Below are 115343 nucleotides of genomic sequence, written 5' to 3' on the forward strand. Positions count from 1 at the left end.
ATGCTTTGGGAGAAAACACAAGAAGTGCTAAAGGACACGCTTTCGGGTTCAGTGTATCAGCTCTGGATAGAGCCGCTCAGATGCCTTGAAGTTCGGGATGATTCAATATACCTATTGAGCCCGGACAGATATTTTAGCGCGTATGTAGCCCAAAAGTTTCTGTCGATTATTGAGGCAACTGTAAAGGAAGCCGGATCCGTGCAGCGCAGGGTTGTTATCTGTGAGGATGAGCGTGTCCACACACCAAAGCCGGTCATGCAGCCAAAAGGCCAGCTTCGCCTGCCGACGGTGCCGGAAAATAACTCCAGCGTCAGAGCACTGCACCCGCGATACACATTCGATCAATATATGGTCGGTGATTGTAACATCCTTGCTGAGTCTGCGTGTAAAGCGATATCTGCAGATGATGATTCGTATGGTCCCTGTATCTATATTAACAGCGAAACAGGGCTTGGGAAAAGTCATCTGACTCATGCCATCGCTCATAAGGTTTTTGCAGAGTCACCAATGACCAGGCTCCATTATGTTACAGCACAGCAGTTTGCTGCTGAGATGGTTCGTAACATTCAGAGTAAAACTATGGATACCTTCAAGCAGAAGTATCACGATCACTGTGACATGCTGCTGGTTGAAGATATTCACTCTCTGACCGGAAAGAAGAAAACCCAGGAAGAGCTGAACGAGGTTCTCGACAGCCTGATTAAGTCCGGTAAACGTGTTGTCTTGACTGCCAACCAGGCACCGAGGGAGCTGGTCGGAATTGATAGTGAATTTCGTTCACGTATGTCTTCAGGTCTGGTGACAATGATCAAGGCTCCGGATATCAATACACGGTTACGTATTGTTGAGAGAAAAGCAGGTACTCACCAGCTTGGTCTGGCAGAGGAAGGCGTCAATTACCTTGCTCAGCATATCAGGGGGGATATCAGACAGGTAGAGTCTGCTATTGTAGCCATACGGGCAAAATCACGTCTTATGGGTGGTCATGTCGATATGGATATGATCCGTGAAGCTGTGACGAGCGTCGTCGGGGTCGGCCAGCAACTTACCATCCAGATGATCAGTGATCTGATTGCCAAGCAGTTCAAGGTGAGTGTTGATGATATGAAATCACGCTCAAGAAAGCGACAACTGACTTTCCCGAGGCAGGTGGCTATGTATCTCTGTCGCAAATATACTGACGATTCACTCGCTGAGATCGGAAGGGCATTCAACAGGGATCATTCAACTGTAATGCACTCTATTAAGAAGGTAACCAATCTCTCGGTTCGGGATACTTCAGTAGCTGCGCAGATGGAGCTTTTAACCGGAAAGGTGAAGAGCCTGTAGGTGTATTTCCAAGCTATTTTTGAGTAGCTTGAAACAGATTGTAAAAAGGGCCATATCCGATTGCGGATATGGCCCTTTTTACGTTCTAAAGCACAATGCGTACGGAAAGCTAAAAATACACTTTTTTAACTTCAGCTTCACCGCTTGTACTAGTAGTTGATGCGCCAATGGCCTGAGCCACCCTTGTGGCGCTTTTCATCATGTCGTTTAAGCCGATTCCTTCCCAGCCGAAACCGCATATATGCAAACCGTCAAACTTTTTCACCTGTTCATCTCTCCAGGCAAGTAACTCTGTGTAACCTTGTTCCAGTTGCGGGATACCGCCATCTGAACGTAGCACTGTTGTGTATTCCGGCTGTACGTGAATGTCGAGGATTTCCTGAACATCGGCCAGAGCTTTGGCAACCATTTCATCCTGATCAAGTGCAAGTCTCTCCGGATGACGTCGGCCACCAATGAGGGTTTCAAAAACAACATGTCCCTCAGGCGCCCTTCCCGGAAACATGTTTGAAGAAAACAGCGAGCCCAAAGTGAAACGATTCTCACTTTCAGGGGTAAGGTAGCCAAAACCTGGCGGGAGTGTTACCCCCGGGCCAAATCCAAAGACTACAGTGGAAATCCAGGTCTCAGGAATTCGCGATTGCGGCATATCCGAGCTAATGGATTTCATGAGTTTTAAACTGACATTTGTGGGCGCGGCAAGCACAAGATTAGTGGAGGTAAATGTGCCTTGGACAGTCTGGACGTTCCATCCTGAATCTATCTTTTCAATGTGGGTTGCAGTACAATTAAGGTGGAGGTCGATACCTTCCTGAAGCGGTTCGGTCAATCGTTCGGGCAGTCGTGCCATTCCGTTTGGAAAACTCGTCATAGCAGGCATTGCTATTTTTTCGCTTTTCCCCTGTTTTCTTTTAGCCAGCATCTTGGCTATAACACCGCGAATAACTGAACCATGCTCTTTTTCAAGGGCGCGTACTCCAGGCATAACAGCATCGATGGAGAGCCGGTCGAAATCACCAGCATAGGTGCCGGTAAAAACAGCATCAGCAAATGGCAGCATTGCTTTACCAAAGCGGTGGTTTACCCATTTTGCAACAGTGGGTTCGCCTTCAAGGGGGCTTTGTGTTATTTCGCCCAGTACCCTGAACTTATCTTTAAAAGACATGATCGGGGCCATGGAAATTTTTAGTGGTGTCTGCGGAATACACTGGAGTTTTCCACGCAGGTATACGTAGCGGACAAAATCGATAAGCGGTGCTTTTACCCGCTCTTTGTCGAGTCCGGTTTCGCTGAGAATGTCTTTGCTTTCCTGACAGTTGTCGAGAAAACCATGGGGACCGATCTCTGTAATATAGCCGTTTTCCCGGTGAGTTTTGATAACTCCGCCGGTGGAAGACTCTTTTTCAAGTATGAGGAAGCGGTGTTCCGGATCCTGAAGACGCAACTTATGCGCTACGGTGAGGCCGGAGAGCCCTCCACCGATAATTATAGTGTCAAATTGTTTTGTCATTTCAATGTAGCGTGGAGGGTGGATTTGTTGAATTCTATGTTTACCCAGCCGCCGTATTGCAGCATGCCTGGGTTGAGTATTCTGGTTTTGCCGATCATGTCTTCACCTCTGCCTTCATGGATATGGCCGGTGATGCATAAATCAGGCTGGTAGGTTTCAATAAACTTTCGAACTGCTACCGAACCGACATGGCGACCATTGGTAAGCCTGTCTACAGCTGTGTTGTGCGGTGGTGCATGAGATATCAGAATGATGGGGATTTTACTCAGCTTACCAGGTGAGGATAGAGCTATATAGTCCAATCCCTGCTGATAGCCACTCATGAGTATTTCCGTGATCTCCTGCTCTGAAAACTCGGAAGGCGTGCCAAACGGTGTAATGTTTGAGCCACCTGCACCGATTACACAAACCTGACTCTGGAGCAGTCGTGCCTGTCCGTGTAGATTAAGGTTCAGCTGCTCAAGATAGTCGTTGATTTCAAATTTATCAAGATTGCCGATAATAGCGAGAAGATTAGGATTAATTTCAAGCAGTTCTTCGAGCACTATTTTGGCATCTTTCTTTTTTCCGTAGTTTGTGAGATCACCTGTTGCGATAAGCATATCCGCCGTGCTGATGTCTGGAATTTTACGGCACACCTGCACTGCCATATGAAGATCGCCAAAGGCTATTATTCTCATGAGAAACCTCCCTGATGCGGGAATGAAGGAGAGCGGAAACCGCTCTTGACACGCCGAGTTACATGATTAACATTTTCGCCGACTTTTATAAAAAATGCAATGGTAAGGACTTATCACTGCTCGTTAGTTTCCATTCGAAAACTCGATTTTTTGCCTGAGATCAAGGTGCACTGAAAATTTTGCTGCAGGCATATGTCTGATATCCTGAGGTTAAAGAAAACAGTATGACGCTACGGTCGGGTAAAAGTGCGGGGTTCTTAGACGGGAACTAGTTACTCAACGTGATTAATACAGTACGAGGTAAATGTATGACTGCAAAAACAACTACTCATGAATTTCAGGCTGAAACCAAGAAACTTCTCGATATAGTCATTAACTCTCTCTATACGGAGCGGGATGTGTTCATCAGGGAACTTATCTCAAATGCATCAGATGCTCTAGAGAAGTTCAGGCATGAGAGTCTGACCGTTGATGATGCGTTTGACGCGCATGTTCCTCTTGAGGTGGCCATTGATCTTGACGAGGAAAAACACACCTTCACAATTACCGATACCGGTATAGGAATGAGCAGAAGTGAGCTTGAGCATAATCTCGGCACTATTGCGCATTCCGGTTCCAACACTTTTCTGACAGAGCTCGCTGAAGCAGCTCAGAAAGATGTCAGCTTGATTGGTCAGTTCGGTGTTGGCTTTTATGCTGCATTTATGGCCGGAACTCAGGTACGGGTGCAGAGTCGTTCATGGGATGGTAGTGAAGGGCATGAGTGGACATCAGACGGTTCCGGATCATTTTCTATAACAGAGATGGAAGGACTTCGCAGAGGAACAAAAATAATTGTAGAATTAAAAGATGATGCTCATGACTATGCTAAAAAATGGAAAGTTGAGTCGATCATCAAGCAGTATTCCTCTTTTGTACCGTTTCCAATAAAGCTTGAAGGCGAGACCGTAAATACCGTTCAGGCGATCTGGACCAGAAATCGCTCTGAGATCACTGAGGAAGAATACACTGACTTTTACAAGTTTATTGGTAATGCCGGTGATGAGCCTGTGTACAGACTGCATTTTTCTGCAGATGCACCACTCATGATCAACGCGCTTCTTTTTGCACCTAAAGAAAATTTTGAGGTGCTGGGATTCGGCAAGATGGAGCCTGGTGTAAACCTTTATTGCCAGCGAATCCTTATCGACCAGCATTCAAAAAATATTCTGCCGGAATGGCTTAGATTCTTAAAAGGGGTAGTAGATAGTGAAGATATGCCGCTTAATATCTCACGCCAGTCTCTGCAGGACAACGCACTTGTCAGTAAACTGCGTAAGGTTGTAACCAAGAGATTCCTGAAATATCTCGATGAAGAAGCTAAAAAGGATGAAGGAAAGTATCTCGACTTCTGGAATACCTTTGGAATATTCATTAAAGAAGGTGCCACATCTGATTATGAGTTCCAGAAAGAACTGAGCAAATTGCTTCGTTTTGAATCCTCTAAATCTGAAGCTGGCAAGCCGATATCTCTGGCCGATTATGTTCTACGCATGTCTGCTGATCAGGATACCATTTATTATATTAATGGTCCGAGCAGGGCGGCCATTGAGGCAGGCCCATATGTGGAAATGTTCAAAAAGAAAGACATCGAAATTATTTACACCATGGAGCCGATTGATGATTTTGCACTGAGTCATCTTGGTGAATTTGATGGCAAGAAACTTGTCTCAGCAGACCGTGCCGATCTTGATTTTCCTGATAATGATGCGGACAAGGACAAAGACGATGATAGTGAAGAGGCTAAGCTTGAGTCTGAAGCGGCCGATTCTCTAGTTACCTGGTTGAAGGAAGCGCTCAAGGAGCAGGTTGCGGATGTTATCGTTTCAAAACGATTGGTTGATGCTCCTGCAATGATTGTGAATCCAGACGGTTACATGACATCATCGATGGAACGGGTAATGGCTGCAAGCAGAGCTGAGAAGGGAATGGGATTTGGAGGAGAATCAAAAAAGAATCTTGAAATTAATCCAAAAAATCCGATAATTAAACGTCTTTCAGATCTGCAGAAAAATGATGCTGATTTTGCCAAGGATGTTGCCTTACAGATTTACGACAATGCAATGATTCAGGCAGGTTTAGTCATTGATCCTCTTGTAATGGTTGAACGTAATTATAAAATCCTTGGCAGGGCACTTGGAGAATAACTCTAATATTGCCTATGTAGGGGTACGGTTAAAAGTTGCATGAACGGCGGCGGTCTGCTTATATAGATTGCTGTCAATTTTGCAGCTTTTAACCGCTCGGTTTACCGGCATGACATTTTGTTTGAAAAATGTTGATGGGCAAGCTATAGAGCAGTTGGATAGCGGTTTTTTTCGTGTAATTTAGTGGAGAAATAAAATGCCCTCAAAGTTCCGATGGTTGATTTGTGTTGTATTTGCAGCCTTTCTGTTGACCGGATGCTATAATAAACCCGTACGTCATCTTGCATCTGATGTTGCGCTTTTAAAAATTGGGGAATCCGGGAGTGATGATGTTCTCACGTTTCTTGGTGAACCTGATGAACAGGTTATGCTTGGCAATGGTGTTGAAAAATGGGTTTTTACTGAATATGAAGATTCTGCACTGAAAAACGCACCAGTTGTCGGTAAATATTTTGGAGAGCCCAATTACGGTACAGTCACTGTGATCTTAAAAAACAATGTTGTGGTTGATTGCATATATGGAGCCTGGGAACACGATGAAAAGGCATGGTCTGATGACTTTGACTGGCAAGAGAAACAACCGTGATTGACAGGTACACTACAGCTCGGGAAAGGATGGTTCAGGAGCAGATTATCGCTCGCGGTGTAAGTGATCCGCGGACCCTCTCCGCCATGGCAGAAGTGCCCAGGCATCTGTTTGTAGATGACGCGATGCGTGTACGCGCCTATGGTGATTATCCTCTGCCTATCGCTTCAGGACAGACTATCTCCCAACCCTATATCGTAGCCTATATGACGCAGGCACTCGCACTGAAAGGTGATGAGCGTGTGCTTGAGGTTGGTACCGGGTCTGGTTATCAGGCAGCGGTGTTATCTCGAATCTCTCAGCAGGTGTTCACTGTTGAACGAATCAATACACTCCTCGCTGCTGCCAGAAGGATATTTGACAGTCTCAGGTACTTCAATATAGTTGCAAAGCTCGATGACGGCACGCTTGGCTGGCCTGAGAACGGACCGTATGATGCAATTATTGTAACCGCCGGGGGACCGGAAATTCCGGAACCGCTTATCGAGCAACTCGCTGACCCAGGGCGACTGATCATCCCAGTGGGTGATCAGAATGTTCAGGAATTGCAGTTGCTGACCAAAATTGACGGAGAAATCCGTGTCGAAAATCTTGCCAGTGTCCGCTTTGTTGACCTTATTGGTGAGCACGGCTGGCGAGCCTGATAATTTCTTTCTCACTTCTATCCTGCCCTGATTAATTCTGTGGTAAGTTTCTACGAGTTTTCATCTCCTTTCCGAGTTTTTCACACACTGTCGTAATAACCATCCCGTTTTTCTTCTTCTTATACATGCATCTGCTAACGAATTTGTGTAGTTGAGCAGAGGGCCTTTTTGGTGTCATCGTGGCGTGAACCTGGTTTCTTAGGTATGCGATTGTCTAATTTTATCTTGTATTTGCACGATATAGAAGGTATTTTGCTGTATTTTCCGAACAAGTGGAGATGCTATAAATATTATACTTTACAGCTATTTGGATAACAGAATTGTCCTGCTGTATTGAAGTTGTGTTAAACGAAACAGAAATTTCTACGAATAGAAAAAACATGTGAGATAACAGGGAGAGAGAGGTGGAGGAGGTAATAAAAAGCAGGCGTACACTACAGGAAACCATGAATTTTATGGCCGCTTTATCTGCAGGTATTGAGCCGATTCTTGGACGCGGTGCAAACAGTATGACAATGTCTGCCGGGAGGAATCTGGGGAGGAAGTTTTCGGCTGAAGCAACCCCCACTACTGATCTGCTGGAGGCAATTAATCAGGTGAGAGAAATTCTGGTCTCAAACAGTTGCCTCTGGGAATTCGAGACGTTTAAGCCGAAGGGGCAGGCTGAGCTTATCACTCGAAATGATCAGGGCGAATTACAGATTCTTCTTGTCTTTCGTGACTGTATGATCCGTCAGGCTCTTTTTCGATTCGGACATCCTCAGCAAGGCTCGTTGTGTAACATGATGTACGGCTTTTTTGCCGGCGCACTGGAAACCATCATGGGAAAGAAAACGACATTGGAGATCAGGCACGCAGGTGAAAATGCCTGCCTTAAGCTGTTGACGGTGCAAGCATAGGCGGCTTTCCGGCAATAGGAATTTTGGCCAAAATCGAGACATTTTTAAAAAATAAGCACAGCCATATGTATGATATTGCGAGCATTGTTTTTTCGAAATTCCAAAGATTTTGGGCAAAAGGATATTGTCAGACAGCCTCCTGGTTGAAGAACTTGAAAGGAGAGTCATGAGTAGCGATAAAGTACGCCTGAATACGGAATGGTTATGTGACTGTGGTGGATGTCATGTTGCCCTTGTAGATCTTCACGAGAAGATATTAAACGTTCTCGAATCCGTGGAGATATTAAAGTGTCCGGTTTTGACAGACGAAAAGTCATACCCTGAAGCTGAAATCGGCATCCTGACCGGATCAATCAGGACTGAGCATGATCGTCATGCGGCGATGGAAATGCGAAAGCATTGCAAGACTATAATAGCCTTTGGTACCTGTGCGGTGTATGGCGGACTGCATGGAGCAGGTCTGGCTCATTCCCGCGAGGAAATTATCAATCATGTCTATAGAGATAATCCTACGACTATCACCGATTTTGCTCCGCAGGATGAAATTGACGGTCTCGAAAAACTGGTAATACCTGTTGATGAGGTTATTGATGTCGACCTCTATATGCCCGGTTGCCCGCCACACGCACACTTTATATTTGAAGCTTTGAGTGCTCTTGTTAACGGAAAAGAACCGCGGGTAAAGCATGAGAGTGTCTGCGGTGGTTGCGATCGTACAATGAAGAAAACGGATGTGTCTGAAATCAAGGGCAGTAATGAGGGGATTCCTGATGATGATATCTGTTTTCTGAGTCAGGGGTATATCTGTCTCGGTTCTGTGACTCTGGACAGATGTTTGTCTCCCTGCCCTAATCACGGAATTATGTGTACAGGTTGTGCTGGACCTATCATGCAGATTCTATCTGAACCAACGCGGGATCTGAGAACTGAGGTGAGTGAAAGGATGTCTCGAATAACTGCCATACCTGCGGCTACTATCGTGGAGAGTATGGAGAAATCGGCGAAAACTCACTATGCCTATGCAATGGCAACAAAGATGATTGGCAATAAACCCACTTTTCTTATCAAAAAGTGGATCGCAGATGTGGAGGCGATGTAATGGCTAAGACAGTTAAGATAGACCCGGTAACACGTATTGAAGGCCACGCCCGTATTCTGCTTGAGTGTGATGATAATGGCAAGGTTGATGAGGCATTTTTCTGTGTGAATGAACTTCGTGGCTTTGAGCGTATCCTTGTAGGTATGGAGGCGTCGACTTTGCCTCAGGTTACTGCCAGAATATGCGGAGTTTGTCCTACTGCCCATCATCTTGCCGCTGCAAAAGCTCTTGATAATGCTGCTGGTGTTGAGATTCCTGAGGCCGCTAAACTTTTGAGAGAATTTATGTATATGGGACATGTTATCCATTCCCATGCTCTTTCACTTTTTGTCCTGGCTGGTCCCGATCTGGTGTTCGGGTTGGGGGGAGAGGCATCGAAACAAAATATCATCGGCATGGTTGAGGCTGAACCAGATCTTGCAAAGAAAGGACTGCGTCTCAGAAGTCTTGGCCAGAAGATCAATGAGGCTATTGGCGGGAGAGGAATTCACCCTGTTACAGCCGTTGCAGGAGGCATATCGTTTAAGCTGAACGATGGTCAGTTCAGTCGACTCCAGGAGTTGACGGCTGAAGCAGTAGCACTTTCAAGTGAACTTGCCGGGCGTGTAAAAACGCTGTTGTTGAAATTTCTTGATAATAATCCTCTGCTGCTTGCGCACCTTAATCTGCCGACCTGGTACATGGGGACTGTTAAAGACGGAAAACTGAACTTTTATGATGGTGATCTTCGGGTAATTGATGAAAGTGGAAAAATCAGGTCGGAATTTCAGGCGACCGATTATACCGATTACATTGTTGAGCGGGCGGTGGAAAGATCATACGCCAAGGAAGTGTTTCTGAACATTGGCGGAGCAGAACAGCTATACAGGGTGTCAACACTCGCCAGGCTCAACGTTGCTGACGGCATGGAGACACCGCTTGCCCAGGCTGAGTTTGAGGAGTTTCGAAACAATTTTGGAAAGCCATGTCATAACGCCGTTCTGCAGATGTACGCCAAGCTTATCGAGCTTATTTATGCTACGGAAAAAGCCAATGTACTCATTAACGATCCTGCTCTTCGCGGTGATACCCGTGTTGCTGCTGATTTCAAGGGAGGTCATGGTATTGGGCATGTTGAAGCTCCACGAGGCACATTGATCCATGAGTATGAGATAGACGAAAAAGGCATAGTCCGATCGGCAAATATGATAATTGCCACCCAGCAGAACACTGCAGCGATTAATAAGTCATTAAAGGAAGGGGCAAACTCGTTGTTTGACAGCGCTGATGACGAAGCGGTGCTTAACAGTCTTGAATTTGTGGTGCGATGTTATGACCCCTGTCTGGCCTGTTCTACCCATGCAATAGGACAAATGGAACTTGATGTGGAAGTTCGAAATAGCGGCGGGTTGATTCGCAGAATCCGGAGGAATTAAACAATGCTCGAAATGACAATTCGTGAAAAGGGGTGCCGCGGTTGCCGGCTGTGTCTTGATGTCTGCCCGACAGACTGCTTTGTATTTGACGAAGATTCTCAGAAGGCAGTGGTTGAAACTGTGGAAAACTGTATTGCCTGTCTGAGTTGCACGTATATCTGTCCATCTCAGGCGATCAGTCACAACAATATTCATGTTGTGAAGAATTTTTACCGTAATATTGAATTCAGCCAGCGGATGGAGAAATTTTTATGATTGATACAAACGAGCTGACGCTAACCCCTGAAGATTACGATAAGGCATTTACCGAGGTGTCCTTTCTTCTCGATATGTTTGTTGAGACAATTGTAACCTTTGTGGGGAAATCAACGCCTTCTCTTGCTGTGGCAGCGGGACGTAAGATGGCAAATAATATGCCTATTCACCTGACCGATTCTTCTACAGCTGATGCCTTGAACGAATTTATCCGGGTGTTTCGTATTCAGCAGATGGAGATAGATGCACATCTTGAAGGTAAAGAGGCTGTAATTACCATTAATCATTGTCCTATTCGTAGTGTCTGTCTCAAAAGAGGTATGGAGATGGATGGACAGGCATGCCAGATGTTTCATTACTATATTGCAGGAATTCTGGCAGAGTTGACAGGTAGCCCGGCCCGGCCGAAAACTGTTGAAACCGGCGAGCAATGTACATTTAACATGATGTTCAGTATGGTGCGTTAGCGGCTATGGCGGATTCAATTATCATCTGTATAGGTAATGCTCTGGCCGCAGACGACGGGGCTGGATGGAGAGTTTACCAGGAACTCAGTCTGGGAGAATTATCCGAAAAAAGCATAGATCTCAGGTTTCTTGGTCTTGGCGGGATAGATCTGCTTGAGGAGTTGGGTGGCGAAAAACAGCTCATTGTTGTCGATGCAGTTCAGTTTGGAGCTAATCCGGGAACAGTCCATTGTCTGAACTGGGATCAGCTTCCTGAGATGACGTTAAGGCCTGTAAGCGGACACGGTATAGGAGTTCGTGAGGCGATAGAAGTGGGAAGAAGATTATATCCGCAAAGAGTCCCTGAAAATATTTTCCTGGTGGGTATAGAAGGAAAATGTTTTGACCAGCTGGGAGAGGGACTGACACCTTTGGTGGAGGCTGCAGTCCCGGTAGCTGTTGCAGAAGTCGTACGGCTAGTTAACGATATAGAGGATGTTCCTACTCATTGTTCCTAATGAAAATCCACTCATTTTCTGTTGATAGCTTTTCACTAAAGCTATAGCCGCCGGTCGTAAAATCACGGAGTTCCATGGCACGGGTTAGCCCGGTTGTTATCACATAGTGAATCATCATTCCCCGTGCTCTCTTTGAATGAATGGGGATAGTTTTATAACTATCCCCTTTTTTCTCTTTGAAGGTGATGGTAAGAAAACTCGGGATCAGGATTTGGGGTCGGATTGCTTTAGAATATTCTGCAGATGCGAGGTTGACGATTGTCTGATCGGCTAACTGACTGCAGTCCAGGTTGAGTTGCTCAGTAATTGTATTTCCCCAGAATTCATAAAGGTTTTTCCATTCTCTGGTTGCCAGTCGAGCCCCCATTTCCAGTCGGTACGGAAACATACGGTCAAGTGGTCGTAGAATCCCATAAAGTCCTGAAAGTATGCGAACATGGCGTTGCGCATGATATAATTCGGTTTCGCTGTAATGATCAGGAGTCAGGTGAGAATATGCATCTCCCTGAAATGTGAAAATTGCCTGACTGCTATTGGTCTCTGTGAGAGGCGGTCTGAATTCTAGAATCCTGTTTCTGGTACTTTCCCCAAGCTTTTCACTCATTTTCATAAGGGTACAGAGTTCTTCAACTGAGTACTCGTTGAGGAGTGTGTTTAATTGGTCCGCCTCGTTAATAAAGACAGGAAGCGTATATGTGGAAAACTTTCTGTCAATTGGTTGCTGTGTTTTAGATGGTGCGGTAATAAGCAGCATAGGGTGATCCTGGTCCATATGAAAAAAGCGATTGTAGAAAAATGTTTGCCGTCAGAACAATTTATACTATTTTGATCCCGTAATCAATTATGGGTATTTGCAAACTTTTGCGTTGAGTGCAAGGAGACCACTATGACAGAGAAGGCTGAAGTAATCCGTGATATTGAAGAATTTGTAAGCCAATGGCAACAGGGCGATGAAGCAATGAAAAGGTGTTTTTGCGAACTGTTTTCGACTGTTCGAGATATTGAAGGCGTATCTTTAAGCTTTATGGCGCGACCCGGGGTGAGTTTTTCGATACGGCCAAAACATGTCAATCAGAAAGACAGAGACCTCTTCGCTATTATTGATGTGATTGATGATGAGCCTGAAGAACGCTGGTTGTCTGTATGTTTTTATGGTGACATGATAACTGATGCTGAGGAGCGGGGTGAGGTTATTCCTGGCGGGCTTGCCGGAAGCGATGGGTATTGTTTTGATATTGACAGCCCGGATAATTCGACTATCGAATATGTGAAATTGCGAATCCTTGAGGCATGTAAAAACGCCTCTCTCTAAAAATAATGCCGGTCAACATTTAATGATACCTATTCAGAATATTGGTGTTGTTGGCTGGCAATATCACAGTGTTTTTCAGACGCTGTTGTTTATAGCATTCAGCGCAGCCTGATCTAAACTGCTTCAACTTCAATTAAAAAAAGTTACATATCCCCTGCTGTGTATACTAGATATTCTTATCTGATGAAGATAGTTGCGCTTAAGTTTCTTTCAGCGACTTCTTTTATTTGCCTGACATGCAATACGTGTAAATAGTGCTTCACCTCACCTGCTGCATCAGTTATACTGGATTGAGTATTTAGCTCAAGGCCTACAAAATACATGGTATATCGAAAATATTGTTCATTTCCACCCTATTGTAGAAAACTCAGATAGATAGCTCTACATAGGCCTTACCATGTCTCTTGAGATACGATGATTCATCAAATCGCAGGAATGAATTGTTGCCGCTCTGACAAACTGCAGGTGATGGAAATTGCCGTCTGCTCTATTGAAAAGGGAGTTCATCGATGCGCATCTTTACACGAATCGTAAAATCCGTGATAGTTTCCAGTGAAATATTGACAGCATATATACTGAGGGTTGGGCTTATTGCAGTGTTTCTAGCAGGTATATCTTTGACCGGATGGCAGGAGAAGTTTTTAGGAACATCTGAAATATTTGCTGCAGATGCCGGAGGTGGGGTGGACAGTTCAGGAAGTGACCCTGATGCTGGAGGAAACACAGGTGATCCAGCTGATAATGATCCAGCAGATGATGATCCAGCAGATGATGATCCAGCAGATGATGATCCGGCAGATGATGACCCAGCAGATGATGATCCTGCCGACGATCCGGTGGATGAAGAACCCGAGGATGACGACGTAGCAGATGAAGATGACCCCGGCGAAGATAGGGATGAGGATGCTGATAACGAAGATATCGCAGATGATGGTGATGATGACGATGACAGTGAATCTGAGGAAGCGTTAGCAAAAATTGAAGAACGTATGAAGAAACATCATGTTGAACTCGATGGCTTGTGTTCTTTACAGGATGCCGGTAAAGGACTTCGTCGATTTGGATATATTGATCAGTTTGTCAAAACACGACCAATCATTACATCTGACAACGTATGGAGTGTTGCGGCATCACCTGTTTCGCGACAAAGCATGACTGAAAAAATCGAAGAACTCTTACCCCCTATGCAAAATCTTGTTAATGCCAGCAGGCCGCGTTACGAAAAAGGTGACACATACGTCTATTCTGACGGAACCTGGGAACAGGTTCGGGCTGCAAATCAGGAGAGAGTGGAGTGGGTGAATTATTGTGGCAACCCTTCTGTGGGAAGTCCCGATTTTACCTACAAGCGATCACAGTGGCGGACAACAAACAGAATGGGCACCAGAACTTTCCAGCAGACTTCATATATCTGGGATAAGCCCACAGACACCCTCTGGCCGCTGGCGAAAAAAAATAAGACTCGATATGATGAGGAAGGACGATGGGTTAGCCGGGATGGTATTGAACGAAAATATGATTCATTCTGGCGCTGTGACGTAGATGGTGAAGAACGTGTAACCGTTGCCGCCGGATCGTTTGACACCTGGAGAATCCGTTGCGCGAGGTATCCTGACAGTTTCTCCTATCCTAAATCCCGAGCACGGGAATACAGAACATGGTATTATGCCCCCTCTGTTGAGCACTGGGTGCTGATGGAAAGGGATAACAGGGGCTATAGACCGGATGTACGCAAAGAACTGGTAGCAATTCTCCCTAATTTACAGGGATTATCCGGTAATCCTCAGGATATCGTTCAGGTGCAGCAGCAGTTCCAGGAGGTGCTTGAAAGTAATGAGAATAACCAGAAAGATTTGTGGATGGCTGCAGCGGGTAACGTTGCTGTAACTATTGAACCTCATGAGACATTCGTAAATGATGATGGAGTCTATTGCAGGCAATATAGACAGGAAGTGCAATTGCCGGGAATGTCCCGAACATACGCTGGAGTAGGTTGTCGTACTCCCGACGGGACGTGGTATATTCCACGTCGATAATTTAATACAGAGGTAATTACGCTTTTCACTCTTGCACTGCAATGCAATCACGGTGGTCTTACACAACTATAGGCGTATGCAAAAGGTACGACCATATTGTGATAATCTACGACCATAAAGGTTTTGCCGACTGCATTTTGAGAATGTGTTTGTAACAGATATGAAAAAAAACGTTGCGAAGTTGTCGCAGACTGCTGTCCTGAAAGCTGTTCCGGTCACCCTCACTTTCGAACAGGTCCTTACTGACGAATATTGCATTATAGATGTTCGCTCCCCTCAAGAGTTTCTTGATGGTTCCCTGCCCGAGGCCATCAATATTCCTATCTTTGATAACGAAGAGAGAAAGCTGGTCGGTACTGTCTATAAATATGGCGGGCCAGAGAAGGCGGTTGATACCGGTTTTGATCTGGTTGAATCCCGTATGGCCAAATTTCTTGAAGGTTTTGAACAGTACAGAGGAAAGAACATTGCAATATTCTGTGCCAGAGGCGGAATGCGATCACGTTCAGTTGTGAATCTTCTCAAGCATCACGGATATACCGTATGGCAAATTGAGGGTGGTTATAAGAAGTATAGAAACCTCCTCCTGGGGGTCTTTGAAAACTTCAGCCCTAAGTGTATTGTTCTGCATGGCCATACAGGAACCGGAAAGACCAGGATCTTACAACACTTGAGCAATATGATAGATCTTGAGGGTATAGCCCAGCATCAAAGTTCTCTTTTTGGCGGATTGAACAGGCAACCACGAACTCAGAAAAACTTTGACAGCCATTTTCATCAGGTGATCTGCAGGCTCGGGGCTGAACCATATTTTATTGAGGGTGAGAGTCGAAAGCTTGGAGGGATCTATTTGCCTCCGGGATTGGCATCTGCGATGAAGTGTGGACATCTTGTTCTGGTGACGGCCTCTATTGAAACGCGTGTATCGAGGATAGTTGAGGATTATCCGATAAAGGATGATGAGACAGTACAAAAGGTTGAGCGAATCCTCAAATCCCTTCGTGGAAAACTAGGACAGGCCGTAACAGATAAACTATGCATGTTATTCAAAGAGAATAAACTGCATGAGCTGGTCCATATTCTGCTGGTTGAGTATTATGACAAGCGATATGCTAACAGCATGAAAAACTACACGTATCACCTTGAAGTCTCTTCAGAGGACATTCCAAAGGTCGCAGAGACCTTAACTGAGTTTCGTGATGCTCTTTTGCCATAACTTCCTTTCTCTCAACGTGCGAATTGTATGAGTGTGAGTTGAGTTCTTCATCTCGTTACCGGTATAACTGAAAGTCGGGATTTTCTGTTTTTCTTCCAGGCAATTATAAAGAACATAGAGACCGGAATAATTGAATTTGTATATATTACGGTATCTATGCTATACCTGTGAGTCTGTCATTTATGAAGATGTAACCTGTTTGATCTCAATTAATTAAATATACTGGGGGTTTGATATGAAAAAAAATATATGGGCGCTTGCAAGACGATCTGCAGTGTTTGGTATACTGTCGGTAATGACCTGCCTGATTGTAAGTTCCGCTGTGGCTGAGGAAAAGCAGACTGATACGGAAATTCGCCTGGCTCTTTTACCGATACCTGATGTTTTGCCAGTGTATGTTGCTGAAGAAAAGGGGTATTTTGAAGATGCTGGTATAGTAGTTGAGCCGCTGACCGTTGGTAGTGCTGTTGAGCGTGATCAGCTGATGCAGGCCGGAAGAATCGACGGAATGATTAATGAGGTTGGTGGTGCCGCACTGTTTAACCGTGAGAGTGTGCAAATGCAGATAGTCTCATATGCTCGAACTCCTCTCGGAGATGCACCACTTTTTAGGGTGTTGGTTGCACCCGGGACTGATTTTAACGATGTAAAAGCACTGTCTGGTATTCCTGTAGCTGTATCGAAGAATACCGTCATTGAATATATTACTGAGCGATTGTTGCAGGCAGGAGGTGTCGAGGATGAAAATATTTCGTTTAAATCCGTGCCTGTACTGCCGGAGAGACTGCAACTACTGCTCGCAGGTCAGATCAAGGCGGCCACATTACCTGACCCGTTAGGTTTTGCGGCACTTCAAGCAGGAGCAATCGAGGTGACAAATGATCTGAGTGCTTCTCATCTCAGTGCCAGTGTTGTGAGTTTCAGCAAAAAATCTCTTATCGAAAAAGAAGAGGCTGTGAGAAAATTTATGGCTGCCTGGAACAGGGCGGTTAAAGATCTTAACAGTAACCCTGAAGAGTATCGTGAATTGATGCTTGAAAAAATCAGAGTTCCCAAAAATGTTCAACTGTCATTTAAGATACCTCAATTTCCTGAAGCTGCAGTTCCCACAGAAGCACAATGGGATGATGTACAGACCTGGCTTATCAAGAAGGAGTTGCTGAAGCAAAAGGTCTCATATACCGACTCTGTAACAACTGAATTCTTAGCACACTAAGTTCAGAGACGTGCTGCTATGATTATTGTCGACACTATCACTTATGGTTATGAAAGCGGTTCAACCCTGTTTTCCGGATTTTCGTTGGAAATTGCAGGCGGAGAGGCGTGGACCATCATCGGTCCATCAGGTTGTGGTAAAACAACTTTGCTGTCGTTGATAGCCGGAATGCTGAAGCCAACCACTGGAACAGTTCGGATTTCCGGTGAAGAGATTAAACGTGCACGACCGCGAACAGGACTGGTGCTTCAGGACCATGGCCTGCTGCCATGGGCGACTGTACGGGAGAATACTGAGTTGGGGCTGACAATCCGTAAGTATTATGGCCCGGACGGCGTACATAGTCCTTTAGATATGGAAACAGATACGGAACGCCTTTCAGAACGTGTGGATTATTGGCTGGATTGGTTGGGCATACACGAATTTCAGCATAAATATCCGGTAGAGTTGTCACGGGGGCAGAGACAGCGAGCCGCCATTGCGCGTACGTTGGTTCTGGAACCTGACCTGCTACTGATGGATGAGCCGTTCTCAGCGCTTGATGCACCTATCCGGGAAGAATTACAAAAGGTTATGAATTCATTTCATGCCGAATCCGGGCTTACTTCAGTAACAGTCACCCACGATATTGAAGAGGCTGTAGTTTTGGGAGAAAAAATTCTGGTTCTGAGTAATGGGCAAAATAGTGTTCCGGTCATTGTAGACAATCATTTATCCGGGCGGATAGACAAAAGAAATGATCCTGAGTTTCTCGATAGATGCAGCCATTTGCGAAACACCATCGCTGCACATACCATCCCTACTGCGCTTGCTTGAGATGCTATTCAATAGAATGATATGAAGAAGCGAGTTACAATATTTAGCACGATAGTCGGTGTTGCTATGTTTTTTGGCCTCTGGCAGTTGGCAGCCATGCTGATAGATCGGCCGATTCTGCCTTCACCGTTTATCGTTGTACCACTATTTCTACAATCATTTTATGGCGATCTGGGTCTACACTTTCTGGCAAGTGCAGGCAGGGTCCTGGCGGCAATCTGCATGGCCACTGCTTTCGCTGCTCCTCTCGGACTGGCACTGGGGCAAATGCCGAAGCTTGATCGGGTTGTAGGACCACTTATTGCGATCATCTATCCGATCCCGAAGATTATCTTTCTGCCGGTTATTTATGTATTGATGGGAATCACGGATTTTTCAAAGATAACGCTGATCGCTATCATTATCTTTTTTCAGATTCTGGTTGTAGTGAGGGATGAGGCTTCATGTCTTAAAAAAGAACTGATCCTTTCAGTTAAATCATTAGGGGCTGGAAGAAGAGCCCTTTTCAGATATGTATATGTGCCAGCCACTCTGCCAGCTGTCCTGACTGCACTGCGTGTGTCAGTAGGTACAGCGGTTGCTGTTTTGTTTATAGCTGAGCAATCGCTGACGAATTATGGCCTTGGCTATTATATAGTCATCGAAACCTACCAGGTTCTCATGTATCCGGAGATGTATACAGGAATTCTGGGAATGGGGCTGCTTGGGGTCTTGCTATATTTTCTAATTTATTCAATTGAGCTTAAAATAAGCAAGCATCTGTATGTCGGGTAGTGTCCAGATCTTACAGGTAATATAAATACTTGCGTAAATATCATAGTATGACAAAAAACATATCTACATTCTATCTCTGGTGGCTTGCAGTTCGTCCGAAAACATTACCTGCAGCCGCTGCTCCAGTTGCTGTGGGTATAGCTGTAGCTGTATCTGACTCGCAGTTTGCTCTATTTCCTGCGCTTGCAGCGTTTGCAGGTGCACTTTTACTGCAGATAGCCGTTAATCTCGCAAATGATTATTTTGACGCTAAAAATAATATCGATTCAGATAAACGACTTGGCCCTGTTCGAGTAACTCAGAGCGGGCTCATCCCTCCCCGGCAGGTGAAAATGGCGATGATAGGTTGCCTGATACTGGCAGCGATTGTTTTCGGGTATCTGACACTGGTCGGGGGAATGGTGATACTTCTCGTTGGACTTGCCTCGATTATCGCGGCTCTTGCCTATAGTGGCGGGCCGTACCCGCTAGCTTCAAATGGCTTAGGCGAGATATTTGTTTTTATTTTCTTTGGCCTTGTTGCCGTGTGCGGGACGTATTGGGTTCAGGCCAGGGAGCTTTCTGTATTGGTTATTGTTGCCTCATTTCCTCCCGGTTTGCTTATTACCGCTATAATGGTGGTTAATAACCTGAGGGATATTGCTACAGACAAAGAAGCTGGTAAAAATACCCTTGCTGTAAGGCTTGGCCGAGAAAGAACGATATTCCTTTACCGAGGTCTGCTTGGTGCGTCCTATCTGGTTCCGGTAGTCCTTTCAGGATTTCAGCAACTGGGAATGATGGTTGTGGTATTACCATTGCTCAGTGTGATTATGGCGTGGAAACTTTTTGGCGAAATAGCTACAGAGACCGGATCAAATCTTAATGAAATTCTTGCAAAGACCGCAAAACTCTCATTTATCTTCAGTGTGTTACTAGCTATAGGAATAGTATTGTAACATCATTATCATGACTTTTCTTAAGGAGTTGCATCCGAAAATTCTGATTTTTTTCAGGATCAGGGAGCAGAAAAGATTTTTGCCGAAAACATATAGCTGATATCTATGAGTCTCGTTCTTCACTTACAGGAAGATAAAAATCTAAGCTGTAGACCGATATTGGACAGGTAAGCAGAGACTCCTGGTAAACGAAACGAAGATATCGAGAAGGTAGTTTTCGGAGTCTATGCTAAGCAGATAAGCCGTTACGGCTTTTCCTGCCTAAGGAAGAAATACATGGTCACCATCCCGGCAATTGCAATTGCAACAGAAATAGACGCTGTCCTCAAGTCTCCAGGCATGATATTCACGTTTGTATAAACGGTATAGTTGTCTATACGCTGGATAGAATTACCTTCCTTCACAAAGTAGTGAGCAATGATTTCCGGATGCTTAAACGGCCAGAGCGAATAGAGCGAGCCAAGAATAAGGCCGGTTAAAAAGCTTACCATCGGATCATGAAATTTCTTAAATGCATACTCGATAAATCTGGCAAAGCTGAGAAGGCCGAATACTATGCCAAGGGCCATTGACCCTAGAAATAGCAGGTCATCCAGAAGCAGGCTACGAATATTAGCAAGTGCTGAAATCACAGCGAAATACTGGTTCATTAAAATGAGTACCAGAGAACCGCTCACTCCGGGCAGAACCATTGCGGATATGGCAATAATGCCGCAGAAGAAAATATAGATGTATTCCCCACTCGTATATTTACCAATATAGGCAAATTTATCTGTTGTCTGGGGCTTTTCAGGTGTGTTTGTCAGGGTAGATGCGTGCTGGCTCTGATATTGTTTTTCCAGCATTTCTGATTTACTCAGCGATTTTTCATATGGGTTGACACTGTACGATATGAATATTGTTAGGAAAATTCCGGCAAGTAGTGGTATGGTGAGTAGTATGCGCCATCGTTTAATCATGCGCCAGGGGATGGCTACCGAGAGAATTATAAGGCCGAAAAAAAATGCATAGGTATAGGAAAAGTGATAGAGCAGCAGATATTTCATGAGGGATGACAGGCTGACTATACAAACAATCGCGCCAAGGCCGAGGACTGTCATAAACGGGTAATCGTTGTCTGTCAGAAATTTTCGTAATTCTTTACCCTGTTGCGTGCTGAAACCGCTTTTGATCCAGTAGAATACGCGTTGTATACCTGTCAGGATATGTGTTGAGTTGATTTCGTTTAAAAATATGATGAGACGTTCGTAAACCCCAAGTATTAAAGCGAATGTTCCTCCTGAGACGCCGGGGATGAGATTGGCGATACCGATCAGGAATCCAATTGTAAATTGTTTGAACCAGTTCATTGAGTAGACCCCGGGTAGGTGTTTTGTATGAATGTAATAGTCGGATGAGCATATGCAATCGGTAATGCGAAAATAAAAATCACGGCTGGAAATATTCAAAAGGCAAATACTATACTCTGTCGACTGAGACAGGGAAAGTGGTTTTTATTTGACTAACTATGGTTCCATGTGGCTCAAAATATATGAAAAATGGTTTTTTTCAGTATAAAGTGGACAAACCCACATCACTTCAGGATAATACCTTGTGAGTAGATAGCCCGCCAGGCGGCGGGAGGTCCCAGGGAATTAACGCCAGAGGAGGTTACACCGCAGTGAAGTTATTAATAGCTGAAGATGAATATACTACCAGAATTACAGTTCAGGTTGTCCTTGAGCAGTGGGGATACAGCGTTGACAGTGTTGAGGATGGTTCAGCAGCATGGAAAATACTTCAGAGACCGGATGGTCCTCAAATTGCCATACTTGATTGGGAAATGCCTGGAATAGACGGCGTTGAACTCTGTACTAAAGTAAAGATGCTTGAGCGTGAAACACCGATCTATGTCATTTTGCTCACAGGCAGGGACGCACAAAATGATATCCTGAAGGGTTTTGATGCAGGAGCAGATGATTATATCACAAAGCCTTTTGATGAGAATGAACTGAGAGCCCGGGTAAGGGTTGCCGAGCGGTTGGTAAACATACAGGCTGAACTGGCTAAATCTAATGAGGAGTTACGTACGGTCCTCAACCACGTGGAGATGCTTCAGTCAAATATTCCTGTCTGCACACACTGTAATTGTATTCAGAATGAAGACGGTGCATGGCGTACGATGGAGGAATATGTGCAGGCTGAGGAAGACCAGCGCTTTCAGTACACCAGCTGCCCTCATTGTAAAAAATAGTTACTGATAAACGGCGTGTTGTTACAGCTTTTGCACCGTACGGCCGGTTGACAGTGCGGCGTGATAATTTAATTATCATGTAATTAAAGATAAAAAAAAGCGGCGAAATCAATACGATTTCGCCGCTTTCTCACGTTTGGCGCTAGGCCATTTCAACGGAGTCTACTCTACACATTTTCCTCTCATATCAAGAGCTGGCGGTCCAAGCCAGGTTCCTTTGAGAAGCATGTTGAAGTATACCCATTTAAACATGAGCTTGGAGATATGGTTCATCTCGGTATCCTTCAGCAGTCCAAGAGGACCTACTGCAGGCAACGGATATAATCCGGTGTATGGCTCAGTGTTGTAGTTGAAATCGATGATGTAGGCTTTCCCGAAGCCTGATTCAATGAATCAAACCGCATGCCCGTCGGACCGGGCGTGTTGTTCACCTCCGTCAACGAACGCCATGATGTTCTCTTCAAGGATATCACCCTGGAAGTGAGCAACTGCGCCTGCTTTGGAAGTCGGGACATCTGTACCGTCACCAAGTACCCATACGTTATCGTAGCCTGCTGGCTGAAGGGTATGCTTGTCAACCGGGATGTAACCCATCGGATCAGCAACTTCTGATTCGATCATAGCTTCGTCACCGAAGTTTGGCGGAATGGACACCAGCATGTCGTAATCGACCTGTGTTCCGTCATACGCTTCGATAATTTTCTTTTCAGGATCAACAGAACCAAGAGCAAAGTTCGGGGTGATCTTGATGTTTTTCTCTTCGCATGCAGAAGTAAGAATTCGGGTCGCAACAGGCTTGGTGAACGCACCTGAGAGCGGAGTAACGAACTCAATCTCTGTTTTATCGCGCTTACCCTGCTTGGTAAGCCACCAGTCTGCAAGGAATACGAACTCAAGCGGTGCAACAGGACATTTGATCGGCATTTCGGCGATGTTTACAACAAGCTTTCCGCCTTCAAATTTCTTGAGCGCTTTACCGAGTGCGATACAGTCATCATAACGGTAGAAACCGTGGATGTCGTTGCCCCAACCTTCCTTAAGACCTTCAATCTCGTCCGGTCTGATATCACAACCGGTAGACATGATAAGGATGTCGTAGGAGAACTTACCTTCAGTACCAGTGGTAACTTCCTGTTTGTTCCAATCAACGTTTGTGATCTCGGAAACGACAAAGTCGATCCCTGGATTCATAAACTCTTTTTTGGTTCTTCTAATGTCTTTTGGCTTGTTGATGTCGAACGGTACAAAGAGGTAACCCGGCTGATAGTCGTGGATATTGTTTCTGTCGATGATGGTAACAGACCAGTCATCATCCAGGTGCTTCCTCATTTTGTTCGCCATCATGGTACCACCGCAACCGGCACCGAGAATGACTAGCTTCTTCATGATGTTGATCGCCTCCTTTAGGCAGGTTTCGAACAGGGGCTTTTACCGCCGGCCCGTTCTATAAATATTTTTGCTTTTGCTTTTAACAAAGTATTATTTTTTCTGGATGGCCTGTACGCAGGCGCCCATCGCCTGGAGAACCATGAAGGCGGCTCCAAGAGACTGCTGAACATCCTTGTCCATCAGCTGTTTGACAGCACCGATTGGAGATACCGGCTTAATATTGCTGAAATCAATTCCTTCGATAATCTTGCCGATTTCTTCGGCCTGGGTATCTGTGAGGGAGATTTTCATGGCACTGTTTGCAGCGGATCCGGCAACCTTGATGAGACCGTTTGATTTTTCAATCGCCAGCTGTATCTCATTAAGAATGGTGATGACCTTAGGGTAAAGGATCTGCGCTACTGGCATAAGGTCGTCTGTGAGTTCGATTCCAGCTTTAAGGTATCCGACACTTTCGTTCAAGGCGGGTACTGCGGTAATGACGTTTCTCAAAAGAGCAACAACATCATCAACAGTTACCTGTCCTTCAAGTTCGGAACAAAATTTGATTACTTCAGGGTATACCTGGTAAGCGATTGGTTCGATATCACGAGCCAGCTCGTTACCCGCTCTCATTTTAAAGAACATGGAGTTTATGTCATTTACGCCCACGAGCAGGTTCTCAACTAAATTATTGAGATCTTTCTCGTTGTACTTACCTTCGAAAGCGGCGAGCAGCGGAGCAGCGGCAGGCTGGGCTGGTTGTGCGGAAGAGGCCGGCGCTTGCTTCGCTTCTTTCAGAGTTTGTACTTCTGATTTCAGCGACTGTATTTCGCTTGAGAGGTTGTCTAACTTTTCCAGAATCAAAGCTTCGTTCATCGTTTCATTCCCGTTCGTGTAATTTCCCTAACTGCTCTCTACCCACGTGCCAAAGCTCGTCGGTTGATCAAATTATACTGTGTATCATCACGGGTCGGCGTTTTTTTTAAGCGAATTCTTGGTGGCGACCCTAGTTCATACATCATATTTCCAAAACAGAGTTTCTAACGCATATGCTACCACTGGGTAGGATGCGACACTGTCGTGCGCGACAAAGTAGTGCGCGACATGGTGGTACTCAATAGTGCATATGCTAGCATAAAACTATCTGTTCGTATAGTCGAAAATGCATACCTTTGAAAAAAGTCACCATCGAACGTCGAGTTAACGGTTTAAAGGTAGTACCAATGTTGCCTAACATTGACGCAGGTTTTGGCCATATGCACGAATATTGGTAGGTTGTTGATACCGTTGACTCAGGTTGTGCAGAAAATGCCAATTGTGCGTTGGTGTGCAATGCTACTGTGACTAATCAAAGACAGTAAGCATACAGATTTTTCAGACAAGGGAAGGGAGATTCAAGGAATGGTCAGAATCCGTGGTCACTTTCTCTGTTGAAGTGAAATATTGAGGTGTTATAGTCGAACATCTTTTTTATGATCAGGGACGGTCGATTGTGAAATTCGTTTTTAGATTAAAAAAAAGCATTAGTTGCAGCATAGGTACATCTGATTATTTGCAGGGGAGGATGGCATTTCTTCTGCTCAGATCTGCTTTGTTTAAATACGTTATGGTGTCTTTGTAGAGTTTTATACGGGAGGCTTGTCAATGTCGATAGATGGGTATTCTGAGCGTTTTGTCCAGATGGCATCCAGCGTGGATCGATATGGAGCGCTCGATAAACCTGATGGATATGGGAAAAAAACGGGTGACTGTGGAGATACCATAGAGTTTTTTCTGTCAGCAAGAACTGGTCAGGTGAAGATGCTGACGTTTCAGATTAGCGGATGCCTAAACACATTTGCCTGCGCCAATACGGTTTCCTATCTTGCTGAAGGGCGAGCGATTGACGATTGTTGGAAAATTACCCCGGAGAATGTTCTCGACTTTCTGGAATCACTTCCTGCCGACCATCATCATTGTGCAGAATTGGTTGTTGGCGCATTTTACCTCGCTTTAAATGATTACAACCGGAATGTACGAGAACCGTGGCGTAAGGATTATTTTGAACGCAAAGTGTAGTTTGGCGGCGTAATAACCTCATGGCCCTCCTGCGATTATTTCATCTGGAAATTACGATGTTGTAATCGCAGGAGGTTACGAAAATATCTAATTCTTGAAGCTATGGATCGGTGCAGGAATACGGCCGCCCCAAGCGATAAAACGTTTGGATTTACCGACGTTTCGTACTTCCATAATCGGGCTTGCGCCAAATAATCCACCAAAGCTTACATATTCGCCGGCTTCCTTGCCTGGAATAGGAATCAATCGTGCAGCAGTGGTTTTGTTGTTGATCATACCAAGAGCCATCTCATCGGCAATTATTGCAGAAATAGTATCGGCATCAACTGATCCGGCAATTGGTATCATATCAAGTCCTACCGAACATACGCAGGTCATTGCTTCCAGCTTTTCCAGGCAAAGTGCTCCCTCGCCAACGGCATCAGCAAGAACCGAATCTTCCATGACAGGAATAAATGCACCGCTTAAGCCACCGACATTCTTACTGGCAAAGATACCACCTTTTTTGACGGCATCATTGAGCATGGCAAGTATCGCTGTTGAACCTGGTGCGCCAACGGCATCTACACCGAGGATTTTGAATATTTCACCAACACTGTCGCCTATGGTAGGCGTTGGGGCAAGGGACAGGTCAACAACGCCAAATTCAATTCCCAGTGCTTTTGAGACCTGGCGGCCAATCAATTCGCCACATCTGGTAACTCTGAATGTTGTCTGTTTGATTTCTTCAGCAATCTCATCAAGGCGAAGTTTGCCAGATCCGTTATGGTCATCGATAAGGCGCTCTAAGGAACGTGCGATAACTCCGGGTCCGCTTACGCCAACGTTCAGAACAACTTCTGCCTCTTCCAGTCCATGAATGGCACCTGCCATAAACGGATTATCACCAGGCTGGTTGCAGAAGACAACAAACTTCGCTGCTCCAAACCCTGACTGTTCTTTAGTTTTCTCGGCAATTTCCTTGATGGTATGGCCCATCATTGCAAGGGCATCCATGTTGATGCCTTTCTGGCTTGTGCCGATATTGATCGATGCACAGACTTTCTCTGTCTGGGCAAGTGCTTCTGGCAGAGATTTAATGTATTCAAGATCAGTTTCTGTCATGCCCTTTTCAACCTGGGCCGAAAAACCTCCAAGAATATCTACACCTACCGCAGTTGCAGCGCGATCAAGGCTTTTGGCGAGTTCAACAAAACCGTGCTGGTCAAACCCGGACCCTACAAAGGCTATTGGAGTGACAGAGATACGTTTGTTAACAACAGGAATGCCGAGGTGCTTGCTGATATCATTGCATGTTTCGACAAAGTTACCTGCGTAGCGGATAATTTTTTCTTCTATATTTTTGCATGTCTGTTCAACGCCATTGCCTCTACAGTCAAGCAGGCTGATACCCATGGTGACCGTACGTACATCCAGATTTTCTTTCTGGATCATTTCAACTGTGGCGAGAATCTGATCGGATCGTAGCATGATTTAAATAACTCCTGAGCGGGAAGGGCAATTTAATGCAGGGTGACCTCGTGGGTCGCCTGAAAAATATCATTATGTTGCATCATAACTTTCAGGCCGGTTTCCGCAGAAAAGTCGGTAAGTGCGTTCTGAACTGTTGCGATGGATGAAACGCCTGAAAGGTCGAGCTGCAGTATCATCGTATACTGATCATCTCGAAGGGTTGTTGCGAGATCGCGTATATTGATATTGTGGGAGTGGCAAAATTGGCTGACACTGTAGACAAGACCGCTCTTGTTCTGGCCCTTGGCTGTCATTATGTAGGTTTCCGGAGGTAAGGGATCGTCACTTACATTGATTGGATTATCCATAACCTTTATGGATACCTCGAATTTGACAGGCGTTTTTATATGTGAAATCTCAGCAACGACATCTTCCGGGGTGACCTCGGAGCTGAAGGTTGCGATCAGTATCATGTTTAGGTAATTGCAGAGTACTGACTGATTCAGATCGGCCAAGTCACCGTCGAGTTTATAAATTGCTCCAGTAATGTCGGCAATTACGCCGGGTCTGTCTTTGGACATCACAGAGATAATCATCTGCTTTTTCATCGAAGACTGCTCCTATACAGAATGTTGCTTGAAGTAGCGATGGCAGTATGTTGACATCGCATAGTAAGGCGAGGGCCTGCTTATATGGGAAATAGACACTATTGCACTGTTTCAGGTAATGGGCAACTAAATTCTAGTTGGAGCAGGACAACAATTCCTGATGTGGATAACCTTCATGCAATTCGATCAATTCTAACGAATTATTTCCTTAATGAATACAACGAGGGTGAGTTGCTTGGCAGGGAGATTGGCCGGAGGCGACGCGTTGCTGTTTCTTGCTTGGCTGGATTTGCGTTAAAGATACATGCTTTTATTATGGGATGACGGAGTCTTACCTTATGTATGCTGTTGTGCTGGTGAGTGTTGCGCGTACCCGACAAAAAAATCATAGGCCAGCCGGCAGAAGCGCAAGGGGCAATGTGAAATGAGAAAATTTGACAGAATGCTGTCTCTCTGAGAAATCGTTTGTTTGTGGTGGGTCGTTTGACATCAGGCGGCAGTTTGTGAAACACTTATAGGTGAAGTCAGCATGTGCTTTGTAGCGTGGAGCATTAAGTTTCACGGGGCCTGCCTGTCTTCTGGAAGTGTGCAGGATAGATGGCAGATATACCATACGGTGGGTGTGTTCATGAAGTCAGCAGTCCATTATAGCCAGGAAGCAGATTCGTATCAGGCAGGAAAGCATGCCATATCCGATATCAGGGAAAAGTTGTCAGGAGTACAACCTGATTTGCTTGTTCTTTTTTCTTCCATAGCACATGATCTCCCAAAAATCATTCAAGGTATTGAATCAATTGCCCGGAATGTACCTCTCTGTGGTTGCACCGGTTCCGGGATTATTACTGGTTCCGGAAGTGATGAAGCTACACACTCTATTGCCTTAATGGGAGTTGTCTGCGAGAATATGACCATCACTCCGTTTATCTATTCAGGTCTGTCAGCTGATCCAGAAGGAATTGGAGGACGTATCGCATCAACAATTCATGATGCCGGGATAGGTGTACAGGAAAAATCTCTGCTTTTTCTTTTCGCTGACGGTTTAACAATCAATGCTGATGCCCTATATCGTGGCTTGCAGCAAAATTTACTGAACCATATTGATGTGGTCGGCGGTACAGCAGGTAACGACTTTCAGCAGGACATCACCTATCAATTTTGTAATGGGCAGGTGATGAGTGATGCTGTGTGCGGGGTCCTGGTGCATGGTGCCTTTAATTATAAGATAGGAGTTACCCATGGTTCTTCGCCGGTAGGGTTATCACGAACTATAACCAGAGCTGAGGGAAACATCATTTATGAGATCGACCATCTTTCTGCGCTTGATATTTTAAAACAGTATATCGGTGTAGAGCGGGTGCAGGATGTCGGGCAGACACTTAACCTCTTTGAGCTGGGGCAGGAGTTTCCCGGGCAGGAGTACAGTCAGGATATTCTCAACAGGGCGATAATCGGCATAGAAGAGGAGGGTGGTGGGATACGACTCGCTGTAGAAATTCCCCAAGGCGCAAGAGTCCGGATTACCAGAAGGGATTCGGCACTCGTGCTTCAGCGGACGCGCGAGATGGCTGAGATTATGTCAAAGGAATTACGGGACTACCAGAACGCGACATTTTTCTACTTTAATTGCAGCGGCAGAGGATCCTATCTCTTTGGAGATCCCGAACAGGAGGTGAATGCGCTGCGTGGAGTGTTGGCTCCTGACACTACTATGATCGGTTTTTTTACTTTTGGGGAGTTTGCTCCAATCAAGCGATGCAATTACTTTCATAATTACACCGGAGTGCTGGTAGGGGTTGAAGAATGATCAGCGGTTTCCCAAAGAGTGATGAGGTACATGTGGATACCGGTCAGCAGGGCGTGGAGAGTGAACGTGTGGCATACGAAGAGGAGATTCATCGGCTGACTGCCAACATCATCCGCCAGGAAGCTGAGCTTATTGAAACCCGGGTCGAGCTTAATAAACGTGTTCGGAGTCTGCAGTTTTTTCAAATACTTAATAAGCGTATTCTCGCTGCAAAAACGAATAAAGAGATCTACCACGTGGTTGTTCATTCTCTGGTAGAGATTGGTTTTGATAAGGCACTTATCTTCAAGAGTAATAGTGATAAGTACGGGGTGGTTGCTCATCATGGCTATACCTCAGATGCAGTGCTGACCCGAGCACCGGTGCATGATTTGTTGAAGTTCGTAGAGGATCATGGCGAGCTGCTTGTGAATGGCGCAAATCGTGATTCTGTCGATTTCGATTACGAAAAGAACCTGGAGGTGCAATATTTTATTGCAGCCTGTTTTACTCTGAGACAAAGTGTTGATGTTCCACATATACTTCTTGCCGGGAATACCAGTGAATCCACAGTACGGCGTTCCCGGTTGACGAGTGTCGATCTGCAGGTTCTGCAGACACTTACCCAGCAGATTGTTGTAGCAGTGGAAAATTCTTTTTTTTATGAGCAGCTAGAAAAATCGGAAATAAAATACAGATCGCTTTATGAACAATCTGTTGAAGGGCTCTTTCAGATAGATCTCAATGGCAAAATTATCAGTGCTAATCCGGCGATGGCAAAAATGTTGGGGTTTACGCATGTCGATTTGCTTGTTGGTGGACACAGTGATGGTAGATCACAGTCAATACTCTATGAAGATGATTTTGCACGTTTTGCAAAAATAGTCACCGAAGTTGGTGCAGCTATAGGCTACGAAGCGGAACTGTGTCACAGAGACACACGAAGCATATGGGGAGCGCTGACAGCAAGGTATGTTGAAAGTGACGGTGATGGTCCAGCATATTTTGAGGGGTCGGTGGTTGACATCACCGAGCGTAAAAGGGCACGCCAGCTAGATATAGAAAAAACAGCTGCTGAAAAGGCAAATAGGACCAAAAGCGAATTCCTGGCGAAAATGAGTCATGAAATTCGAACTCCTATGAATGGCGTGCTGGGTATGACAACGCTTCTTATGGATACTGGTCTTGATCCTGCCCAGCAGCATTATGTCGGTGCCATCAGGCAAAGTAGTGAAGCCTTGTTGGCTATAATTAATGATATTCTGGATTTTTCAAAAATTGAGGCGGGTAAAGTTAGCCTTGAGTTGACCACTTTCAGCTTACGAAAGTTGCTGGACGAAATAATTGATCTGGTTGAGACAAGGGTGAATCCGGATAAGGTGAAACTTATCTGTTATACCGATCCCGAGGTTCATGATCGTGTTTTCGGCGATCCGATTCGTTTGCGTCAGATACTCATAAATCTTGCCGTTAATGCAACTAAATTTACAACCGAGGGAGAGGTTGTCATATCTCTCAGGTGTATGGGAAGCGATTTGCGTTTTTCGGTACTGGACAGTGGACCGGGGATTCCATTTGAAAACCAGCGCCTGCTCTTTGAAAGTTTTACACAGGTTGATAACTCGTTGACCCGTGAGGTTGAGGGGACGGGGCTCGGGTTATCAATTTCGAAACAGTTGGTCGAGTTGATGGGGGGAGAAATCGGTGTAGAGTCGGAGCCTGGCAAAGGCGCGGAATTCTGGTTTACCCTCCGGATGCTCCGCAGTGAAGATGTGCAGCAGGCTGACAATGGTATAACTGACTTTGTGGGCAGGCGGGTGTTGATAGTGGATCAGGAGAGCTGGAATTTGAGGTATCTGAAATCTCAGTTTGAGGCATGGGGGGCCGATGTGGATCTGGCGACGAATGAGAGTCAGCCGGAACATTGGTGTGTCAATACTCAGGTTATTAGCCCTCGGTACCATTTGCTTGTGGTTGCTGAAAAGATGGCTCAGTTGAGCGTGGCAAACTGGTTTGAAGAGGCTATTTACGGCAGAATAATTTTACGCGACAGAGCTTCAATGGGCGGGAGTACATTGAGGCTTGAGGGAGAAAAAAACGTCTACGTACCGATGCCGTTACGCTATGGCCATCTAAAAAAAGCGTGTCGTTGCCTGCTGTCAAATCAGGACCTGCATGAATGTCTGTTTAGTGACATGAAGCCTGTTTGGGGTAGTAATGATCAGCGCAAAAAATCGCGAGTGCTCGTCGTTGAAGATCACAATATTAATAAGCAGGTTGTGATTGGAATGCTGAACCGGTTGGGGTGTGTCCATGTTGATTCAGTGGGTGACGGCCGTGAGGCACTGCAGAGCTGGTCGGAATTCGATTATGATCTGATATTTATGGATGTTTCAATGCCCGTGATGGACGGGCTGGAAGCTACACGCCGAATTCGTAGCGGTAAAGGTAAGGGGAATTGCGACGTGCCGATTATTGCGTTAACTGCTCATGCGATGGTCGGTGATAAGGAAAAATGTTTGAAGGTCGGTATGAACGATGTTGTTGTGAAGCCTGTTGATCCGCAAGCGCTGGCATCAGTGCTTGACCGGTGGCTGCCTGGCTTACTTGACGGGGAAAATGACAAGCAACTTTCAAATCAGAAAGAAGATGCTGAAGTGATAGAAAAAATACACAACCTGCAGTCTGGTCCGGTAAAGGGTGCAGTTGTGTTTGATTTTCGAAAACTCACCGACCGTCTTCTTGGAAATGAAGCCCAGGCGAGGCACATTGCTGAATACATGTATAACGAGGTGGGTAAGCAGGTGGCTGAGCTTGAAGATGCGCTTGAAGCTGGAGACATAGGCGAAGTTTCACGTTTGGCTCACCGCATGAAAGGGGCTGCCGGCAATGTGCAGGCGGAGCTGCTTTATCTGCAGATGAAAGAACTTGAGAATGCTCTTGTCAACAGTGATATGGAGACTTCCCGCATGCTGGTGCGGGAAGTACGGTCACATAGTGTTGAGTTGCGGAATGTTATACGCAGTCACCTGTGATACAGAGTTTATTTTAGAAACAGTTCGTATGCAGGGTTATCTGTTTCCTCAAAATAGGTGTATCCCAGTTCTGCAAGACGGGCATAGAGGTCTCGATTATCTTCCTGCTCACATTCAAGACCGATAAGCACCCTGCCGAAATCGCCCCCCTGTAATCTATAGTGGAATAACGAGATATTTCTATGTCCTCTGGTCGCGTCAAGAAACCGGACAAGGGCGCCAGGTGTTTCGGGGAACCAGAATCGAAACAGCTTCTCATTTTTTACAAGATTTGATCTTCCACCAACCATGTAACGGATATGTGTTTTTGCTAATTCATTGTCAGTGAGGTCACTATTGGCATAGCCGGCCTCGCTGAGATCTCGACTGAATGTTATCCGTTCATCGCTACTTGAGATTGAAATACCGACAAATATATGGGCTTTGCCACGATCTGAGAGGCGATAGTTGAATTCGGTGATATTTCTTTCACCAATGAGTTCATGGCAAAACCTCTTGAGGCTTCCGGGCTGTTCAGGAATCGTGACCGCAAAAAGAGCCTCCTGCTGTTCGCCAATCATTGTTCTCTCGGCTACATACCGTAACCGTTCAAAATTCATGTTGGCTCCGGAATTGATCGCAATAAATGTTTTTCCTGTGCAGCCTGTTTCGCGGATATATTTTAACAGACCGGTCATGCCAAGAGCGCCTGCAGGTTCAACAATAGAACGGGTCGCTTGATAAATGGCTTTAATGCCGCTGCAGAGTTCGTCAGTGTTTATCCGGAGTATTTCATCGACAAACTCATCGCATAATTCAAACGTTCGTTTGCCGACCTCCTTAACAGCAACACCATCAGCAAAAATGCCGACAGACTCAAGTGTGACAGGTTTCCCGGCCTCAAGGGATCGTGCCATGGCATCACTGTCAACAGGTTCAACCCCTATGACTTTTACTTCCGGTCTCAGTGTTTTGATATATGCGGCCATGCCGCTAATCAAACCGCCTCCGCCAACCGGGATGAAAACTGCATCTAGCCTGCCGGGATTTTGTCTGAGAATTTCGTCTGCAACAGTGCCCTGACCAGCAATAACCAGCTCATCATCAAAGGGATGGATAAAGGTCATGCCGGTTTCTTTGGCGACAATCTTTACATGGTCAGCTGCTTCAGAGTAATTATTTCCATGTAGAATGACTCTGCCCCCGAAACGTTTGACAGCTTCAACTTTAATAGCCGGTGTTGTGACAGGCATGACGATGAGTGCATCAATTTTAAGTTTGTTGGCAGCAAAGGCAACTCCTTGGGCATGGTTACCTGCCGAGGCGGTTATCACTCCCCTGGCCAGTTCCTCTTTACTGAGATTTGCAATTTTATTATAAGCGCCACGGAGTTTGAATGAGAATACAGGCTGCTGATCCTCTCGTTTTAACCGGATGGTATTATTGAGTTTTGCTGACAGAGCTATAGCGTCATCAAGCGAGGTCTCTATGGCTGCTTCATATACCCGGGAAGTGAGTATCTGGCGTAATATCTTTCGCATCGAAATACCTGGTTGTGTTTTATATAATGTTGAAACCTGAGGTTTATTCTCATCGCGAGGGTAAATGAGAGAAGCTGATTAAGTAACAGGCTTAAACGGTGGCCTGTATGTTCTGTTATGTTTGTGAATTTTCCCAAATCTCTTTGCGCTCCTTCTCTATTAACCTGAATGTATCAGGTTGACGTATCGTAGCCATGTTACGATTGATGTTCATGTCTGTGGTGAATGTCAGGGTAGTGCGGATGAGAGTGTGTGATTTTTTGGTGTTGGTGGGCATGTGAGTGCGGCCCGTTAGCTTCAGGATTGTCGTGCTCGTGATCATGGTGATCATCATCATGATTATGCAGATGAGTATGGTTAAGGTCACTATGAATGTGGTTGTGCTCATGTTTGACACGGTTAGAGAAGAAGATCGCCCCTGTAAGACAGCAGATGGCACCAATGTGGGTGATATGGATTTGCTCACCGAGAAGGATTGCTGCAAGGCCGACACCAAAAAAAGGACTGCTCGAAAAGAGAATCTGGCTGCGTGTTGCGCCAATTTGCTGGGCGGCCATCACGTACAGTACGATGCTGGCACCGTATGAAACTGCGCCAAGGATGAGAGCTTTTGCAACGAGTAAAAATTCTGCTGAATGTACATCAAGAGAGAGACCGATAGCAACATTTACACTGCCTGCAATGACACCTTTTATGAGGGTAATTTGTGAGGGTGTCATGCAATCAATGAGTGCGGTGAAATGATTGTCAAAGCCCCAGGAAAAACAGGCGGCTGTAACCATTAAAGCGGCCAGCAGGCCTCCTGACCCTTCAGAAATTGTCATAACAAGCCCTGCCGCGAGGGCAAGACATACGCCGAACCAGCCATTGCGGTCCAGATGGTCATCAAATAAAAGCGCACCGATGATTGCTGTGGCCACAAGTTCCATATTCAGCCAGATTGCAACTGATGAAGCATGTGCTGCTTTGAGTCCGAATAAAAGCAGGGTCGGACCTAAGAATCCTCCACATAATACAGTTCCGGCAATGTAAAGGTATTGTCGTCTACTTACTTTAGGGCGAATCTGCTGCAGTGTTCTTTCGCGGGCTACCAGAGGAGTGACGCCGATAGCTGCACCGAGATAGAGTAAGCCGGCCAGAAGGAAGGGGTTAAGGTTGCCAAGGAGTATTTTTGAGGCAGGAGTCGCAAGTCCAAAGAGAAATGCGGAAAGTAGCCCTATGCCTATAGCAAAAATCTGCCATTCTGTGTGTTTACTGGCAGAAGACTTCATATTGGTTGTATTTGATGATTTGCAATGAATGTGATTTGTATATGACCATATGAATTTTCAGGAAAAGACATTAATGGTTAATGGTTGATGCGATCTCTTTCACTTTTGCCATGGTCTCATTGAGGTCAAAAGAGCAAATTTTTCTATCCTCCATAACTATCTTACCATTAATCATGGAGGTGTGGACATCACTTCCGCTAGCTGAGTAAACAAGCAGGTCTGCATTGTAGAACGGTGTGAGGTGCGGTGTTTTAAGGTCAAGGAGGATAATATCCGCTTTGCTGCCTACCTCAATTGTACCAAGATTGTTGAACCCGAGTAGTTTGGCATTGCCCGTTGTGGCAGCCTTAAAAACTTCTTTGGCTGGTAAAACTGTTGCATCGATTGAATTGAGCTTATGGAGTTTTGCAAGAATATCCATCTCACGAAAGATATCGAGGCTGTTATTTGATGCGCAGCCATCTGTTCCTATACCTAGGCTGATGTTCCGCGAGAGTATTTCAGGAATTCTGGCAATCCCTGAGGCTAGCTTAAGATTACTCTGTGGGCAGGTTACTACATGGGCGCCACTCTGTTCTATGGCTTCGAGGTCCTCGTCTTCAAGCCAGACGGCGTGAATAAGTACTGAATTACTGTCGAGTAGGTCAAGTTTCTTCAGATGTCCTACAGGGGTTTGAGCCTGCATATTAATAATCATATCAATTTCTTTCGGGCTTTCTGCGATATGAGTAAAAAAGCGCACATTCGTAGTGTCAGCAAGTTCTTTGGCACGACGTAATGTTGTAGGGGAACATGTGTAGGGAGCATGAGCAAAGACTGCAGGGGTGATGAGCGGATCAACACCTTTCCAGCGGTCAATAAACTCGGCGACAGTCGAAATGTTTTTCTTCGGGTCAGGAACGCTCGGGGCAGGGAAATCTACTATTCCGTGACCAACCACTGCGCGCATACCGCAGTCAGCTAGTGCTCTGGCTGAGTCATTTGAGAAAAAATAGCCATCAGCAACGCAGGTGGTACCTGACAGGATCATCTCAGCCGCAGCTAATCGTGCACACCAGTATACCATCTCTCTGCTTACATGGGCTTTTTCAGCGGGAAAGATATGATTGTGTAGCCAGTCAGATAGTTCAAGGTCATCTGCAAGGCCGCGAAAGAGCGTCATTGCACAATGATTATGTCCATTAATCAGGCCGGGCATGAGTAGTTTTCCCTCACAATCTATGACCCTTGCAGTTGGGTGTTCTTTCAGGTCGGCCATTAATCCGATTGTAGAAATGGTGTCACCCGAAGTGAGGAGATAACTGTCAGGTACGAGAGACTCGTCGGGGCCCGCAAAGAGTGTGCAATTTTTAAAGAGTGTAGTCATTTTTTATGTTTTAGGTGGTTGTGAACCGGTGCCCGGACGGATGGTTTGAAAAAGTGGGCGTTTTCTACGCAATACGTGTATTATAATCTGTTTTGCAAAGCATGTCTGCAAAAGCTATGGAATCAGATTGGATTGTTGCTGTCACTACCTCGTCGGCCGCAAAACGGCTTGAAAAATGCGAGGTTATTATAGATTAAAGAACTACATGCAGGCTATTCAGCCTGGTATGATAGAAGTTTCAGGAGTAGTTTTAATGGGTTTTCGTTGTGGTATCGTTGGCTTGCCCAACGTCGGTAAGTCTACGATTTTTAATGCGTTAACTGCCGCAGGAATAGATGCTGAGAATTATCCGTTTTGCACCATTGAACCAAATGTAGGGGTTGTGCCTGTACCGGACAAACGCCTGGACATCTTGGCAGATATCGCAAAAACTCGGAAAAAAATCAATACCCAGATGGAGTTCGTCGATATTGCTGGTCTTGTCAAGGGGGCCAGCAAAGGTGAGGGGCTTGGTAACCAGTTCCTTGGCCATATCCGCCAGGTAGAGGCTATCGTTCATGTTATCCGTTGTTTTGAGGATGACAATATTGTCCATGTTGAAGGTTCGATTGATCCGAACCGTGATCGTGATGTCATTAACATGGAACTGATTCTGTCCGATCTCGACTCTATTGAGAAGAAATTAAAGAAAGCTCAATCCATGTCGAAGTCGGGTGATAAGGTCTATAAGGCCCAGGCTGTTTTCCTTGCACGTCTGCAGGAGCATCTCGATGCAGGAGAACCTGCCAGAACAGTACGCGTCGAAAATGAACTTGAGGAAGGTTTCGTTCGTGAGCTCTCTCTTCTGACCAGTAAGCCGGTACTCTATGTTGCTAATGTTAGTGAAGACGATGTTATCGACGGCAACGAGTATGTTAGAAAGCTCGAAGAGGCAGCGACCGCTGAAAATGCCAGCATGGTGCTGATTGCCGGATCTATCGAGCAGGAACTGAGTCAGCTTGAGGTTGAAGAACAACAGGAATTCCTGCAGGATATTGGTATGGAAGAGCCAGGTCTTAACAGGCTGATAAAAGCCGGTTACAGCCTGCTTGATCTCCAGACATTTTTCACTGTAGGCGAGAAGGAAACCAGAGCATGGACAGTACCGATTGGTTCTAAAGCTCCTCAGGCAGCCGGTAAAATACATACCGACTTTGAGCACGGTTTTATCCGGGCTGAGGTGATTGCCTATGACGATTATGTCAGTTGTAACGGCGAATCCAAGGCAAAAGAGAAAGGGCTTATGCGGGTTGAGGGTAAAGAATATGTGGTAGCTGATGGCGATTGCATGCATTTCCGTTTTAATGTCTGACAGGTGTGGTCTGAGTAATGGGGAAAATATTATTTATTGATCAATTACAGGAAGGAGGCCGGATCGATGACCGGTTTCTGGTTAAATCAGCCAGGCTCTCTGAAACGCGGGCAGGAAAACCGTATCTTATTCTGACGTTGATGGATAAGAGCGGCGAGCTTGGAGGGCCTGTCTGGGATAATGCAGAACAATTTCAGGAAATCTGTAAGCCCGGAGAATTTGTTCATGTACTTGGGGTAGTCCAGTCATACCGTGATAAACTTCAGCTTAAGGTCGATTCAATAGCTCCTGTGAGCAAAGATGAAGTCGATCTTGCCGATTTCCTGCCGGCAACGCATCACGATAGAGCCGAGATGGCTGCCGAACTTCAGGTTCTTGCCCGATCAGTAACAAACCCTTTTGTGAAGAAGCTCCTCCACTTTTTCTTTAAAAAAGATGAGATCTGGAATCGGTTTCAGGAAGCTCCTGCAGCCAAGGGAATTCATCACGCGTATATCGGTGGGTTGTTAGAGCATTCATTATCCATGGCCAAAGTTGCCAATATGCTTGCAGATCATTACGAAGGTGTCGACAGGTCGTTGCTTATTGCAGGTGCACTGCTTCACGATCTTGGCAAGGTTGAAGAGCTGTACATGGAGAATGGTGTTATCGACTACACTGATCGCGGACGTCTCAAAGGGCATCTTGTTATTGGCAGTGAGATGGTTGGAAAGGTAGCCGCCCGCATAAAAGATTTTCCTGAAGATGTTCTTGAACGACTGCAGCATCTTATTCTCAGCCATCATGGGCGACAGGAGTACGGTTCTCCGGCTGTGCCAATGACTGTAGAGGCGTTTCTGCTTAACTATATTGATGAACTTGACTCGAAGATGAATGTGCTGGAACAGCTTCGGCGAAAGATGAACAGTACCGAAATGAGTTGGAGTGATTATCAGCGCACTCTTGAGAGGTATCTCTATCTTAATGCGTTGCAGGAAGAGCAGGCAAATAAAGAAAAGAAGCATGAGCAGATGCCTGCAAAGCAACAGTCACTTTTTTAATTTTCAGGCTAGGGTATGCGGGAACTAAACACAACTCTCTGCTTTACCGGTGTGGTTGGCCAGGAAAAGGCGGCCACTCTGGTTTCAAGAACTATGTTGTCCGGCAAACTACCCCATGCCTATATTTTTAAAGGGCCCGACGGCGTAGGGAAACAGCTTTTTGGTCGTGGTGTCGCAGCGGCCCTTAACTGCAGGGGGGAGGACGCTGGCCGGGCTTGTGGAGTATGTAGCTCCTGTAAAAAGTTCATATCCGGCAATCATCCGGATTTCACCGTTGTAAGGCCTGATAAGGGCAGCATCAAAATCGGTCAGGTTCGTGAAATGTGCCGTTCCCTGAGCTACCCACCGTACGAATCCGACTTACGGGTCGTACTGCTTGAAGATATTCACACCATGCGGCCCGAGGCTGCCAACAGCCTCCTGAAAACTCTTGAAGAACCGCCTCCGGGGAATCTGCTTATACTTACAGCGGAGGCATCTCAGGAGGTACTTACCACAATATCTTCACGTTGCCAGGTAATCCCTTTTTATGGGCTTGGTGGCGCTGAATGTATATCTATTATCCGTCAACATAAGCCTGACCTGGATGTCGAGACAGCAAACGTATTGGCCCGATTAGCTGAAGGCAGCCCCGGGAAAGCGCTGTTGCTTGAGAAATACCAGATGATAGGGATACTGAAAAACGTTATTGCAGTTCTGAGCAACCCTGAAATTGATCAGAACAGGGATGTCGGGAAACTCTTGATCGCGGCTGAGGAAATGGTTGATTTGAAAGAACACCTTATACCTTTTCTTGGTTTACTCCGGTTGTGGCTTCGCGATACGTTACTGGTTGTGACGGAATCAACTGAGCATCAAGGGCTTTACGGATTCGGTCTAGAACCTGAAAAACCAATGAAAAGCTGGAGTTCTAAAGACCTTTTTGCTAAACTGCTGGCTATCGATAAAGCAGAAAAAGAGTTGAAGCGAAACTGTAACCGCTCCCTCGTGTGCGAGGTACTGCTGTTTCATCTGCACTGAGAAACTCTATATGAAGGAACTACCCCTTATGTCGGAAAACAGTGACCCGCAAGACGTTGAAGTCGCCGGGCAACAAGAATTACAACAATTTTATAGAGCACGTTTTCGTGAAGATGGTCAGATGATTACCGCCTCATCACAGGCTGCTGGACTGGTACGTGATGATATTGTAATGATTAAGACAGATCATGGTTTGGAACCTGCGATTATTGTGGGACCTGCACCGATGTGTGGTTGCAAATCCGAGTCACGCAAGGCAAGTTGTGAAATTGCCAGGGAGGCAAATGAGGAGGAGCTTGAGCGTTTCTCGCAACTTCCGGAGTTTGAAAATCGTGCCTTCGCAATATGTCTGGAACTTATAGAACGTCACAGCCTGGAGATGCGACTTGTTCGCGTTGAGCGTTTTTTTAACGGCAGCAAAATCATCTTTTATTTTACCGCTGATAACAGGGTAGATTTTCGGGGCCTGGTAAAGGATCTTGTGCAGGAATTTCGTACCCGGGTTGAGATGCGCCAGGTCGGCGTCAGGCACGAAACAAAGATGCTAGGCGGAATGGGAACCTGTGGACGAGAACTCTGCTGTTCTTCATTTATTAAAAAATTTGATTCCGTCTCTATCAAGATGGCAAAAGAACAGGATCTGCCTCTCAATCCATCAAAAATATCGGGCCTTTGCAATCGTCTTCTTTGCTGCCTTACCTATGAGTATGATACATATCGCCAACAGCGAAAAGGGATGCCAAAGCCGGGACGCAGGATAAAAATTGGTGACAAAGCCTATAAGGTAAGGCGCCAGAATCCACTGCAGCAATCCATTCTTGTGATGACAGATAAAGGCGAAGAAAAGCTCCTGCAGCACGAAGAATGGCAGGGGTACGAATCTATGCGTGTTGACAAAGGTTCGAAAAAAGAGAAAAAGAATAAGGATTAACCGAAGATTCCTTCTGAGAGCACGGCGGCGAATTATCTGCTGTGGCGAAAAAAAACTCCCATGACAACATATATCACAACTCCCATTTATTACGTCAATGCACAGCCGCATCTCGGTCATGCCTATACTACCATAGTTGCTGACACCTACAGCAGGTTTAACCGAATCTGCGGTGATGATGTGCGTTTTCAGACTGGAACCGATGAACACGGCGACAAAATTGCTGAAGCGGCTGAAAAGGAAAATGTTGAGCCGAAAGAATATGCGGACAGAATAAGTGGAATGTTTCGTGATACATGGCCACTTCTTCAGATTACCCCTGATAACTTTATTAGAACGACTGACGAAGAACATATCGCAGTTGTTCAGGCCATTTTGCAGAAAGTGTACGATAAGGGCGATATTTATTTTGATGAGTATTCAGGCCTTTACTGTAGAGGTTGTGAGCGATTTCTCACTGAAAAGGAGCTTGTTGATGGTAATTGTCCGGATCATCAGCAGCCTCCGCAGGAAATTGCTGAGCAGAATTATTTTTTCAGAATGTCAAAGTATCAGCAGCAGCTGATCGATCATATCAATGCGAATCCTGATTTTGTTACGCCTGAGAGATATCGTAACGAGGTGCTCTCTTTTTTAAGTGAGCCACTTGAGGATTTGTGTATTTCACGTCCGAAATCCCGTCTGACCTGGGGAATCGAGCTGCCTTTTGACGATACCTTTGTCACTTATGTCTGGTTTGACGCATTAATTAATTATCTTACCGGCCTTGGGTATCCTGATGACGAGAAATTCAAAAAATACTGGCCGGTAGCTGAGCATGTTATCGCAAAGGATATTCTGAAACCGCACGCAATTTACTGGCCGACCATGCTGCTTTCTATGGAAGTGCCGTTGTATAAAAAACTCCATGTTCATGGATACTGGAACGTTGATGATACGAAGATGTCAAAAAGTATCGGCAATGTTGTCAGGCCCAAAGAACTGGTTGCCGAATATGGCGTCGATACTCTGCGTTACTTTACGCTGCGTGAGATGTCATTCGGGTTAGATTCATCATTTAGCAGTGAAGCAATAGTGGCGAGAAAAAACTCGGATCTGGCAAATGATCTTGGCAATCTTTTCAGTCGCTCACTGGCAATGTTGAAAAAATATTGCGATGGTGTTGTTCCTGAACCCGGTGCTGAAGAAGAGTCAGATATTTTGTTACGTGAGACAGCTGAAAAGATGCTCCCTGTATATAGAGAGAGTATGTCGGAATTCAAATTTCACACTGGTTTACGCTCAGTATGGGAATTGGTGAGCTACGCGAATAAATATATTGTTACCAACGAGCCATGGGCACTTGCCAAGAGCCCTGACTCCAAAAAACGTCTTGAGACGGTGCTGTATAATCTTACAGAGTGTCTCCGATTGCTCTCACTTGTTGTCAAGCCTGTTATGCCTGAGACGGCTGCCAAGATGGTTACCGCGCTGGGTATTGAAGCAGATGATCCTTCTGTTTCTTTGCTGGATATCGGCGGGAAATGGAATGTCTTAAAACCTGGCACTACAATGCGTGCTGTTGAGCCTCTTTTTCCACGTGTTGATGTGAAAAAACAAACAGATAAAGAGAGTCAGCAACCGAAAAAACAGAAGAAAAAGAAAGAAAAATCTGTCCCTGTTGATACTGAAGGACTCATTACCTTTGAACAGTTCAAGGATGTTGAGCTTCGTGTTGCAGAGATTGTTGCGGCTGAGAAGGTGAAAAAATCTGACAGATTGCTCAAGCTTACTGTTAACGCCCCTGAAGAACGCACTATTGTTGCAGGAATAGCCGAATATTATTCACCCGATGATATTATCGGCATGCAGGTGTTGATTGTGGCCAACCTCAAGCCTGCAAAACTTATGGGAATCCCTTCGCAGGGGATGGTACTTGCGGCAAAAACTGAAACGGACGGCGAAGAGCGACTGGTTTTGGCAACCGTGAGCGGCAGAGTCAAAACAGGTAGCAAAGTAGCCTGAGAAGAAAGGAGCGAGAATGTTTGTTGTGAATAATTTTATGATGGCACTTGCGGGTATTATTGATTTTATCCTTACCGCCTATATGTGGGTTATTATTGGACGAGCCATTATTTCCTGGGTGAATGCTGATCCGTACAATCCTATTGTACGGTTTCTCTATGAAGCAACAGAACCGCTTTTAGGGCGGATTCGAAGAATGATTCCGATTAGTATGGGCGGGATCGATTTTTCACCAATGATACTGATCATGGTAATTATGTTTCTCCAGAGTTTTCTGGTGCCTACTATGAAGCAGATAGCTATGAATATGGGATAACCTGCAGTACATAACCGCTAACTTTACCAGCACGGAGCATTGTAATGTCTATTACTCCACAGGCCATTAAGGATCAGGAATTTCAGGTTAAGTTCAGAGGATACGACTCGATTGAGGTCAAGGCGTATCTCGAACTGCTGGCAGAGGAATTCTTTGAACTGCATGAATTACGTAGAAAGCAGGAAGAGGAATACGCTGAACTGTATGAGGAAAATCAGGCTTTAAAGCAGGAAAAAGATTCACTGGTAGAAGAAGGTCGTGAACAGGTTGAACGCTCTGTCGCCAGTGTCCAGGAATTTCAGGAGAAAGACGAGGCTATCGCTGTTCTTGAAGAAAAGGTTGCCGAGCTGCAGACAAAGATTGAGGGGTCAGAGCAGGAAAAAACTCTTCAGCAGGAAGCCTGGGAACGTCAGGAATCAGAGTTGCGTGAAGAGATTGATCGCTTGAAGGAAGGGCTTGATGATAAGCAGACAGCTGTATCCGAAACAAGTAGTGAAGCTGAGAAGCTTCGGGCACAGATAGAGATTCTTGAAGCGCAGATCAATGAACTTAAGCAGGAAGAGATCGATTTTAAATCGACCATCATTGCCGCTCAGAAGTTTTCTGACGATTTGAGAGCAAAATCCCAGGAAGAGTCTGCACGACTTCTTGAACAGGCCCGTGACGAAGTTGAGACTTTCCGCCGTGAAGCTGAAGAAGAGTTAGCCAGCCTGCCTGTCCAGATTGAGAAGTTGCAGAAAAAGAAGGCTCAGGTTCGCGAAGACCTGCGTGCTGTATTGAACTCCTACCTTGAACAGCTGGATGTTGCCACAGACGTTGCAGCAGTTGATAACGATGAGGATCTCTCCGATCTGTTTCAATCCATTTCACTTAATGGCGATGATATTGATACAGATGCTGCTGAAAAGGTCAGTGTGGATTGATTCGTTTTTGAAAGGATTTCCTGCAGGGAAGGCTGTTGTCATTTCTGCAGGAAGCGTGTGTAGTTTGTTCTGAAAAGTTCTTCTTCAGTAGATACGATGCCATACCTTACGGCCCAGGAAGTAGATTCAGTATTTGTACGTGTATATGTGCAACCACGGGCTTCTCGTAATGCTATATGTGGAATTCATGACGGATCTCTCAAGGTTGCGATAACCACCCCGCCAGTGGACGGTAAGGCAAACCAGGCTGTTATAAAATTTCTCGCTAAAACTGTAGCTACGCCAAAGCGGGATGTGGCCCTTTACTCAGGCAAAACATCGCGTAGAAAAGTTTTCCTAATTACAGGTAGAACACTAGAGGAAATTCGTGGGTATATTGAGCCGATTCTTAAAAGTTGATGATCAGGTTAAACGTGAGAAGGAAGATGTTGGTTCCCGAACACTTGTTGTCGGCAATTGGAAATGTCACAAGTCCTTTGATGAGGCGCGAAGATGGTTTGATACATTTGCTGAAGGTTACAGGCCTGCTGATAATGTGGATATCATAGTTGCTCCGTCGTTTATATGTCTTGAAAATATATCTCAACATGTCCGCGATTTACATCTTGAAAATGTCTATCTGGCTGCCCAGGATATTTCTCCATTCCCTAAAGGTGGGTACACTGGTGCCGTTGCCGCTGATATGGTGAAGGGACTGGTTGATTTTGTTATTGTCGGTCATTCTGACAGGCGCAGATATTTTCATGAAACATCTCTTGATGTTACCAATAAGGTGTCTGAAGCGGTGGATGCTGGTATACGTCCTATCGTTTGTGTCGATCAACCCTACGCAATGTCACAATTGACTGCTTTGTCAGATATTGAAAATGAGAACATTATCATTGCCTACGGCCCAGTGGACGCTTTGAGTTTTCGAATTCCTGAGTCACCTGAGAAAGTGGCAGAATCGGTTGATTTTATTAGAAACATTTACCCTGAGCGTGCTGTCATTTATGGTGGTTCGCTCGTGCCTGAAAATGTAGCAGACTACCTGGCACTGCCAAATTTGTCGGGAATATTTGTTGGTTCAGCAAGCCTTGACGCATCAAGCTTTCTTGATATCTGCACAAAAGCCCGATAGCAGATTTCCCTAAGTATCCTTCCTGTTCGGCTTCCTGTTTGTAGCTGCTGCAGTGGCCGAACATGTCCAAACCTTAGCGCAGTTGCAAATGCTCCTACAATGCAGTATGTGCTTAATATCCTTTAATTATTGGCATATTTAAAAAAGTTAGGAAATTGTAACTGAACCTTCGAAAATCGCTTTCATTTTGTGCATATGCTGGATTATGATGATTGTGCTATCGTAAGAAATGCATTCGATGAATGTGTAATATAATGAATTAAGATCTTGGATTGGTGTTCATTTATCCACGAAGGAGAAGATATGTCAAAGCGGGTCGTTATCGTCGGTGCAGTTGCCCTGGGACCCAAGGTGGCCTGCCGTTTACGTCGCCTGGATCCTGAAGCTGTCATTACTGTTCTGGACAGAGATAATCTGATTTCTTACGGCGGGTGTGGAATTCCTTATTACGTCGGTGGTGATATCAATGACCTCGAAGACCTGTATTCCACAACGTCCAAAGCTGTACGTGATAGAGATTTTTTTGCAGAGTGCAAAGGGGTCAATATCCGCACAGAGATGGAAGCTGTCTCCATTGATCGTGAAAATTGCAGGTTAAAGGTACGTGATCTCAAAAACGATGAAGAAGGATTTATTTCGTACGATACTCTGGTTCTGGCTACTGGTGCTTCTCCTGTGAGAATCCCGATTCCAGGAGCAGATCTGCCAAGAGTTGTCACAGTTTCAGATCTCCATCAGGCAGAGAACGTAAAGAATTTGATGAAGCTGGGTAAGGTCGGTAAAGCGGTGGTGATTGGTGCGGGAGCTATTGGTGTTGAAATTTCTGAGGCATTGACTGATCTCTGGGGTGTTGAGACAACTCTGGTTGAACAGGCTCCGACAATTTTGCCACTGGTGCTTGATAGTACGATGTCTGTGATGGTGCAAAGACAGCTCGAAAAAAACGGAGTCGACGTACGGTTAAATGAACGCGTTGTACGAATAGACCAGGAAAGTGACGAAGGTCAGCACGTGGTCCAGTTGACTCATGATGCCATTTCATGTGACCTTGTAGTTATGGCTGCAGGAGTACGACCAAATGCTGAACTTGCAGCTGAAGCTGGTCTGTCCATAGGCAGTAAAGGTGGTATCCTGGTGGATAAACGACTTAGGACCAGTGACCCACGTATATATTCAGGTGGTGATTGTGTTGAAATCACAAACCTTGTGAGCGGTGATAAGACACCAATGCAGCTTGGCTCACTGGCAAACAGGCAGGGGCGGATTATTGCAAGTAACATTTGCGGAAGATCAAGTCATTTCAAAGGAACTGTGGGGACGTTTTGCATGAAGGTGTTTGAGCTGGGTGTCTCAACTGCCGGCCTTACTACTGAAAAAGCACGAGCTGCTGGTTATGATCCAGTTCACTGTATTGTCGCCCAACCGGATCATGCCCATTTTTATCCAAACTCAGAGCTGATCTACATGAGTCTGATTGCCGATAAAAAGAGCAGAAAGGTACTGGGGGTTCAAGCGCTTGGTAAAAATGGTGACGGGATCAAAGCGCGAGTCGACACCGTAGCAGTATTGCTTGAGCATGGTGTAGACGTGGATGATATCTGCACACTCGAAACAGGTTACGCGCCCCCTTTTGCATCAGCTATGGATGTGGTGAATAATGCCGGGAATGCTCTGGATAATGTCCTGTGCGGATCAAATCGGCCGATAGACACCTGTGAGTTCCTGGAAAGTTTCGCTCAAGGGGAAACACAGATACTTGATATCCGTGGACCGGTAGAGTCAGCTGCTGGGGTTGAAAAATATGGAGCCAGATGGCAGCATATCCCGCAGTCTGAACTACGCAGTCGTTTGTCTGAACTGCCAGCAGATACAGTGATTTCAATTCTTTGTGATACGGGCCCCCGCGCATATGAAACACAGGTTGTACTTGATGCTGCAGGAGTCAGGAATACCAGGCTCATACAGGGCGGATATGCAATGATAAAAATCATCGATCCGGATTTTGTATAATGGGATAATTGTTGCCGAAAAAGAAGGTGTGGAAAGAACTATTTTTTCTTTCTCGGCAATAAAAATGAGGCAACGAAACCGGCAGCGTTGATACCAGCAAGAATGAGGCCGACAGTTCCAAGAGTGCCGAAAACACCATGTTCTGTTGACATGCTGTCAGCCAGGATAAGAATGGATGAGCCAACGATAAGAGCCGAAATTATCATGGCCATTCCCATTATACGGCTGGAGAGGTCTATCTTGTCGGCAAGATGTTCAAGGCGTTTAAGCTCAAGGTTGAGCGTGAACCGACTGTGTCGGAAGTATCCGAGAAATCGTTGGAAATCGGCAGGAAGATCTTCGAAAAGCTCAAGATAACCCATGACGGTTTTCTGCATCCTGTTTCTAATAGCGTTATACCCGTAGCGACCCATCACAACTTCCTGGATTCGCGGTTCTACATGGGAGAGCACATCGAATGTAGGGTCAAACTGTTCTGCGACACCTTCTATGGTGGTGAGCGCCTTGGTCAGCAGGACAAGATCACCCGGACATTGTATCTTGTACCTTTGAAGCATCCCGAAAAATTCCGAAAGCAAAAACGCAATATCGAGATTTTCCAAATTTGTCTGTTGAAAATGGCTGATAAGATGCTGCAGGTCTGTCCTGAAATCACGCCTGTCCGTGATGGCCGGGTCGGTTTCTGTCAGCTCAATTACCACTCTACAGAGTTTGTCGATGTCAGCTTTTATAACACCCGCAACAAGATCTATAAGATGTTCGGTGGTCAGCCTGTCGAGCTGGCCGGTCATACCGCAATCTATAAAACAGATACTGTTATCATGCTTAAGTATGATATTTCCAGGGTGGGGATCGGCATGAAAAAAACCGTATTGAAGACATTGCGCAAATACTGCATCTGTTCCGCGTGCAACAATAGCTCGACGTTCCAAAGGGGTTAGATCATCAGGAGAAAGGGTCGAGAGCAACCGGCCTTTAATCTCTTCAAGAGTCAGAACGTTCCTGGTTGTGGACTGCCAGTATACCTTTGGAAAGTAGACAGTGGTATCCGATTTAAAATACCTGCGTAATCTGTCTGTCGATTGACCTTCGTGAATAAGGTTGATCTCTTTTAACAACTCCCTGGAAAACTCTTTTGCTACGGCATTGGGACTGTAGCCCAGGTCAGAGAAATATTGCTCAACGAGTTGGGCCAGACCTTTAAGCAACGACATGTCTTCTTCGACCATCTTCCGGCTACCCGGTCGCAGCACTTTAATAACGACCTCAGTCCCGTCCTTGAGCTTGGCTCTGTGCACTTGAGCCAGAGATGCGGCAGCCATAGGTTGCTCGTCAATATGAGCGAAAAGAGTGCCTACACCTTCGGGAAATTCCTGAAGTAAAACAGTTCGAATGTCTTCAAAGGGAACATTTGAGCATCTGTCCTGTAACTTTTTCAGTTCATCTGCCCAGGCGGGTGGGATCAGGTCGGGACGAGTGGAAAGAACCTGACCTATTTTGATAAACGTAGGTCCGAGTTCTTCAAGAACAAGCCTGAACCGTACGGCACGCGGCTTGTTTGCAGCAGATGGTGCGATATCAATATCTATCTCTTCTTTAACGATATCAAGAAGTCGATGGATTCCTGTATCAAGTATAACCTGCTGAAAACCAAATTTTGAGAGAACCTTAATAATCTCAGCAAGTCGTTTGGTGTTGCGAATGGTCTGTTTGATATTGCCGATTTTCATTATGACATCATTATATCAAGTATGGCCTGATCACGTTTGCGCTGTTCCTGTAACTGAGCAAACCACTGACCAAGCATCTCACTTTCCCATCGAAGATTGTTCTTTAGCCAGAGTTCCTTGCACTCCGGGAGAAAATCATCAAATATAGTTACGATGTCGGAAGGTTCGAGATTGTCGGGGTTGCAGTGCATGAGGGACAGCATGTCCGCAAGTTGGACGACGAGTGGATAGATAATGTCTGAGGGAGCTTGTTCCGGATTGTGATGGTAGCCGGTAGCCGCAATGAGTTGAGTAGGAAAGAGCCATCGTTTTAAAATTTTCATACCAATTTCATCATGACTGGTTGAATATTCTTCGTGTTCATGAATAACTGTGCGGAACTGGTGTGGTTCAGATATCTCGAAGAGCAAGCTGTAATCCTGTGGAAATGTCATAAGCATGGCAAGTTTACCAATATCGTGGATAAGTCCGGCGATAAACATTTCACTGGCAGGAAAGCCAAGATGCTCAGCTATGATCTTAGAAGCAAGACCACAGGTGAAACTGTGCTCCCAGAACAAGTCAGTTGTTTGTCTGTCTTGCTTTTGAAGTTTTTGAAAAGATGTGAAAACAGCTTTGCCCAGGACAATATTACGGATTTCAGCATGACCGAGAACGACAACAGCTCTTTCAATGGTGGAGACTTGACGAGGTATCCCAAAAAATGCTGAATTAGCAATTTTAAGAATAGTGGTACACATAGATTGATCCGGTAAAATAGCAAGCATCAGATCTTTGGCAGTGCTTTCACTACTGCTGGTAATCTCCATAACCTTGTTGACTGTTGCAGGAAGAGCTGGGAAATTATCTATTTGTCGTACTATAGTTGCGAGTTTAGATGATGTCATGAGTCTGATTTTTGGTGGCGTTGTTTCAGTTCCGATCGTATTTCAGATAATCGTTCTTTCTCGGTATCAAGTAATTCATTATTTTCAATTATATCCATAAAGTTAATAACAAGGAAAGGATCAAATTGCTTTCCAGCCTGATCTTTTAACTCGGTCAGAATTGTCTCAGAATCAAGCTTAGGTCGGTGGGGCCTTTCACCTTGCATGGCAGCGAAAGAGTCGACGATGTTAAGAATCCGTGCACCCATTGGTATCTCATCACCTTGAAGCCCCTCGGGGAAACCACTTCCGTCGAAATTTTCACTTCTGGTCATGAGCAAAGAGCGTTCCTGAGCAAAATAATCAAATATATCTGTCATCTCAGATAATTTGTAGGGAAAATCCTGCATGAGCAGCTGTTCCTTTTCAGTAAATTCTATATCTTTCATTACCAGATCACGATGAATAAGATACCGTATGGTTGAGTGTAACATTATAGAATTCTGAAGAGTTTGGATAATAGTGGGAGTAAGACCCAGATGATCCCCGAGTAATTCGGTATAGCGAACTACTCTATTTAAGTGTTCGCTATGTTGTGGGCCGGCAATATCTCTTGCAAGCAACTGAAGGGATGAAATTGCGGAGTTTCTGGTTTTATCGAGTATGCGGTTGATTGTAGCTTTTATATAATTGAAGTCATACGAGAGACTGCCTGTATGGAGAGTATCGCTTGTGTCATAAATATGGACCCTGTCGCGCCCATCAGCTTTAGCCTGAAAGAGAGCAGTTCCGCCCATGTTCATAAACTCATCAATATCAGCTGGTCCATGTGAAACACGGGAGGCGATACCTATTGAGATGGTTACACTCCGTTGAAGATTGCTTTGTGAATAACTTTTTTCAGTACACGATTTCAGAATTTCGGTTGCTCTCTTTTCGGCATCTATTATATCTGTCTCAGGCATGAGTACAACAAAACTGCCTCCAGATATTCTAAAACAGGTGTCGCACTCTTTTACACTGCTTGTGAGGCGAGCTGACATTTCGTTAAGGATAAAATCCCCAAAGCTTTGCCCGCATGTGGCATTTATCTCGTTGAAGTGATCAATATCCATGTAAAGGATAGAAAGTTCTGTCGAGTTGTTTACAGCCTTAAGATATTCTTTTTGTAGTGATTTGGTGAAATGGTGCCTGTTGTATAAACCGGTCAGGCCATCACGTGATGAGAACCAGTCCAGCAGAGTGTTATGATTTTTTTGATAGTTGAAATGTTCCTGGCTTATTTTGCTGACCTTTTTCAGGAAAGCGAGTCGTGTCATGAGAGCAGATGTGTCCGGCTCAAACCCATAATAGTCAATAAGACGTTTTGATTCAGAGAGTAGCAAGGGGGCCGGGGGTGCTTGTTGGTCGTTCAGAACGAGGGCCGGGATGTGCTCCGGGAGTTGTAGATAGTCTAAAAGAGAAATAGTTGCAGGGACGTAGTTCGCAACTATTATAGCAAAAACCTGATCAATAACATGCTGTTCAATAAGACGAATCGGGTTTGTTACGATTATGTCATACGTTGTCTGGCATAGCAGATTTCGAATCTCTTCTGACCAAGCACTATCATCTGAGACAATAATAAGTGAATTATTCATTCGTCTGGCAAGGCTGAATTATATATCTGAAAATTGCTGGGGAAGTCATCGAGTAAATCAACCAATCCTATGGCATGCATTATATCTACTAATTATTTGCAAATGCAAATTAAACGGTCGAAAAAATACGTATATAAAGAAGTACTGTAAATCTGAATAGTTGATGGTTTGATATGTGCAACTGATATCGTAATGTTCTTCTGATTCAATCAACGTTCCTACGAATCCACACCCAGGAAAACATGCTCACAGAACAGTGGTGCATGTTGTATGTATTGTCAATGTAACCGGATCTGAGAGGTGATCGCGGTTGTTTCAGGATGTTCTGGTGAGTTCTTTCAAATCGAGATCTTTGTTGATTTCAAATGCTGAATCAGCAAGTTTTTTTAGTTCACGCCTGATCGTATGCAACGGTGGGAGCGCTGGAATTAATGGAAGTATTTCATTTGCCGGGCGTGGTGGATACATGCGCATTTGGCATGACAGCCCTTGGTCTGGGCCGCCGTTGCCAGCTGGTTGCATGGTGCTTATTACGCTTGCGTCCGGGCTGTCAAATCGTCTGATCAACTGCATTATAGAGTCGATGTCGTTATTTCGATAAAAAATATTGATCTCTTCGCGAATTGTTTCCTGCTCTTCAGTGAGTTCCTGAAGGGTCGTTCTGTATGAATCTATATGATCAGAGAGTTGGGTGTATGTGTCGAAAAACATATTTCTAAACCTGCGCTTTCGGGTGAGGCCGTAATACTGCTGGTTTGCAAAAATGTGTTTATAGCTGGTGGGCGATTCTACACTATTTTTATCATAAAAGAGATCGTGCGGGAGATGGGTGAGATCGGTAAAAGCTCTAATCAATTGTTTTGAACGAAGGAGTATGTATATACGCAAAAGAGTTGTGCCAATATCGTTTTCCAGTTCAAGTACGGATTGATCCAGCCGTTTTGTGTAGGCTACAGTATCATCTTCAATTCTTTTCCGGAAACCAAAGTACCGATCTGCCATCTCTTTTTTTACCTCAAATGCAAGGAGCTGAGTGATGTCTTCCATGGACTTTTACCAGAATGATGTGAGAGGTTGAATGCGTGGCTGTTACTAAACACAGCGATTTGCGTAGATTGTTCTCTGCTGACTTATTATAGTATGGTGGTATCCATACAACCCAGCTGAGTTGGTTGTATGTTTTGGTGCTATATGGCTGATATTAGAAAAACGATGTATTGATTCTCTGTTTTTTTCAAATAGTATCAAGTAATGAAGCACTCATCTCCCTCTTCCCCTAATAAGATAATCTAATGACCGTACAGGAATCACGAGAAGAAATAGTTGCACGGGTTAAAGAGCGTGCAGACATAGTACAAATCATTGGTGAAACTGTCGATCTGAAAAAGAGTGGTGCACGCTATCTTGGTCTGTGTCCGTTTCATGGTGAGAAAACACCATCTTTTTCAGTACACTCCGGGCAGCAATTTTTTCACTGTTTTGGATGTGGTGAATCAGGAGATGTGCTCTCCTATATGATGAAGTATCACAATCTGGATTTTCCTTCAGCCCTAAAAGAACTGGCTGCCAGATATTCAATAACTCTGCCTGAAAAGTCCCGCTCTCCTGAACAGGAGAAGCAGGAAAAGGCACGAAAACAGATGTTTGATGTCAGTAAGAAGGTTTCGGAAATATATAGTCGTTACCTGCACAGTTCATCACATGCCAGTGCCGCAAGACAATATCTTGCACGAAGAAACATACCTGAGTCCATCCAGAAAACTTTCGGTCTTGGTTATGCACCTTCCACTGATTCCGAAGGCTGGGACTATCTCTCTGGCCAGCTGTCAACCTACGATCGGGAGGCAGCACTGGAGGCTGGACTGCTGGTAAAGAAAGAGAATGGCGGGACGTACGACAGGTTCCGCGACAGGGTGCTTTTCCCTATATCTGAGCTAAGCGGACGTGTGTGCGGATTTGGCGGTCGAATAATTGGTGAAGGTCAGCCGAAATATCTTAACTCGCCGGAAAGCCCTATCTACAATAAAAGTCGATTATTGCTTGGTCTTTATCAGCAAAAGGATGCTATCAGGCATAAAAATCAGGCAATTATTGTTGAAGGGAATTTTGATCTGATTTCCCTTGTCAGTAATGGGTGTGAGAATGTTGTTGCCCCGCTGGGTACAGCCCTGACGCGTGAGCAACTCAGATTGTTGAAACGGTTTGCAGATGAAGTTGTATTACTTTTTGACGGTGATGTCGCAGGCGTAAAAGCAGCCATTCGATCAGTGCCGTTTTTTCTTGCTGAACAGATATCTGGCAGAGTCGCGTTACTACCTTCGGGACATGACCCTGACACGTTTATTCAGGAAAAAGGTCTCGGTGCAATAGAACAACTTGTTGCAGATGCAGAGAACCTTCCTGAGTTTGTATTTAACCAGCTGGTTGAAGAGTTTGGCTTAACCTTGAATGGTAAGAGTAAAATCGTTGAAGAACTACGACCTTTAGTAAAGGCTGCTGCTTCTCCTTTGCAGCGTAGTGTGGTTGTGTCGCATTTTGCCGAGCAGTTGGGACTATCATCACAGCAGCTTGATGACATGCTTGATAAGCCAGATGCTCCACCTTTGCCTGAAGAGCCGCCATTTGAAAGACCAGAGCCGCCAATAAGGATTGAAGATAGAGTCGTTCCCCTGACTGCCCAACAGAAACGGTTGGTGAATTTCATGGTGCTGAATCCCGAGTGTTTGCCTAAGCTGGAAAGTGGAGGGATTCGCGAATGTCTGGGAGGAAGTATTGGAGAAATCCTGTTTTTACAACTCAAAGCTTTGCGGCAACACAATGATGAAATGGAGCCAGAAGAACTACTCTCAGTCCTGCCGGAAGGTGCAGAACGAAAATACGTGGCAGATTTACTCTTTGACGCTCCGGATGTCGCGAGTGATACCGAAGCCACTGTAGCTGAAGTTGAAGAACTCGTTGAATGGATGAGTATAAACACGTTGAAAATAGCGTCCAGGAAATTGTTAGGAGAAATTAATAAAATCGCGACAACGAGTGATTTTGCAAAGTTACAGGAATTGCTTCAGGAAAAGCAAAAGATTGATAGGAAACTGCAGGGGCTGGAAATTTGATAAATATTGTACTGTTATGTGAATAACATCTGTTTTTTTAGGACGTTTATGGAATTTAATGAAGAAATTATGCTTGACTTTTTGGTCGGGTAATGCGCATTGTTAGGATGCGTGCCGATGTAGTCAAAGTAGTGTTAAATTCCCATATCAGCTAAAAAAATGGGATCAAGGAGTTATTTTCCATGGGCACGTTACTCATATCAGGTAATCGTGCGGAAAGGGAGATGTTCATGGGATATGATGACCAGTATAGTGAGAGTGAATACGAGCAGGAAGAAGAATCGTTAGATAATGACGAGCCTGCTGTATATGATTTAACCGGAATATTCAGTTCCGAAGATAAAATTCCCCCTGTCGATTTTTCAGAACACGGTTCGGAGGATGAGCAAAGAGGTAAATCAAACAAGGACCGTAGAGCTGGAATATTGAGTGATCGCAGGAAAAATGACAGAAGACGTGCTGCAAGATCTTCAAAGTCTAGCAAAAACGGGAGTCATTCTATCGATCCAATGAATATTTACCTTCGTGAGATGGGGACACTTACCCTTCTTAGCCACGAGGAAGAACTCAAGCTCGCTAAAATGATGGAGGAAGGCAAACAACGGGTGCAGAACAGTGTCTTTCAGACCATACTCGCAATACCATCTCTCCTTGAAGTAGCAGGGGAGTTGCAAAAGAACAAGGGGAAAATCTGCCAGACAGTTATGGGGGTGCCAGATAACAATCCTGAGTTGATTATTTCTGAAAGCAAAGCCTTCCTTGATAATGTTGATAAGGCAATTGTTCTTGATGGAAAACGAGCTACCTTGTTGAAAACGTTGCAAGATTCAAAATTATCAGATAAAAAGGCATCAGCTGTTTATTCTGAAGTTCTTGAAATTGGTGAACGTATTGCCGCGCTGTTCAGCGATAAGGTTGTCTGTGCTGAGTGTGTGAATGCTGTCGCAGTTGGCCTGGACGAGCTTTCTAAAAAGTTCCGCAAAGTTTTCGTTGAGGTTATCGGAGCGCATAAGCTTGCAGCAGCCAAGGGTGGTAAAGAGCCATCTCCTGCTCGTATAGAAAAGCAGGTAAGCTCTCAATTTGTTGTTGAAGCCGGGATTGACGGTAGGAAATTACAGGATCTGCTCCATGAGATAGACTCAGGCAAGGAGATGACAAAGCATGCTAAAGAGGCTTTGGTCCGTGCTAATCTTCGTCTGGTTATTTCTGTTTCTAAAAAATTTGTTAATCGTGGGTTGCAGTTCTCCGACCTTATACAGGAAGGGAATATCGGCCTGATGAAAGCGGTGGAAAAATTTGATTATCACCGTGGATATAAATTCAGTACATACGCTACCTGGTGGATCAGGCAATCCATCACCCGTGGAATTGCTGATCAGGGGCGGACTATTCGCCTGCCTGTTCATATGATTGAGACTATCAATCGATTGCTGCGAGTCTCTAAAGATTTTTTGCTTGAAGAACATCGGGAGCCTAGTCCGGAAGAGATGGCGGATTTACTCGGGTCTGATGTGAATAAGGTTAAATCAGCATTAAAGATCGCCAAAGATGCAATATCTCTTGATACACCGGTAGGTGACGATGGTGAAACATTTCTAGGCGACTTTATCGAAGATGGTGATCGGATTGGCCCCCATGAACAATCAATGATCAACAGTCTGCGTGAATGTCTAAGTCAGGTTATGTCATCTTTGTCGCCACGAGAGGCTAAGGTGTTGCGTATGCGGTATGGTATTAATGTCGATTATGACCATACTCTTGAAGAAGTCGGGCGGTGTTTTGCGGTTACGAGAGAGCGAATTCGTCAGATTGAGGCACAGGCGATCTCCAAACTCAAACACCCATCCAGAATTGAAGAGTTGCGAGTGTTTATGACTGAAAGGTAAGTAGACTGCAGCATTGTGCCGCGGTTTATATTCAGCGGTGAGTCATCGCCTGCAGGCAGGGTGAAGACGATTGAGATGGCACCGATCCTTTTGGGATCGGTGCCATTTTTTTTATTTTTACTTCAGAATTGTGAACTATGGAAAATTCAACATTGTCTGACTGGGTTTGTCTGAGTCTTCTTCCGGGTATCGGGCCCGCGGGACTGAAAAAACTCCTCGCGAAATTTAAGAGTCCTCGGGCTATATTTGAAGCTTCGCGAACTGAGCTTGAATCAACATCAGGGATACGCGTCAGTCAGCTTGGGGGATTTGAATCGCTGGATTCATGCATGCAACTCGCTACAGACCAGATAGGTGCTGTAAATAAAATGGGTGGATCGATACTCTGTCCTGATAGTGACATGTATCCTGATATCCTGGCTGAAATTCATGATCCTCCTGTTGTGCTTTACGCTTTGGGCGATCTATCTTTAATAAACAACATCAACGTGGCAATCGTTGGATCGCGTTCAGCCACAACCTATGGCAGACGTGTTGCCTTTTCTTTTGCAAAACGTCTTAGCGAAAACGGAGTCACTGTGGTGTCGGGAATGGCTCTCGGTATAGACTCTGAATCACATGCCGGGGCATTACAATTTGATGGTGGCACTATAGCGGTTCTTGGATGCGGGATTGATGTCGTCTATCCGCGACAGAATTCATCACTCTATAAAGATATTAAGCGAAATGGTCTTATTCTAAGTGAATATCCTCTTGGTACGAGGCCTGAGGGGTTTCGATTCCCCGCGCGTAACAGGATAATTGCCGGCATTAGCAGGGGTATTGTAGTGGTTGAAGCAGCACGTAAATCCGGCTCACTGATCACTGCGCAAATGGGACTGGATTTTGGCAGGGACATTTTCGCAGTTCCAGGTCAGATTGATTCATGTAAAAGTGAAGGGACTCATTGGTTATTACAGCAGGGTGCTCAACTGGTTGCAAGTGCAGACGATATATTGCGTGAAATGAATGGATTCAGTTTCCACGGTTGCAGTCAGGTGGGAGAAACTGAACAAAATGTGTTTACCGGATTGGACCCCGATGCTATAGCTTTGATGAAGCATCTCGAGCCGTATGCTATGCTGCGTGATGAGGTGACAGAGCGGGCGGGTCTTTCTCCCGCGAGGATCAGTGAACTTTTTCTGTTCCTCGAACTTGAAGGGCACATAGAAATATTGCCTGGTGATCAGGTGAGAAAAGTGACAATGTAGGTCTTGCAGTAGTCTGTCGGGCTCCTGCGTCCTGTACATATAGAGATTTATCAATTTTGGAGAAACTATGCGGGATATTCAGATAGCACCATCAATTCTATCAGCAGATTTCAGTCAACTTGGCAATGAGATACGGGCAGTGGACAATGGTGGAGCCGATGTTATACATATTGATGTAATGGATGGACATTTCGTCCCGAACATCACCATTGGACCTCTGGTAGTAGAGGCAGCCAGGAGAGTAACTGAGAAGCCCCTTGATGTGCATCTAATGATCACCGACCCAGGTGCATATATTGATGCTTTTGCAGATGCTGGCGCAGATTGGATTACGGTTCACGTCGAAGCCTGTACCCATCTACATAGGGTGATAGCCCAGATCAAACAAAGAGGGCTTAAAGCGGGTGTCGTGCTTAACCCTTCGACATCTCTGGCTACGCTCGATTATATTCTTGAAGATCTTGATGTTGTCATGGTGATGTCAGTTAATCCAGGGTTTGGGGGGCAATCATTCATACCCTCAACTCTTGAAAAGATCTGGCAACTGCGTGAGCGTATAGATTCGCTTGGTCTTGACATTGATATCGAGATTGATGGTGGGGTGAGTAGTAAGACAATTGAGGATATTGCAGCTGCCGGAGCTAACGTATTTGTGGCCGGATCAGCTGTATATAACAGTGAGAACTATGGTGCGACCATTGCAGAGCTGCATGCCCTGGCAAAAAAAGGTGCAGCATCTGCACAAAAATAAAAACGTCGTGGTGTTCCGGAGGATATATGACACATTCTTATCATGATATTACAACAGCGCCGGTACGTGTGAAGTTGGAGAAGTCTGCTGAGAACCCATATAACCTGACGAGAGAAGGCGCGCTTACTGATGATAAACGGGTTGAGAGGTATGTTGCACATACTGCTTCCTTCAAACTCATGTATTCTACCCAGCGTATTAATGATTCTGTACTGAATTCTTTACAGCAGCTGGCAGACGAGTGTGGACTGATTAAGCAGTTTGCGGAAATGCGCAGAGGAGCGGTGCTGAACAAAATTCACAATTATGATAGTGAGTGCAGGCAGGTCCTGCACACCTCCTGCAGGGATATTTTTTCAGATAGCCCTAAAGAAGCAAATGCTACAGGCCAGGCCCGGGTTGAAATTGAAAAACTTCGGGCTTTCCTGGATGATCTCGATAGTGGTAAAATTGTCAATGAAAAGGGCAAGACATTCACTACAATGGTTACAATTGGCATTGGTGGTTCTGATCTTGGACCTCGCTCTATTTATGAAGCCTTAAAAGCGTACAGTAAAGACAGTAGAGTTGTTCATTTCATTGCAAATGTTGATCCAGATGATGCGGCACGTGTACTTGAGGAAGTAGACCTTAGCAGGGCTTTAGTGAATATCGTATCAAAGAGTGGAACGACACTGGAGACCCTGACAAACGAGAGTATTGTTGTGGAGAGGTTACTGGCGGCAGGACTAAATCCAGCCAAACATTGTCTTGCTGTAACAGGGCAGGGCAGTCCGATGGATAATCCTCAGAAGTATTTGCGTTCCTTTTATATGTTTGATTATATAGGGGGGCGCTACAGTTCCACCTCTATGGTTGGGGCGGTAATGCTCGGCTTTTCTCTGGGTGTTGAGAATCTTGATCGATTTTTACACGGCGCGTCAACTATAGATGACCTGGCAGAAAATGCAGCGATTCAGCAGAATATACCATTGTTGCTCGCGCTTCTTGGTGTATGGAATCACAATTTTCTGGGGATGGATACTGTTGCAATTCTGCCGTACAGCCAGGCTTTACATCGGTTTCCTGCGCACCTTCAACAATGTGATATGGAAAGTAACGGCAAGTCGATTAATCGGCAGGGTCAAAAGCTTTCTTATAAAACAGGACCAGTGGTATGGGGGGAGCCGGGCACAAACGGACAACATGCATTTTACCAGTTGTTGCATCAGGGGACTGAGATTGTCCCTGCAGAATTTATTGGTTTCCGGAACTGCCAATATCAAAAAGACCTTCAGGTCTCTGGGACAACATCTCAGCAAAAACTCATGGCCAATATGCTGGCACAGTCTATTGCTATGGCTACAGGTCAGAAACATGAAAATCCGAATAAGGTGTTTTCTGGCAATCGTCCTACGTCTATTTTATTGGCTGATAAGCTCACCCCTGAGACAATGGGGGAGCTTTTAGCGATCTATGAAGCAAAAATAATTTTTCAGGGATTTCTCTGGAATATTAATTCATTTGACCAGGAGGGCGTTCAGTTGGGAAAAATTCTTGCTGGTCGAATACTGGAGCAAATGCAGGCTAGGCGTGGGAATGGTGACGGTATTGAAACGCAGTTTCTGGATGTTGCTGAAAATACCGCAAACACCACAGTTGAGCGGTGAATCAGCGTTCATTTTGTGTCTGATAAAATAGGCGTTTTTTGTTGACAAATTGGTTCGCGGGAGATATTCTCAGCCGCTGAATCATTATTCATAGTAGTAGTGTTTCATATTGTCCTGTGATCGCTAAGTGTTCAGGATAAGGTTCGAAAGTTGAACAAAACTATTAGGGCTGGCAGTAAAGCCTTCTGGGTCTGGAAACGGCCTGTTCAGAAAAGAACTTTAAGATTCGCTATATTTTTTTGGTAGAGGTTGCAGTTTAAACAGTAATTCAAAGGAGGAAATCATGGCAAAACATGAGACGCCCTTGTTGGACCAATTGGAGACTGGCCCGTGGCCAAGCTTCGTTACCGACTTGAAGCAGCAGGCAGAAACCAAGCCTGAGTGCTGGGATATTCTTGGTATCCTGGAACTGTCCTTCAAGGACAGAATCACCCATTGGAAGCACGGCGGAATCGTTGGTGTTTTCGGTTACGGTGGTGGTATCGTTGGACGTTATGCTGACGTTCCGAAGCAGTTCCCAGGTGTTGAGCACTTTCACACAGTACGTGTAGCTCAGCCTTCGTCTAAGTACTATTCTTCAGAGAACCTGCGTCAGCTGTGTGATCTTTGGGAGAAGCATGGTTCTGGTGTTACCAACATGCACGGTTCTACAGGCGATATCATTCTTCTTGGTACCCGTACTGAGAACCTTGAGCCTTTCTTCTGGGATCTTACTCACGAAATGGGTCAGGATCTTGGTGGTTCCGGTTCAAACCTTCGTACACCTGCTAACTGTATTGGTCAGTCCCGTTGTGAGTGGTCTTGCTACGATACAGAAGAAGCATGTTACAAGCTTACCATGATGTATCAGGATGAGATTCATCGTCCTGCTTTCCCGTACAAATTCAAATTTAAATTCTCCGGTTGTCCGAACGACTGTGTTGCTTCTATCGCGCGTTCTGATATCTCCGTTATCGGTACCTGGAGAGATAATATTCGTATCGATCAGGCAGCTGTTAAAGAGTATGTTGCCGGAAATATCCCTTCAAACGGTGGTGCGCATGCAGGCCGTGATTGGGGTAAGTTTGACATCGAGAAAGAAGTTATCGGTCTTTGTCCTACCGCTTGTATGTGGATGGAAGGTGATGAGCTGAAAATTGATGATGCAGAGTGTACCCGCTGTATGCATTGTATCAATGTAATGCCACGTGCACTTCGTCCAGGCGCTCATCAGGGTGCTTCCGTTCTCGTTGGTGCGAAAGCTCCAATCCTTGATGGTGCACAGTTCTCTACCCTCGTTCTTCCTTTCATTGAGATGAAAGCTGAGGATGATTTCCAGGAACTCGTAGACTTCATTGAGAAGGTATGGGACTGGTGGATGGAAGTTGGTAAGAACCGTGAGCGTATTGGTGAGACCATGCAGCGTATCGGCCTTCCAACCTTTATTAAGGTTATGGAACTTGAGCCAATTCCTCAGATGGTTAAAGAGCCTCGCTCTAACCCATATGTTTTCTGGAAAGAGGAAGAAGTTGAGGGTGGTTTCGAACGTGACGTTGATGAGTTCCGTAAGAAGCACGCAGCCTAAATTCGTTTTAATTTGAGCTAACAATTCATCTTAAAAATATATAAGGAGATTTATCATGGGCTACAATCCAGATAAACCGATGGACGGACGAATTTCCGATCTTGGTCCACCACATTACGAGAAGTTCTTCCCTGCAGTGATCAAAGCTAATAAAGGCAAGTGGCTTTGGCACGAAATTACTCAGCCTGGCGTTCTGATGCATAAATCAGAGACCGGTGATGAGGTATACACAGTACGTGTAGGTTGTGCTCGTTTGATCACCATCAACTTGATTCGCGAAATCTGCGATATCGCTGATGCACATTGCGACGGTTACATGCGTTGGACTACCCGTAACAACGTTGAGTTCATGGTTGACTCAAAAGATAAGGTTCAGCCACTGCTGGACGATCTTGCAAGCCGATCTAACAGATTCCCTGTTGGTGGTACCGGTGCTGGTGTAACAAACATCGTTCACACCCAGGGTTGGGTACATTGTCACACCCCTGCTACCGATGCTTCAGGTGTTGTTAAAGCTGTAATGGATGAGTTGTTCGATTATTTCACATCCATGAAGCTTCCTGCACAGGTTCGTATCGCTCTTGCATGTTGTCTGAATATGTGTGGTGCTGTACATGCTTCCGATATCGCTATTCTCGGCGTTCATCGTAAGCCACCTATGATTGATCACAAGCGTATTACCGGTGTATGTGAGCTTCCGCTTGCTATCGCTTCTTGTCCGCTTGGTGCTGTTAAGCCTGCTAAAGCAGAGGTTGACGGTAAAGAGATCAAGACTGTTAAGGTTACTGTTGAGCGCTGTATGTTCTGTGGTAACTGTTACACCATGTGTCCTGCAATGCCACTTGCTGATCCTGAGGGTGACGGTATTGCAATTCTTGTTGGTGGTAAGGTATCTAACGCGAAGAGTGCTCCTAAGTTCTCTAAGATGGTTATTCCTTTCCTTCCAAACACCACTCCTCGCTGGCCTGAGACTGTAGAAGCTATCAAGAAAATTCTTGTAGCCTACGAGAACGATGCTCAGAAATACGAGCGTGTTGGTGAATGGGCTGAAAGAATTGGCTGGGAAAAATTCTTCGAAAAATGTGATATTCCATTTACCGATAAGAGCATTGATGACTATCGTCTTGCTTATGACACCTGGCGTACAACCACACAGTTCAAGTACACCAGTCACATTAAGTAATTGAAGCCTGGTTGCTGATGTAATCATCTTCCGTTTTTTTGTTGAAACGGAAGATGAACATTGCCAGACTTCCCACCTTTTCAAAAGGAGGGTCATCATGCCCTTAAGTATAGACGAAATCAAAGCAGCAATTATTGAGAAGGCTACGAAGTCTCCTAAGCCTCAGCTTTATATCAAGGATTTCTACAAGTGTGATCCTGATACAAAGCCACGTCAGATGAAGAACATCGCCAACGAACTTGTTCGTGAAGGCAAGCTTATGTTCTGGTCATCCGGTTCGACCACCATGTACGGTATTCCGAGCCGCATTAAGGATGAAGAAGGTGAAGAAGGTATCAACTAATTACCTGACTTCATTTTTTTACCTGATGTTAAAAGCGCAGAGTATTTATACTCTGCGCTTTTTTTTTGCCTTTTTGAAATGATATGAAAAACGTAATCTATCTTGAAACTACAACATCAACTAACAGAGATGCCTTTGAATATGCAGTTCAAGGTGCGGAACATGGTACAGCAGTTATAGCTGATACTCAGTTGAATGGCAGGGGAAGGCTAGGGAAAACGTGGAGATCACCTGCCGGTAAAGGGATGTATTGCTCTATCATTTTACGCCCCAAAGTTGAACCGCAGAATTATCCCCTGTTAACTTTTGTTGCAGGACTAGCTGTTGCTGATGCTATAGAAAAGCTTTATGGACTGTCTGCAGGTTTAAAATGGCCTAATGATATCTACTTCAAGGGCAGAAAGTGTGGTGGAATACTTACCGAATCATCTGATCTTAATGGGATTGAGGAGAGTCGCTTTGCTATCGTAGGCATTGGGCTCAATGTTAATACTGAGTTGAATGATTTTCACCCTGAACTCCATGAAACAGCAACGTCTCTCTATCTTGAATCTGATGTGATTCTCGATGTTAAGACGGTGTTTTTGGAAATTAGACAAGAATTAATTAAGCAGGTTAAATCGTTTGAGAAAACCGGTTTTCTGCCGGTAATCAATCGATGGCGAACTCGGGATTTTCTCTATGGGAGTCGCCTTGCATGGGTATCTGTGGGTGGCAGAAAGGTAGAAGGAGTGTCGCTTGGACCTGATGATGAGGGACGTCTTCATGTTAAGGACGATAGTGGTAAAATACATGAAGTGATGTCAGGAGATATAAGGCTCTGCAAATAGGTAGAGCCCGACCGTAAACCACCAATTTTCCCAATATCTTCGTTGGTTTCAAATTGTAATCCTCAAAATACTTTATGTATTCCTTCGGTTAAAATTATCGGCCACTTTGAAATTGAAACAAATCGCAGGTTTTCGTCAAGGCAATAGCGAGTGAATAAGAAACTAGAAAGGCCTTGCAGAATACTTTCTGCAAGGCCTTTTGGGTACTGCCTAAAATCAGCTCAGAGCGATTAATAGCGGTAATATTCAGGCTTGTAGGGACCTTCCTTGGATACACCTATGTATTTGGCTTGTTCGTCAGTCAATTCGGTTAGCTGAGCACCAATCTTTGAGAGGTGAAGTTTGGCAACCATTTCATCGAGTTGTTTTGGCAGAAAGTAGACCTTGTTGTCGTATTGATCAGAATTTTTCCAAAGTTCGATCTGCGCGAGCACCTGATTTGCAAAAGAGTTACTCATTACGAAACTCGGATGACCGGTAGCACAACCAAGATTAACAAGTCGTCCCTCTGCAAGAACAATGATCTTTTTGCCATCAGGGAATGTGACGTGATCAACCTGAGGTTTAATATTCTCCCAAGGGAGGTCACGGATACCTGCAATGTCTATTTCAGAGTCAAAATGACCGATGTTACAAACAATAGCCTCATGAGGCATTTGTTCCATATGAGCACGGGTTATCACTTCAAGATTTCCGGTGCAGGTTACGAAAATATTACCATAGGAAGCTGCCTCATCCATGGTAACGACTTTGTAGCCTTCCATAGCGGCCTGGAGAGCGCAAATCGGATCAATTTCTGTAACATATACAGAAGCACCCATTCCACGAAGAGCCTGGGCACACCCCTTGCCAACGTCACCGTACCCTACAACAACTGCGTTTTTACCAGCGATCATCACATCGGTAGCACGCTTGATACCATCAATCAGTGACTCCCTACATCCATAGAGATTGTCGAATTTTGATTTGGTTACTGAGTCGTTGACATTGATAGCAGGACACTGAAGTGATCCGTCTGCAGCCATTTCGTTGAGACGATGAACACCTGTTGTGGTTTCTTCGCTGATTCCACGGATTTCTTTGAGTTCTTCAGTGTATTTATCGTGCATGATCTGAGTCAGGTCACCTCCATCATCTAAGATCATGTTTGGAAGCCAACCGTCCGGACCGAAAATTGTCTGGTCAATACACCACCAGAATTCTTCCTCTGTTTCACCCTTCCAGGCAAAAGTTGGGATCCCGGCTGCAGCCATTGCTGCTGCTGCGTGATCCTGAGTCGAAAAAATATTACAGCTGGACCATCTAATTTCTGCACCGAGATCAACAAGTGTTTCCATTAAAACGGCAGTCTGGATGGTCATGTGAAGACATCCAGCGATTCGTGCACCTTTAAGAGGTTGTTCATCACTGTAATCTTCACGCAATGCCATGAGGCCAGGCATTTCAGTTTCAGCTATTTCGATTTCTTTTCTGCCCCAATCGGCAAGAGAGAGATCAGCAACTTTGAAGTCATTTGTTTGTGTAGACATTATGGGTACCAAGTATAAATATGTGAGAAGTTGTTGACTAGTTCCTTTCTAAAAACTATCCAATTGGCCGACATCTTCGTAATGCTAGAAAAAATATCCTCAGGAAAACAATTATATACCTGAGTTAAATAGTTCTGCATGCTTCAAAATCGACCAAATTGAGACTTTTCGAATGGAAACTAACTATAATTTTGCTGCAGCTCGGAGTGTGTCAGCCTTATCTGTTCTTTCCCATGTGAAATCAGCATCCTCACGTCCAAAGTGGCCATATGCTGCAGTTTTGCGGTAGATTGGGCGAAGAAGATCAAGATGTTTGACGATAGCTTTCGGTCTAAGATCAAAGTTGGCAACGATAAGTTCTTTAATAAGATCGTCAGAAATTTTACCTGTACCGAAGCTGTTAACATTGACGGATACAGGTTGTGAAATGCCGATGGCGTATGCGACTTGAACTTCAACCTCACTTGCAAGTCCTGCAGCAATTATGTTTTTGGCAACATAACGGCCCATGTAAGAGGACGATCGATCTACCTTGGATGGATCTTTTCCAGAGAAAGCACCGCCGCCATGGGAGCCTTTTCCTCCATAGGTATCGACAATTATCTTCCTGCCGGTTACACCGCAATCTCCAACAGGTCCGCCAATAACAAAACGGCCTGTTGGATTGATGAAAAACTTTGTATGTTCATCAATCATTTCTTTTGGAATAACTGGCCTGATGATTTCAGCAAGCACAGCTTCTTTCAACTTGTCATAGGAAATAGTCTCGTCATGTTGAGTAGAGAGTACGATTGCATCGACACGCTTTGGTGCATTATTTTCATATTCGATAGTAACCTGGCTTTTTGCATCAGGTCTAAGCCAGGGAAGGACACTTGCCTTACGAATATTTGATTGTTGTTTCGTGAGGCGGTGAGCTAAGTAGATTGGCATCGGCATCAATACTTCTGTTTCATTGCAGGCATAGCCGAACATGAGACCTTGATCACCAGCTCCCTGATCGAGGTCAAGGCCGGAGCCTTCGTCAACACCCTGAGCGATATCAGAAGACTGTTTGTCAATTGAGGTCATTACAGCACAGGACTGCCAGTCAAAACCCATGTCACTGGAGTTGTAGCCGATTTCTCGAATGGTCTCACGAACGACTTCTGGCATATCAACCCAGGCTGATGTCGTAATTTCACCGGCTATAAGTGCCATACCTGTGGTAACAAGTGTCTCGCATGCAACACGGGCATGCGCATCTTGAGTAAGTATAGCATCAAGAATGGCGTCAGAAATCTGATCTGCGACTTTATCCGGGTGCCCTTCGGAAACTGATTCGGATGTGAATAAATAGTTAGACATGGATTTTCTCCAGTGTAGTGATAATTACGGCACAATGGTAAGACACGCAAGACGCAGAGTATTACCTGGCATTAATGAGTTTACTATGCAAATGGTTTTGTCCGGGAAAAATATAGACTAGTAATCAGGGTCTTGGGTTTATACAAGTAAAACAGTATAAAAATAATTACTATATAACAGATTTTCTATAAAAGTGTAGCAATAAAATGTAAGTCCCTTGTGTGTTAGGATGTTGCTTTTAAAAGGTATTAACCCAAACATCAGTTTGCCCTATAGGTTGTGGCGCCAAAACGCTTTAGTACGCCTAAAAAATGTTTATGACACTGAGCTATAATTGAGGATTTCTTACGAGTGGATGGTAATAATCATTCCATTATCAGGAAATAGGTTGAAAGCCTTGTCGGAATGATGAAGTATGGCTCTGCAGGAACAACTGCAGAGATAAAAAGTGTAATTTCGACTTCGGACAGCAGTTTAAGAGAATCGTCTGGCTGGTGTTGCGTTGTTTCATTGAATATTGAAGGAATTAATTTGTGATGTCTATACGTGAAGCACAGGAAGTGCTGAGAATCGAAGAACAGGGGCTTGCCGCTGTACGAGAACGAATTGGTGAGGAGTTTGAACGCGCTGTACAAACAGTGCTCGATTGTCCTACCCGTTTGGTTATAACCGGAATTGGCAAGTCCGGATTGATAGGTCAAAAAATTTCAGCCACATTAAATAGCACAGGAACCCCGTCATTTTTCCTGCACCCGGTAGAGGCTCTTCACGGTGATTTAGGTATGGTAATGCCAACTGACGTTGTTATCGCTATATCCTACTCGGGAGAAACCCCTGAACTCAATGGGCTGCTTAATTCACTGAAACAGCGTGGTAATCCTATAATAGCCATGACTGGTGGTAGTCGTTCAACACTTGCGAACTCAGCGGATGTTGTTCTTAATATCAGGGTTCCCAAAGAGGCGTGTCCTTTAGGCCTTGCCCCTACATCCAGTACAACTGCGACGTTGGCAATGGGTGATGCCTTATCAGTGGTTCTGCTGAATAGAAAGAATTTTCAGGCTGAAGATTTTCGTCATAATCACCCTGGTGGGAGTCTTGGGCAGCGGTTAAAGGTGAGAGTTGAAGAGGTTATGCTTACTGGAGATGCAATGCCGGTAATCAGGCTGGGAGAATCCGCCCTGACTGCATTGAAGACTCTTAATGAAAAAAATCTCGGCGCCGTTCTTGTTATTGATGCTCATGATGTTGTGAAAGGTATTGTAACTGATGGGGATGTTAGACGACTAATGGCGGAGGAAGCTTCACTAGCTGACGTGATGGTTAAATCGATCATGACTGAGGACCCTCTGTCTATAAGTAGGGATGCAATGGCTGCAGATGCGTTAAGTATCATGCAGCGTCATGAGATCACTGTCTTGCCCATCGTTTCGCAGGAGCATACGCTAGTTGGAATCCTTCACCTTCATGAACTGCTGGGGAAAGGGGAATTCAGGTTTCTCGTATAATTGATAATTGAGGTGAGAAGCATGGATGATCTCACCTCAATTCAATATACTGCCTGATCTTTAATTTAAAAAAAATATCTAGTTGTTGCTGTAAAAATTCCAACTATCATTACGAGGATCGTAGACGTAGAACATTATCAGTTTGAGTGGTCTACCCCGTCCTGATTCAGTGCACTGAAGTTTGAAAAGGTATCGGTGCTCCAATTTCTTTTCAAATGTGGCTATAGGATTTCTGAGAGTTTGTCGGGAAGCAGCAGGGTAGTGAGCAAGGAAGAGGTCGATAAAATTATCCAGCAGGTATTGTTTTTTGCTATTGATAAAAATATCGTCTTGTAATTTCTTTTTTGCACGTTCTGTTTCATCAAGGATTTCTTGAAATTCATATTTGTGGGTGAAATCACTCGATTGAATGGTTGAGATTACCTTATCCAGATAGGTAATTGCAGTGGCATTGTCACCTTTTTCTCTATTTCGATCTGAAATCTGGCGATCACGTATGATAGCTGACTGTAGAATAATGCTGTTGAGCTTAAACGTGCTTTCTTCCATTTCCTGCAGATTGATAATTTCCCTATTATTCTGAAGTATTTCGATCGCTTGTTTGTATTTATCAATAGCACTGTTCCACTTTCCTGAAGCAAATGAACTATTACCATCATTAATCTTTGAGTAGAGTTCAGCTTTGGCGATGTTCTCTTTAATATCAGCAAGTTCCTGGTTTTCAGTAACCGAAAGAGCCTGGCCTGCTTCTGCTGCTTTTTGGAACAATGCTACTGCTCCTGTCCAATCCGAATTAGAAAAAAGTCGATCTGCCTGATCTCTAAGATTTGTGAAACGGCTTTTAGCTAGCAGCGTATTTATCTGATTACTGAAAGCAGTCTGTTCAACAACAGGCAGAACACTGATCTGATCCTGCAGTTCGGTGAGAATTGCGGAAGCTGAAGCCCAGTCCTGAGCCGCAATATGATTTTCAGCTACACTTAACATCGAGCGGAAAGCAGCATATTTGAGCTTTTGTTCAATATCTAAAACTTCATTAGGAGGAATATCCTCAAGGCGACGAGAGAGTTCCAGAGACTTCTGAAAACTTGCTGCCGCGGCGTCCCACGAAGATTCTTTAAGATGAGCTTCACCCTGTACCTTTAACTCCTGCAACGACTGGTGGGCAGCAAGGGTGGTTTTTGACACATATTTTTCATTGTATAATACATTCCCAAGCAGACCTTGCCGCATATCCTCTGAATTCATAATCCCGCGAATATTATTCTGAAGATCAGAAACTTCCTCTTGGTGGATTAGAAAAATTGATCGTGTAGAATCAAGAGACAAGTTGCATGCTTTTTCTGCTACCTTGAAGTTTTTTGCTGCAAAATTCGAGGTACACTCAGAGTAAAGTTGGCGAGCTTCTGATAACTGGTTGCTGAGCGAAAAATAGAAATAGGTGAATGTGGCAACAATGCAGAGAATACCGCCTGCAAGCACATATGGAATGATATTGACATGACGCTTACTGGTCTCTTCGAAAAAGGGGCCGCGTGTTTTAGCAACAGATTTTTTTGGTGGTGGTTGTATGAACTCATTTTCTTGAGCAGGGGAGCCTGTGTCAGACTTTTTAGAACTGCCATTTTCGCCTATTCCATTAATACCATGTAACATCTGAACAGATTGCTCGGCCCGAAGTATATCTTTTTTGATATTTGGGAAATCTGCAACCGTGTTTTCAACAGCTCTATACAGTTGCAGCGCTTTTTCAGAGTTAGCTTGATTTTCAGATTCTGTAGCTTCCTGGTATATGAGTTCCGCCTTTTTTAGAGCTTTCGAAGCGATTTCTAAAAGCCCGGCTTTTTCAGGAAAATCTAATTCTCCATAGACGGTTTTTAATTCACTTTCCAGCGTATGAAAGCGCTTTCTGTCGGCGAGGCTGTGGAGTTCGTCGAGATTCACCTGTATTATTGGCTCTGAGCGGGAAATTTCAGCCAAGTCAGAAACAGGTGTGGCTTCTGATAAGTCTTCTGGGAATTCGAAGTCATCTATGAAGTCTTCATCTTCAAGAATATCAACTTCCTCTGTTTCCTCTGTCTTATCAGAAGATTCAAGAGTGAGTGTAAGGGGAGTTTCTTCTGTTTTTTTAGTGACGGGGATTTCAGTGTCAGCAAAGGGAAGCTGGTCGCTATGATCATTGAACCATCTTGCAGCTTGCTCATTAAATGCGTTATTTTTTGAATAAATATCACCCCGGAGCATGCTTGCAATATGCCGGATCAATTGAGGAATGTTTCGCTCATGATTCCAGAATCCGCTTAAACATATAGCCGCTGTATCAAAATCAGGATGAAAAATTGGACTTTTCGGCTTGCAACTTGGGGGAAAGTGTGGAAAACCAAAAGGAATTGATATTATTACAGTATGAGGCAAGGTAATTGTAATATTACCCTGCTCATCCTGCGTGGTGCAGGGAATATTATAAACGACTTCATACTGATTAGGGGGATCGCCTGAAATAGCTGACACCAGGATCTCGGCGCTGTTATGAAACTCAGCTTGAATTTCGGCGTATATCCCTCCCAGTTCCTGATTTTCGAGGCTCATGATTTAGATATGGATAGAATAGAGATTATTAAGAATTTGAATTACTATATCAATTAAGTGGAATGAACTCCAAGATTAAATTAGATCTGACACTTTTTCATTTCATTCTATTGATTTAAGCGATATATATGCTCATCTACTTAGGCTGTAAAATTCTACTGGATCACCTGGTTTTATTAGTGGTTGTGCAGCCGGCCCGTGTATCTTTTCCTTGACAGCACCACCAATCTGCTGATGAACTACTTTAGATAGCTATGAAAACCTTTAAGACAACTTTTAAGATTGTTGAAAATATCAATTGCCCCCTCTATGAGGAAGGTGAACGTATGTTGTTGACTGACAAGACGTTTTCCTGTCCGGAAGGGAAAGAGGTGTGTCTTATTCTGGTAAGGGATATGACTCAACTCCTGTTTACACTGCTTAAAGAGCAGGGGAGCGATGGAAAGGTATCGAACAGGGTCTCAAGTTGCAGCGGTTGTACCGGACTTATAAAGTTTAAAGAAGTTGTGGCAAGTGAATTTGAGAGAGAAGAAAGTCCAGAAATGGTGGTTGCACGCATACAGTCAGCTATGCAGGCAATACACGGCAGAAATATCAATAGTACATTTCTGCAATCGATTCCGCCTGAACGCATTAATCCCGTTTTACAAAAATTTCAAGAAGTAGCAGTCCCTGAAAAAACAATTATTGTTCACCAGGGTGAACCAAATCCCAATTTATATCTCATCTTGAGCGGGAAATTTAATGTTGAAAATAGCGGCCAGAAAATTGCTGAGCTGGGTGAAGGTGAGCTATTTGGTGAGATGAGTTATCTTAGTGCCGGACAGGCGGTAGCGAGCGTAAGAGCTATGGAGGATTCTCTGGTTTTGGCAGTTACTGCTGATGACTTTAGTAGGCTATTAAGTAGCGCAAATGGGGTGCAGGTCTTTATGGCCAGATTACTGGCAGAGAGGTTGCAACAGATCAATAATGCCCGTGCGCGGGATTTTGAGTCATGTATGAGCGGGAGGCTTGATGAGGTAGTACCGGCTGAATTATTTCAGGTGTTCCATATGCACCAGAAAACTGGAGTTTTAGCGATGGATCTTGCTCATGGGGAGGCAAAAGTGTCTTTCAGGGAAGGGTGTATCATTAATGCCAGTTATCAGGATAAGAGGAACGAACATGCTATCTTTGCAATGTTGGCAGAGAAAAATGGCTTCTATCGATTTTCAACTGGTCTCAATGCGCAAGATATGAAAGCGGCAGAGATCGGTGATTTTATGGCTCTGTTAATGGAAGGTGTAAAACGCGTGGATGAAGAAAATCCAGAATAATCAGGTTTCTATTTTCCAGGCCTTACATGTATTGAGGTGTGAGGCGTAATGCAGCCAACCCCAAACCGGATTCACTGATATATACAGGTTTGTATGTAATCCGGGTTAGATTTATATGACTATTCTTTAAATGGATCTAAGCTTAAAATATCGAGAAAGTTTTCGACATAATAGGCTGCCTTAAGAGTTGGATTTCTATAGGCGATAAGTCGCATTCCGCAATTCTCAGCAGTTTCTTCATCTACACTCGAGTCACCTATGTAGATTGCCTCGTTCACCTTACAGTCAAAATGCTCAAGAATTTCCAGTAGCGGGTCAGCTGCAGGTTTGGGTTTTCTTGAATTGTCAGCTGTCATTACCTTCCCAAAATATTTCCCCAGATCAAATTCCTGAAGCAGAGGAATCATGGTATCGGTTCTGTTCGTAGCAATAGCAAGATTATATGTGCTACTTGTTTTGTCTAAGAACTCTAAAAGGTCTGGAGCCATATCCATGTACTTCAGGAATGGACGGTAGCTATTGTCTTTACGGAATTTGTGGACTAGCTCCTCACTGGTTTGAGGATGATTTCGGAATAAATGTGAGACGGAGTCATACACATTGTGCATGTGAACAAAGTCCAGTTCAGACTCATCCATCTCTGGATAGCCGAAGTGTGCCAGTAAAAAGTTATAATACCGACGATTGGCGTTACGAGACTCAAACATAACGCCATCACAGTCGAAAATAATAGTTTTAAGCATAGAACTCATGAATTGACGCGCCTTTAGTCTTCCGGGAAAAATATGATTTTGAGCCAATCAATTGCATAGAGCAGCAATTTCTCATCATCGAGAACGATCTCTTCCGGGTAGGAGGTAACGTTAAGTTCGCCACTGACAAGCTTTTCTCTGAAAACATCAAGGTTGTGGAGTGCCAGTGTATAGAGAGCCAGCTGCTCTTTATTGGGCATGAATTTACCCTGCCTGATCTGATCGTGCTGAATTAGTCCAGCCAATGCGTCGTTATAGGCATTGTATTCAGTTAGTCCCTGATCCTTCGAGTAGATTTGCGGGGTTTGTTCCTGTGGCTCATCAAAACCTTTGCAGTGGTTTTCTTTTAACAGAACAAAGTGCTGCTTTAATTCACCGGAGCGGGTTCTGACGGCAGCTCGGCCAAGAGGATACGCTCTGCAGGCCCCTGGTCGATGGGTATAGATCTTACAGCCGTCTTTACCTACAAATACGCAGCTTGCTCGACCATCGTCAACCATGGTGAGATAGAACTTTGGGAACATATCCTGTTCCCCACGTTCTTCGATGATGTACTGGTCATGCAGTTGCTGTGAAGAAAGTCCGGTACCCCTGCGTAATCGTAAGATGTCGTAGGGAGTAAGGGCAAGTTCAAGCATTCTGCAGCACTCTGTAAAGCATGCCACCTCCGGGTGGCATGCAAAACAGTATGATTCATCAGGCTTAAGACGATAGACGGATTCTGGAAAATGTGGTCGAGCCATAGGTGTTCAACACTAATAGAAAATAAATGTATTTAATCTCTTTTCCACAAGGTCAGCAGCGGGCTGGCGATGAAGATGGAAGAGTAGGTACCGATCAGTACGCCAGTAAGCAGTGCAAGTGAGAAGTCATGAATAACAGAACCACCCATCACAAACAGTGCGAGCAACACAAGAGCAGAAGTCAATGAGGTAACAACTGTCCTGCTCAGCACCTGATTGACACTATTGTTGATGATATCCATCAATGATGTACCCTCAGACTTGTGAAGATTCTCACGAATTCGATCAAATACAACTACTGAATCGTTCAGGGAGTAACCGGCAATGGTTAGTAGTGCAGTAACAATAAGCAGTGTTATTTCGACGTCCAGTAACCAGCAGATGCCGAGTACGACCATAACATCATGAAATGTTGCAGCTGCAGCTGCGAGACCGAAGCGGATATCAAATCGTAATGCAAGGTAAACAATTACGCCAAGCAGTGAAATGAAGATTGCGAGAATTGCTTTATTTCGCAGCACCGAACTGACTGAAGAGCCGATTTCTGATTGGCTTTCAAGAACAAAACCTTTATCTGCCAGGTTAGCAGAAAGAATCTGACCTACGGTGTCGTCAAGATTGGCTACGACTTTTTCATCCTTTTTAACTTTGACTATAAGGCGATTTTCGGCTTCAACTTCCTGCAGGTGGAATCCTTCAAGACCACTACCGTCAAAGGCGCTACGCACCTCAGTCATGGTGAAATTCTGCGATGACTTATATTGGAGCAGGGAACCGCCTGAGAAGTCTACGCCAAGATTTGCAGTTCCCCGGCCAATCTGAATGAATGCAAACAAACCAATAAGGACCATAACACCGGAAATTATGAAGGTGATATTTCGTAATTTCATGTAATCGATATTCGGCTTTTTAGTAAACTGCATAAATCGCAGTTTCTTAATTGGCGATACTGCATTGATGGTATCAAACATCATGCGGGAAAAGAAGAGGGCGGTGAACAGGTTGAAAATGATACCGAGTGAGAGGGTAACCGCAAAACCTTTAATTGGACCAGTACCAAACATAAAGAGCGCCATAGCGGTGATCAGCGTGGTTACCTGGGAGTCGACGATGGTCCAGAACGCTTTACCATAACCTGCATCAATACTGGAACGCACTGATTTGCCGAGAGAGTATTCTTCACGCATACGCTCGAAAATGAGAACGTTAGCATCAACAGCCATACCTATTGAGAGGATAATACCGGCAATACCGGGTAAAGTCAGGGTGCCGTTGATAATGGCAAGTCCGGTGAATAAGAACAGAATGTTAAGTGTTAGAGCGGTATTGGCTATCAATCCCGGAAGCCGGTAGTAAATGAACATGAAGGCGAGGACAAGAATTGCTCCGAAGACACCTGAGTTCAAACCCTTATTGATTGAATCCTGACCAAGACTTGCGCCAACTGTCATGTTTTGAATGATATCAATAGGAGCAGGTAATGCACCGACTCGAAGAACAATGGCAAGGTTCTTCGCTTCCTCATGGGTAAAACTTCCTGATATCTGAGCAGAACCACCGAGGATGCGCTCACGAATTGATGGGGCCGACTTGACAGTGGAGTCAAGGACAATGGCCATTCTTCTGCCAACATTTTTTTCAGTAATATGGGCAAAAATGGTGCTTCCTCGACCTGTGAGATCAAGGCTTACCATCGGCTCGTTAAATGTACCGCCTACCCTTACATTTGCATCTTTGACCATATCACCGGTCATGAGGATCTTGTTTTCCAAAAGGATAGGTGTTTCAAATTCCTTTTTGGTTTGCGGGTCAATATTTTTTTCAAAATGGATGGAGGTATTATCAGGTAGTACCGTCTGCAGAGCACGATTCAGCTTAGAGATTTCGTCCCCCTTGCTCCATTGACCGGAATTGATTGTTTGTTGGACCAGAGCAGGCAGATCAAGGCCTGTGGAATCAGCAACAAGTTTAAATTCAAGCTGGGCGGTAGCGCCAAGAAGGTCCATGGCAGCATCCGGGTTTTTAATACCTGGTAACTGCACAACTATCTCGTCAGCTCCCTGACGGATAATAACAGGCTCCGCAACACCGAACTGGTCAATCCTGTTTCTGATGATTTCAAGTGACTGATCAACCGCGTGAGTCTTGATGAAGTCTTTCTTTTCCTCCTTTAAGCTGAGGAAAATCCGGGGAAAGCTTCCTTCTTTACTTTCAATCTTAGCGTCAATGTCTGTAAAGTCTTCACTAATGAGGGTCTTTACCTGTTCAAGTGCACTGGTATTAGGAAGTGTGAAAATAGCAGTGTGCGGATCTGACGAACGTGTTCTGACAGCACTTATTGATTGCTCAGCCAGAGTGTCCTTGATGTCATTTGCAGCAAATTCAAGTGTATTCTCCTGAGCTTTATCGAGATTGACCTTAAGAACCAGGTGCATTCCGCCCTGAAGGTCAAGGCCAAGTACCAATCCTTCCGGTGCCATATAGGTCTTCCACCATTCCGGCGTGGATTTGTAGAAAGAAGGCACAATCGTCATTATTGAAAGTATAACGACAGAGACCAGTAGCCCCAGTTTTAGTTTGAGTGAAGTGTTCATTGATAGCCCTGAAGGTTTCCAAAAAAAAAGTTTAGGTACTCATTGATAAGAAAAGCCCTTGTCGCGCACAGGTGGCGAACGTAGCGATTATAACGTGATGAATGATTCTTGCAAGGTTATGCAGACAATATTTAGCTGAAGATTGCAAAACGTTGTAAGCAAAACATTAAAGGGTAGTCGCTGAAGCCTGCTTTTCTTATAATCTTACGTTATTTAATTCGATTAATTGCATCAGCCATACAGGCTGCTCCAAAACCATTATCTATATTTACCACGGCCATTCCAGGTGCGCAGCTGTTAAGCATGCCGAGAAGTGCTGCAATCCCGCCAAAACTTGCACCGTATCCAACAGAAGTAGGAACTGCGATTACAGGACACGAGACTAATCCACCCACAACACTTGGGAGTGCTCCTTCCATTCCGGCCACAACGATTATGACTGTGGCCTCGTGTAAGAGATTCTGACGGCTAAGGAGTCGGTGTAAACCAGCTACGCCTGCATCATATAGTCGTGAAACGGTATTGCCGAAACATTCAGCAGTAAGACTTGCTTCTTCTGCAACACCGTTATCTGAAGTCCCAGCGCTGATAACCAGTATCGTCCCACGTTTGTATTGAAATGCCTTTTCAGGGGGCTGGTAGTACAGCATTTGGGCATCTTGATTGTATTTGAGTTGCGGGAGCGCTTTTAATACTGTGTCAGCTTTATCTGTACAGACCCGTGTGGCGAGAACCGGTCCGGATTGACGCAGCATCGCTTCTGCTATGGTGATGATCTGTTCGCTGGTTTTCGAAGCACCATAAATGACTTCCGGAATTCCTGTACGGAGACTTCTCTGGTGGTCAATACATGCGTCGACCACAGATTCGGAGGGCAAGTGGCGCAATTTGTCAACAGCATCATCAACAAGGCAGTTTCCCTGCTGAACCTGCGTAAGTAATTCTTTAAGGGTTTCTGTGTCCATATGTTTATAGTGTTATGAGGGCTGATAGACTTCTGGCAGCTGTTAGCAATAATGGTGATGATGAAGGTAGCACGATAAAAGAACAAGGTAAAGATTTTGTCATGATATACTTATAGTGTTCTCGTTACTTTTAACATTGTGAAGATACCACCTGTTACGCTGTAATACTGAGTAGAAAGGTGCAGTAAAGTCAGAACATATAATCGAGTGGCGATGATGTTACCTGAAAGCCTTCCAGGCTATATACTATATCTACTGAAAAGCAGCAGTAATTCAGATTGCATGGGCGGTGGAGAACTTGTTCAGACGCATATCTCTTATGTGACACTGTTGGGTGCTTTTGTCTACAAATGGAAGAAACCCGTAGATCTCGGTTTCCTTGATTTTACGCGACTGGAAAGCAGAAACTATTTCTGTGAAGAAGAAGTTCGATTAAATCGCAGGTTATGTCCCGAAATGTATCTCGGTGTTGTGACAATTAATTATGATGGAAAGAATTATTCTCTCCAGGGTGACGGAGAAATAGTTGAATATGGTGTGAAAATGGTCCGTTTACCTGAGAGCAGAATGATGCATCGGGCAATTTCCTCAGGGTGGATTTGTGAAAAACATTTAACGAACATTGTCGATCTGCTGGTACCTTTTTACGAAAATGCCAAAATCGGAGGGCTTAAAGATAGCTTCGGGCATCATGAAACAGTTGCAAAGGCGGTTTATGAAAATTTTGAGCAGACTGCACCTTTTATTGGTAGTGACGTACTGAATGTAAAAACGTTCGAAGCAATCCTGAAGTTTAGCACAAAGTTTCTGAAGAATGATCAGCTGTTTGTGCAAAGAATTGAAGAAGAACGAATCCGGGAATGTCATGGGGATCTGCATTCAGGAAATATCTGCCTGACTGATAAAATTCAGATTTTTGATTGTATAGAATTTAGTGACAGTCTTCGATTTACAGATGTTGCAGCCGATATTGCTTTTTTGGCAATGGATCTTGATTATCATGGGTTGTTTGATTTGAGCAATCAGTTTGTTACTGCTTTTGTCGAACGTTCAAAAGATTACGCTATACTTGATATTCTAAAGTTTTATAAATGTTACCGCGCTTATGTTCGTGGAAAGATAAGTTTGTTAACCGCCAATGACCCGTGTGTATCTTCTGGTGATGCAGCACAAGCCTATCTGAATGCCAGAAGATTTTTTACTTTAGCTGAGAGCTATGGAGTTTAGCGATGACTGTAGAATTGGTCAATACGCAGACAGTGGTTGTCTTTTTTGGGCTGATTGCGGCGGGTAAAAGTTATCTTGCAAGGAACTGGGCAGAAAGACACAATTATCTCTATCTGAATACCGATGTGGTACGAAAGCAACTTGCCGGTATCGATCCGATAAGCAGATGTTTGAATGAGATCGACATGGGGATATATACACAAGAGTTCAGTGCGAGAACCTATGACGAAATGTTGAGAGTCTGTAAAGATGCATTAAAAAAAAATGTATACTCTGGTGTTGTGCTTGACGGATCGTATCATAAGAGGCATGAGCGGGAAAAACTCATTACCAGTTTGTCTGAAAGAAGTGCACTCTATTTTGTTTATTGTTACTGCTCAGAAGCAGTAATCAAAGAAAGATTGCAGGAGCGGCAGGCAGATCGTGGAGCGGTTTCAGATGGAACATGGGAAATTTATCTGCAACAAAAGGAAAAATTTGATAAAGCTGATGAATTATCGAACGAAATGCTCCTTGAACTTGATACCAGTGCTTCACTTGAGTACCTTATAGGCTGCGTGAATCGATTTCTACACACATCCGGTGAGTGACCTCCGGATGATGTATCATATCCATCTATATATTTTTGAAGGAACTACGAGTGTATACCCAGATCTATATATTGCGTTTCCCTAAAGACACCAGTGATAAACCCTTTATTTACCAACTGGTTAAAGAGTATGACATTGAGTTCAATATTCTCAAGGCAGATATATTATTGCAGCGAGAAGGTGTGATGATCATAGAACTCAAAGGAAGCAGTAAAAATAATGTAAAAGCAGGACTCGATTTCCTCAAAGGTCTAGGGGTACAGACAGAACGTCTGGCTGCCAGGATTAGGCGGGATGATTCCCAGTGTTTTCAATGCGGAGCGTGTACAGGTATATGTCCAGTTGGGGCCTTGTATATTAAAAGGCCTGAAATGGAAGTTATCTTTGATGCCGAAAAATGTACCGGCTGCAGTCTATGTGTACCTATCTGCCCGGTCAGGGCGATGGAGGTATCACTTGATAAGGATTGGGTACTTCCAGAAGAAACCGTAATGAAATAAAAAAGGCCCTGAACGATTAATCATCGTTCAGGGCCTTTTTACTACGTTATGGATCTGTATTCGCCTTAATCTTCGAATAGTGTCCAATCCGGTAATGATAGCTTGGGAAACCAGTCGGCAATGCTTGATGTCGGTGGATCGTCAGCTTCAATTCGTGCAAGCAGAGATTTCGCTTTATCCGATATGCCCGAGTCAGGGTACATGGCCAGCAGGTAGTTTAATCGTTTTTCAGCTTGATCAAATTTCTCTGTTCTCACATAAAACTCAACAACACAATACTCGTGATTTGCAAGAAACTCATTGGCGGCTTTAGCTCGCGCCTGAGCTTCAGATGTGTATGGTGAGTTTGGATAGGCACGCAGTAGCTGATTGAAAAGCTTAATTGATTCAAGAGCACCTGTAGTGTCACGATCGACCCTGTCAATGCGCTTGTAATGCGTCATGGCTTTTTGAAACATCACGTACGGAATAGCTTCATTGGTTGGGTGCCGCTCTTCAAACTCTTTGTAGAGCATTAACGACTCAAGATACCGGCCCATGTGAAAGTTGCAATCTGCTGCTTTTAGCTCAGCAAGAGTTGCTTCTGGGCTGAACGGGTAACGGTCAAGAATCTCTTCAAAGTATTCAAGGGCGGTAAAATATTTACCAACGTTGTAGTCATCCATTCCTTTGGTAGCAAGCGTACGCGAAGGAACTTTCAGGTCCAGATCGTTATCTGAACGAAAATCAAGGAATGCAGGGATCTGATTACATCCACTGAGAATAAATGTGGAGAGCAGTAGCAGAACAATGGTAGAAGTTGAGCCCGAACGCCAGGAAGTATTTGTCGTGATTTTCATGCTATCGTACCGGTAATTATCATTTATGGGTGTTCAGGTAGGCTTCGGCAGAAAGTACTGAAACGGCCCCTTCTCCTGCTGCATTAACAATCTGCCGGACATTCTTACTGATAATGTCTCCGGCAGCCATGACACCTTGCACAGAAGTACGGCATTCGTTATCAACAGGAATAAAACCCCACTGATCAGCTTTGAGCAGTTCAAGCGGGATGCAACTGTTGTTTGGTGTAATACCGATGAGAATAAAAACACCTTCAACAGCGAGGGTGGAGGTATTGCCATCATTATCAATAAGTTTTAACTCTTTTACAGCGTTATCGCCTTCAATCGAGACTACTCGAGAATTCCATATAAACTCGATTTTTTCGTTAGCGTAAGCCATTTCCTGAATAATTTTAGTAGCCCTAAGCTCATCACGGCGATGAATGATACTCACTTTGCTGGCAAATCGTGTAAGGTAGTCGGCTTCCTCAACAGCGGTATCGCCACCACCAATTACAGCAACATGAACGTTACGATAGAATGGTGCATCGCATGTTCCGCAGTAGGAGACGCCTTTACCTCTGAGCTCGTCTTCTCCTGGAACGTTGAGTGTGTTTGGGCGGGCACCGGTACAGATGATCAGAGTGTCGAATTTTATGATGGTACCGTTGTCGAGCTTGAGGGACTTGTTGTTCTCGTCTTCAAGCTCAAGAGTCTCAACGTCACCATACTGGATGTTGACATCAAAACGTTTGGCATGTTCGGTCATCTTCTCTGCAAGATCAAAACCGGATAGTCCTTCGGGGAATCCCGGGTAGTTATCCACCCAGTCAGTATTTAATACCTGTCCGCCTGGAGCACCTTTTTCAAGCAGAACATGGTCGATCCGGGCTCTTGCAGCGTATAATCCCGCTGAAAGGCCGGCAGGCCCGCCCCCGAGAATAACGAGTTCATAGTGGTCTTTTAACATATCAATAGTGTATGAGTTAAAATAAGAATACGCTGTCTCCTGCCGAATGTGTTAAACGGTAAATCAGGAAACAGCGTATTGTAAATGTAGCACTAGATTGCTTTATTGATCAGATCAATAAGCTGAGCTTTTCCAACTGCACCGGTGATCTGGTCGACAACTTCGCCGCTTTTAAAAAGGATCAGGGTCGGTATCGCGCGAATTCCGAACTTACCGGGAGTAACTGGATTGTCATCTACATTCATTTTGGCAATAGTGACCTTGCCGGTATACTCTTCTGCAAGATCTTCAATAACTGGTCCGATAGCCTTACAGGGACCGCACCATGGAGCCCAGAAGTCGACCAGTGTAGGCTGGTCTGAACTGATAAGAGTATCAAACTCCGCATCATTTACTTGTTGGACTTTGTCGTTTGCCATTATTTTGCTCCTTTCTAAAATGGTGTTAGTTAGAAGGTAGTGAAGTTTATGCTATTGAATTACCTAAAACGATAATTTCCCTGCACAGTTTACCTGTTGGTCCAATAGCTGACAAGCAAAATATTTACCGGTCAGATGGACATTCTTAGTCTGGCGATTCGACTATCTATACTGTGCATGATTATTAAAAAATCAAGTGTAAGGGTGTTTGACAAGGAAAACATCTCCATGCTATATTCCGCCGTCACGGCTTTACATAGATTCAGTGTATGGCTGTTCTGTGTCGATTGGCACCTCCGATACAGCAATAATATACGATTTACCTGATCAGGATACTCCTGATGAAAATATCACAGATGAGGAAAAACATATGAATACAGCAACCTCAGAGCGTCTTTTTGACGAGGCAAAAAAATATATTCCGGGCGGTGTAAATAGTCCGGTGCGTGCTTGCCGATCGGTAGGATGTAACCCGATTTTTATAGAGAAGGCTAAGGGCGCGCATGTCTATGATGTGGATGGTAATGAATATTTAGATTTTGTCTGTTCATGGGGGCCGATGATTCTCGGTCATGCAAATCCTCTTATTCTTAAGGCAATTAATGAAACAGCAGTGCTTGGAACTAGCTTCGGTGCATCTACACCTCTGGAAATAGATCTGGCCTCAATGGTTGTTGAGGCTGTTCCTACTATAGAAAAGGTGAGGTTCGTCAATTCAGGGACCGAAGCGACTATGAGCGCTATCAGGCTTGCACGTGGTTATACCGGTAAAAATATTGTGGTGAAGTTTGACGGTTGTTACCATGGTCATGCTGATTCATTTCTGGTTAAAGCGGGATCTGGTTTAATTACTCTTGGTATCCCGGGTAGTCCCGGTGTGCCGGAAGACATCGTAAAAAATACAATTTCCATTCCTTACAATAACCAGGACACTCTCGAGAAGACTTTACGCGACGAATCTTTGGATATTGCTTGTGTCATCATTGAGCCTGTTGCAGGTAACATGGGATGTGTCCCACCAGAGAAAGGCTTTCTTGAGAAACTCAGAGCTCTCACAGCAGAACTTGGTATAGTACTGATCTTTGATGAAGTTATTACCGGATTCCGATTAGCTTATGGTGGTGCTCAGGAGTATTTCGGTGTAAACCCTGATCTTACATGTCTTGGTAAAATTATAGGCGGAGGTTTGCCTGTTGGTGCTTATGGCGGTAAGGCCGAGATCATGGATTGTGTTGCTCCGGATGGACCAGTCTATCAGGCTGGTACGCTGTCTGGTAATCCACTGGCCATGGCTGCTGGAATTGCCACATTGAAGCAGTTGCAGCAGAAAGATTTTTATAGCCAGCTCAATGATAAGGCCGAAACGTATGCCGGTCTTTTGACCGAGGTGTCTGAGCGAACCGGTGTTCATGTAACCCTCAACAGGGTCGGTTCATTGATGACAGGTTTTTTTACAGAAAGTGCGGTGACTGATTTTGATTCAGCAATGTTGGCTGATGCAGAGCGCTATGGTGTCCATTATCGCCAGATGCTCTCAAAAGGTCTAAACATTGCACCATCACAGTTTGAGGTGGCTTTTGTTTCTGCAGCTCACACTGAAAAACAGTTAAAAATGGCCGCTGAAATGACTGAATGGTCATTCAAAAAATTGGCGTAAATATGAAAAATGCGTTGACTTTGGTATGGAGTCATGATACCAAAACCTTTTATATTGTAACCGATTTATCCTCTATGGCTTCGGTGAGAAAAAGATGTCGGGTGTAAGAAGAGAACTGGTGCAGTTGATGGCCCACTACGGTCATGTGGGATTTACTTTTGTTGCTGCCATCTTCATCGGTCTGTTCGGCGGCATTTATCTTGACCAGAATGTATTTGAGGGGCGGACCGCTCCATGGTTCACCTTCATCGGACTTGCCTTTGGTATTGCAGCCGGTTTCAAGACGCTGCTGGAAGTCCTCTGGAAAAATAAAGGTGAAGAAAAAGAAGAAGAGCCTGAAGATAGAGGGCAAGGTGAGAACTAATTTTATTTCACTGCGAAAAATGCAGGTTGTCAGCTGGATTTATCTGACACTACTCACCGTCGGTTGTTTAATTGTATCCACCTGGACTATAGCGTGGTCTGCTCTGGTAGGTGGCATAATTTCAGTTTTGAGCTTTTGGTTATCCTACCGTGATTTAACGGGTTTTATGAGCTCGCTGGTCTCTTCGACTGATGTAACTCAGAGAGAGGCTAAGGCGCAGTTCGGAAAAAGTGGGTATCTGTTTAAGTTCTGGATTCGTATCGCAATTATAGGTGTTGTTGTGCTGTTATTGATGAAATTCAGCTCCATCAACGCCTTTGGGCTTATTTTAGGGTTGTCAACGATAGTGTTTACAGTTACATTCACTGCGGTGGATATTGTTAGGCACTATTACTTCAGTGGGAGGAGGTAAAAGAAGTTATGGAACATCCGATACTATTTATTTCGATCATCCTGGAAAAATTGGGGCTGCCAATTCCTCATGGTTTTGTTGGTCACGGTTTACTTGAGCAGTTGTGTGCACCTTACATGACATACACCTGGATGGTAATGGCTTTTCTCTTTATTGTTTCCAAACTTACGCTTGGAAACCTCGAGATGATCCCTGGGGCAGGGCAGAACTTTTGGGAGATCGTAATCGGTGGTCTGGACGATTTCTTTGTCGAGAACATGGGTAGAGAAATGGCGGACAAATTCTTTCCGATGATTGCAACATTCGCACTATATATTGCGGTTGCTAACATTATCGGTTTGATACCGGGTTTTATGTCTCCAACATCCAGTATCAACACTACTCTCGCGTTGACTCTCATCGTTTGGGTAACGCACCACGTCATTGGTTTTCAGGCACACGGACTTAAATATTATAAACATTTCACTGGTCCTATGCCTGTACTGATTCCGCTAATGTTACCTATCGAGCTTATCAGTAACTTTGCACGTATTCTTTCACTCTCTATTCGACTTTTCGGTAACATCATGGCGAAAGAGACTCTGCTTGGTATTCTTTTTACACTTGCAGGTATGTTCTTCGCTCCACTGCCTATCATGGTTCTTGGTGTACTGGTTTCCCTGGTACAGGCAATGGTTTTTGTCCTGCTGACAGTTATTTACTTTGCACAGGCTAGAGAGCACGCTCACTGATAGTTTATCTTGATCGACAGGCATATATTGCCTCGAAATATTGCAGTATTAACGAAGAAGGCCAAACGTAAATTTTAAAACAGAGTAAGGAGAACACAATGGAAAATCTTCAATTGGCACTCGTATGTATTGGTGCAGCACTTTCTATCGGTCTTGCTGGTCTTGGAGCGGGTATCGGTATCGGTAACATCGGTCAGGGCGCATGTATGGGTCTTGCACGTAACCCAGAAGTACAGCCTAAGCTGATGGTTTTCATGATTCTTGGAATCGCGCTTGCTGAGTCCATCGCTATTTATGGCCTCGTTATCTCTCTGATCCTGCTCTATGCTAACCCATTTGCTAAGTTCATGGGCGTTGCTTAATAGAACAGTTCGATCACATTAGAGATCGTTTTAAAAAGGGCCGCAGAGAAATCTGCGGCCCTTTTTGTGTTTATATGAAACATAATTTGGTAATGGATGTGCGAGGCTGTAAATATTATGACTGAAGACATCATTATTCACCCCATTAAGGGGCGGAAAGAAAAAGAAATACCAGCGGCTGGTATTTTTCTGGTTACCCCTGCAGAAGCCAACTATGGGCAGGAATGCCTTCTGAATGCAGGTGGCCGCCGTCAGTTTCTGTATAATTCAGGTCTTGCCATTTCTGACGATAACGCGCTATTTATTGCCGGACCTTCAGTCGGTGCTCCGCTTGCCGTACTGACGATGGAAAAATTAATTGCTCTTGGAGCAAAGCGAATTATCCTGTTCGGCTGGTGTGGAACTATTGCCGATAATTTGAAGGTTGGAGATATTGTAATTGGTAATGCAGCAATCAGCGGTGAAGGTACAAGCCGTTATTATCAAGCTTCTTCTCCTGCTATGCCGTCTGTATCATTAGTGCATGATATCGAAGAATTATTATCCAGTGAATGTCTTGACTACTCAAAGGCCAACGTATGGTCTACAGATGCACCGTACAGGGAAGATAGAATATTCATTGAAAAACTTCACCGGGATGCTGATGTTAGTTGCGTGGATATGGAATATTCAGCCTTATGTGCGGTAGCAGCTTTTCGAGGTATTGAGTTTGCTGCCCTATTTCTGGTTTCGGATGAACTGTACCGAAAGAAATGGAAGCCTGGTTTTACCAGTCGTGAATTTAGAGATAAGAGCTCACTATTAGTTAAGCTGTTGTCTGATAAAAGAGTGTTTTAGGAGAGTGTAAATGCGGTCTTTTCACCTTGTTAGTCTAGGTTGTGCAAAAAACCTTGTTGATTCAGAACTTATCATCGGGAACTTGACGCAAGAGGGATGGCAGTTTCAGGAGGATCCTGAAGCAGCTGATCTGTTGATGTTAAATACCTGTGGTTTTATACAGCCTGCTGTCGAGGAAGCTATCGAGGAAATACTTGAGCTGGCCAAAATTAAAGAAAATCATCCTGAACAAAAGTTGGTGGTAGTTGGCTGTCTGGTTCAGCGCTATAAAGATAGTCTTGCTGCCGAGCTCACAGAGGTTGATCTCTTTGTAGGTACAGAAGGGTGTCATGATATGGCAAGGAGGGTTGAGTCACTCTATTCTGCTGAGGGTACTGACAGCGTACAGATACCTGAGAGATTTATCATGGATAGTACAATGCCCAGAGTGTTAACAACTCCATTCTATAGGGCATGGTTTAAGCTCACAGAAGGGTGTGACAATCGCTGCTCATACTGCATGATTCCTTCAATACGTGGTGACCTTCGTAGCAGGCCTGTTGATGACCTGGTATTGGAAGCTCAACGCCTGGAAGCTGGAGGGTTGCGTGAACTGTCACTTATCGCTCAGGACCTGACTGCCTATGGTGACGATTTAGATGCAAATACACACCTGAGCGAACTGTTAGGCCGATTATTAGAAGAGACCGAAATTCCCTGGATACGCTTATTGTATTTATACCCGACAGGAATCGATGACAGGTTGCTTAAATTAATGGCAGCAAATTCGAGAATTGTACCCTATCTCGACATCCCTTTTCAGCATGTGAGTACAAGAGTCCTTCATGCAATGAATCGTCGATACAGCACCGAAGATCTTTATGCTCTTATTAGAAAGATACGTAGCTATATTCCAGAGGTTGCATTGAGAACGACATTTCTTGTCGGTTTTCCCGGTGAAGATGAGAGGGATGTCGACCAGATCATCACATTTCTGGAAGATATGCAGTTAGACCATGTTGGGGTATTTACTTATGCCAATGAGGAAGGAAGTGTTTCAGAGAAGTATGCTGATCAGGTTCCTGAAGAAATTAAGATTGCAAGAAGAGATCGTGTGCTTGAGGTTCAGTCGAGGATTTCAAGCGAGATACAGCAGAAGTATGTCGGTCGTGAAGAACTTGTTCTTGTGGAAGGGTTGAGCAAGGAAACGGATCTGTTGCTGGAGGGACGAACACAATACCAGGCACCAGATGTGGATGGTTGTGTGTATATCAACGAGGGAACTGCAAGCCCCGGAGATATTGTGAAAGTGAGAATCAGTGAGTCTCAGGTTTATGATCTGGTTGGTGGTATTGTTTGAGCACAATTATAAGCTTATCAGAAACGAAATCGCTTTGATTTGCTGATATCACAAACTCTGAACCCCGTTGCAATAAACAACGGGGTTTTAGACAGACAATTACTTACCTGTGTTTACTTTTTCTCGAAGATCCTTGCCTACTTTAAAAAATGGAAGTTTTTTCGGCTTTACAAGGATTTTTTTACCGGTCTTTGGGTTTCGTCCTTCGTATGCATCATACTTTTTTATGACAAAACTTCCGAATCCCCGTATCTCAATACTTTCTCCCCGCGCAAGAGCTTCAGTCATTGTTTCGATGACTGTGTTGGTAATTGCTGCAGCCTCGCGATGAGGAATATTAATGTCCTGCGCTAATGCCTCAATGAGTTCTGATTTGTTCATGCTGTACTCCTGTTCAGGAAGTCTGTTTATGGCCCCGCCTGTGGGGATTCATGAAACCCACTCTTCTCTACTCGTATTGATATGATTGAAAAAAAATAATTCCAATCATTCCAGTCTGTTTCATGCGGTGAAGTCGAATAACGTTTAAAAACAGTGTGTTAGCCGCAAGGGAATGTGGCTATAGGAGCTTTTTTTGCTCTAACTGTTTAGATTTAATCAGTTATTTTTGGGTTTGTAAAGAAGTTTCTATAAAAATATTTTTTTTAAATCCCTGGAGTTAAGTATTTTATGCTCTCCGGTGCCCAATTTCCCAAGATACAATTTGCCATAGGCAATTCTTTTGAGGCTGATGACAGGATTGCCTACAAAGTCGAACATTTTTTTGACCTGTCTTTTTCGACCTTCATGAATAGTGATTTTGACAAGTGTCTGACGCTGTAGGTGCTTGATCACCGAGATAACTGCAGGGGCGGTCATCTTTCCCTCTATTTCAACACCCTTTTCAAGATCACGTAGTTTCGCCTGCCCGGGATGTCCCTGGACCAGGGCTTCATACGTTTTATTTGTTTGGAATCGTGGGTGCTGTATTTTTTGGGCCAACTCACCATCATTAGTGAGGAGTAATGCACCCTCGGTGTCCAGATCAAGTCTACCGACTGGGAAGAGTCGCTGATCAATATCACGCACAAGAGAAGTAACTACAGGTCTCCCCTGTGGGTCTGAAAGGGTGGTGACATACCCTTTGGGCTTATTCACCAATACATAGATGAGTTCGTCTGGTGGGGACACCAGACGACCATCGCACATCACTGTATCTTTACCAGGCGTAATCTTCTCCCCCATAGAGGTGACGACTACACCGCTAACTGTGACTCGTCCCTGTTTGATGATTTCCTCAGCTTTTCGCCGCGAGGAAATGCCGCAATGGGCGAGATATTTTTGTAATCTTACCTGTTCTTTCATCTGTATCTCGCTGGAATTATCCGGTCAAACTTTTCGTCTACTAAGTTTTTGGTTGGCTGGTCGACTTCAAGGACGTCTGTGTACCAGGGTTTCATTCGGCAGTCTATTACTATAGGAGCACGCAAACCAACATGAAATCTTCTGACATTACTGGCAGAGGCATGAATATCGTTTGCAGGTTCAAATCGTGTAAAAAATGTCCAGAGAAATTCCTGCATGGAACAGGTAGCCTCTTCGACATTGTCAACCAGCAGAATGCATGGCCAGTTGCTCACTCCTTCCCACATTGCCAGCTGAGCAGGGAGTTCCTTATTTTCAGTGTAAGGGGTACCTTGGACTACTAGTGTACCTGGCAGAAAGGCTTTAGGCTTGGCGCATTCAGGTGGCAGGGTGCCGTTAAACTCAGTAGGGAGTTCACGAATTTTTTCTTTTCCAAGCCCCATCATCATGGCTTTAGAGCCCTTGTTGACAGAAGGGCCGGTATAATCAAGTGTATCCTGGGAGACATTGGCAAAGACAAAGAGGTCCTGGTCCCAGCGGACCCGTTCGAGTACATGCGGCCAGAGTTTGCCAAAATCAGTTACATCTACTTCGCCGTCTGTAACAATCAGGAACTTACTGAGCGAAAGCTGTCCTTCACCAAGAATTCTCAGACCACAGGCAAATGCCTCCCGCGGATAACGATCAGCTACACGGGCGGCAGCCAGACAATGAAAGCCTGTCTCGCCAAATGTCTTTAATTCGCGAACGCCTTTCATTACGAGTGGAAAGAGAGGAGAAAGCAGGTCCTGAAGGTAGTCACCAATGAAAAAATCTTCCTGCCGAGGTCTGCCAACTACAGTGGCTGGATAGATCGCATTGTTTCTATGGTAAAGATGGCTCACTTGAAAAACAGGATAATCATGTTCAAGTGAATTATATCCATAATGGTCACCGAAAGGCCCCTCTGGACGTCGAAGATGCGGAGGAACCTGACCTTTGATTGCAAATTCAGCATGGGATACAAGATCGTGTCCGCCACGAGGGTCACTTGTCATTTTTAATTTGTCACCCATTACAAGTGAGGCGAGCATAAGTTCCGGGATGTCCTCAGGTAACGGTGCAATGGCTGAGAGCATAAGTGCCGGCGGGCCGCCAATATATAATGTTAATGGGAGTGCCTTATTCGCTTTTTCAGCTTCGAAATAGTGATAACCACCACCTTTATGTATTTGCCAGTGAATACCTGTCGTCTGGTCGTCAAAACGCTGTATGCGATACATGCCCAGATTATGACCATGACCCTCTGGATGTTCAGTATAGACAAGGGGCAGGGTTACAAAGGGACCACCGTCACTATGCCAGGAGGTGAGCATTGGAAGGCTGGTAAGCTGCGAAGGGCTCTGGCAATTTTCAAGTATAGGTGCCCGTCCAGACTTTTTGAGACCAAGCTTCATGCAGTCGCTTATTAACCCTCGATTATCCCATAATTTGCCAGGGGTGAGTGGCATCGCGGTTTCTGCAAGGTTTACAATATCTTTGACGAACTGCTGAGGTTTACCACCGAAAGCAAGCTCAAGTCTGTTACTTGTTCCAAAGAGATTAGTAACGACAGGAAATGTAGAATTTTTGACATTGGTAAATAACAGAGCTGGACCGCCTTTTGCGATCACACGTCTGTGAATTTCTGCGATTTCAAGATACGGATCAACTTCTTCGTCAATGATGAGCAGATCGCCATCTTCTTTAAGTAAATCAATATAGCTGCGTAAATCGTATAACTTGTTGTTTTTCACGTTCTATCCTTTTAAATCCTTTACTTCAGACCCATGGGCTTTCTGCTGTAGAAAGAGGGTGTGGTATTCATTTTCAGAAAGATGTTTTTTTAATATGTTTTTTGTAAAGTCGGAAATAAATTGGCTGATTTCTTCGCTGGACATTCGTGATGCGAGTTTTTCAGCAAATTCGGCTCGACCTGCAAGTTGTAGAAAACAGGCAAATGATTGTTCATCAAGCTCACGGTTGAGACCAAAACAGATCTGCTCTGGAGAAATTTTTTTCATTGTAGTAAGTTGTGATGTTTATGGTTGTATAGTTTTACTCAGGTGGTATTGAACTTTCCTGGTCCGTGGTCCGTCAAACTCGCAAAAGAACAGATGTTGCCATGTACCCAGCTTCAGTCGTCCGTTTTCGATGGCTATAGTCAAAGATGCTCCCATGAGTGAGGCCATGACATGCGATGCTGAATTTCCTTCCCGATGTCTATAATTGAAGTTCATCGGTACGATTTGCTGCAATGCATCTATTATATCCAGGCGTACATCAGGGTCAGCTCCTTCATTGATTGTAATCCCTGCAGTAGTATGCGGGTTGAAGATATAGCAAAAACCTGTAGTGAATTCATGTTCGCGGATAAGCTCCTGTACCCTGTCTGTTATATCGACAAGCTCCATGTGAGAAGCCGTTGTAAGTGAGAATGTTCCTGAAAGCATTTCACCTCCTGCTTGTGTCAGAGAATAGATGCTCTGTTGTATTCCCGGTGGTGCCAGTATTGATAGTGGAAAAGCTAAAATAACTTAGACGTATTGGAAATAAAGACATTTTTAAGCAATACACAAACATCTGTTCGATCACTATAGGTTTTTTTCGGATTGCAGTCAATGTCCGCTGAATCTTTGATGATTGATCAAAGTCCATTTTATACTCGTGATGTGGAATGATAAACACTCTTGGGGAGAATGTGAAAAGAAAACTGCTGGTTAGTGAAAGATAATGCAGAAAAACTCGAGCTATCTCTGCTTGACAACGGCTAAACAGCAAATATTGTTAGTGAGTTTTGGTTGATAAGTAACGAATCTTGAACAGATTTTTCTTGTAGAGTATCGTGGCTCAGGTAAAACCAACAATTGGTAGACACTTTGCTAGCAGGCTGGTGTTTGATTTCATGGACACTGGAAGTCTCATTTGCCGAAAAAAAATGCAAATGTCGAAAATATAGTAGAAGATGAAAGGTGGGAACGTTTTTAGTGACATGAAGCAGAAGGGTTGAAAGAAACACTTCTGGTCTCTCCCCCAAAATACAATCTGATATCGAAGTAGACACAGCTGCAATGAATCCGTTGGGGCTGTTGATTATATAACAGAAGCATATCGCATTAGATGCGATGGGAGTTTGAGGTAATGGCTGGGAATACATTTGGAAAATGTTTTAGGGTAACCACATGGGGGGAGTCACATGGTACAGCTATCGGTGCAGTTATCGATGGTTGCCCTCCTGGAGTAGAGCTGGATCTCGAACGGTTACAGCGTGAAATGGATCGAAGAAAACCGGGCCAGGGTGGGGCATCAAGTCCACGCAAAGAGCCGGATAGAGTCGAGGTATTGTCAGGGCTTTTCTGTGAGCAGCCAGGAGAGCTCCCGAAAACCACGGGAACACCGATCTCCCTTGCTGTCTACAATAAAGATGCTCACTCTAAATCCTATGATAATCTCCGTGAAATTTATCGTCCGGGGCATGGCGATATTACCTATAATGCCAAATACGGCGTACGTGATCATCGTGGTGGCGGCAGATCTTCTGCCAGAGAAACAGCCGCGCGAGTAGCAGCTGGAGCAGTTGCTGATCAGATTCTGGAGCAGTTCGGTATAAAGGTGTGTGCCTATACGGTTGCTCTGGGTGGCATAAAGGCTACAACGTGTGATCTGGCAGAGATCCAGGATAATCTCTATTATTGTCCTGATAAAGATGCTGCGGAAAAAATCGATAAACGGGTGAGTGAGGTTCGTAGGCAGGGCGACACCCTTGGGGGGATTGTTGAAATACGTGCAACCTGCCCTGCAGGCCTCGGTGAGCCGGTGTTTGATAAACTTGAGGCTGAACTCGCCCATGGTCTAATGTCAATTGGAGCTGTAAAAGGGATAGAATTCGGTAGTGGATTTGCCGTTGCCGATATGCTTGGTTCTGAAAGCAATGATGCCATCGGGCCTGATGGGTTTTCAAGTAACAACGCGGGTGGAATACTGGCCGGAATTTCAAGTGGGCAGGAACTTGTTATACGGGTTGCTGTTAAGCCGATTCCTTCAATTGCCAAAGAACAGCAGACAATAAATCGTCAGGGTGATGCTGTTACAATCAAAATTGGCGGTAGGCATGACATTTCTGCAATTCCCCGAGTTATCCCTGTGTGTGAAGCGATGGTGCGTATAACTTTGCTTGACCACCTGTTGCGACAAAACGCTATTTTTCCCAAATAAGGATAAGAGGCTTGACGGCATGAAACAGTCACCTGTTAAAAATATATGGATGATCGCCAGGGAGTATGGTGATCTTGCAGGCGCAGGTGGAGTAAAGGATGTCGTCCGCCAACTTGCGGATGCACTTGCAATTGACGAGAATCTGTCAGTGACTATCGTCATACCTATGTATGGTTTTGTTCAACCTGAAGAATATAATCTGGTTCAGCAGACTGACCCGCTTGATCCCTCAATCCCGCTTGAGTTTGAAGTGGCAATGAATTACGGCCTTAATGAACGGTGGGAAAGCTGTAGGGTTTATAAGGGGAATCTGAGTGGTGTAGATTTATATCTCATTGATTCAAAACGATTTCGTGAGAAGTATAGTGTCTATACATATACGGATAAAGATACAGGGGCGGAAGAATGGCAAAAGCCTGGTATGGGGCATTACGATTATTTCGCGATGAATCTGCTTCTTCAAAAGAGCAGTCTTGAGCTTATGGTACTGCTCGATGATAAGCCAGATGTAATTCATTGCCATGATGGTCATACCGCGCTAATTCCCGCATTGATTCATGAGTGCCAGGGGTGGCGAAGCTATTTCAGAGATACCGGGTGTGTGGTTACAATTCACAATGCTGGTATTGGGTATCATCAGGAAGTGGCGGATTTGCCTTTCGCCCAGGGAATGACAGGGTTGTCTTGGGGCTGTATAGGAAATAATCGTCTTTCAGGAAAATTTGATCCTTTTCTCGCGGCGGGTGAATATGCAATACTTAATACTGTGAGTGAAAATTATGCCCGTGAATTACAGGAAACTGACGAAGATCTGAGAACAGACTGGTTAAGTCATACTCTGCTTAAACGTGGGGTGAAAATCGAAGGGATTACTAATGGCATCAATCCTGATGATTTTAATCCGCTGGCAGGTGAAAGAATTGGGCTGGCGGCCTCATATGATCCTTCTTCTGACGACGATGATCTTGAGGGGAAACTTCGGTGTAAATCACATCTGCTAAAAAAATTACATCTTCTGAATGAAATCGATGGAATAACATTACATGGCAGATTAGAGAAAGATGCCACGCACCCGTTGTTTGCCTTTATTGGGCGACTAAGCGAGCAGAAAGGTGTCGATTACTTTCTTGAATCGATAGAATTACTTTTCTCTGAGCACCAGCATGGACAGGCGCTTATATTGGGGACTGGCAGTGCCTTTCTTGAGGCGGGGATTCGTTCTCTTGCAGAAAAAGAGAGTATGCGCGGCAGATTATGTTTTATACGGGGCTATAGCCCGGAATTGGCCAATCAGATTTTTTCTGCCTGTGATTTTTTCGTTATACCTTCTCGTTATGAGCCGTGCGGACTTACTGATTATATTGCACAGCTTTTTGGTGCTATCCCGGTTGTTCATCATGTTGGTGGTCTTGTAAAAGTCGAGAAAGGTAAAACAGGTATTGCCTACTCTGGTGATTCTGTAGAAGATCTGCTGGCAGCCCTTCAAGAGGCGGTTGTTCTTTATGAGAAGAAGCCTGCTTTACGAACGATGCAGCGGAGCGCTCTGGAAGTTATCCGCAAAAGGTATACCTGGAGTGTTGTGAAGGGAAAATATGTGGCCCTGTATGAGAGGGCTAAAGAGCGGAGAGCAAAGGGTCGTGCTACTGTGAACGGTAGGTTGGCCCGGTCTTCGGGTAGTATAGAATTGATTAACGAACCTATTGAGGGGGGATCCCTCGAAAATAAGGAGATAGCGACATGACTGTGAAGATCGGGATTAATGGATTTGGTCGTATTGGTAGAAATATGTTCAGGGCCTTAAGTAAAGACCCGGCTTTTTCGGATATTGAAGTCGTTGCAATTAATGATCTCACTGACACGCCCACGCTGGCGCATCTTCTCAAGTATGATTCTGTCATGGGTGTTTACGACAAAGATGTAGAGAGTGATGAAAACGGGATCATTGTTGACGGAAAGCATGTTGCGGTCTCCAGTCATAGAAATCCCGCTGATATTCCATGGGGACAGCTCGGAGTCGAGTATGTCGCAGAGTGTACAGGTATTTTCAGAGATGCGGATTCTACCCAGGCACATATCGACGCAGGTGCCAGTAAGGTAATAATTTCTGCACCGGCCAAAGGTAATATCAAGACGTTTGTTATGGGCGTGAATGAAGACGAATATGACGCTACCCAGCATCATATTGTTTCAAATGCTTCATGTACCACTAACTGCCTTGCTCCGTTTGCCAAAGTTATCATGGATAACTTTGGGATTGAGCGCGGATTGATGACAACTATTCATGCCTATACCGGTGACCAGCGCCTGCTTGATTTTCCCCATTCAGACCCCAGACGTGCACGCGCTGCAGCTCTTTCTATGATTCCTACAAAAACCGGTGCTGCGGCTGCTGTTTCGCTGGTAATTCCTGAATTGAAGGGGAAGTTTGACGGACTCGCCGTTCGCGTACCTACCCCGACAGTATCCCTTGTTGATGCAGTAATGGAAGTTGAGAGAGAGACCACTGTAGACGAAGTAAATCAGGCACTCAAAGAAGCTGCAAACAGATACCTTGGATATACAGAGTTGCCATTGGTTTCTATTGATTTTCAAGGTGACGGGCGTTCATCAATTGTTGACGGCTTATCAACCAAGGTTATTGGCAAGACTGTAAAGGTGATGAGCTGGTATGACAATGAATGGGGATATTCAAACAGGATGCTGGACCTGATTTTGCACATGGAGGCAAACAAGGCTTTATAAGCATTGTCGGACAGCCTCCTAGGAGGTTGTCCTAGAATAGGAATTTGGGTCAAAGTCGAGGCATTCTCAAAAAGCAAGCACAGCCATATACATGATATCGAAGTCTCACTTCGTTCGCTTATCTGCGAGCATTGTTTTTTTGAGAATAACGAAGAGTTTGGAACAAAGGCCATTGTCGGACAGCCTCCTAGTACAACGCCCCGTGAGTATTCCTCCTGGGGCGTTTTGTTTTCAGCTCATGCTATAAAAAATATCGGCAAGAGTATATTCCTGTAAAGGATGGGTCAGCATAAATGACCGAATTGTAAAATGATCTGCCAGGTTACGTTATGAACAACGCAAATATTGAAGGTGCTATTGAATCCGATGCACTGAAGGCGAATCTTCTGGAGACAGCTGGGAAGGTTGAGATAGATCCTGAACTTCTGGTGTTGCTTGAGGTTGTGCAAAAATATAAAGGTTTGCACTCATCGCTTGAAAAGCTGTTGTATGAGGTGTGTCATCCCTTTCGAAACTGGAAGATCATTTTGCCGCAGTTACGCAGTTTTGTACTGAAAAATAGTGGACATTACCGCGCGCATGAAAAAGGTCCTGAAGCCTTCCGCCTCTTTGGACGCCTTTTTTTCGAGGCACTTGAGGATTCCCAGCGATATCCGGCACTCTTGAACCAGGTAGTCGGGGCGAAACTGGCATGGATCGACAAGATGATCACCATCTTTGATCATGAAGATTTGCACCGTTTCGAAGAACCGCTTAATGAGTTGTTTACGAAAATAGAGGAGCTTGACCGCGAAGATGACGCGATCATAATGCACATCGTCCATGGCCAGCATTCTGTGAAAAAACTGGCGACCAGGCTCGTGGGCTTCAGTGAAAAAGAGGATTGGAATTTTGACTATAAACCTCTTGCATCTTTAATTAAAACTGTGCTCAGGAAAAACTATCTTTACTGGTTGCATGAAGATGATCCGCTTCCATGGTTTATGGAGAATTGTGGTTTTTTGCGAGATGATCCAGAGTGTTTGAAGTTATTTAACATGCTCTCCCATGAGGCAATGAACGAGCATGTGAGGATTCTTGAAAATGATGGTCTGGAAGAGAACCCTCTTACCGAGCTACAGAAATTTCTCACCCTTCCGGGGCATGTTGATATAGTCAGGCACTACAGGGAAGTGCCCGGCATGTTGTCAAGTGCCGAACAGGGGATGTCGCCCAAGACTGAAGAGACTTATGAAATTCACCACTTTATCGAAAATCAGAAGCTTCTGTTCCTTTTCAAGATCATGGATACACGAGGATTGTATCTGATACACGAAGAAACTCTGCGTGAAATAAATCGGAGTCTGGTTCAACTTGTAAGGCAGCAGACATTTGAAGAGATTGAAGAGTTTCTATTAACAACTTTTAAACTCCTGAAGGCGAATGTTGTAAAATTTCCACACACTTCTCTTCAATGTATTCAGGTTTTGGGTGGTGAGGTCTTTGATCGTGGCAACAGTAGGATGGTTGAGGCCTTTCTGTGGGGAGTAGTGCGTTTTGGTTTTCAGCATGCCAATGTATCTGGTGTTGATGAAAACTGGCAGCCGCTTGTAAATCCAGCTCATCTCAGCAACATCCGTGTATGGCTTCACCTTATCATGCGTGAGCCCAAATGGTGCGGTACGCTTTTTTCAGCGCTTATTATTCATCTTAAACTATCTGGTACATGCGTAAAAGACACCGATCTCTTTCAGCGTGATATTACAGAACTCCTTAATCACCCCATTGAGCCGATTTATAATCTCTCAAAGCAGTTCACTAAACTTATGCCGGTATTCTATAATGAAATCGGTTCAGAAGGAGAACTGCGTGACGTTTCCACAGAGCTTGATGAGATACATAAAAGAAAAGACCTGCTTATTCATTTTCTTAGAAAACAGGGGCATGTCGAGAGTTCTAACCTGATAGTTGATTTTATTAAGTCGATCTTTCTCTTCTGGAAAACCAGGGAAAAGAATCTCCTGATTCCTTATCTACCAGAAGAGATATATGTACAGGTATCTACTTTCGGGCCATTTATAGATGATCAGTACCATTTGAGCCAGAGAGTATGGAGTCACCTGGGGATAAAAGACGTTGATGATCTCCTTGAACTGAATCACGATGCGCTGCTTGCCTTTCTTACCAGACAGACCGATTTGCAAAAACATGAAATTCGCCGGTTTGAATTGTTGGTGAAAATGTTTAAGCTCCTGTATCAAAAATATAAATTAGGATTTCAGGAAATCCGGACCGAGCTGAAGGCTGGTATTCAGGATGGCTTTGTAGAGATGGAAAAGATTCTTGATGTCCTTGACAGCGAGGATACTGAGCAGTGTCTTGAAGTTACTCTTGAAGCGCTTGAGGAATTAAAAGCAATAATATTATCTGAGCAAAAGTTCGAATCACGAGAAGATATCTACTATAAACGGCATATTGCTGTCGATATTCCGTCTGTGTACGGCAGGTATAAAGAGAAAAAATTTGATGCGCTTAGTCTGACATTCAGGTTAGAAAATCTTGCGAATATTTATCTTGAGAAACTTCCGGATACCGTCAATCTGACATTTATTACCCAGGCAACATTCTGGAATATTGTGAGGTGCCTGCGTTTATTCATGAAAGCGTTAAAAATTGACGGTATTACATCGAGAAGGCTCAATATATATCTCACCCTGCTGACAAACTCGCTGAAGGTTAGAAGGTTTTCTTACACCCAGTATCTTGATATTTTTCGAGGCCTTTCTGAAGGGGTTAAGGATATCATGTATGCGTATTATACTAATATCCATCAGAATAATCTTTCAATGATTATTCCGCAGATAGGCCAGGAAAATCTTCTGCAGAAATATAAAAAACTTTATGATGAAGACGAACTGAGTAACTCGGTACAAAGGTTGTCAGAAACCTTCCTGCGAGAATTGATATCCTCTACCTTTGGTCTGCAACATCTTGATAACTTTATTCTCAGGATTATTCAGACTCTTGATAGTCAAAAAGATGTACTCGACAAGCAGCACCTTGACCTGCTGATGACGTATAATCAGGAGAAAACACTTTCACTTCTGCATAAACCAAATCCGTATACGCACAACCTGATTCATCTAGGTAACAAGGGATTTAACCTTGCAACGCTCATGGCGGAGAATATTCCGGTTCCACCTGCATTTGTGATAACCACAGAAATTTTCCGCTGTCGTGACGTTGTTTTTGGTTATAGCCAGGCAAGGGAAGAATTCATGCAACGTATACGTGAATCTCTTCAGGAAATAGAGAATCTCACAGGGTGTAAATATGGTTCAGGTGAGCGGCCGCTTCTGCTATCTGTCCGAAGTGGTGGAGCTATTTCGATGCCTGGTATGATGGCAACCGTGCATAATGTTGGTTACAACGAGGACCTTATAGCTGATCATGTCAAACGCGATGGCAATGAATATGTGGCATGGGATAATTATAGACGATTTCTGCAGTCGTGGGCGATGATCTCAGGTGTGGAACGAGAAGATTTTCAGGGGTTAATGAACCAGGCCAAGGAAAAACATGGTGTAACTCTAAAGCGTGAGTTTTCTGCCGAACAGATGAAGGGATTAGCCCTGTCTTATCAGAAACTTGTCCGTCAGAGAGGGCTTGGTATTCCCGATGACCCATGGTTACAATTGGTAAATGCCATCGAATTGGTACTTGATTCATGGGACACATCAAAGGCCACCGACTATCGTCGTATCATGGATGTAAGTGATTCGTGGGGTACTGCCGTCATTGTTCAGGCAATGGTGTACGGAAACCTGAGTGATAAGGCGGGGTCTGGTGTTGTTTTTACAGCACATCCTTACAGAAAAGTTCAGCGGGTTGCCTTGTGGGGAGATTATGCCTATGGCGATCAGGGTGAAGATATTGTTTCAGGTCTGGTAACAAGTTGTGCAATATCTGTTGAGCAGGCAGAGCTTGACGGCAGGTCTGTCGATGAGACACTTGAGAGGCGATTCCCTAATATTTATTCAGAGTTACTGGAGATTTCCCGGGACCTTGTTTATCATAAACACTGGAATCCTCAAGAGATCGAATTTACTTTTGAGGGGCCTGAACCTGAAAACCTTTATCTGCTTCAGACTCGTGATATGATAACTATCAAGAAAAAGGAGCATCTCAATGTATTTGAAGATACACCACAGCTGTCAGAGTCGCATCTTGGACAGGGGGTAGGTGTGTCGGGTTCAGCACTTTCCGGCAGAGCTGTTTTTACAGAAGAGAATATTCTTGAAATGAGGGCAAAGGACCCTGACGCGCCGTTGGTACTTATACGTGCCGATACTGTACCGGAAGATATCAAAGTAATAAGTATGGCGGATGCGTTGCTAACATCGCGTGGCGGGCAGACTTCGCACGCTTCGGTTGTCGCAGTACGTCTTGAGAAAACATGTGTTGTTGGTGTTAAGCAATTAAAAGTATTTGAAACAGCACAATACTGTGAGATTGGGGCACATCGTATTTATTTTGGCGATGCTGTATCACTTGATGGTAGAAGTGGTGCAGTGCTCTACGGTACACATTCTGTGCGGGAAGAGCACCATATCCTGCCGATATAATTCCTGCCAGCATACCAGCGGGCGGACGTTCAGTTCGCCTGCCTTTTTTAGAATTCCAGTTGAATTAGACTGTTAGGTAATAAGCCGACTGCTGTCATTTTACTGATCGGAAAAAAAGCGATAATAATCAGTAAATTTGCCGATTATAGTGGACATTTCTTCTGATGTGTATATATAATTGATGACATAACATCATTGTTAGGCATGTCTGCCGTTATCTCTATGTATATCTTACTAACGTTTCGTTGTTATTGCATTATATTGATTTTTTAATTGACAGATCTATTAAACTATATTCCAAATCGGATGAGGTGAATATTTATGGCACCCAAGGCGTATCTCAAAGGACCAAAACTGTTTTCACTTGCTCGGAAAAAAGCATTACGTATGGACATTCCTCAGCACAAGGGAATCAAACTTTCTGAACTAATCTGTAGAATCCAGGAAAAAGAAGGCAATATACCGTGTTACCAGCGGCAGGAAATGTGCGATGAAGCAGGTTGCTGCTGGCAGGCTTCATGCAATAGTCGTATGATTGAAAAAACAAAAATTGGTAAAGCCTGACGCTAAGTTTGAGTGGGAGGGAGGTTTTCCCACTGTGAACTTTCATCGCGTTTCAGGGATACCTATTTTTTTCAGGATGAGTGCGAGTGGACAGAATTTAGTTAAACCGTATTGAAAAAGGTTTAACCCTACAAATGCGGTGAATAGTAACCAGTATTTACTATGAAATACTGGACTGATTTCTACGCCAAGAGAAAGACTGATTAAAATAAAGATGCCTGCAATTGTATGGACCCAGTCAGTTATTATCATCTTTACACCTTTATACGGTCTGTTTTTGTTTGCACCTGATCAATCGAAATCCGGGCAAAATAGATTTCTCATGGTCTGAATCAGTTCGAGGATGCGTTTGTCTGTAATTCTATTATAGATAAAATTTGCATCTTTACGGTAGTCTATTATCCCTTGACTCCTCAGTATGTTCAAATGCTGAGAGACATTGGCGTTGGTAGTTTCCACCTGATCGCGAATATCCCCGACTGAAAGTTCGTCGTCCTGCAGCAAGCAAAGAATTTTCAGACGGATAGGGTGTGACATCGATTTCAGGATTTTTGACATCGAGTCTATTTGTTCATCTTTCATATAATGTATCCTTACACTGTTATTTAGCTTTTAATGTAATGGTTATGTTCTCTTTGTAAAGGTATATCTGAATGCTCTTTTTTAACAGGGTTTTCTTTCAGATGGTAGAAAAAGTTTCATACTTTTCGTGTCTTACCTTCAATTGTTGTCCTTTCGCGGTATCTTCTCCTTTCATCTATCTTGCATTGTGTCTACTATCAGAAAGGAGTGGGGCCTTGCATTCATGTATCGCATTTTCAATGATGAAATGATTTGGGTTGTAAACGAAGTGCCTCTGGCGGGTTAAGGCAGTAGCCTGAGTTGCCGAGAGCAAAATCTTTACCTGAATTTTGCGATCACGTATAGTGATAATTTGCTTCTTATGTGGCAATACACTAAAAAATATGCTCTCATCATGAGTTAGAGATACTCGAATATATGTATGATCATCAGCGCAAGAGGTGTATGATCGTCAACAGTTAATTGTTCCGCTGCATCATCCTGAAATAAGAATCAGGGTAATACCGATTCTTTGTATCGATATACAACTGTATAGAAGGAGGTGGCGTTATGAACAGTGATAGTAATAAGAAGGCACATGCTGTCCTGAGGCAGAGTTCATTGCCTCCCCCGCAACAGCCGAAGACCCATTCCTCTGTGAATCGTACTGACAATACAACTGATACACCTCTGAGTTCTCTTGAGAAGATCTCAGAATTCTGGGCCGAAAAAGCGGAAAGCTTGCTGGACTGGTCTGAGAAATGGTCGACGACTATGGCTGGAGATGTTGCAAATTTTGATGTCCGATGGTTTGAAGGTGGGCGACTCAATGTTGCATATAACTGCCTGGATCGGAATCTGGTAAACGGGCGGAGAAATAAGGCTGCTCTTATCTGGCAAGGTGACAAAGACGAAGATTCACGTGTGTATACTTACCAGATGTTATTTCGCGAAGTTTGTCGTTTTGCCAATGTTCTAAAAAAACGAGGGATCAGAAGAGGGGACAGAGTTGTAATATATATGCCGATGATTCCGGAGTTTGCGATTGCCATGCTGGCCTGTGCTCGAATTGGAGCAACACATTCCGTGGTTTTTGCAGGATTTTCAGCAAAAAGTTTACAAGACAGAATTCAGGACTGTGAGGCAAAGCTTCTTGTTACTGCAGATAATATAGTACGTACTGGCAGGGTCCTGCCGCTCAAGGATAACGTTGATAAGGCTCTTGGCCATTGCCCGAGTATTTCAGGTTGTATAGTTGTCAGAAGAGTTGGGATGGATGTCGGTATGCTTGATGGTCGTGATTACTGGTATCATCTTGAAATGCAATCCGCTGATATCTCGGATGATTGTGAGCCCGAAGTTATGGAGGCGAATGATCCGCTATTTATTCTTTATACATCCGGGTCAACAGGTAGTCCCAAAGGAGTTGTACATAGTACCGGCGGGTACCTCTTATATGCACTCTATACCTGTCGCAAGGTATTTGATCTCAATGATGATGACATTCACTGGTGCACTGCGGATCTTGGATGGATCACAGGGCATTCGTATCTCCTGTACGGGCCTCTTGGGCTCGGGGCAACCTCATTAATGTTTGAAGGGACACCTTCCTATCCTGGTCCAGACAGATATTGGCAGATTGTCGAAAAATACAGGGTAAGTATAATATATACTGCTCCGACTGTGATCAGGGCTCTCATGAGGTACGGGACGGAGCCTGTAGATATACACGACTTGTCATCCTTACGATTGCTCGGTTCTGTAGGGGAACCTATTAGCCCGGAAGTGTGGCACTGGTATCACGGTGTTGTTGGTAGGGGAAGTATTCCTCTTATTGATACATGGTGGCAGACTGAAACCGGCGGAATAATGATCGCGCCTCTTCACGATGAAACCAGGCTGAAACCTGGTTCTGTCGTTAAACCGCTTCCTGGAATTGATGCAGTGGTTCTAAATGAGGATGGTGAAGAGGTGAGTCAAGGTGAGCGAGGGCGGTTGGTTATCAGAAACCCATGGCCTGGTCTGTTTATCGGGATTTTTATGGATAGAGAGTGTCATGCATCTCATAAGCTCAATGTATTTAAGGGTGGATATGATACCGGTGATGGTGCCTGTTGTGATGAGGATGGATATTTCTGGATCACAGGAAGGGGCGATGATGTTATAAATGTTTCAGGTCACCGCCTGGGTACGGCGGAAATAGAAGCTGCTTTAGGATCACACCCTGCTGTAGCTGAAGCCGCAGTGGTAGGAGTGTTTCATCCTATAAAAGGGCAGGCTGTATATGCATATATTCGTTTGCAAGAAAATTTTAGTGAAACTGAAGCATTGTTCGCGGAACTATGTAATCATGTCAGGTTGCAGATAGGCCCTATAGCAACTCCTGATATGTTGCAGTGCGTTTCAGGGTTGCCTAAGACGCGTAGCGGTAAACTCATGAGAAGGGTGTTGAAGAAGATTGCCGCAGATGACTTTGACAATTTTGGTGACACCTCGGCATTGGCAAATCCATCGATTATCGACACGCTCATTGCATCGAAAAAAGCACTGTCAGCTGAGTGAAAAGGATACGTTGCTGGTGTGAAAAAATGGTGGTTGAATCATTGAATCATAGAGAAATGAGAGCTTTTTTTCAGGAATTATAGGATAGGCTTGAATCTCGTTTGAGAAAAGAGTTAATTAGGCTGATATTTGAAAAGAATTTCATAGTCCTGGCGAAATTCCCGTCCATATTGATACGAGGGGTGGTAATTGCGCTGCTTTGGGTAATATTACAGGAGCTAATATGGATAATGCTCGTTTATTAAAGCCTGAATCCTGCTATCTGCACGTCATTGATGTTCAGCAAAGCCTGATGCGTCAGGTGCATGAAGCTGATCAGGTAACGGCAACCACTGCATTAATGATGAAGTGCGCCGCAATACTTAGGCTCCCAATTGTCGCTAATACTCAGTATAAGAAGGGGCTTGGTCTATATGTTCCCGAGATTGAAGTGTTGGTAGAGGGCATTCCACGACCTGATAAAGTTGAGTTTAACGGATTGGCAAACGAAGAAACATGTAATGTCGTGGATGCTCTTTCTAAGTCGATCGATACGGTAATTCTGGTTGGCGTTGAAACCCATATCTGTATCTATCAGACAGCAATGGGGGCATTAGCGAGAGGGTTAACACCGTGGATTGTTTCTGATGGGGTTTCCAGTAGACGAAAAGAGAATCATGAGGCAGGCCTTGCACGTTTACGAGATGTTGGGGCGAAAGTCGGGCCGGCAGAAATGCTCGTCTATGAACTTCTTGAAAAAGCAGGAACTGAACAATTTAAACAGGTACTACCGCTTATTGTTGAGCAGAATTAGATGGTTTTCGGACTGGACACTAGTGCCATGTCATGTGTCAGATATCGTAATAATTTGAAGCTTTTTCTCTTCCTGCAAGGCATGACTGATTGAGCGTAGCAGCGCTATGTAACTGAAGGATTAACGAAGTCAGGAAGTGAAAAGGGCGAGCAGAATTAGACATCTGAGGCATGGCAGGACACGAGATAAATTTTACAGAAAAATGAATCTGGCAGTTGATCTCCCATGCTGAAAATCAGCGAGAGTGCTGCTAAGAAATACTTACATAAAAGAAAAGTTATGAATGGTAACGAAATACGCACACGGTTTTTAGAATATTTTGAGAAAAAGAATCACACACTGGTTGAGAGTTCCTCACTGGTTCCAAAAGATGATCCTACACTGTTGTTTGTAAATGCCGGTATGGTGCAGTTTAAAACGGTTTTTATGGGTGAGGATAAACGTGATTACGTGAGAGCGGTAACCAGCCAGAAGTGTGTTCGTGCCGGTGGAAAGCATAATGATCTTGAAAATGTTGGTTACACCGCACGGCATCATACATTTTTTGAGATGCTGGGTAATTTTTCATTCGGTGATTATTTCAAGGAAGATGCAATACGTTTTGCCTGGGAATTCCTGACAGTTGAGCTTGGACTTAATCCGAAGGACTTATGGGTTTCCATTTTTGACGATGATGACGAAGCTAACGAACTGTGGGAGAGAGTAGAGACTCTTCCTAAAGGTCGTATTGTCCGTATGGGAGAAAAGGACAACTTTTGGGCAATGGGTGACACCGGACCATGCGGGCCGTGTTCAGAAATTCATATCGATCAGGGTGCAGAGGCCGGTTGCGGTAGTCCCGACTGTAAGCTTGGTTGCGATTGTGACAGGTTTCTAGAGTTGTGGAATCTCGTTTTTATGCAATTTAACCGCTCTGAAGACGGTACAATGACTCCTCTGCCTAAGCCAAGTATTGATACAGGTATGGGGCTGGAACGTGTTGCCGCTGTTTTACAGGGAAAGGTCAATAACTACGATTCTGATCTGTTTACTCCAATAATGGCAAGGCTTGAGAGTTTGTCCGGCAAAAAGTACGGTCCTGTCGATTCGGTAAATATAGCAATGCGGGTTATTGCAGACCATGCACGGGCAACCGCTTTTCTTGTAGCTGATGGAGTGTTGCCATCAAACGAAGGGCGAGGATATGTTCTTCGCAGAATTATGCGGCGTGCGGTGCGTTATGGTAAAAATCTCGGCCTTGAGAAGCCCTTCCTTGAAGAGGTTACCCGTGAGGTCGTTTCCAGCATGTCCCATGCATATCCTCAGCTCAACGATGCAGCAACACTTCTTGTGAAAGTTGTGAATAACGAGGAAGAGAGGTTCAGGGAAACTCTTGAGCATGGTCTCCAGTTACTCGATGAAAAAATTGCTGAACTTGCAAATGTGGAGGAAAAAGTTATTGAAGGTGGTTTTATCTTTAAACTATACGACACCTTCGGTTTTCCATTTGATATTGTTCGAGATATCGCTCTTGAAAAAAATGTAGGATTTGATGAGCCGGGATTTCTTGCAGCAATGGAAGAGCAGCGTTCAAAATCGCGGGCCTCACGAAAAGGCGAAGGGGTTCGGCTTAAATCCAAAGGTGTAAAACAGATTGCTGATAAAGGATTGAGAACTGAGTTTACCGGTTACGATTCTCTTGTAGAAACAACGCTGGTGGAAGCGCTGATCAGTGATGAAGGCGAAATTGTTGAGGAACTACAAGCTGGAAGCTCCGGACGTCTGTTTGTTACAAAAACACCATTTTACGCAGAGTCAGGCGGACAGCTTGGCGATCGTGGTGTTGCCACCTGGAAGGGCGGTATGGCCGAGATTACCAGTACTCAGAAAGAAGGGGATAACCTCGTCTTGAATGACATCACGGTCAAGGAAGGTGTCTTAACCGCCGGGCAGGAGGTAGAGTTGCAGGTTACGACATCAGAACGTCAATCGACTGCAGCAAACCACTCAGCCACCCATCTGTTGCAGGCAGCTCTTGTTTCTGTACTTGGTGACCATGTTAAGCAATCGGGCTCTCTTGTTGGTCCTGACAGGCTCAGATTTGATTTCACCCATTTCTCACCATTGACTCCTGTAGAAATCGCAAAAATTGAAGATCTCGTTAATCAGCAGATCAGAAATAATTATCCTGTTGATACAGCAGTATTAGCACGCGAAGACGCCATTCAGGGTGGAGCGACTGCTTTGTTTGGTGAGAAGTATGACGAAAATGTCCGGGTAGTTGCGATGGGCGGTTTTAGTAAAGAACTTTGCGGTGGAACTCACGTGAAGGCATCCGGTGATATCGGAGTTTTTAAAATTTTGTCAGAGGGTGGTATTGCTGCAGGCGTCCGCAGGATTGAGGCAATAGCCGGTAGTGAGGCATTTGAATATGTCCAGTCTGTATGTCGCAGGGATCGTAAGCTCGGTGAGTTATTGAATGCCAAGGATAATGAAATTGTAACCAAAGTCGAATCAATCCTTGCTAACCAGAAGAAGCTTGAGAAGCAGGTTGCTGAGTTATCAGCGCAACTTGCTACATCCGATCTTGATACAATCCTTAAAGATACCGTTGATGTTGAAGGGGTAAGGGTACTCGCTGCAGAGATTCCACTGGACAGCCCGAAGACTTTACGTGATGTTGGCGATAAGGTTCGGGACAATCTTGATTCAGGAGTTGCCGTTATAGGCGGGGTCATAAAAGGAAAGGTTGCCCTGCTTGCAATTGTCTCAAAAGATCTCACAGGAAAAATCAAAGCAGGTGCTGTTGTAAACGAGGTTGCACAGATTGTTGGCGGTAAAGGGGGCGGGCGACCTGATATGGCTCAAGCTGGCGGTCCCATGGTGGATAAGCTGACGTATGCAATTAGTCAGGTCCCCGATCTCGTTGGTAAGCTGCTAAAAGGGTAGAAGAACATTGAAAAACAGGTTTCCGCAGAGAAACCTGTTTTTCGTTTTATGGCGTAAAGAGGGCTAACTCTTTCTGGTTTCAACTGAAAACGTGCCCGTGTAAAATCGATAAAGTGGTTGACATAGACCCATATATACAGTAAGAATTTTTTGCTATTGTGAATGGTCGTTCAGTGTAAAATTGGAACGATTCTCTATTATTGATGTACAGTTCGCCTTGGTCGCGGTCATCATTCAATTAATTGAATGTTAGTTTTTTTATTTTTCTTATCCAAGTTAATCGGGAGCTTAGTGACATGATTACGATGGACATTACTTTGGTGATTCAGATCATCAACATGTTTGTACTCATGTTTCTCCTCAATGGTGTTCTTTACAAGCCTGTAAAGAAGATCCTTAAGGAGAGATCTGAAAAGCTGCAGGGGATGCAGGTGGATATCTCAGAATCTGAGACAAAAGCCAGGACCCGACAGGAAGAGGTCGATGCAAAAATGGCCAAGGCGTCTGGTAGGGCAAAGGCGGCACTTGACTCGGCTCGCGCTGAAGCGCAGGCTGCAGGCGATGCAAAACTAGCTGAAATCAAATCTGAGGCAGAGTCCAGCAAGGCTAAGCAACTTGTTGAGATTAAGTCTCAGATTGATGAAGCCAAGAAAGGTCTTCAGGCCAATCTTGATGGTTTTGCATCTGAAATGGCCGGTAAAATTTTGGGAAGGAGTCTCTAACGATGATAGGAGTGAAGCAAGCAACCAGGCTGACTATCCTGGTAATGGTTACACTTTGGTTTACCTTGTCTTCGGCAACTGTATGGGCTTCTTCTACACAGGCTACCCATGGTGAAGATCAGGCTGCGACACACGTTGTAGCTGCTGATTCGCACGGTGAGGCAGCGGCTGCTCATGGCGAAGTGGGCGGAAGTTTGTCTTCTGCAAAGTTGATGGATCTATTCTGGAGAGTCCTGAACTTTGCGGTTCTCGTAATTGGGTTGGTCTACTTTTGTGCTAAGCCTATCGGTTCCGGTCTTGCTGGTCGTCAAAAACAGATTAAAGACGAGATAGAAGATTTAGAGGCCAGAAAAGCAGCAGCTGAAAAATCATATCAGGAGTTTGAGGCTAAGCTCGCAACAGTTGAAAAAGACATCGACAAAGTTGTGGATAAGGCTATCGCTCAGGCTCAGGTTGAAAAAGCGAAAATTATTGAAAAAGCTGAACAGGCTGCAGAAGACATCAAGCGTCAGGCTGAAAGAACAATCCATAAAGAGATCATGGAAGCTAAACGTTACCTGAAGAATGATGTTGCAGACCAAGCCGCTGTGATGGCTGAAGAACTGATCGTGAAGAATCTCACTGATGCTGATCAAGTGAAGATTGTTGAAGATTATTTAGCTAAAGTGGGGGCCGTACAGTGAAACAGACTATCCTTGCAAGAAGATACGCCAAGGCACTATTTGCGGTTGGTAAAGAGCGTGACACCTTTGAAGAATACAACGACACCCTTCAGGGAGTAGCAGAACTTTATTCATCTACTCCTGAAGTAGCTGATGCGTTGACCAACCCACTCTACCCGATGGATATACGGGAAAAGGTCATGGCTGGAATGGTCGGCTCACTTGAAGTTGACAAAGTCATGGGAAATTTTCTGAATCTGCTGGTTCAGAAGTCGCGAGCTGAGATACTTCCGGAGATTGCGGAAGAATATAAGATCATGGTTGATGATGAGAAAAACATCAGTCATGGCAGTGTTATTTCAGCAGTTGAACTTAGTGATGAATTACAAGCCAAGATTCAGGCAACACTTGAAAAGTTAACAGGCAAGAAAGTGGAACTTACAACCAGTGTGGATCCGTCCATTATCGGCGGGGTGATCGCAAAGGTAGGCGATCTGGTACTGGATGGGAGTATTAAAGCACAGCTTGCAGGTTTAAAAGATTCCATTAAGGGGAGAGAATAGATGCAGATTAAAGCCGAAGAAATCAGTCAGATTATCAAAGACCAGATTGGTGAGTACGAAACAAGTATTGACCTGAACGAGACCGGAACCGTTATCTCTGTTGGTGATGGTATTGCTCGTGTTTATGGTGTTCAGAATTGTATGGCTATGGAGCTTCTTGAGTTTCCTGGCGGTATTATGGGCCTTGCACTGAACCTTGAAGAAGATAACGTTGGTTGTGCTGTACTTGGTAACGTTTCAGGAATTAAAGAAGGCGACATCGTAAAGCGTACAGGAAAGATCGCTGAAGTTCCTGTTGGTCCAGAGATGGAAGGTCGTGTTGTTGATGCTATTGGTGCACCGATTGACGGACAGGGACCAATCAATGCTGCTCTGAGTTCTAAAATTGAGGTTCTGGCTCCTGGTGTTATCGCTCGTAAAGGTGTTCATGAACCATGTTACACAGGTGCTAAAGCTGTTGATGCTATGACTCCTGTTGGTCGTGGTCAGCGTGAGCTCGTAATTGGCGATCGTCAGATCGGTAAGACCTCTCTTTGTGTTGATGCTATCATCGCTCAGAAAAATACTGACGTACATTGTATCTACGTTGCTGTTGGTCAGAAAAAATCTACTGTTGCCCTGGTTGTTGAAGCTCTTAGGAAGCATGGCGCAATGGAGTACACAACAGTTGTTGCAGCGTGTGCATCTGATCCTGCTCCAATGCAGTACATCGCACCTTTCGCTGGTTGTTCCATGGGTGAGTATTTCCGTGACAACGGAAAACATGCTCTGATTATCTATGATGATCTTTCTAAGCAGGCTGTTGCATATCGTGAGCTTTCACTGCTCCTCAGACGTCCACCAGGACGTGAAGCATATCCTGGAGATATTTTCTTCAACCATTCTCGTCTTCTTGAGCGTGCTTCCAAAGTTAATGATGAGCTTGGTGCTGGTTCTCTGACCGCTCTTCCGATCATTGAAACACAGGCTGGTGACGTTTCTGCATTTATTCCAACCAACGTTATTTCTATTACTGATGGTCAGGTTTACCTTGAGCCAAACCTTTTCTTCTCCGGTGTACGTCCTGCAATTAACGTAGGTCTTTCTGTATCCCGTGTTGGTGGTTCTGCACAGTGTAAAGCTATGAAGCAGGTTGCTGGTACCCTTCGTCTTGATCTTGCTCAGTATCGTGAACTTGCAGCTTTTGCTGCATTCGGTTCTGATCTTGATGCAGCAACTCAGGCAAAACTTACTCGTGGCGAGCGTCTTGTTGAGATCTTGAAGCAGCCTCAGTATCAGCCACTTTCAATGGAGAAGCAGGTTACTATCATTTACGCTGGTTCTAATGGCTATCTTGATACACTTCCAGTTGACAGTCTTGCTGAGTATGAGCAGGAACTGTTTAACTATATTGAGTCTAATGAGCCTTCAATTTTCTCTGATCTTACAGAAGAGCAGGCATTCACTGATCCGATTAAGGAAAAACTCAATAAAGTGCTGACCAGCTTTGGTGATACTTTCAAGGCAACAAAAGGTCTTAACTAATACAGATAGGTACCGAATATGCCGAGTTTAAAAGAAGTTAAAACAAAGATCACGGGTGTCAAAAAGACATCCCAGATCACCAAAGCCATGAACATGGTTGCCGCCGCAAGATTGCGTGGTGCCCAGGATAAAATGGAAGCGTTTCGTCCATATACGTCCAAGTTCAATGAGGCTATGTCCAATTTGTCAGGAGGTGCAAACCCTGATCAGTTTCCACTCATGGAGAACCGTGAGGTAAAAACTGTAGAACTTGTGGTTGTCACTTCTGATCGAGGATTGTGTGGTTCCTTTAATGCAAACATCATCAAGCGGGTCGAAAAGATGATGGCAGCATACGAAGCAGAAGGAAAAACAGTAAGCCTCGTCTGTGTAGGAAAAAAAGGTTATCAAATTCTTAAGAAAACAGGCAAGGTTCGCAAATTCTATAGCGATATTATGTCGAGTTTTCAGATGTTTAATGCTAGAGAAATTGCAACTGATATAGCAGACAATTTCTTGAAAGGCGGATCTGATAAAGTTGAAGTGGTTTTCAGCAAATTTAGATCAGTAGCATCCCAGATAGCCACCGTCGCACCTATGTTGCCTGTTCAGCCTATTGAGAACACTGAAGAGGTTGAGGCATCAAGTAGCAGCTCCGGCGACTACATTTATGAACCTTCAGAAGAAGAAATCATGGATGTACTGCAGCCGCTCTATCTTAATGTTGTTGTGTATGCTGCAATGCTTGAGGTAGGTGCTGGTGAGCATGCTGCCCGAATGACCGCGATGGATAATGCAACCAATGCATGTAAGGATATCGTTGAAAACCTGACAGTAGTCTACAATAAGGCACGTCAGGCTGCGGTTACGAACGAACTTATGGATATCGTGGGCGGCGCAGAAGCCCTGAAATAATTTTTTGACTATACAGATAATTTATACTTTTAGGAGGGGTAAAGCCCTATGAGTGAGCAGAGAGTTGGAAAAATAACACAGGTAATTGGTCCTGTATGTGATGTCGAATTTGAGGCTGGGAATCTTCCAGAGATCATGAATGCGCTCCTGGTTACCAATCCAGGCATCTCCGACGAGGAAGATAACCTCGTCGTTGAAGTTGCACAGCATCTCGGTGACAACGTATGTCGTTGCATCGCTATGGATCAGACTGATGGTCTTGTTCGTGGTATGGAATGTAGAGACACCGGTAAGCCTATTACAATTCCTGTTGGTGAGGCATCCCTTGGTCGTATTATGAACGTTGTCGGTCGTCCTGTTGATGGAATGGGCGAAATCAGCGCGAAAGCAACTATGCCTATTCACCGTGATGCGCCATTGTTTACCGAGCAGGATACTGAGGTTCGTGTTCTTGAGACCGGTATTAAAGTTATCGATCTTCTTGTTCCATTCCCACTTGGTGGAAAGATGGGACTCTTCGGTGGTGCCGGTTGTGGTAAGACCGTTATCATGATGGAGATGGTAAACAACATCGCTATGCATCATGGTGGTATTTCTGTTTTCTGTGGTGTTGGTGAGCGTACTCGTGAGGGTAATGATCTCTACCATGAGATGAAAGATTCTGGCGTACTTCCAAAGGCTGCACTCGTTTATGGTCAGATGACTGAGCCTCCGGGAGCACGTGCACGTGTTGCTCTTACCGGTTTGACTGCAGCTGAGTACTTCCGTGATGTTGAAGGCCAGGACGTTCTCTTCTTCGTTGATAACATTTTCCGTTTTACCCAGGCTGGTTCTGAGGTATCCGCGCTTCTTGGACGTATTCCGTCTGCTGTTGGTTATCAGCCAACACTTGCAACTGATCTTGGTGCGCTTCAGGAACGTATTACATCAACCACCAAAGGTTCAATTACTGCTGTACAGTGCGTTTACGTACCTGCGGATGACTTGACTGATCCTGCACCGGCTACTACCTTCGCTCACCTTGACGGTACTGTTGTACTTTCCCGTCAGATTTCAGAGCTTGGTATCTATCCTGCTGTTGATCCACTCGATTCAACATCTCGAATTCTTGATCCAAATGTTATCGGTGAAGAGCACTATCAGGTTGCACGTGGTGTTCAGGTAACACTTCAGAAGTACAAAGATCTTCAGGATATTATTGCAATTCTTGGTATGGACGAACTTTCTGAAGAAGATCAGATTCTTGTTACTCGTGCCCGTAAGGTACAGCGATACTTGTCTCAGCCGTTCACCGTTGCTGAGGTATTTACAGGTATGCCAGGAAAATTCGTTAAAGTTGCAGACACCGTTCAGGGTTTCAAAGAGATCCTTGAAGGTAAGCATGACGAACTGAACGAGAACTCCTTCTATATGGTTGGATCAATCGATGAGGCTGTAGCTAAACAAGCCGCATCTAAATAAATTTCCAATCATCTAATAGAGAGGTCAATCCGATGGCAGAACTGATTAGACTAGAAGTTGTTACACCTACAGGAGCAGTTGTTAACGATGATGTTGAAATCGTTAACGCGCCTGGTTATGGTGGCGACTTTGGTGTACTGGCAAATCATGCTCCGTTTTTGTCTACAATTAAAATCGGCACGTTGACCTACGAGAAAGATAAAAGCCGAAGTGCGCTGATGATTAGCGGTGGTTTTTGTGAAGTATCGAACAATAAGATTACTTTTCTTGTTGAAAGTGCCGAATTTGGTGGAGACATTGATGTCGATAGAGCTATGAAGGCGAAAGAGAGGGCAGAAAAACGCCTTGCTCAGGCGTCAGCTCACGACGATAACTTAAACCTGACGCGAGCTGAAGCAGCATTACAGCGTGCGTTGGCAAGACTTAAGACCGCTAAATTGTAATATTTACTAGCTGATTATGTCTTAGTATTAAGAGGCTACCCTTATAAGGGTAGCCTCTTTTTTTTTGACTATTTTTCATTGAAAAACACATGTGTTTTACTGAAACTGGAATAACAATTTGTGGACCAGAAGAATACTTACGTTATTTTGTCGACAGCTACGACATCACAACACGTAATGAGTGTCTTGCATGACTGTCAAATATCGATGAATAGCGGAGATTGTAACTGTAGCGTTGGGAGAAAAGAGGCGAAAAATAAGGGAGGAACGTCAATATGTCTGCATGCTAACGCTTGTAGTATTTGTGTTAATGTATTTCCTGATTCCAATTGAAATTTTTTGGGCAAGCTCATTGATAAAATGCTGGGATTCAAGATTCTTAGCATCATTTTCGTTGCTGATGAATGCTATTTCTAGAAGAATGGCTGGCATTTCAGCACCTATCAGGACGTAGAATGGAGCTTGTTTTACGCCAAGGTTTCGTATATCACCAAATGAATTGTCTGATAGTCCTGAAATTATAGAGTTATGCACTTGATTTGCCAGGCGCGATGACTCATTGATTTTCGAATTTTTCATGATATCAGAAAGAATATCCTGGAGGTCACTCATTTGATGTGTAGATGTTGCATTTTCTCTGGCGGCAACACGCATTGCTTCAGCATTTGTACTTAGATTCAGGAAGTAGGTCTCAACCCCTCTGACAGTAGGAGATGGGTGTGCATTTATATGAAGCGATATAAACAGGTCTGCTCCTTCGGTATTTGCAATGGCGGTACGTTCTTCAAGTGTTATGAAGCTGTCATTATCCCGGGTCAGCAAGACTTCACATCCAAGTTGATTCTCCAGCACAGGCTTGAGTTTTTTGGCGAGCCCAAGAACAATATCTTTCTCTTTTAGACCATTTGCCATTGCACCAGGATCTTTACCGCCATGGCCTGGATCCAGTACTATTTTTTTTACGCCAAGGCCGAGTTGCTGGGCGAGTGATAATACTGGGTCATTGGAAATTAGAGTTTTTGATTGTGTCTTTCTAATAATTCCGTCATTTGATCGAACCCGGAACTTCTTTTGCTCATGCA

At 44.5% G+C, this 115343-nt stretch carries 100 protein-coding genes (1 of these 100 running past the window's edge); 67 read left to right on the forward strand and 33 right to left on the reverse strand.

Translation table 11 applies throughout. The features are described 5' to 3' along the window. Positions 1-1329 (forward strand): chromosomal replication initiator protein DnaA, encoded by a 1329-nt coding sequence (dnaA, locus tag FCL46_RS00005; protein WP_136808083.1) that lies wholly within the window; start codon positions 1-3, stop codon positions 1327-1329. A gap of 109 nt (positions 1330-1438) precedes the next feature. On the opposite strand, the gene hemG is transcribed toward dnaA, so the two are convergent. Both hemG and FCL46_RS00015 read right to left on the reverse strand, forming a co-directional pair. Beyond that, positions 1439-2839 carry a protoporphyrinogen oxidase gene (gene hemG, locus FCL46_RS00010; RefSeq protein ID WP_136808082.1) on the reverse strand — a complete coding sequence of 467 codons (1401 nt, stop codon included), beginning with the start codon at positions 2837-2839 and terminating at the stop codon, positions 1439-1441. Beyond that, on the reverse strand, positions 2836-3519 hold the full coding sequence (locus tag FCL46_RS00015) for a metallophosphoesterase family protein (protein ID WP_136808081.1): 684 nt from the start codon (positions 3517-3519) through the stop codon (positions 2836-2838). The genes hemG and FCL46_RS00015 overlap by 4 nt, the downstream gene beginning before the upstream one ends. A 308-nt stretch (positions 3520-3827) precedes the next feature. On the opposite strand from FCL46_RS00015, the gene htpG reads away from it, so the two are divergent. The 9 genes from htpG (at position 3828) to FCL46_RS00060 (ending at position 11567) form a co-directional block, all read left to right on the forward strand. Next, positions 3828-5705: a molecular chaperone HtpG gene (gene htpG / locus FCL46_RS00020; protein ID WP_136808080.1), complete on the forward strand. Its 1878-nt coding sequence runs from the start codon at positions 3828-3830 to the stop codon at positions 5703-5705. A 196-nt stretch (positions 5706-5901) separates the two neighbouring features. Further along, a complete protein-coding gene (locus FCL46_RS00025; RefSeq protein WP_136808079.1) occupies positions 5902-6291 on the forward strand; it encodes a hypothetical protein in 390 nt (129 codons plus the stop codon). Further along, positions 6288-6935: a protein-L-isoaspartate(D-aspartate) O-methyltransferase gene (locus tag FCL46_RS00030; RefSeq protein WP_228723302.1), complete on the forward strand. Its 648-nt coding sequence runs from the start codon at positions 6288-6290 to the stop codon at positions 6933-6935. Before FCL46_RS00025 ends, FCL46_RS00030 begins: the two co-directional genes overlap by 4 nt. Positions 6936-7339: 404 nt before the next feature. Beyond that, complete coding sequence (locus FCL46_RS00035) at positions 7340-7834, forward strand: hypothetical protein (protein ID WP_136808078.1); 495 nt, start codon at positions 7340-7342, stop codon at positions 7832-7834. Positions 7835-8000: 166 nt separating this feature from the next. After that, positions 8001-8933, forward strand: coding sequence for an NADH-quinone oxidoreductase subunit B family protein (locus FCL46_RS00040; protein WP_136808077.1), 933 nt, complete (start codon positions 8001-8003; stop codon positions 8931-8933). Further along, positions 8933-10348: a Ni/Fe hydrogenase subunit alpha gene (locus tag FCL46_RS00045; protein WP_136808076.1), complete on the forward strand. Its 1416-nt coding sequence runs from the start codon at positions 8933-8935 to the stop codon at positions 10346-10348. The genes FCL46_RS00040 and FCL46_RS00045 overlap by 1 nt, the downstream gene beginning before the upstream one ends. Before the next feature lie 3 nt (positions 10349-10351). Further along, positions 10352-10603 (forward strand): 4Fe-4S dicluster domain-containing protein, encoded by a 252-nt coding sequence (locus FCL46_RS00050; protein WP_136808075.1) that lies wholly within the window; start codon positions 10352-10354, stop codon positions 10601-10603. Then, entirely contained in the window at positions 10600-11070 is a 471-nt protein-coding gene (locus FCL46_RS00055) for a hypothetical protein (protein ID WP_136808074.1), read from the forward strand. The genes FCL46_RS00050 and FCL46_RS00055 overlap by 4 nt, the downstream gene beginning before the upstream one ends. Positions 11071-11075: 5 nt before the next feature. After that, complete coding sequence (locus FCL46_RS00060) at positions 11076-11567, forward strand: hydrogenase maturation protease (protein WP_136808073.1); 492 nt, start codon at positions 11076-11078, stop codon at positions 11565-11567. Here the strand turns inward: FCL46_RS00060 and yaaA are convergent. After that, positions 11551-12321, reverse strand: coding sequence for a peroxide stress protein YaaA (yaaA, locus tag FCL46_RS00065; RefSeq protein ID WP_167505903.1), 771 nt, complete (start codon positions 12319-12321; stop codon positions 11551-11553). The genes FCL46_RS00060 and yaaA overlap by 17 nt on opposite strands. Before the next feature lie 132 nt (positions 12322-12453). Between yaaA and FCL46_RS00070 the strand changes: the two genes are divergently transcribed. From FCL46_RS00070 to FCL46_RS00100, 7 genes are all read left to right on the forward strand, one after another. Further along, complete coding sequence (locus tag FCL46_RS00070; protein WP_136808071.1) at positions 12454-12879, forward strand: hypothetical protein; 426 nt, start codon at positions 12454-12456, stop codon at positions 12877-12879. 509 nt (positions 12880-13388) lie between these two features. Continuing rightward, positions 13389-14915: a hypothetical protein gene (locus FCL46_RS00075; RefSeq protein ID WP_136808070.1), complete on the forward strand. Its 1527-nt coding sequence runs from the start codon at positions 13389-13391 to the stop codon at positions 14913-14915. A 160-nt stretch (positions 14916-15075) separates the two neighbouring features. Further along, positions 15076-16131: a tRNA 2-selenouridine(34) synthase MnmH gene (gene mnmH, locus FCL46_RS00080; RefSeq protein WP_136808069.1), complete on the forward strand. Its 1056-nt coding sequence runs from the start codon at positions 15076-15078 to the stop codon at positions 16129-16131. A gap of 235 nt (positions 16132-16366) precedes the next feature. Continuing rightward, on the forward strand, positions 16367-17347 hold the full coding sequence (locus FCL46_RS00085) for an ABC transporter substrate-binding protein (protein ID WP_136808068.1): 981 nt from the start codon (positions 16367-16369) through the stop codon (positions 17345-17347). Between the two features lie 18 nt (positions 17348-17365). Continuing rightward, complete coding sequence (locus FCL46_RS00090; RefSeq protein WP_136808067.1) at positions 17366-18163, forward strand: ABC transporter ATP-binding protein; 798 nt, start codon at positions 17366-17368, stop codon at positions 18161-18163. A 21-nt stretch (positions 18164-18184) separates the two neighbouring features. After that, positions 18185-18937, forward strand: a complete 753-nt coding sequence (locus FCL46_RS00095) for an ABC transporter permease (protein ID WP_217909536.1) — start codon at positions 18185-18187, stop codon at positions 18935-18937. A 47-nt stretch (positions 18938-18984) separates the two neighbouring features. Further along, on the forward strand, positions 18985-19875 hold the full coding sequence (locus tag FCL46_RS00100; protein ID WP_136808066.1) for a 1,4-dihydroxy-2-naphthoate polyprenyltransferase: 891 nt from the start codon (positions 18985-18987) through the stop codon (positions 19873-19875). Positions 19876-20120: 245 nt separating this feature from the next. Here FCL46_RS00100 and FCL46_RS00105 read toward each other — a convergent pair whose 3' ends face one another. Further along, a complete protein-coding gene (locus FCL46_RS00105; protein WP_136808065.1) occupies positions 20121-21224 on the reverse strand; it encodes a DUF368 domain-containing protein in 1104 nt (367 codons plus the stop codon). Between the two features lie 311 nt (positions 21225-21535). On the opposite strand from FCL46_RS00105, the gene FCL46_RS00110 reads away from it, so the two are divergent. Further along, positions 21536-22108, forward strand: coding sequence for a response regulator (locus FCL46_RS00110; protein WP_167505902.1), 573 nt, complete (start codon positions 21536-21538; stop codon positions 22106-22108). Between the two features lie 162 nt (positions 22109-22270). Here the strand turns inward: FCL46_RS00110 and sqr are convergent, their stop codons facing one another. Both sqr and FCL46_RS00120 read right to left on the reverse strand, forming a co-directional pair. After that, entirely contained in the window at positions 22271-23494 is a 1224-nt protein-coding gene (gene sqr / locus FCL46_RS00115; RefSeq protein ID WP_419724099.1) for a type III sulfide quinone reductase, selenoprotein subtype, read from the reverse strand. A 93-nt stretch (positions 23495-23587) separates the two neighbouring features. Next, complete coding sequence (locus FCL46_RS00120; RefSeq protein WP_136808063.1) at positions 23588-24355, reverse strand: helical membrane plugin domain-containing protein; 768 nt, start codon at positions 24353-24355, stop codon at positions 23588-23590. A gap of 768 nt (positions 24356-25123) precedes the next feature. Here FCL46_RS00120 and FCL46_RS00125 point away from each other — a divergent pair. After that, a complete protein-coding gene (locus FCL46_RS00125) occupies positions 25124-25537 on the forward strand; it encodes an iron-sulfur cluster assembly scaffold protein (RefSeq protein ID WP_136808062.1) in 414 nt (137 codons plus the stop codon). 87 nt (positions 25538-25624) lie between these two features. Here the strand turns inward: FCL46_RS00125 and FCL46_RS00130 are convergent, their stop codons facing one another. Further along, complete coding sequence (locus FCL46_RS00130; RefSeq protein WP_136808061.1) at positions 25625-27007, reverse strand: PFL family protein; 1383 nt, start codon at positions 27005-27007, stop codon at positions 25625-25627. 32 nt (positions 27008-27039) lie between these two features. Then, positions 27040-27597 carry a glycine cleavage system transcriptional repressor gene (locus FCL46_RS00135; RefSeq protein ID WP_136808060.1) on the reverse strand — a complete coding sequence of 186 codons (558 nt, stop codon included), beginning with the start codon at positions 27595-27597 and terminating at the stop codon, positions 27040-27042. Between the two features lie 628 nt (positions 27598-28225). On the opposite strand from FCL46_RS00135, the gene FCL46_RS00140 reads away from it, so the two are divergent. Beyond that, positions 28226-29401, forward strand: a complete 1176-nt coding sequence (locus FCL46_RS00140) for an FIST signal transduction protein (protein ID WP_167505901.1) — start codon at positions 28226-28228, stop codon at positions 29399-29401. Beyond that, on the forward strand, positions 29398-32415 hold the full coding sequence (locus tag FCL46_RS00145) for a response regulator (protein WP_136808058.1): 3018 nt from the start codon (positions 29398-29400) through the stop codon (positions 32413-32415). Before FCL46_RS00140 ends, FCL46_RS00145 begins: the two co-directional genes overlap by 4 nt. Before the next feature lie 8 nt (positions 32416-32423). Here the strand turns inward: FCL46_RS00145 and ilvA are convergent, their stop codons facing one another. From ilvA to FCL46_RS00160, 3 genes are all read right to left on the reverse strand, one after another. Further along, entirely contained in the window at positions 32424-33935 is a 1512-nt protein-coding gene (gene ilvA / locus FCL46_RS00150) for a threonine ammonia-lyase, biosynthetic (protein ID WP_136808057.1), read from the reverse strand. A 197-nt stretch (positions 33936-34132) separates the two neighbouring features. Beyond that, on the reverse strand, positions 34133-35206 hold the full coding sequence (locus FCL46_RS00155; protein WP_136808056.1) for a DMT family transporter: 1074 nt from the start codon (positions 35204-35206) through the stop codon (positions 34133-34135). A 70-nt stretch (positions 35207-35276) separates the two neighbouring features. Then, on the reverse strand, positions 35277-36572 hold the full coding sequence (locus FCL46_RS00160; protein ID WP_136808055.1) for an amidohydrolase: 1296 nt from the start codon (positions 36570-36572) through the stop codon (positions 35277-35279). 253 nt (positions 36573-36825) lie between these two features. Here FCL46_RS00160 and ychF point away from each other — a divergent pair, with 253 nt between their 5' ends. The 10 genes from ychF (at position 36826) to FCL46_RS00210 (ending at position 47287) form a co-directional block, all read left to right on the forward strand. Then, positions 36826-37923: a redox-regulated ATPase YchF gene (gene ychF / locus FCL46_RS00165; protein WP_136808054.1), complete on the forward strand. Its 1098-nt coding sequence runs from the start codon at positions 36826-36828 to the stop codon at positions 37921-37923. A 17-nt stretch (positions 37924-37940) separates the two neighbouring features. Then, positions 37941-38963 (forward strand): 3'-5' exoribonuclease YhaM family protein, encoded by a 1023-nt coding sequence (locus FCL46_RS00170; protein WP_136808053.1) that lies wholly within the window; start codon positions 37941-37943, stop codon positions 38961-38963. Positions 38964-38978: 15 nt separating this feature from the next. Further along, positions 38979-39983: a DNA polymerase III subunit delta' gene (gene holB / locus FCL46_RS00175; protein ID WP_136808052.1), complete on the forward strand. Its 1005-nt coding sequence runs from the start codon at positions 38979-38981 to the stop codon at positions 39981-39983. A 28-nt stretch (positions 39984-40011) separates the two neighbouring features. Further along, a complete protein-coding gene (locus tag FCL46_RS00180; RefSeq protein ID WP_275942841.1) occupies positions 40012-40914 on the forward strand; it encodes a PSP1 domain-containing protein in 903 nt (300 codons plus the stop codon). Between the two features lie 60 nt (positions 40915-40974). Next, positions 40975-42918 carry a methionine--tRNA ligase gene (gene metG, locus FCL46_RS00185; protein ID WP_136808050.1) on the forward strand — a complete coding sequence of 648 codons (1944 nt, stop codon included), beginning with the start codon at positions 40975-40977 and terminating at the stop codon, positions 42916-42918. Positions 42919-42934: 16 nt separating this feature from the next. Further along, the gene (locus tag FCL46_RS00190) at positions 42935-43234 is read left to right on the forward strand and encodes a YggT family protein (RefSeq protein ID WP_136808049.1); all 300 of its coding nucleotides are present in this window, start codon (positions 42935-42937) and stop codon (positions 43232-43234) included. 44 nt (positions 43235-43278) lie between these two features. Then, positions 43279-44157, forward strand: a complete 879-nt coding sequence (locus tag FCL46_RS00195) for a DivIVA domain-containing protein (protein WP_136808048.1) — start codon at positions 43279-43281, stop codon at positions 44155-44157. 96 nt (positions 44158-44253) lie between these two features. Further along, a complete protein-coding gene (locus FCL46_RS00200) occupies positions 44254-44556 on the forward strand; it encodes a DUF167 domain-containing protein (protein WP_136808047.1) in 303 nt (100 codons plus the stop codon). After that, the gene (locus tag FCL46_RS00205) at positions 44525-45277 is read left to right on the forward strand and encodes a triose-phosphate isomerase (RefSeq protein ID WP_136808046.1); all 753 of its coding nucleotides are present in this window, start codon (positions 44525-44527) and stop codon (positions 45275-45277) included. The genes FCL46_RS00200 and FCL46_RS00205 overlap by 32 nt, the downstream gene beginning before the upstream one ends. 303 nt (positions 45278-45580) lie before the next feature. After that, on the forward strand, positions 45581-47287 hold the full coding sequence (locus FCL46_RS00210; RefSeq protein WP_136808045.1) for an FAD-dependent oxidoreductase: 1707 nt from the start codon (positions 45581-45583) through the stop codon (positions 47285-47287). 38 nt (positions 47288-47325) lie between these two features. On the opposite strand, the gene FCL46_RS00215 is transcribed toward FCL46_RS00210, so the two are convergent. The 4 genes from FCL46_RS00215 to FCL46_RS00230 form a co-directional block, all read right to left on the reverse strand. Next, on the reverse strand, positions 47326-49017 hold the full coding sequence (locus tag FCL46_RS00215) for an ABC1 kinase family protein (protein WP_136808044.1): 1692 nt from the start codon (positions 49015-49017) through the stop codon (positions 47326-47328). After that, positions 49017-49904 (reverse strand): HDOD domain-containing protein, encoded by an 888-nt coding sequence (locus FCL46_RS00220; RefSeq protein ID WP_136808043.1) that lies wholly within the window; start codon positions 49902-49904, stop codon positions 49017-49019. Before FCL46_RS00220 ends, FCL46_RS00215 begins: the two co-directional genes overlap by 1 nt. Next, positions 49901-51523, reverse strand: coding sequence for a bifunctional diguanylate cyclase/phosphohydrolase (locus FCL46_RS00225; protein ID WP_136808042.1), 1623 nt, complete (start codon positions 51521-51523; stop codon positions 49901-49903). The genes FCL46_RS00220 and FCL46_RS00225 overlap by 4 nt, the downstream gene beginning before the upstream one ends. A 315-nt stretch (positions 51524-51838) precedes the next feature. Continuing rightward, on the reverse strand, positions 51839-52570 hold the full coding sequence (locus tag FCL46_RS00230) for a hypothetical protein (RefSeq protein ID WP_136808041.1): 732 nt from the start codon (positions 52568-52570) through the stop codon (positions 51839-51841). Between the two features lie 245 nt (positions 52571-52815). On the opposite strand from FCL46_RS00230, the gene dnaG reads away from it, so the two are divergent. From dnaG to FCL46_RS00275, 9 genes are all read left to right on the forward strand, one after another. Next, positions 52816-54633 carry a DNA primase gene (dnaG, locus tag FCL46_RS00235; protein WP_136808040.1) on the forward strand — a complete coding sequence of 606 codons (1818 nt, stop codon included), beginning with the start codon at positions 52816-52818 and terminating at the stop codon, positions 54631-54633. Between the two features lie 182 nt (positions 54634-54815). Beyond that, positions 54816-56519: a sigma-70 family RNA polymerase sigma factor gene (locus tag FCL46_RS00240; protein ID WP_136808039.1), complete on the forward strand. Its 1704-nt coding sequence runs from the start codon at positions 54816-54818 to the stop codon at positions 56517-56519. Positions 56520-56656: 137 nt separating this feature from the next. Next, the gene (gene dprA, locus FCL46_RS00245) at positions 56657-57769 is read left to right on the forward strand and encodes a DNA-processing protein DprA (RefSeq protein ID WP_136808038.1); all 1113 of its coding nucleotides are present in this window, start codon (positions 56657-56659) and stop codon (positions 57767-57769) included. A 67-nt stretch (positions 57770-57836) separates the two neighbouring features. Beyond that, complete coding sequence (gene rpe, locus FCL46_RS00250) at positions 57837-58520, forward strand: ribulose-phosphate 3-epimerase (protein ID WP_136808037.1); 684 nt, start codon at positions 57837-57839, stop codon at positions 58518-58520. Between the two features lie 26 nt (positions 58521-58546). Then, positions 58547-60169: a glucose-6-phosphate isomerase gene (locus FCL46_RS00255; RefSeq protein ID WP_136808036.1), complete on the forward strand. Its 1623-nt coding sequence runs from the start codon at positions 58547-58549 to the stop codon at positions 60167-60169. Positions 60170-60452: 283 nt separating this feature from the next. Continuing rightward, on the forward strand, positions 60453-61733 hold the full coding sequence (gene dsrA, locus FCL46_RS00260; RefSeq protein ID WP_136808035.1) for a dissimilatory-type sulfite reductase subunit alpha: 1281 nt from the start codon (positions 60453-60455) through the stop codon (positions 61731-61733). Between the two features lie 55 nt (positions 61734-61788). Beyond that, positions 61789-62916: a dissimilatory-type sulfite reductase subunit beta gene (dsrB, locus tag FCL46_RS00265; protein WP_136808034.1), complete on the forward strand. Its 1128-nt coding sequence runs from the start codon at positions 61789-61791 to the stop codon at positions 62914-62916. 97 nt (positions 62917-63013) lie between these two features. Then, the gene (locus FCL46_RS00270) at positions 63014-63259 is read left to right on the forward strand and encodes a dissimilatory sulfite reductase D family protein (RefSeq protein WP_136808033.1); all 246 of its coding nucleotides are present in this window, start codon (positions 63014-63016) and stop codon (positions 63257-63259) included. 83 nt (positions 63260-63342) lie between these two features. Next, positions 63343-64089, forward strand: a complete 747-nt coding sequence (locus FCL46_RS00275) for a biotin--[acetyl-CoA-carboxylase] ligase (RefSeq protein ID WP_136808032.1) — start codon at positions 63343-63345, stop codon at positions 64087-64089. Positions 64090-64319: 230 nt separating this feature from the next. Here the strand turns inward: FCL46_RS00275 and ahcY are convergent, their stop codons facing one another. Continuing rightward, positions 64320-65618 (reverse strand): adenosylhomocysteinase, encoded by a 1299-nt coding sequence (ahcY, locus tag FCL46_RS00280; protein ID WP_136808031.1) that lies wholly within the window; start codon positions 65616-65618, stop codon positions 64320-64322. A gap of 183 nt (positions 65619-65801) precedes the next feature. Next, on the reverse strand, positions 65802-66965 hold the full coding sequence (gene metK / locus FCL46_RS00285) for a methionine adenosyltransferase (protein WP_136808030.1): 1164 nt from the start codon (positions 66963-66965) through the stop codon (positions 65802-65804). 536 nt (positions 66966-67501) lie between these two features. On the opposite strand from metK, the gene FCL46_RS00290 reads away from it, so the two are divergent. Next, complete coding sequence (locus tag FCL46_RS00290; RefSeq protein WP_136808029.1) at positions 67502-68473, forward strand: KpsF/GutQ family sugar-phosphate isomerase; 972 nt, start codon at positions 67502-67504, stop codon at positions 68471-68473. A gap of 78 nt (positions 68474-68551) precedes the next feature. On the opposite strand, the gene FCL46_RS00295 is transcribed toward FCL46_RS00290, so the two are convergent. Continuing rightward, a complete protein-coding gene (locus tag FCL46_RS00295) occupies positions 68552-71062 on the reverse strand; it encodes a ubiquitin-conjugating enzyme family protein (RefSeq protein WP_136808028.1) in 2511 nt (836 codons plus the stop codon). Between the two features lie 254 nt (positions 71063-71316). On the opposite strand from FCL46_RS00295, the gene FCL46_RS00300 reads away from it, so the two are divergent. Then, positions 71317-72378, forward strand: coding sequence for a cyclic nucleotide-binding domain-containing protein (locus tag FCL46_RS00300; RefSeq protein ID WP_136808027.1), 1062 nt, complete (start codon positions 71317-71319; stop codon positions 72376-72378). 119 nt (positions 72379-72497) lie between these two features. Here the strand turns inward: FCL46_RS00300 and FCL46_RS00305 are convergent, their stop codons facing one another. From FCL46_RS00305 to larB, 4 genes are all read right to left on the reverse strand, one after another. Next, complete coding sequence (locus tag FCL46_RS00305; protein ID WP_136808026.1) at positions 72498-73121, reverse strand: HAD family hydrolase; 624 nt, start codon at positions 73119-73121, stop codon at positions 72498-72500. Between the two features lie 23 nt (positions 73122-73144). Beyond that, positions 73145-73873: a YkgJ family cysteine cluster protein gene (locus tag FCL46_RS00310; protein ID WP_136808025.1), complete on the reverse strand. Its 729-nt coding sequence runs from the start codon at positions 73871-73873 to the stop codon at positions 73145-73147. Between the two features lie 32 nt (positions 73874-73905). Beyond that, on the reverse strand, positions 73906-76467 hold the full coding sequence (secD, locus tag FCL46_RS00315) for a protein translocase subunit SecD (protein ID WP_136808024.1): 2562 nt from the start codon (positions 76465-76467) through the stop codon (positions 73906-73908). Positions 76468-76676: 209 nt separating this feature from the next. Then, positions 76677-77432, reverse strand: a complete 756-nt coding sequence (gene larB, locus FCL46_RS00320; protein WP_136808023.1) for a nickel pincer cofactor biosynthesis protein LarB — start codon at positions 77430-77432, stop codon at positions 76677-76679. A gap of 213 nt (positions 77433-77645) precedes the next feature. Here larB and FCL46_RS00325 point away from each other — a divergent pair, with 213 nt between their 5' ends. The 3 genes from FCL46_RS00325 to FCL46_RS00335 are packed head-to-tail and all read left to right on the forward strand — an operon-like array spanning position 77646 to position 79749. Continuing rightward, the gene (locus FCL46_RS00325; protein WP_136808022.1) at positions 77646-78659 is read left to right on the forward strand and encodes a hypothetical protein; all 1014 of its coding nucleotides are present in this window, start codon (positions 77646-77648) and stop codon (positions 78657-78659) included. A gap of 2 nt (positions 78660-78661) precedes the next feature. Next, on the forward strand, positions 78662-79249 hold the full coding sequence (locus FCL46_RS00330) for a P-loop nucleotide/nucleoside kinase family protein (protein WP_136808021.1): 588 nt from the start codon (positions 78662-78664) through the stop codon (positions 79247-79249). Positions 79250-79299: 50 nt separating this feature from the next. Beyond that, positions 79300-79749, forward strand: a complete 450-nt coding sequence (locus FCL46_RS00335; protein ID WP_136808020.1) for an NIL domain-containing protein — start codon at positions 79300-79302, stop codon at positions 79747-79749. 65 nt (positions 79750-79814) lie between these two features. Here the strand turns inward: FCL46_RS00335 and FCL46_RS00340 are convergent, their stop codons facing one another. The 3 genes from FCL46_RS00340 to trxA form a co-directional block, all read right to left on the reverse strand. Next, on the reverse strand, positions 79815-80588 hold the full coding sequence (locus FCL46_RS00340; RefSeq protein WP_136808019.1) for an outer membrane protein assembly factor BamD: 774 nt from the start codon (positions 80586-80588) through the stop codon (positions 79815-79817). Positions 80589-80607: 19 nt separating this feature from the next. Next, positions 80608-81540, reverse strand: a complete 933-nt coding sequence (trxB, locus tag FCL46_RS00345) for a thioredoxin-disulfide reductase (protein ID WP_136808018.1) — start codon at positions 81538-81540, stop codon at positions 80608-80610. Positions 81541-81632: 92 nt separating this feature from the next. Further along, on the reverse strand, positions 81633-81959 hold the full coding sequence (trxA, locus tag FCL46_RS00350) for a thioredoxin (protein WP_136808017.1): 327 nt from the start codon (positions 81957-81959) through the stop codon (positions 81633-81635). Positions 81960-82329: 370 nt separating this feature from the next. On the opposite strand from trxA, the gene hemL reads away from it, so the two are divergent. From hemL to rimO, 7 genes are all read left to right on the forward strand, one after another. After that, entirely contained in the window at positions 82330-83616 is a 1287-nt protein-coding gene (gene hemL / locus FCL46_RS00355) for a glutamate-1-semialdehyde 2,1-aminomutase (RefSeq protein ID WP_136808016.1), read from the forward strand. 94 nt (positions 83617-83710) lie between these two features. Further along, a complete protein-coding gene (locus FCL46_RS00360; RefSeq protein WP_136808015.1) occupies positions 83711-83980 on the forward strand; it encodes an AtpZ/AtpI family protein in 270 nt (89 codons plus the stop codon). Next, entirely contained in the window at positions 83931-84392 is a 462-nt protein-coding gene (locus FCL46_RS00365) for an ATP synthase subunit I (RefSeq protein ID WP_167505900.1), read from the forward strand. The genes FCL46_RS00360 and FCL46_RS00365 overlap by 50 nt, the downstream gene beginning before the upstream one ends. Before the next feature lie 8 nt (positions 84393-84400). Next, positions 84401-85123 (forward strand): F0F1 ATP synthase subunit A, encoded by a 723-nt coding sequence (gene atpB, locus FCL46_RS00370; RefSeq protein WP_136808013.1) that lies wholly within the window; start codon positions 84401-84403, stop codon positions 85121-85123. Positions 85124-85221: 98 nt separating this feature from the next. Continuing rightward, a complete protein-coding gene (gene atpE / locus FCL46_RS00375) occupies positions 85222-85485 on the forward strand; it encodes an ATP synthase F0 subunit C (protein ID WP_136808012.1) in 264 nt (87 codons plus the stop codon). A gap of 117 nt (positions 85486-85602) precedes the next feature. Further along, entirely contained in the window at positions 85603-86322 is a 720-nt protein-coding gene (locus tag FCL46_RS00380; protein WP_167505899.1) for a nucleoside phosphorylase, read from the forward strand. Between the two features lie 10 nt (positions 86323-86332). Continuing rightward, positions 86333-87661 carry a 30S ribosomal protein S12 methylthiotransferase RimO gene (rimO, locus tag FCL46_RS00385; RefSeq protein ID WP_136808010.1) on the forward strand — a complete coding sequence of 443 codons (1329 nt, stop codon included), beginning with the start codon at positions 86333-86335 and terminating at the stop codon, positions 87659-87661. Between the two features lie 99 nt (positions 87662-87760). Here the strand turns inward: rimO and FCL46_RS00390 are convergent, their stop codons facing one another. From FCL46_RS00390 to FCL46_RS00410, 5 genes are all read right to left on the reverse strand, one after another. Further along, the gene (locus FCL46_RS00390; RefSeq protein WP_136808009.1) at positions 87761-88042 is read right to left on the reverse strand and encodes an HU family DNA-binding protein; all 282 of its coding nucleotides are present in this window, start codon (positions 88040-88042) and stop codon (positions 87761-87763) included. A gap of 246 nt (positions 88043-88288) precedes the next feature. After that, positions 88289-89005 (reverse strand): pseudouridine synthase, encoded by a 717-nt coding sequence (locus FCL46_RS00395; RefSeq protein WP_136808008.1) that lies wholly within the window; start codon positions 89003-89005, stop codon positions 88289-88291. After that, the gene (locus FCL46_RS00400) at positions 89002-90780 is read right to left on the reverse strand and encodes a UbiD family decarboxylase (RefSeq protein WP_136808007.1); all 1779 of its coding nucleotides are present in this window, start codon (positions 90778-90780) and stop codon (positions 89002-89004) included. The genes FCL46_RS00395 and FCL46_RS00400 overlap by 4 nt, the downstream gene beginning before the upstream one ends. Before the next feature lie 3 nt (positions 90781-90783). Then, positions 90784-91047 carry a cytoplasmic protein gene (locus FCL46_RS00405; protein ID WP_136808006.1) on the reverse strand — a complete coding sequence of 88 codons (264 nt, stop codon included), beginning with the start codon at positions 91045-91047 and terminating at the stop codon, positions 90784-90786. Positions 91048-91065: 18 nt separating this feature from the next. Then, positions 91066-91476, reverse strand: a complete 411-nt coding sequence (locus FCL46_RS00410; RefSeq protein WP_136808005.1) for a secondary thiamine-phosphate synthase enzyme YjbQ — start codon at positions 91474-91476, stop codon at positions 91066-91068. A gap of 688 nt (positions 91477-92164) precedes the next feature. On the opposite strand from FCL46_RS00410, the gene aroC reads away from it, so the two are divergent. The 5 genes from aroC to FCL46_RS00435 all read left to right on the forward strand — a co-directional run bounded on the left by aroC (position 92165) and on the right by FCL46_RS00435 (position 101148). Further along, positions 92165-93238, forward strand: coding sequence for a chorismate synthase (aroC, locus tag FCL46_RS00415; RefSeq protein ID WP_136808004.1), 1074 nt, complete (start codon positions 92165-92167; stop codon positions 93236-93238). Between the two features lie 19 nt (positions 93239-93257). Beyond that, complete coding sequence (locus tag FCL46_RS00420; RefSeq protein ID WP_136808003.1) at positions 93258-94979, forward strand: glycogen synthase; 1722 nt, start codon at positions 93258-93260, stop codon at positions 94977-94979. Continuing rightward, positions 94976-95980 (forward strand): type I glyceraldehyde-3-phosphate dehydrogenase, encoded by a 1005-nt coding sequence (gene gap / locus FCL46_RS00425; protein WP_136808002.1) that lies wholly within the window; start codon positions 94976-94978, stop codon positions 95978-95980. The genes FCL46_RS00420 and gap overlap by 4 nt, the downstream gene beginning before the upstream one ends. Before the next feature lie 329 nt (positions 95981-96309). Beyond that, positions 96310-100584, forward strand: a complete 4275-nt coding sequence (locus FCL46_RS00430; RefSeq protein ID WP_136808001.1) for a PEP/pyruvate-binding domain-containing protein — start codon at positions 96310-96312, stop codon at positions 100582-100584. 321 nt (positions 100585-100905) lie between these two features. After that, on the forward strand, positions 100906-101148 hold the full coding sequence (locus FCL46_RS00435) for a hypothetical protein (RefSeq protein ID WP_136808000.1): 243 nt from the start codon (positions 100906-100908) through the stop codon (positions 101146-101148). Between the two features lie 42 nt (positions 101149-101190). Here the strand turns inward: FCL46_RS00435 and FCL46_RS00440 are convergent, their stop codons facing one another. Further along, complete coding sequence (locus FCL46_RS00440) at positions 101191-101400, reverse strand: YgaP family membrane protein (protein WP_136807999.1); 210 nt, start codon at positions 101398-101400, stop codon at positions 101191-101193. Positions 101401-101439: 39 nt separating this feature from the next. Next, positions 101440-101730 (reverse strand): ArsR/SmtB family transcription factor, encoded by a 291-nt coding sequence (locus FCL46_RS00445; RefSeq protein WP_136807998.1) that lies wholly within the window; start codon positions 101728-101730, stop codon positions 101440-101442. Between the two features lie 549 nt (positions 101731-102279). Here FCL46_RS00445 and acs point away from each other — a divergent pair. From acs to FCL46_RS00495, 10 genes are all read left to right on the forward strand, one after another. Further along, positions 102280-104271, forward strand: coding sequence for an acetate--CoA ligase (acs, locus tag FCL46_RS00450; protein WP_136807997.1), 1992 nt, complete (start codon positions 102280-102282; stop codon positions 104269-104271). Between the two features lie 223 nt (positions 104272-104494). Beyond that, the gene (locus FCL46_RS00455; RefSeq protein ID WP_136807996.1) at positions 104495-105064 is read left to right on the forward strand and encodes an isochorismatase family protein; all 570 of its coding nucleotides are present in this window, start codon (positions 104495-104497) and stop codon (positions 105062-105064) included. Between the two features lie 279 nt (positions 105065-105343). Then, positions 105344-107992 carry an alanine--tRNA ligase gene (gene alaS, locus FCL46_RS00460; protein ID WP_136807995.1) on the forward strand — a complete coding sequence of 883 codons (2649 nt, stop codon included), beginning with the start codon at positions 105344-105346 and terminating at the stop codon, positions 107990-107992. Positions 107993-108288: 296 nt separating this feature from the next. Continuing rightward, positions 108289-108714 (forward strand): ATP synthase F0 subunit B, encoded by a 426-nt coding sequence (locus FCL46_RS00465; RefSeq protein WP_136807994.1) that lies wholly within the window; start codon positions 108289-108291, stop codon positions 108712-108714. 2 nt (positions 108715-108716) lie between these two features. Next, positions 108717-109397, forward strand: coding sequence for a F0F1 ATP synthase subunit B family protein (locus FCL46_RS00470; protein ID WP_136807993.1), 681 nt, complete (start codon positions 108717-108719; stop codon positions 109395-109397). Next, on the forward strand, positions 109394-109939 hold the full coding sequence (atpH, locus tag FCL46_RS00475; RefSeq protein WP_136807992.1) for an ATP synthase F1 subunit delta: 546 nt from the start codon (positions 109394-109396) through the stop codon (positions 109937-109939). The genes FCL46_RS00470 and atpH overlap by 4 nt, the downstream gene beginning before the upstream one ends. Then, entirely contained in the window at positions 109940-111463 is a 1524-nt protein-coding gene (gene atpA / locus FCL46_RS00480; RefSeq protein WP_136807991.1) for a F0F1 ATP synthase subunit alpha, read from the forward strand. Between the two features lie 18 nt (positions 111464-111481). Then, entirely contained in the window at positions 111482-112357 is an 876-nt protein-coding gene (atpG, locus tag FCL46_RS00485; RefSeq protein WP_136807990.1) for an ATP synthase F1 subunit gamma, read from the forward strand. 48 nt (positions 112358-112405) lie between these two features. Then, positions 112406-113818: a F0F1 ATP synthase subunit beta gene (atpD, locus tag FCL46_RS00490; protein ID WP_136807989.1), complete on the forward strand. Its 1413-nt coding sequence runs from the start codon at positions 112406-112408 to the stop codon at positions 113816-113818. A gap of 32 nt (positions 113819-113850) precedes the next feature. Next, positions 113851-114261, forward strand: coding sequence for a F0F1 ATP synthase subunit epsilon (locus tag FCL46_RS00495; protein ID WP_136807988.1), 411 nt, complete (start codon positions 113851-113853; stop codon positions 114259-114261). Positions 114262-114531: 270 nt separating this feature from the next. Here the strand turns inward: FCL46_RS00495 and FCL46_RS00500 are convergent, their stop codons facing one another. Further along, positions 114532-115343: the 3' portion of an N-acetylmuramoyl-L-alanine amidase gene (locus FCL46_RS00500; protein ID WP_167505898.1), read on the reverse strand. 913 nt of this gene lie beyond the right edge of the window; 812 of the gene's 1725 nt are visible here — the last part of the coding sequence; its start codon lies beyond the right edge, outside the window; it ends in the stop codon at positions 114532-114534.

The sequence above is a fragment of the Desulfosediminicola flagellatus genome, from assembly GCF_005116655.2.
GTDB lineage: Bacteria > Desulfobacterota > Desulfobulbia > Desulfobulbales > Desulfocapsaceae > Desulfopila > Desulfopila flagellata.

Bases quoted from the DNA above. Each gene is read 5' to 3' on its own strand.
- dnaA (WP_136808083.1), top strand. From the start codon at position 1: ATGCTTTGGGAGAAAACACAAGAAGTGCTAAAGGACACGCTTTCGGGT.
- hemG (WP_136808082.1), bottom strand. From the start codon at position 2,839: ATGACAAAACAATTTGACACTATAATTATCGGTGGAGGGCTCTCCGGC.
- FCL46_RS00015 (WP_136808081.1), bottom strand. From the start codon at position 3,519: ATGAGAATAATAGCCTTTGGCGATCTTCATATGGCAGTGCAGGTGTGC.
- htpG (WP_136808080.1), top strand. From the start codon at position 3,828: ATGACTGCAAAAACAACTACTCATGAATTTCAGGCTGAAACCAAGAAA.
- FCL46_RS00025 (WP_136808079.1), top strand. From the start codon at position 5,902: ATGCCCTCAAAGTTCCGATGGTTGATTTGTGTTGTATTTGCAGCCTTT.
- FCL46_RS00040 (WP_136808077.1), top strand. From the start codon at position 8,001: ATGAGTAGCGATAAAGTACGCCTGAATACGGAATGGTTATGTGACTGT.
- FCL46_RS00045 (WP_136808076.1), top strand. From the start codon at position 8,933: ATGGCTAAGACAGTTAAGATAGACCCGGTAACACGTATTGAAGGCCAC.
- FCL46_RS00050 (WP_136808075.1), top strand. From the start codon at position 10,352: ATGCTCGAAATGACAATTCGTGAAAAGGGGTGCCGCGGTTGCCGGCTG.
- FCL46_RS00055 (WP_136808074.1), top strand. From the start codon at position 10,600: ATGATTGATACAAACGAGCTGACGCTAACCCCTGAAGATTACGATAAG.
- FCL46_RS00060 (WP_136808073.1), top strand. From the start codon at position 11,076: ATGGCGGATTCAATTATCATCTGTATAGGTAATGCTCTGGCCGCAGAC.
- yaaA (WP_167505903.1), bottom strand. From the start codon at position 12,321: ATGCTGCTTATTACCGCACCATCTAAAACACAGCAACCAATTGACAGA.
- FCL46_RS00070 (WP_136808071.1), top strand. From the start codon at position 12,454: ATGACAGAGAAGGCTGAAGTAATCCGTGATATTGAAGAATTTGTAAGC.
- FCL46_RS00075 (WP_136808070.1), top strand. From the start codon at position 13,389: ATGCGCATCTTTACACGAATCGTAAAATCCGTGATAGTTTCCAGTGAA.
- mnmH (WP_136808069.1), top strand. From the start codon at position 15,076: ATGAAAAAAAACGTTGCGAAGTTGTCGCAGACTGCTGTCCTGAAAGCT.
- FCL46_RS00085 (WP_136808068.1), top strand. From the start codon at position 16,367: ATGAAAAAAAATATATGGGCGCTTGCAAGACGATCTGCAGTGTTTGGT.
- FCL46_RS00090 (WP_136808067.1), top strand. From the start codon at position 17,366: ATGATTATTGTCGACACTATCACTTATGGTTATGAAAGCGGTTCAACC.
- FCL46_RS00095 (WP_217909536.1), top strand. From the start codon at position 18,185: ATGAAGAAGCGAGTTACAATATTTAGCACGATAGTCGGTGTTGCTATG.
- FCL46_RS00100 (WP_136808066.1), top strand. From the start codon at position 18,985: ATGACAAAAAACATATCTACATTCTATCTCTGGTGGCTTGCAGTTCGT.
- FCL46_RS00105 (WP_136808065.1), bottom strand. From the start codon at position 21,224: ATGAACTGGTTCAAACAATTTACAATTGGATTCCTGATCGGTATCGCC.
- FCL46_RS00120 (WP_136808063.1), bottom strand. From the start codon at position 24,355: ATGAACGAAGCTTTGATTCTGGAAAAGTTAGACAACCTCTCAAGCGAA.
- FCL46_RS00125 (WP_136808062.1), top strand. From the start codon at position 25,124: ATGTCGATAGATGGGTATTCTGAGCGTTTTGTCCAGATGGCATCCAGC.
- FCL46_RS00130 (WP_136808061.1), bottom strand. From the start codon at position 27,007: ATGCTACGATCCGATCAGATTCTCGCCACAGTTGAAATGATCCAGAAA.
- FCL46_RS00135 (WP_136808060.1), bottom strand. From the start codon at position 27,597: ATGAAAAAGCAGATGATTATCTCTGTGATGTCCAAAGACAGACCCGGC.
- FCL46_RS00140 (WP_167505901.1), top strand. From the start codon at position 28,226: ATGAAGTCAGCAGTCCATTATAGCCAGGAAGCAGATTCGTATCAGGCA.
- FCL46_RS00145 (WP_136808058.1), top strand. From the start codon at position 29,398: ATGATCAGCGGTTTCCCAAAGAGTGATGAGGTACATGTGGATACCGGT.
- ilvA (WP_136808057.1), bottom strand. From the start codon at position 33,935: ATGCGAAAGATATTACGCCAGATACTCACTTCCCGGGTATATGAAGCA.
- FCL46_RS00155 (WP_136808056.1), bottom strand. From the start codon at position 35,206: ATGAAGTCTTCTGCCAGTAAACACACAGAATGGCAGATTTTTGCTATA.
- FCL46_RS00160 (WP_136808055.1), bottom strand. From the start codon at position 36,572: ATGACTACACTCTTTAAAAATTGCACACTCTTTGCGGGCCCCGACGAG.
- ychF (WP_136808054.1), top strand. From the start codon at position 36,826: ATGGGTTTTCGTTGTGGTATCGTTGGCTTGCCCAACGTCGGTAAGTCT.
- FCL46_RS00170 (WP_136808053.1), top strand. From the start codon at position 37,941: ATGGGGAAAATATTATTTATTGATCAATTACAGGAAGGAGGCCGGATC.
- holB (WP_136808052.1), top strand. From the start codon at position 38,979: ATGCGGGAACTAAACACAACTCTCTGCTTTACCGGTGTGGTTGGCCAG.
- FCL46_RS00180 (WP_275942841.1), top strand. From the start codon at position 40,012: ATGTCGGAAAACAGTGACCCGCAAGACGTTGAAGTCGCCGGGCAACAA.
- metG (WP_136808050.1), top strand. From the start codon at position 40,975: ATGACAACATATATCACAACTCCCATTTATTACGTCAATGCACAGCCG.
- FCL46_RS00190 (WP_136808049.1), top strand. From the start codon at position 42,935: ATGTTTGTTGTGAATAATTTTATGATGGCACTTGCGGGTATTATTGAT.
- FCL46_RS00195 (WP_136808048.1), top strand. From the start codon at position 43,279: ATGTCTATTACTCCACAGGCCATTAAGGATCAGGAATTTCAGGTTAAG.
- FCL46_RS00200 (WP_136808047.1), top strand. From the start codon at position 44,254: ATGCCATACCTTACGGCCCAGGAAGTAGATTCAGTATTTGTACGTGTA.
- FCL46_RS00210 (WP_136808045.1), top strand. From the start codon at position 45,581: ATGTCAAAGCGGGTCGTTATCGTCGGTGCAGTTGCCCTGGGACCCAAG.
- FCL46_RS00215 (WP_136808044.1), bottom strand. From the start codon at position 49,017: ATGAAAATCGGCAATATCAAACAGACCATTCGCAACACCAAACGACTT.
- FCL46_RS00220 (WP_136808043.1), bottom strand. From the start codon at position 49,904: ATGACATCATCTAAACTCGCAACTATAGTACGACAAATAGATAATTTC.
- FCL46_RS00225 (WP_136808042.1), bottom strand. From the start codon at position 51,523: ATGAATAATTCACTTATTATTGTCTCAGATGATAGTGCTTGGTCAGAA.
- FCL46_RS00230 (WP_136808041.1), bottom strand. From the start codon at position 52,570: ATGGAAGACATCACTCAGCTCCTTGCATTTGAGGTAAAAAAAGAGATG.
- dnaG (WP_136808040.1), top strand. From the start codon at position 52,816: ATGACCGTACAGGAATCACGAGAAGAAATAGTTGCACGGGTTAAAGAG.
- FCL46_RS00240 (WP_136808039.1), top strand. From the start codon at position 54,816: ATGGGCACGTTACTCATATCAGGTAATCGTGCGGAAAGGGAGATGTTC.
- dprA (WP_136808038.1), top strand. From the start codon at position 56,657: ATGGAAAATTCAACATTGTCTGACTGGGTTTGTCTGAGTCTTCTTCCG.
- rpe (WP_136808037.1), top strand. From the start codon at position 57,837: ATGCGGGATATTCAGATAGCACCATCAATTCTATCAGCAGATTTCAGT.
- FCL46_RS00255 (WP_136808036.1), top strand. From the start codon at position 58,547: ATGACACATTCTTATCATGATATTACAACAGCGCCGGTACGTGTGAAG.
- dsrA (WP_136808035.1), top strand. From the start codon at position 60,453: ATGGCAAAACATGAGACGCCCTTGTTGGACCAATTGGAGACTGGCCCG.
- dsrB (WP_136808034.1), top strand. From the start codon at position 61,789: ATGGGCTACAATCCAGATAAACCGATGGACGGACGAATTTCCGATCTT.
- FCL46_RS00270 (WP_136808033.1), top strand. From the start codon at position 63,014: ATGCCCTTAAGTATAGACGAAATCAAAGCAGCAATTATTGAGAAGGCT.
- FCL46_RS00275 (WP_136808032.1), top strand. From the start codon at position 63,343: ATGAAAAACGTAATCTATCTTGAAACTACAACATCAACTAACAGAGAT.
- ahcY (WP_136808031.1), bottom strand. From the start codon at position 65,618: ATGTCTACACAAACAAATGACTTCAAAGTTGCTGATCTCTCTCTTGCC.
- metK (WP_136808030.1), bottom strand. From the start codon at position 66,965: ATGTCTAACTATTTATTCACATCCGAATCAGTTTCCGAAGGGCACCCG.
- FCL46_RS00290 (WP_136808029.1), top strand. From the start codon at position 67,502: ATGTCTATACGTGAAGCACAGGAAGTGCTGAGAATCGAAGAACAGGGG.
- FCL46_RS00295 (WP_136808028.1), bottom strand. From the start codon at position 71,062: ATGAGCCTCGAAAATCAGGAACTGGGAGGGATATACGCCGAAATTCAA.
- FCL46_RS00300 (WP_136808027.1), top strand. From the start codon at position 71,317: ATGAAAACCTTTAAGACAACTTTTAAGATTGTTGAAAATATCAATTGC.
- FCL46_RS00305 (WP_136808026.1), bottom strand. From the start codon at position 73,121: ATGCTTAAAACTATTATTTTCGACTGTGATGGCGTTATGTTTGAGTCT.
- FCL46_RS00310 (WP_136808025.1), bottom strand. From the start codon at position 73,873: ATGGCTCGACCACATTTTCCAGAATCCGTCTATCGTCTTAAGCCTGAT.
- secD (WP_136808024.1), bottom strand. From the start codon at position 76,467: ATGAACACTTCACTCAAACTAAAACTGGGGCTACTGGTCTCTGTCGTT.
- larB (WP_136808023.1), bottom strand. From the start codon at position 77,432: ATGGACACAGAAACCCTTAAAGAATTACTTACGCAGGTTCAGCAGGGA.
- FCL46_RS00325 (WP_136808022.1), top strand. From the start codon at position 77,646: ATGATGTTACCTGAAAGCCTTCCAGGCTATATACTATATCTACTGAAA.
- FCL46_RS00330 (WP_136808021.1), top strand. From the start codon at position 78,662: ATGACTGTAGAATTGGTCAATACGCAGACAGTGGTTGTCTTTTTTGGG.
- FCL46_RS00340 (WP_136808019.1), bottom strand. From the start codon at position 80,588: ATGAAAATCACGACAAATACTTCCTGGCGTTCGGGCTCAACTTCTACC.
- trxB (WP_136808018.1), bottom strand. From the start codon at position 81,540: ATGTTAAAAGACCACTATGAACTCGTTATTCTCGGGGGCGGGCCTGCC.
- trxA (WP_136808017.1), bottom strand. From the start codon at position 81,959: ATGGCAAACGACAAAGTCCAACAAGTAAATGATGCGGAGTTTGATACT.
- hemL (WP_136808016.1), top strand. From the start codon at position 82,330: ATGAATACAGCAACCTCAGAGCGTCTTTTTGACGAGGCAAAAAAATAT.
- FCL46_RS00360 (WP_136808015.1), top strand. From the start codon at position 83,711: ATGTCGGGTGTAAGAAGAGAACTGGTGCAGTTGATGGCCCACTACGGT.
- atpB (WP_136808013.1), top strand. From the start codon at position 84,401: ATGGAACATCCGATACTATTTATTTCGATCATCCTGGAAAAATTGGGG.
- atpE (WP_136808012.1), top strand. From the start codon at position 85,222: ATGGAAAATCTTCAATTGGCACTCGTATGTATTGGTGCAGCACTTTCT.
- FCL46_RS00380 (WP_167505899.1), top strand. From the start codon at position 85,603: ATGACTGAAGACATCATTATTCACCCCATTAAGGGGCGGAAAGAAAAA.
- rimO (WP_136808010.1), top strand. From the start codon at position 86,333: ATGCGGTCTTTTCACCTTGTTAGTCTAGGTTGTGCAAAAAACCTTGTT.
- FCL46_RS00390 (WP_136808009.1), bottom strand. From the start codon at position 88,042: ATGAACAAATCAGAACTCATTGAGGCATTAGCGCAGGACATTAATATT.
- FCL46_RS00395 (WP_136808008.1), bottom strand. From the start codon at position 89,005: ATGAAAGAACAGGTAAGATTACAAAAATATCTCGCCCATTGCGGCATT.
- FCL46_RS00405 (WP_136808006.1), bottom strand. From the start codon at position 91,047: ATGAAAAAAATTTCTCCAGAGCAGATCTGTTTTGGTCTCAACCGTGAG.
- FCL46_RS00410 (WP_136808005.1), bottom strand. From the start codon at position 91,476: ATGCTTTCAGGAACATTCTCACTTACAACGGCTTCTCACATGGAGCTT.
- aroC (WP_136808004.1), top strand. From the start codon at position 92,165: ATGGCTGGGAATACATTTGGAAAATGTTTTAGGGTAACCACATGGGGG.
- FCL46_RS00420 (WP_136808003.1), top strand. From the start codon at position 93,258: ATGAAACAGTCACCTGTTAAAAATATATGGATGATCGCCAGGGAGTAT.
- gap (WP_136808002.1), top strand. From the start codon at position 94,976: ATGACTGTGAAGATCGGGATTAATGGATTTGGTCGTATTGGTAGAAAT.
- FCL46_RS00430 (WP_136808001.1), top strand. From the start codon at position 96,310: ATGAACAACGCAAATATTGAAGGTGCTATTGAATCCGATGCACTGAAG.
- FCL46_RS00435 (WP_136808000.1), top strand. From the start codon at position 100,906: ATGGCACCCAAGGCGTATCTCAAAGGACCAAAACTGTTTTCACTTGCT.
- FCL46_RS00440 (WP_136807999.1), bottom strand. From the start codon at position 101,400: ATGATAATAACTGACTGGGTCCATACAATTGCAGGCATCTTTATTTTA.
- FCL46_RS00445 (WP_136807998.1), bottom strand. From the start codon at position 101,730: ATGAAAGATGAACAAATAGACTCGATGTCAAAAATCCTGAAATCGATG.
- acs (WP_136807997.1), top strand. From the start codon at position 102,280: ATGAACAGTGATAGTAATAAGAAGGCACATGCTGTCCTGAGGCAGAGT.
- FCL46_RS00455 (WP_136807996.1), top strand. From the start codon at position 104,495: ATGGATAATGCTCGTTTATTAAAGCCTGAATCCTGCTATCTGCACGTC.
- alaS (WP_136807995.1), top strand. From the start codon at position 105,344: ATGAATGGTAACGAAATACGCACACGGTTTTTAGAATATTTTGAGAAA.
- FCL46_RS00465 (WP_136807994.1), top strand. From the start codon at position 108,289: ATGATTACGATGGACATTACTTTGGTGATTCAGATCATCAACATGTTT.
- FCL46_RS00470 (WP_136807993.1), top strand. From the start codon at position 108,717: ATGATAGGAGTGAAGCAAGCAACCAGGCTGACTATCCTGGTAATGGTT.
- atpA (WP_136807991.1), top strand. From the start codon at position 109,940: ATGCAGATTAAAGCCGAAGAAATCAGTCAGATTATCAAAGACCAGATT.
- atpG (WP_136807990.1), top strand. From the start codon at position 111,482: ATGCCGAGTTTAAAAGAAGTTAAAACAAAGATCACGGGTGTCAAAAAG.
- atpD (WP_136807989.1), top strand. From the start codon at position 112,406: ATGAGTGAGCAGAGAGTTGGAAAAATAACACAGGTAATTGGTCCTGTA.
- FCL46_RS00495 (WP_136807988.1), top strand. From the start codon at position 113,851: ATGGCAGAACTGATTAGACTAGAAGTTGTTACACCTACAGGAGCAGTT.